The organism is Corynebacterium sp. 11A (assembly GCF_008930935.1).
In the GTDB taxonomy this organism is placed as follows: Bacteria; Actinomycetota; Actinomycetes; order Mycobacteriales; family Mycobacteriaceae; genus Corynebacterium; species Corynebacterium megadyptis.
The window spans coordinates 1-85,023 of the sequence record NZ_PQMR01000011.1 but is presented as its reverse complement, the minus strand read 5'-3'; the positions used below and the strand labels follow the sequence as shown (position 1 = coordinate 85,023).

Genomic DNA, 85,023 nt, shown 5'->3' with positions numbered 1-85,023 from the left:
CCTGTGGGCTGGCCGCCTTCGGCGTAGCTGGAGTGGGCGCGGCGGGCCGTGCCGCCGGTGGAGTTGCAGCCTTGGGCGCCGCTGGGGTTGGCGCGGCAGGGATTGGGGTAGCCGGAGTCTTCCCCGCATCCTCGGCGGCGGGCGACTCAGGGGCGGGGATAGGTGCGTTCTTCGTAGCAGACCGCGGTGCGGCCACACGGGTGGGCCGCTCGAGGAAGGCCTTGGGTCGAGCGGGCGGCAGGGCACCGTCGATGGTGATGGAATCGCGCATCAGCTGGGCGACATCCTTAATCACGGGGGCGGTGGCCTGCTTGCTGGCGGTGGCTTTCACCCCGGCACCCAGCATGGTGTTACAGAAGGGGCAGCCCACAGCGATGGTCTCGGCGCCGGTAGCCACGGCCTCGGCCGCGCGGTTATCGCTGATGCGCTGGCCGATGTTTTCTTCCATGAACATGCGGGCGCCACCGGCGCCGCAGCAGAAGCCATCGTCTCGGTTGCGCGGCATCTCCCGCAGCTCCATACCGGTGGACGCGAGCAGCTCACGCGGCGGATCAAACACCTTATTGTGGCGCCCCAGGAAGCAAGGGTCGTGGTAGGTGAGTGGGCGACGGTTTTCTGGGCCGCGGGGCACAGGGGTGATCAGCTTTTCCCGGACCAAGCGGTTGAGCAGCTGGGTGTGGTGGAACACGTCATAGTTGCCGTCGAAGTCTGGGTATTCATTGCGCAGAGTGTTAAAGCAGTGGGCGCAGCTGGTGATGATCTTGCGCTGCCGCGGTGGAACACCATCGAACACCTGGTTTAAGGTGCTCACATTCTGCTCGGCGAGCGTCTGGAAGAGCAGCTCATTGCCGGCGCGGCGCGCCGGGTCGCCGGTGCAGGTTTCGTCCTGGGCGAGCACCGCGAACTTCACCCCGGCCGTATGCAGCAGTTCCACAATGGCGCGCGAGGTTGCCACACCGTCCTCGTCGAGGGAGCCGGCGCAGCCCACCCACAGCAGGTATTCGGTGTCGGAAAAGTCGGCGACGTCCTCGCCAAAGATCGGCACCTCGATGCCGTCCTTGCGGGCGCGCTCAATCCACGCACGACGATCGCGGGAGTTGCGCCCCCACGGGTTGCCCTTGTTCTCCAGGTTCTTAAACAGTCCCGTCAGCTCGGAGGGGAAGGCGGATTCTTCGAGCACCTGGTAGCGGCGCAGGTTGGCCACGTGGTCGATGTGCTCAATATCCACGGGGCACTGCTCAACGCAGGCGCCACAGTTGGTGCACGACCACAGCACATCCTCAGTCACCGCCTGGTTGGCGCCGACGAGCTTCAGCACATCCACGCCGTCGTGGCTGTCCTCTGGGGTGAGATCGGCGTGGAGGGCGGCGTCGCGAAGCGACATCATGAGTAGCTTCGGCGAGAGGGGCTTCTCGGTGTTCCACGCGGGGCACACCGCCTGGCAGCGGCCGCATTCGGTGCAGGTGGCCGAATCGAGCAGCATCTTCCACGAGGCATCGCCGACGGTGCCGGTGCCGAGGCTGGCAGGCTCACTCTGCTCGAGATCGGCGAGCCGGAGAGGGCGCGGACCATCCATCAGGGGGCTGAGCGCGCCAAGGGAGGGACTGCCGTCGTAGTTGCGGGTAAAGAAAAGGTTGAAGAACGCGAGGATGCGGTGCCAGGACACGCCCCAATGCAGGTTGCGTCCCACCACGATCAGCCACGTCATGCCGGTGAGCAGCTTGAACAGGGCGAAACCGCTGACCATGAGCGGTGCGGCCGGCAGCAGCTGGGATAGGGGACCGGTCACCCAGTCTGTCCACGGCGAATAGCCGCCATAGGTAGCGATGGCGCCGGCCTTGACCAGCAGAATACCGAGGCCTTCGAGGAAGACCACTGCCTCCACGAAATGCGCGGCGGTGGCGTTCGAGCCATAGAAACGATCGACGCGGTTCGCGCGGCCCACGCGCAGACGAGTGGTGAACAGAAAGAGAATGCCCACGACCGTGCCCAGCCCGAGGACTTCCTCGAGCAGCCTGTAGACGCGCAGCTCATGCAGCCACGGCCAGCCGCCGGCGGGATTGAAGGTTTGGATATAGGCCTCAAACCAGACCACCACACCAAATAAGAACCCCACCATCACCAGCCAGTGGGCAATCGCCACTGCGGGTTTGGGCATCATTTCGCCGTGCCCGAACACCTTGCGCAGCACCTGGAAGGCACGGCTAAAGGGGCGATCGGTGCGAGTGGTGGTGGGCGTGCCCCGGGAGACGAAGCGGACAATGCGCCAGCACCCGTGCAGAAATACCGCCCATGCGGGCAATGACAGCACGACGCCCGCAATCCCCAAAAGGGTAGTCATGGTTGTTTCCCGTTCAGCTTCGGCAGTAGTCCCTCGCATTTTAGCTTTAGGACGCCGCCATGCGGTTGTCAGCACTGCCTAAGCGATACGCCCAGACTCGGCGGAAGAACTCACTAAGCTGGAAGGAGGAAACACCACGACAGCGATGTCACTAGCGAAGGATCCAGAGAAAAAACGATGCCCAACATTATTTGGCAGATTTATCCACTCGGCTTCACCGGCGCCCCCGTGCGCCCCAGCGAGGGAGAGCGCGAGACCACCCCGCGGCTGCGCCATATCTGTAATTGGCTGGACTATGCCGCCGAGATCGGCGCGGACACCATTCTGCTTAACCCGATCTTCGAATCCGCCACCCACGGCTATGACACCATCGACCATCTGCAGATAGATACTCGCCTCGGCACGGATGAGGACTTCGATCACCTAGTGAAGGTGTGCCGCGAGAAGAACCTTGAGCTGGTGCTCGACGGGGTGTTTAACCACGTCGCTGAAAGCCACGAGTTGGCCACCGCGGGGCATGTCAGCGGCGGTGACTTTGAAGGACACGGCGATCTGCTGGAGCTGGACCACTCCTCCTCCGCGGTGGAGGACTATGTGGTGGATGTGATGTGCCACTGGCTCGAGCGCGGCATCTCGGGGTGGCGCCTCGACGCCGTGTATGCCACCGATCCGGAGTTCTTTGCCCGCGTCACCACCCGGGTGCGTGAGCGTTTCCCGCACGCGTGGTTTGTGGGCGAGATGATTCACGGCGACTACAACGACTATGTGGCCAAGGCGCATCTGGACTCCATTACCCAATACGAGCTGTGGAAAGCCATCTGGAGCTCCATCAAGGATCGGAATTTCTACGAGCTGGAGTGGACGCTGAAACGCAACGCCGAGCTCAACTTCACCCCGATGACCTTCGTGGGCAATCACGACACCACCCGCATCGCCAGCCAGGTGGGGGAGCACGGTGCCGCTATCGCCGCTGTGTTGCTCTACACCCTGCCGGGTATACCCGCCATCTACTACGGCGATGAACAGGGCTTTACCGGGGTGAAAGAGGAACGAGTCGGCGGCGACGATTCCGTGCGGCCCACCTTCCCCGGCTCCCCGGAGGAGCTACACGAGATCGGGAAGTGGATGTATGCGCTGCATGAGCAGCTAGGGCGGCGTCGACAAGCCCAGCCCTGGATCAAGGACGCCCAGGTAGAGATCACCGATATCGACAACGCGGTGCTCGCCTATCGGGTATTTGATGAGAACAACAGCATGAACGTGCGCGTGGAGCTGGACCCGCCGCGGGCCGAGATCGACGGCGAATCGGTGGGCCTCTAGTCTTGCTAGACTTTGGGGCCATGACTCAGATCGTGGATTCACAGCCTCTCATCGTCTCTGCCACGAAGGAAGAGGCCGCTTATCTGCCCGAGGACGTGCCGGTGCTGATCACCGGCATCGGCACTCTCGCCGCAGCTATCAGGCTCACCGCCCTGCTGGCCGATGCCCGCGCGCAGGGCCGAAGCCCCTCGCGCATCATCAATATCGGCACCGCGGGCGGCCTCAAGGACGGCGTCTCTGGTGTATTCGAGATCGCCACGGTGTTCAAGCATGACCTCGACCGCGACGTATTTGAAGACGCCACCGGGCGCGGCTGGGGCGAGCCCTATGAGCTGAAGAAGGTCGGCCCGCTGCCCGCGGCGGGGCTGGCCACCGGCGATAGCTTTATTCGCGACTCCGAGACGCGCGCCCGGCTGGGCCACTATGCCGAGCTGGTCGATATGGAGGGCGTCGCCTTCGTGGAGGTAGCGCGCTTCTTCGATATTCCGATCACCCTGATCAAGCAGGTCAGCGACTCCGCAGACGAGAATGCTGCCACCACATGGTTCGACGTGGTCGATCACAGCGCCAAGGAGATCGCCGCCGTGGTGGGGGATTATCTCTAACAAGCCGCGTCCAGCAGAATAAGGCCCTCGTGGCCTAGCCCAAGCGCGGGGCGTCCTACTCGAGGGACACCTGCGCGGTGGCGCACGAAAAAGCACCGCCGGAGAGTGCGTTTCCGGCGGTGCTTTGCTGTGTAGCGAGGGGGTTATTCCTCGTCGTTCTGGCTCTTCTTTGCCTCCTTGGTGGACTGCAAGGAGCTTTCCTTGCGGGTGCCTAGAGCCAGCATCTTCTGCCGGATGGTCTCGAAGCTTTGCAGGCCTTCCGATGATTGATCGCCCTTGGCGGTGGCGATCTCAATATCGTCGGCGGTGATCTCGCCGGCGCGCAGCGCCACCAGATCAGAGTGATAGCGCAGCCAGACCGCGAGGGTGGCTGCCACCGGCACGGCCAAGAAGGCGCCAATGATGCCGAAGAGAGTAGAGCCCACGGTCACCGACAGCAGCACGATCACGGGGTGCAGGTTCATGGCCTTGGACTGCAGGATCGGGGAGAGCACATTGCCCTCCAGCTGCTGCACGATGAGGATCAGCGCCAGCACGGCAATGGCCGTGCCCACGCCATTGGACACCAGCGCAATCAGCACCGCGATCGTGCCGGCAGAGATCGCACCCACGATGGGGATGAAGCCGGCGAAGAAGGTGATGGTGGCCAAGGCCAGGGCTAGCGGCACCTGCAGAATGAGCAGGCCGGCGCCGATGAGCACGGCATCCACCAGCGACACGATGGCCTGGGCGCGGATGAAGCCTGCGAGGGTATTCCAAGTGCGGGTGAGCACCTCGCTCAAGTGCCAGCCGGCGTTGTGCCCAGCATAGCGGCGAACGAAGGGTAGGAAACCGGTGCCGTCCTTGAGGAAGAAGAAGGTGAGCACGAGCATCACCACGAAGGTGACCGCGATAGAGGAGGCGGCAGACAATCCGCTGAACACGCCCGAGGTGATCTGGCTGGACTGCTGCTGCAGCCGCGAGGTCACCTGGTCTATCAGCCCATTGAATTGCTCCAGCCGCAGATTCAGCGGCGGGCCCTGGACCCAGTCGATGAGCTGATCCGCGCCGCGGCGGGCCTCTTTCCACAGCACTTGGCTTTGCGACGTAATGCTCGGGGCGATGGCAGCAATAACCCCACCGAAGACCGCAAAGAAGCCCAGAATTACCAGCAGCGCGGACAGCCCAGCGGGAACCTTTTTGCTGCGAAGCCAGCGCACCGGCGGCCACAGCACTGTGCAGAGGAGGATAGCCAAGAGGATCGGGAGCAAACCGACCCAGATTTTGGCCAGACCGAACCACAGCAGGGTAGCGGCAATCACAAGAATGACAAAGCGCAGGGCCCATCCGGCCAGCCAGCGGCCATCCGAGCCGAGAATCGCGCCGCGATCGACCTCGTCGCTGGATTCCTCGCCGCCCTCGCTCAGCGGTGCGGGACCGGGATTAGCCGCCGAAGTATCGCTGGCGCGCTCTGTGGCCGTGGAGCCAGAGTGGTCGGACTGCGCCGCCTCTGCTTGAGTGGCCGCGTGGCGCGGGCGATGATCCACATCGTGGAAGGTGTCGGTGGCCTCGTCGAGGCCATCGTAGGGCTTATCGTTCATTCCATCTCTTTCGCAGTGGGACGCGACATCGGACATAAAGGCCATTCACGCGCGCTAGAAAACCGAGCGCGGATATCGCGTTAAGGGAATAAAAAGGCTGCTCAGAGTAATCACAGGGCGTTCCATGTGCTGGGAATGGGAGCAGCGTAAGACACATTCTATGGACTAGGCCAGCACAATGCTAAATGGAGCGAGCAGTACGAGTTAGGGTGCGAGCCAGTGTGGGCGGGGCCGAGGGCCCGCTGGGGAGCGCCGTCGAGCGCTGCGGAGATAACACATGCCCCGCCACAGCCTGTCCCGAGCAGGTGGCAGGTGATGGCGGGGCTGAATGGTCGAGGCGAAAAGCCTGGACTAGAGGATCATCGCCGCGATCCAGCCTGCGGCCATGAGCGGCAGGTTGAAGTGTAGGAAGGTGGGGATCACCGAGTCGCGGATGTGATCGTGCTGGCCATCGGCGTTCAAACCGGCCGTGGGACCGAGGGTGGAGTCCGAGGCGGGCGAACCGGCATCACCCAGCGCACCGGCGGTGCCGATGATGGCCACCGTGGCCAGCGGCGAGAAGCCCAGCTCCATACACAGCGGGACGTAGATGGTGGCGATAATCGGCAGGGTAGAGAAGGAGGAGCCGATACCCATGGTGACCACCAGGCCCACGGCCAGCATGACGAGCGCGGCGACGCCCTGGTTGCTGCCGAAGGCGTTGGTGGCGTCTTCCACCAGGGTGGTCACGTGCCCAGTTTCCTTCATAACCGCGGCAAAGCCTTGGGCGGAGATCATGATGAAGCCGATGATGGCCATCATCTTCATACCATCGGTAAAGACATCATCGGCCTCATTCCACTTCACCGCGCCGGTGATGAGGATGATGGACAGGCCCACCAAGGCTCCCACCAGCAGGGAGTTGGATTCGGCGCCCATGGCCTGCATGACTACCTGGATGGCAAAGGTGGCCACGATAGCGATGAGGGCCACGATGATCTGATAGGTGCTGGCCCGCGGGGTGGTGGCGGATTCCACCTCTACCTCAGTGACGGCGGGTGCCGCCGTGGAGCCGGTGGCCGGGGTGGACGGCTGGGTGCGGGTTTCTGCAGGGCGGGAGGTGTCCTCGCCAAGAACCGGCAGATCCTCGTAGTGGCGGCGGCCGCGGTAGCTGATAAAGAGGGCGATGAGCAGACCGATGAGCATGCCGAGCGCCGGGATGCCCATGGCTTGCATGATATTGATCCCCGAGGTGTCCATGCCGGCGTCTTGAATATTGCCCAGCAGGATGTCATTGAGGAAGATATTGCCGAAGCCCACCGGCAGGAACATGTAGGTGGTGACGAGACCGAAGGTCAGCGTGGTCGCCACCGCGCGACGGTCCAAGCCGATGCGGTTGAACACGGTGAGCAGCGGCGGGATGAGCAGCGGAATAAAGGCGATGTGCACCGGGATGAGGTTCTGCGACATCACCGCCATGGCGAAGATACCGAGGATCAGCGCCCACTTGGTGGTGGCTTCTGCACGCTCAGAGGCCTCGCCGGCCGAGCGATCCATTTTCGTGATGATCCAGTCCGCCAACATCTTGGGCAGACCGGTGCTGGCGATGGCCATGGCGAAGGCGCCGAGCAGCGCATAGCTGAGCGCGATACTGGCGCCGCCTGCCAGACCGTCCTGGAAGGCGAGCATGGTGCCATCGACCCCCAGACCACCAATCAGTCCACCGACGAGGGCGCCGATGAAGAGGGCAAGCACGACATGGACGCGGCTGACAGCCAAGACCAGCATGACGATGACCGCAACTAATACTGCATTCACGCGACTGATCTTAGAGTAGCGTTATCTATTTCTTAGGATTCACCCCTTGATGGGGCACGGGCGTGACGGGCGTCTCCTCCGCGCTGTGGCTTTCTTGGACTAGAGGCCGGTAGAGCACCCACAACACCGCGATGCAGGCCACGGTCCACCACAGGTAGCTATTGCCCACCACGTGCCAGAAGAGGTTCCACTCCCCGCCGAACTCGGGGATGGGAGTAAAAGCCTTCGGGTCCAGCAGGAAGCAGAAGAATCCCACAGCGGCAAAGACTTTCCAGACAACGCGCATCCGGCTGCTGAAGCTATCGCCGGTGGCGGGATGCGTCACCCGCAGGGTCACGGCGATAACCAGTAGCGGAATCCATACCCAGTGGTGGGTCCAGGACACTGGGCTGGCCAGCAGCGCGATGAAGCTATTGGCCGCCAAGGCTTCGAAGGGGGCCTGGGCGCGGAAGAGTCGCACCATCAGTGCGGCCACCACGGCGATGGTGATGAGGGCAAGTAGCAGCCACAGCGTGGAGCCGGAGTTGTCATCGCGCAGCCCCGCCCGCCACAACGCACCGTTGAAGGACTGGTTGGCGGGAAAATCCATGTTGCCGATGCGCCCCGTGGAGGCGAGCGTATCCAGCCAGTAGGTGCGCGAATCCTGCGGCAGAATCACCCACGCAATCCCCGTAAGCCCCAGGGTGCCGGCCCCCATGCGCAGAATCGACGCCCAGTCGCGCTGCAGCAAAAACCAGAGGCCAAAGACCGCTGGGGTGAGCTTGATGGCCACGGCGGCGCCGGTGAGCACGCCGCGCCAGCGCCGTGGCAGAACCATGGTGTCCACGATGATCAGCGCGATGAGGAAAATATTGATCTGCCCGTAGACCACGGTGGACCAGATGGGGCCGATCGGCACCAGCGCTGCCGTGGTGGCGAGCGCGAGCCACGATCCGGTGGAGGAATCCACGGCGGCGAAGCGGGTGATGATCAGCCGCGTCAGCGCGAAGAGCACGGCCACATTGGCGAGGGTGATACACAGCGACGCCACCGTGTGCGAACCGAAGGTGAGCGGCACAAAGAGCAGCGCCGAGATCGGCGGATAGGTGAAGGGCAACACCACATCTGGGGTGATCTGAAACGCCCCGCTATACAGCTCCTGGCCGTCGAGCACCCGCTGGGCGCCCACACGGTAGACCTCCATGTCCACGCGATAGCGCAGGCCGTGGCCATTATAAAAGGCATAGATGAGGGACGCGGCCATCATCAGTACGAAGACCACCTTGTGCCATCGCGAAAAAGAGATATGGCGAGGTGTGCCCGACGCGGCTGTGGCGGAGAGCGCGCCGCGATCGGCAGGGCTAAGGGCGGGGAGCATCGGCAACGAACCTTCAGGGATGTCACGAATTACGACTGAGCCCTTATATTAAGCCACATCGATAGCTTCGAGGTATGGCTTGTGAGTAAGCAGGGCGGCGTCGATAAGCGTCGGCGGGATCACTGGCACAGAGGGGACCCCAGTACATGGGTTCGTGGGTGGGCGTGGTATAAGGCGATTTTTCACAGGCCGATTCATGCTCTACCCTTTACCTAGCATGTGGACGAACCTCTTCGCCGATAAGGACCGCGTATTTTCCAGGCCCGCGAACGGTCGAAGGGGTTATTTCACGTCCCACGACGTATACCTTGTGATCCCACCCCCATCCGCCGCGCCAAAAGAAAAGAAGTAGATGACAGCTCAGGACTTGCAGGCCGACGATCGCGCTAGTGAGCAGACCCGCGTTAGCGAGCCTGCTGCTGGGGTGAACGGTGCGACCGTTCTTTTTGTTGGGGCTGGCCCCGGCAACCCCGAGCTGCTCACGGTGCGGGCGCGCGATGTGCTGAGCCACACCGTCTACGCCTTGGTTGATGAGGTGGTGCTGCCGGGCGTGCGCGATATTGTGGGGCAGTCGCTGAGCGTGCCGCAGGCCAAGATCGATCAGTGGAATGCTGATTATGAGGCCGCCTGCGCCGCCGCGAAGGCCAAGGGGGCGCGCCGCAAGCCGCCGAAGCCGCCGCAGCCCGGGGCAGGGGAGATCACCGAGGTCACCGCTATTATCGACGCCGCCTCGCAGGAGGATTCGGCCGTCGAGCCCAGTGTGCACGCTAGTGTGGATTGGCTCGAGGAGAAGGTGCGCCAGGGCCATGACGTGATCCGGCTCGTGGCCGGCAATCCGCTGTCTAATGATCACACCCTGCGGGAGATCAACGAGGTCTCGCACCGCGGCATCGAATTCCAGGTAGTGCCAGGCATGTCACTGCCGGCGACCGTGCCTTCCTTCGCCGGCATTGCCACGGGATCGACCTATACCGAAACCGATGTGGCCGCCACCGATGTGGACTGGGATCAGCTGGCCGAGGCGCCGCAGCCGCTGGTACTCACCGCCACCCAAGACGATCTGGCCACCATCGCCGCCGAGCTGAGCGAACGCGGCATGGCCGCCAACACCCCAGTATCGGTGACGGTGCACGGCACCACCCGCCTGCAGCGCACCCACGACACCCAGCTGAACACGCTTGGCAAGCTCAACGGGGAATTCCCCGGCCAGCTGGTGGTCACGATCGGGCGCGGCGTGGATGCCCGCTCGAAATACTCCTGGTGGGAGACCCGCCCGCTCTACGGATGGCGCGTGCTGGTGCCGCGGGCGAAGGCGCAGGCCGCGGACATGTCCACCCGCCTGGCCAGCCACGGCGCTATCCCCCAAGAAGTGCCCACCATCTCGCTGGAGCCGCCGCGCAACCCTGCCCAGATGGAGCGCGCCATCAAGGGCATTGTGGAGGGGCGCTACCAGTGGATCGTGCTCACCAGCGTCAATGCCGTGGACGCGCTGTGGTCGAAGCTGCAAGAGTTCGGCCTCGATGCCCGCGATCTCGCCGGGGTGCGCATCGCCGCGGTGGGGAAAAAGACCGCAGCCGCCATCCGCGTCTGGGGTATTAGCCCCGAGCTGATGCCGCACGAGAAGCACCAGAACGCCCATGGCTTGGTGGAGGTATTCCCCGAGTATGACGAGGACCTCGACCCCGTAGGTCGGGTGCTGCTGCCGCGCGCTGACATCGCCACCGATGTGCTGGTCGATGGCCTCAAGGCCAAGTTCTGGGACGTTGATGATGTGGTGGCCTACCGCACCGTGCGGGCCGCCCCGCCCTCGGCGGAGATCCGCGACATGATCAAAACGGGCGGCTTCGATGCCGTGTGCTTCACCTCCTCGTCCACCGTGCGCAATCTCGTCGGAATCGCTGGTAAGCCGCATCAGCGCACCATCATTGCCTGCATTGGTCCGATGGCGGCCGCCACCGCTAAGGAGCTGGGGTTGCGCGTGGATGTGGTGCCGGAGGAAGCGAGCGTGCACAACGTAGTGGATGCCCTGGCCGATCACGTCGCCCAGTTGCGGGCCACTGACCAGCTGCCGCCGCCGCGAAAGAAGCGACGCAGCCGGAAGAAAGCAACGAAGAAGTAGACAAGCGCGCGGGGGACCACCCGCGCGCTGTCGCGCGTTAAGGTAGGAAGCATGTCTGAGTTTTCCGAGAATACTGCTGGGGCCCGCGACGCACACTACGATGCCGGACTGCTCCGCCGTCCGCGCCGTCTGCGCAGCTCATCGGCTATGCGTGAGCTTGTGGCCGAGACCCGCTTGCACCCGAGTGATCTGATCTTGCCGATGTTTATCGCCGATAAGATCGACGCGCCGAATGAAATTTCTTCCATGCCGGGGGTGTACCAGCACACGGAAAACTCCCTGCTGCACGCCGTCGAGGACGCCGCCGAGGCGGGGGTGCGCTGCATCGACCTCTTCGGTGTTCCGGTGGAGGACAGCAAAGACCATAACGGCTCGCAGAGCTGGGCCGAGGACGGCATTCTCAACCGCGGAGTGCGGGCAGTGCGGGAGCGCTTCGGCGACGATGTGCTGGTCATGGCCGATACCTGCCTCGATGAGTTCACTGATCACGGCCACTGTGGGGTGCTCACCACTGATCGCTTCGGCGCCACCGTGGTGGATAATGACGCCACCCTGCCCTGCTATCAGCGCATGGCCGTGGCCCAAGCCGAGGCGGGCGCCCACATTGTGAGCCCCTCCGGCATGATGGATGGCCAAATTTCCGCCATCCGCGCGGCCCTTGATGCCGCCGGCTTCCAGGACGTGGCCATCATGGCCTACTCCGCCAAATACGCCTCCGCCTTCTTCGGCCCCTTCCGCGACGCCGTGGGTTCTTCCCTGCAGGGGGATCGCCGCACCTATCAGCAGGATCCCGCGAACTTCCGCGAATCCCTGCTGGAGGTGGATCTGGATGTGGCAGAAGGCGCCGACTTCGTGATGGTCAAGCCCGCCCTGCCCTATCTGGATGTGCTGGCCGCCGTCAAGGAGCGCGTGGAGGTGCCCGTGGCCGCCTACCAGGTCTCTGGTGAGTACTCCATGATTCACGCCGCCGCCCGCAATGGCTGGATTGATCTTGACGCCGTGATGATGGAATCCGCCCTGTCCATTAAGCGCGCCGGCGCCGACCAGATTCTCACCTACTTTGCCGTGGACCTCGCCCGCCGATGCGGCTAAAGGCGAGACCAGACACCCTAGAGCCAGATAGGTCAGCTGTGCACAACCACACCCCAGCACCACCACCCAGCAGCCCCGGCGGGATGGGCGGCCAGCCTTCTCCTGGTGGCCAGCCTGCTCCTGGCGGCCAGCCTGTCCCCGATGCGCCGCCGCCGGAGCGCCCCAGCGGACTCGGTGAGCCGGAGCGCCAGCTGCAGCCGCCGCAGCCGGAGCGCCCTGGTGATCGCAGCCCGCGCACCCCGCGCCGCGGCCCCTCGCGTCCCTGGGATGCGAAGCCGGACCCCCAGCCCTCCCACGGGCCTGCAGGGCCAGGTAGCGATCAGCGCCAGCAGCCACCACGGGGCGGGCGCCGCACCGAGCCTGAATCGAAGGAGCGGCCGGAATCGATCGATCTTGCCGTCAAGGTGTGGTGGGTGCTGATTATCGCCGAGGTGCTGCGGCATGTGGTGCTGGTGCTCACCACCGCCATGAACCCCCGCGAGGTCGCCTCCCAGGTGATCGCCACCATGGACTCGGAGCAAGTGTCCCAGCTGGAGAACCTGGGGGATACCGCCCTGAATCTGGCGGTGATCGGCTACTACGTGGTCATCATGCTCTTCGCCTTCGCGATCTTGGCCATTGTCGCGTGGATGGTGAATGTGATCGCCCGCGCTCGGGAGAAGGCGCCCAGCGCGAAGCGGCTACTCACCTTCTTTGGCATCTACTTCACCATTCGGGCGCTGTTCGTGTTCTTCTCTCCGCCGCCGATGTCCGATCCGAACTCGGTGCAATTCCTCATCGACGGCTCCCTGCAAATTGTGGTGGGCGTGGCCGCAGTCTTGGGCCTGGTGTTTTTCTCCCGCCCCGAGTCGAAGACGTGGATCGAGCCCGCAGAGACCCAGCGCTAGCGGTCCCGCCGCTGCTTCGCCCTACCCCTTGCTGTTGAAGGATATCGCCATGATTCACCCCGCCTCGGCCCCGCAGCCTACAGCCCCCGCCAGTATTCGGGTGGGATTTTTCCTCCTGCTCGCCGGGGCGGCGCTTATGATCCTCGCCGGGCTGGTGGTCACCACCGCCGGCTATCAGGGGGATCCCGCCGCGCCGCTGGAGTTCCAAGACAGCGTGGTGCGTAATCAACGCATCGTCGGCTTCTTTAATATGGTGTTAGGGCTGGTGATAGCGGGCCTCGCCGCGCAGCTGCACTCCGGCTCCGCCCGCTCGCGCCGCATCCTTCTGCTCGTGCTAGCCATCGTCATCGTGCTCGACGTGATGGCCTTCGTTTTCCGCTTCGTCGGGCTGTCCTTCGGGCTGATACCCATGGTGCTGGCGCTCGGTGGGCTGGCCATCTTCCGCCCCACGGCGAATGACTATGTGGCCGCCTGCGGCGCGTGGCGGAAAAAGCGTGCCCAGAATACCCATCCCGAGTCCGCCCCTGATCGCGAGAGCGAGGAGTGAACAATGAGCCCCCTGAGTAATGGCAGTCGCGCCGATCTCAGCCCGGCCGCCCTACGCGCGGACTGGCGAGATATGGACGAGGCCATCAAAGAGGCCAAAAAAGCGGCCAGCCTCGCCGGATTAAACACCGATGCCTCCTCCTCTGATCTCGCCTCCCAGCGTCTTGCCTCCCGAGAGGGCTCGGAGCTCATTTCCTTTGCCCTCGAGCTGCAAGGGCTCTCCTCGGCCGCTGCGGCACGCGATGTGGAAAAGGCACTGGAATGTATCGACGGGGTGCGGGCCTCGCTGATTTACACCAATTCGATCGCGTGGATCACTGCACCCACCAGCATCCCGCCCGAGACGATCATTGAGAAGCTGGCCAATATGGGGGTGCGGGCCGAGCTCACGGAAGGCTCGCTGCGTCGTCGCGCGGATCGCCTCATCGCCCCGCCGGTGCACCACGCGCAGCGGCATCCGCACCGCAGCTCCCTGCTGGAGCGCATCAAAGGCACCAAGCAGGCCCTCACCGAGGCCAACCCCGAAAACCGGCACCTGGGCCTAACCCTGGAGCGCAACGACAACGCCGATGTGCTCTTTACCGCCCGCGGGCTGGTCACTATCGATCGGCTGCTGGTGAGCCTCGTGCTCACCATCCCGATTTTGGTCTTTAGCTATGTGCCCTCGCTACAGATCGACTACTGGCAGTGGATCAGCTTCGCGCTATCTATCCCCGTGGTCACTTGGGGCGCATGGCCCTTCCACCGAGCGGCGCTGGGGGGATTGCGGCGGAAGATGTCCGCGCTGGACGCGGCCAGTGCGGCGGCCATCCTCGCCGCCTTCGGTTGGTCCATGATCATGCTCTTTTTCACCCCAGCCGGCTCTATCGGCTGGACCTCCGAACCGCGCTGGTTCGCCTATGACTACCCCTCGATCCTCGATGGAGAGCTCTTCTTAGATGTGGCCTGCGGTATGACGGTGCTGCTGCTGGGCGGGCGCATCGCCATGCGCCACTCCCGCTCCAACTTGGTAGAAGACGCCCGCCGCGAGCACGAGGGCACCATGTATGAGGTGACGGTGGTGCGCAAAGCCGGCCCCCGTGCTGCCGCCGTCAAACAGGTGGTGCCCGTGCAGGAGCTGCGGGTGGGCGATGACATCCTGGTGCCCACCGGGGGAGTGATTCCCTGCGATGGCCACGTTGTGGGCGGTGCCTCCACGGTGGCCTCGGGGCTGCTGCGCTCGGCAGTGGATCATGATGAGGGCCACCAAGACGCCCGCACCGTGAAGGTGAATTCCAAGGTGTATGCCGGCTCCACTAACCTGGGTGGGCCGCTCAAGATTCGCGTCCGCCACTCCGGCTCCGCCACCCGGCTGGCTGCGATGCTGCGCTGGATCGACGAGTCCACGGCCGTGCAGAACCGCTCCGCGCAGTTGGCCACTCGGTCTGCCTCTCTCTTGGTGCCTTGGGCAGTCACTATCGCCATCGTGGATTTCTGTATGTGGCTGCTCATCCGCGGGAACTACAATGTCGCCTTCGCCACGGCGCTCGCCATTCTCGCCTGCGTGGCGCCGGTATCTCTCGCCATTTCGGCGCCGCTGGCCACCCGCTATGGCATCGAGTCAGGCGCCCGCAAGGGCCTGCTCATCCGTAATTCGGAGACCATCCGCGTGATGGAGCGGGTCAATACCGTGATCTTCAACCGCGTGGGCACCCTGACTAAGGACACCATGTCGGTGGAAACTGTGATCGCCAGCGATCGCGAAAACCCCGAGCTGGTGTTGCGCGTGGCCGCGGCGCTATCGATGGAGTCTGATCATCCGGTGTCCAAGGCTCTAGTCAAGGCCGCCCGCGAAGCCCGCGACCGCGGGGCCGGCGGCGAGGAGATTCCGCACTGGATCGATGTCTCCCAAGCTCATGTGGACGAGCACGGTACCTTCACCGGGCTCGTGGAAATACCCATCGAGGTCGCGCGCGGTAAAACGGAGATGCGCCAGGTGGAGGCCTCTTTGTGGCGGCCTCGCGACGAGTCCGATCTCGAGGGCCGCCTCGCCCTGGCGATCTCCGCCGGTGGCACCCCGCTGGTGGTCAATTGGAAGGGCAAGCCGCGTGGCGTGATCACCATGCACTCGGATCCCAAGGACGATGCCATGGACGCCATCGACGAGCTGGAGACGATGGACATCGAAACCGTCATGCTCACCCGCGACGCCTATCCGGTGGCGCGCCGCCTGGCGAACTTCATGGGCATCTCCAAAGTGCTCGCCGGCATCGCCCCGGCGAAGAAGACGGTCACGGTCCGCAGCGTCCACACCCGCGGCAACGTTGTGGGCATGGTGGGCGATGAGTCCGTGCGCGGCCCGCTCAACGTGGCCGATGTGGGCCTGCTGGTCCAGCCCGGCGATAATTTCGATGTGCCCGAGGCCGATGTGGTGATCCTGCGCCAGGACGTCTCCGCCATCCCCGAGGCCTTCACCTTGGCGCGCCGCGTCGGCGCCCTCGTCGACCGCAACCTCATGTTCGCCTGGGTGTATAACATCACCGCGATGCTGCTCGCCGCCGCCGGCCTGCTGCACCCGATGGCCGCCACCGTGCTCATGCTCACCAGCTCGTTCATTACGGAGTGGTCCTCCCAGCAGGCTCGACGCTTCTAGCGTATCGACGCCTACCCTAGACACCATGATCCTTCTGACCATTGTCGTTGGCCTCGGGGTGGGGCTCGTGGTGGGTGCATTGGGTGCCGGCGGCGGCATCCTCTCCGTGCCCGCCCTCATCTTCCTGCTGGGCTTCGCCCCGCACGATGCCACCTACGGATCCCTCATCATCGTGGCCACCACCGCCGCGTTCTCCCTTGTCGGCCACGCCCGCCACGGCACGGTGGCGTGGCGTCGCGGCGCCAGCTTTGGCCTGCTCACGGTGCTGGGCTCCTTCCTCGGCGGGCGGGTATCGGTGCTGGTGAACCCCGATCTGCTCCTGGTGCTCTTCGCGGCGCTACTGGCTGTGGTGGCCGGCTATATGGGCTGGCGGGGGCTGCGCGATCGCGCCCAGCCCGAGGCCGCCGCGGCCGCACCGGCGCCCTCTCGTCCCTGGTGGCTGGTGGTGGCATTGGCCTGCGCCACGGGTTTTCTCACCGGGTTCTTCGGCGTCGGCGGCGGCTTCATCGTAGTGCCCGTGCTGGTGCTGGCGCTGGGCATGCGGATGCACCAGGCCGCCGGAACCTCGCTGGTGATTATGATTATCAGCGCCCTGGCGGGGCTGGCGGCGCGAGTCGGCACCGACTTCGGCGGAGATTATCTGACCGTGCTGATCTTTACCGCCGCCTCGGTGGTGGGCGGCATAGCGGGCGAGCCGCTGACTCGGCGAGTGCGCCCCTATCAGCTCACCCTGGCCTTCGCCACGCTGCTGGCCGTGGTGGCTGCGGCGACCGCCCTGGAAACGGTGCTCGGCTGAGCCTGTGCCGGGGCCGCCGCCGCGCCGCTGGGCGGGCCATGATCCGGCAAGGGGCAGCTCGCTAGCGACGTGTCCTACGGGTAGGGCATGATGGAACACTATGACAGACTCCGCCCCTGCCCGCCGCCGCTCGATCCCTTCCGCGCCGTTGCTCGCCGCCGCGCATGGCCGCACCCCCAGCCGCACCCCGGTGTGGTTCATGCGCCAGGCAGGGCGGTCGCTGCCGGAATATCGCAAGGTGCGCGAGGGCATCGCCATGCTGGACTCCTGTTTTATGCCGGAGCTACTGGCCGAGATCACCCTGCAGCCGGTCCGCCGGCATGATGTTGATGCCGCGATCCTTTTCTCCGATATTGTGGTGCCGCTCAAGGCCGCGGGCCTCGATATCGATATCGTGCCCGGCCGCGGTCCGGTGGTGGAGCGGCCGATCCGCTGCGCCTCGGATATTTCGGCGCTGCCGATTCTCGATCACGATGTGGAGGAGATCGTCGAGGGCATTGGTCTCATCCTCAATGAGCTCACTGATCAGCAGGCCCTCATCGGTTTCATCGGCGCCCCCTTTACTCTCGCCAGCTATCTCATCGAGGGCGGGCCCAGCAAAAACCATGAGCAGACCAAGGCCATGATGCACGCCGATCCCGAGAACTGGCATGCGCTTATGCGCCGCATCGTGCCCACCGTGCTGGGCTATCTTGATACCCAGGTGCACGCCGGTATCGACGCCATGCAGCTCTTCGATTCTTGGGCCGGTTTCCTCAGCCAGCGCGACTACCGCGAGTTCGTTCTGCCCTACTCGCAGGAAATCTTCGCGCATATCGAGCAATATGACATTCCGCGCATCCACTTCGGCGTGGGCACCGGCGAGCTGCTGGGCGCGATGGCTGAGGCCGGCCCCGAGGTGGTGGGCGTGGATTGGCGCGTGCCGCTTGACGACGCCGCCTCGCGCATCCGTGCCGCCGCCGGCCCCAAGGTGCTCCAAGGAAACTTGGACCCCGCCATGCTCTTCACCTCGCCAGAGGTGATTTCTTCTGAGGTGCAGCGCATCACGGGCGAGGCCCAGCGGGCCATAGCGGCCGGCGACGCCACCGGTCATATCTTCAACCTGGGACACGGGGTGCTGCCCAGCACCGACGCAGAGATGATCACGCGCGCCGTCGAGATCATCCACGAGACTTAGGAAGTGACATCAGCAACCATGAAGTACGCCATTGTCGGCGCCGGTCTCGCCGGCCTCACCGCAGCCTATGAGCTGAACAAGCACGATAGCTCCGCGCAGATCGATGTGTACGAGGCCGCGGACCGTATCGGCGGGAAGCTGTTCACGGTGCCCTTCGCCTCGGGGCCGACGGATATGGGCGCTGAGGCATTCCTCAACCTGCGCCCAGATATTAAGGAGTTCGTGGCGGAACTAGGGCTCAGCGATAGTCTGCGCTACCCCTCTGGCCTCGGTTCGCTGGTGTACTCCGGAGAGGAATTGCATCCGCTGCCCCGCGGCGGGGCCATGGGAATTCCCGCCACCGCCGCCGAGATCCGGGAGCTGATTTCCGCCGACACGGCCGCCCGCATCGACGCCGAGGGTGAGCAGGAGCCCATCGCGTGGACGGTGGGGCAAGACCTCAGCGTCGGACAGCTGGTGCGTCAGCGCTATGGCGATGATGTGGTGGATCATGTGCTCAGCTCGCTGCTGGGCGGGGTGTATTCCTGCCAGGCTGATGATCTGGGCGTGCGTGCCACCATTCCGGCGCTGGCCGCAACCTTCGACGCCATGGTCGAGGCGGGGGAGAAGGTCACGCTCTCGGGGGCGGTGAAGAAGATGAATGAGCAGCGCGCCGCCGCACGTGCGGCCCGCAGCGACGCCCCGGCCACCGAGCCGACACCGATCTTCGCCACCTTCGATGGCGGCTATGCCACCTTCTATGAGGCGCTTGCTGAGCGCTCCGGGGCGAGGATTTTCGTCGATGCCTTCATCACTGGGCTGCAGCGCTGCGATGGCGGGCTGCGCCTCAAAGGCGGGGAAGATGAGGTCTATGACAAGGTCATTATGGCCACCCCTGCACCCACCACCGCGCTGCTGCTGAAGCAGCACAACCCAGCAGCGGCAGCCGCGGCGAAGCAGGTCGAGCTGGCCGGCTCGGTGGTAGTAGGCATGAAGTTCGACGATGCCACCGGCCTGCCCGATAACTCCGGAATCCTCATCGCCGCCGATGAGTCGAATGTGCACACCAAGGCCTTTACGCTCTCCTCGAAGAAGTGGCCGCACTTGGCCGCCCGCGGCGGAGCGCTGGTGCGCGCCAGCTTCGGCCGCTATGGCGATGATTCCTACCTGCGCACCGATGAGGACCAGCTGGTGGACTGGGCCTTGGACGATCTGCAGGCCATCACCGGCTTCGATGGCCGCGCCGCTGGGCTGAGTGAGATCTACACCCAGTACTGGTACGGCGGGATCCCGCGCTACTCCCACACCCACCTAGATACCGTCGCCGCCGTGCAGGAGGCATTGGCTCATGATGCGGATGTGGCGGTCACCGGAGCATGGGTCGGCGGCGTGGGTGTGCCCGCCGTGGTGGCCCATGCGCGCTCTACCGCCCGCGCGCTCCTGGGTATGCACGAGCGGCCGTAGGGGTGGAAGTGGGCGTCGATAAGCGTGCTGCTGGAGACGTCTACAATGAAGCACATGACTTTTAGCACCTCGCACTCCGCTGAGTACTTTGATCGCGCGCAGAATCTCATCCCCGGCGGGGTGAATTCTCCGGTGCGGGCCTTCGGCTCCGTGGGAGGCCAAACCCGCTTCATCGACCACGCCCACGGCTCCACGCTGGTGGATGTGGACGGCAATGAATACGTGGATCTTTTCTGCTCCTGGGGGCCGATGCTGCTCGGGCACAACCACCCCGCCATCGTGGAAGCCGTGAAGAAGGCCGTGGAGAAGGGGCTCTCCTTCGGTGCGCCCACCCTCGGCGAGGTAGAACTGGCCCAGACCATCGTGGATCGCACCTCGGTGGAAGAGGTGCGCCTGGTGAATTCCGGTACCGAGGCCACCATGTCGGCGGTGCGCTTGGCCCGTGGTTTTACCGGACGTTCGAAGATCATCAAGTTTGAGGGCTGCTATCACGGCCACGTGGATGCACTGCTTGCCGCCGCCGGCTCGGGTGTGGCCGATTACTCCCTGCCCGGCAGCCCAGGTGTTACCGGTGCGTCCGCCGCCGACACGATCGTGGTGCCCTATAACGACATCGAGGCGGTCCGCGCCGTATTCGCCGCGCATCCGGAGGATGTGGCCTGTGTGATCACCGAGGCCGCCGCCGGCAATATGGGCACCGTCGCCCCGGTGGAGGGCTTCAACCAGCAGCTCAAGACCCTGTGCGGCGAGTATGGCGCGCTACTGATCATGGACGAGGTGATGACGGGCTTCCGCACCTCTTACCAAGGCTGGTATGGCGTGGATGGCGTGGCCGGCGATCTGACGACCTTCGGCAAGGTGGTCTCCGGCGGGCTGCCCGCCGCGGCCTTCGGTGGCCGCCGCGACATCATGGAATACCTCGCCCCGCACGGCCCCGTGTACCAGGCCGGCACCCTCTCCGGTAACCCGGTGGCGGTGGCCGCCGGTAAGGCCTCGCTGGATAATGCCAGCGCAGACATCTACGACACGGTGCGCGCCCATGCCGATCAGCTGGCTAGCCTCACCCACGCGGCGCTGGACAAGGCCGGAGTGGCGCACCACATTCAGCGCGCCACCACCATGATGTCGGTGCGCTTCGCCGAGGGCGAGGGCCACAATTTCGCCGATATGCAGGGCGCCGATACCTTCCGCTACCCGGCCTTCTTCCACGCCATGCTGGAGCACGGCGTGCACCTGCCGCCGAGCGTCTTTGAAACCTGGTTCGTCTCTACCGCCCTCACCGACCGCGACTTCGAGACCATCGACAAGGCCCTCGGTGCGGCTGCCGAGGCTGCGGCCGCCGCCACCCCAATCAAGGATGGAGCCTAACGTGGCCAGCACCACCAAGACCACCATTGTGCACCTGGTCCGCCATGGTGAGGTGTACAACCCTGAGCGCGTTCTCTATGGTCGTTTGCCCGGATATCACCTATCGGAGCGAGGACGGGCACAGGCGGCCGCCACCGCCGCCTCCTTCGCCGACCATGACGTGACCCAGCTCTATAGCTCCCCGCTGCAGCGCACTCGTGAAACTTCCGAGCCCTTTCAGCAGGTTACGGGCTGTGAGCTGCAGACTAACGAGGGCCTGCTCGAAGCCGGTAATCGCCTCGAGGGATTGCGCATCAAATCATGGCGCTCCCAGCTGTGGAATCCGGTGCGCTGGCCGCTATTGGTGGATCCGCGCGTACCCTCTTGGGGTGAGCCCTATGAGCACATCGCTGAGCGCATGATGGAGACCATCGCCGATATTCGCGAGCGCGCCGCCGGCCACGAGGCAATCGTGATCAGCCACCAGCTGCCGATTGTCTGCGTGCAGCGTCATCTGCAGGACCTGCCGCTGTATCACAACCCCGCCCTGCGCCGCTGCAACCTGGCGTCAGTGACCTCGCTGATCTTCCATGGCGAGGACATCATGGACATGCACTACACCGAACCTGCACGGGACCTGTAATGATGCGCACTACTGTACTTATTCTGAGCCTGGTGGCGGCCGCTGCCACGGCTACTGCCTGCAGCACCGGCGATGACGCCGTGGCCGTGGGTGGAACCTTCTCTTTCGTGGCGCCCGGCGGCGAAACCGATATCTACTACCCGGAGGAGGAGCGCGCCCCCATCGGCACGCTCAAGGGGCCCTCGCTGCTGGACGAGAACACAGAAATCTCCCTGGACGACTACGAGGGCCAGGTAGTGGTGCTCAATGCCTGGGGCCAGTGGTGTGCGCCCTGCCGCTCCGAGTCAGATGATCTGCAGCGGGTGCAGGAGGATATCGAATCCCGCGGGGGCACCGTGCTGGGCATCAATGTCCGCGACCACAATGTGCAGCTGCCACGGGACTTCGTGAAGGACAATGGGGTGAGCTATCCCTCCATCTACGATCCGCCCTTCAAATCAGCAGTGGCGCTGGGCGGTTTTCCCGCCACCGTGATCCCCACTACCATCGTGCTGGATAGACAGCACCGCCCCGCGCACGTGTTCCTGCGAGAAGTCACGGACACCGAGCTGCTCGAGGCAGTGAACCAAGAACTGAGCTAAGGATCTGAGTGGACACCAACGCCGTCGCTGACCTCGTGGCCAGCGGCCCCCTTCTGCTGGGGCTGCTCGCCGCCGCGCTCGCGGGGCTGGTGTCTTTCGCCAGCCCCTGTGTGGTGCCACTGGTGCCGGGCTATATCTCCTATCTAGCCAGCGTGGTCGGCGGCGATATGAGCTATGACGCGCGCGGTGGCACCGTGGTGCGCGGCTCCCGCGCCCGCGTGGCTGGGGCTGCCGGCCTGTTCATCCTGGGCTTTACCGTGGTGTTCGTGCTCGCCACCGTCACCGTCTTCGGCACCATTCAGGCGCTCACCGTGCAGGCCACCACGCTGCAGCGGATCGGCGGGGTCATCACCATCATCATGGGCGTGGCGTTCATGGGCTATATCCCGGCGCTGCAAAAAGACACGCGACTGCAGCCGAAGCGCATCTCCACCTGGGTGGGGGCCCCGCTCCTCGGCGGGGTCTTCGCCCTAGGCTGGACACCCTGCTTAGGCCCCACTCTGGCAGCGATCATCTCCGTGGCCGTCGGCACCCAAGGCACCACCGCCGCCCGCGGGGTGGCGCTCATTATTGCCTATTGCCTCGGGCTTGGCCTGCCTTTCTTATTGGTGGCGCTGGGGTCGGCCCGGGCGATGAACTCGGTGGACTGGATGAAACGCCATTCCCGCACCATCCAGAAGATCGGTGGCGCCCTGCTCATCGTGGTGGGCGTGTGCTTGGTCACGGGGTTGTGGGATAGCTTTATTAACGTGATCAGGCAGTGGACCGTCAACTACGGCACCACCCTGCTCTAGGCCGCGGCTCCGACTCCTCAAAGGACAACCCTGAGTACCTCATGAAAAACCTCAACCGCTATGTCGTTCGCGCATGGAACTGGCTTACCAGTATGCGCACCGCGCTCATCCTGCTTTTTCTGCTCTCTTTGGGCGCCATTCCCGGTGCCCTTTTGCCGCAACGCAGCCTCAATGAGTCCAAGGTAGAGGAATACATTGCCACCAATGGGCGCATCGCGGAGGTCTACGATAAGCTGCAGCTTTTCGACGTCTTCAGCTCCACCTGGTTCACCGCGATTTATGTGCTGCTGTTCATTTCTTTGATCGGCTGTATTCTGCCGCGCAGCTGGGAGCACTATCAGGCCATGAAGCAGCCGCCGGTGCGCGCTCCCAAAAAATTGGAGCGCCTCCCGCACTACTCCGAGGGCGTCGTGGAGGAGAGCCCGGATGAGGTGCTCGCCGCGGCCCGCAGCCGGATGAAGGGCTGGCGGCTGAAGGAGTACTCGGCCGCGGAGGATCGCAGCGGGCAGCGTTCGCTGGCGGGGGAGAAGGGCTATGCGCGCGAGCTGGCCAATCTCGTCTTTCACCTCGGTTTAGTGGGCATGTTGATCACCGTGGCCTGGGGCCGGTTGAGCTACTACGAGGGGCAAGTGATCGTGGTGGCTGATACCGAGGAGTCGCAGTTCTGCAATACCGCGGTGGCAAACTATGACAGCTTCCGCCACGGCGCCACCTTCGATGGCACCAGCCTTAACCCATTCTGTATCGACGTCCACGACTTCACCGCCGACTATCTGCCCAATGGCCAGGCGGAGATGTTCCACAGCAACGTCTCCTGGGCCGAGGGCGAGGACGTATATTCCGACCCCTCCACGTGGCAGGACTATGAGCTGCGGGTGAACCACCCGCTGCGTATCGCCGGCGATCGCGTCTATCTGCAAGGCCACGGCTTCGCCCCCACCGTCACGGTCACCTGGCCGGATGGGGAAAGCCGCACCCAGACCCTGCAGTTCCGCCCCGATGATCCCACCTTCTTCCTGTCCTCCGGCGCGATGCGTTTTGATCCGCCGGCGGGAATGTATGAGGAGCTCTCGGAGCGCCGTGAAAACCAGATCGCCCTCGAGGGGCTCTTTGCCCCCACCGCTGCGTGGTCCGGTGAGAATAATCAGCTGCTCACCTCTGCTTTCCCTGCGATGCGCGATCCTGCTCTAGCCATCGATATCTATCGCGGCGATGCCGGGCTGGATACCGGGCGCGGGCAGTCGCTGTGGAGCCTCGATCCCTCCCTCGTGCACACCGGCCAGCTGCAGAAGCTGGAGCGCGTCAATCTGCTCCAAGGCGAGTCCATCACCCTTGATGATGGCACCACCGTCACTTTCGACGGCGCCAAGGAGTTTGTGAACCTGCAGATCAGCCACGATTCCACCCAGATCTGGGTGCTGGTGAGCACCATGATCACCCTGGCGGGGCTCGTGGGCTCGCTCGCTATCAAGCGCCGCCGCATCTGGATTCGCGTCAGTCCGGTTGCGGGCGGCACCCGGGTAGAGACCGGTGGCTTGGCCCGCACCGACCGCGCCGGCTGGGGCGAGGAGCACGACACCCTCGCCCGCGCCCTCTACGGGCTGCCCGATCCGGAGGATGAGAGCTTCGACGCCGAGGTGGATGCCCAGCACATTAGGGGCTAGCCGCGACGCCGCTCGGCCCCCGCTGGGGCCCCGTCGAGCAGGGCAGGCTTATTGAAATTGCCCTAAGGTTCGCTACACTCTCACGAAGAATAAACTCTTGACGGGATAGGACGACTAGTGAATTCCCTGCCGGTTAATCAGTCTGTGGCGACATTTTCGGATCTCACCTTCGCCTCGGCGTTTGTGGTGTACTTCTTGGCGCTTGCGCTCGCGATCGTCTATTACGTAAAGCACACCGCCGCCGTGGAGGCCACGATCGACGCCACACACCCCGTGCTCGTGGGCACAGCGAGCGCAGCCTCGGGATCGGATGCCGATTCCGGCAGCTCAGTTACCTCGCCGCCGGACGCAACGAAGAAGGCAGCAGGCATGGAGGCGAAGGCACAGCGCTTCGCCAACATGGCGCAGACTATGGTGTTCCTCGGCGTTGTGCTGCATGCCACCTCTTTGGTGCTGCGCGGTGTGTCCGCCTCCCGCTTCCCCTTCGGTAACCTCTACGAGTACGTCTCCGTGATCACCTTCGGCACCATGCTGGTGACCGCGCTGATGGTCACCTCCCGCGCCATCCCGGCGCTGTGGCCGTGGGTACTCACCCCAGTGCTGGCGCTGATGTTCTTCGGCGGCACCAAGCTCTATGCCGAGTCCGCGCCTTTGGTTCCGGCCCTGCAGTCCATGTGGTATCCCATCCACGTCTCCACCGTGGTCACCGGCGCCTCTATCTGCATGCTCTCCGGCCTCGGCTCGCTGGTATTCCTCTTCCGCAGTCGCTTCCCCAAGGGCACGGAGCCCGCTACTTTCCTAGGGCGGGTGGCCCGGCCGCTGCCCGCGGCGAAGGTCTTGGATCAGATTGCCTATAAAACGGCCATCTGGGCGCTACCGATCTTCGGCCTGGGTATTGCCTTGGGTGCGATCTGGGCAGAGTCCGCGTGGGGCCGTTTCTGGGGCTGGGATCCGAAGGAGACCATGTCGCTGGTCACCTGGCTGCTCTTGGCCGCCTATCTCCACGCCCGCGCCATCCCCTCCTTCAGCCGCGTGTTCTCCGCCTGGATCAACGTGGTCTGCCTCGGCACCATGGTGTTTAACCTCTTCTTCATCAACATGGTCACCTCTGGCCTGCACTCCTACGCTGGCCTCAACTAACGCCCCTGCCTGTACCGAGCGGGTGTGGCCACTGCGGCGCGCCCGCACCGCGCCCGCTTCTCGCCCGCACCGCGCCCGCTTCTCGCCCGCGCAGAAAGGACCTCTGTCGTGCATCTCGTGGTCACCGGCGGCGCCGGTTTCATTGGCGCGAACTTTGTGCGCCGTACTCGGCTCACTCGCCCCGAGGTGGAGCGCATCACCGTCCTCGATGCGCTCACCTACGCTGCCAACCCCGATAGTCTGGCCGGTACGGATGCGCAGCTGGTGCAGGGGAATATCTGCGATGAGCAGCTCGTGCACGAGCTGCTTCACGACGCCGACCTCCTGGTGCACTTCGCCGCGGAAAGCCACAACGATAATTCCATCGACCACCCCGAGGTTTTTGCCCGTACCAATGTGGAGGGCACGGTGACCCTCGCCAAGTGCGCGGTGGCGCACGGGGTGCGCATGCACCACATCTCCACCGATGAGGTCTATGGCGATCTGCCCCTCGACTCCGCGGAACGTTTCCGGGTGGATAGCCCCTATCGGCCCTCCTCGCCCTACTCGGCGTCGAAGGCGGCCAGCGATCACATGATCCGCGCCTTCGTGCGCTCCTATGGGCTGCAGGCGACCATTTCTAATTGCAGCAATAACTACGGCCCCTATCAGCACCCGGAGAAGTTCATTCCCCGGCAAATCCTCAAGCTGCTGCAGGGCGAGTCCGTGCGCCTCTACGGCGATGGCCGCAATGTGCGGGACTGGATTCACGTGGACGATCACAACGACGCCGTATGGCGCATTATCGACGCCGGCAGGATCGGCTCCACCTATCTCATCGGGGCGGACGGGGAGGCCTCCAATAGGGACGTGGCCGAGCTGCTCGTCGAGATCATCGGCGGCGGCGCTATCGAGTATGTGCGCGATCGGCCCGGCCATGATCGTCGCTACGCCATCGATCCCAGTTCCACCGAGGAACTCGGGTGGGCGCCGGCACACACCACGCTGCGCGCCGGGCTGGAAGAGACCGTGGAGTTTTATCGCCACAATCCGCAGTGGTGGCAGGCGGCCTATGCCCGCTCCGAGGAGCTCTACGCCGCTCGCGGCGTCTAGCCACACTGCTCAGCGGGGTGCAGCACCACGCCGCGCGGCACTATAGTGGTGCCTATGCTGCATGAACTCTCCACCCTGCCCAGTTTCTACACCGAGCCCACCGTGCACCCCGATGCGCGGGGCAGCTTCCACGAGTGGTTTAAGGCCACCGAGTTTGAATCCTTCACCGGCCACCCTTTTGCTTTGCAGCAGGCGAATATGTCTGTCTCCCGAGCCGGAGTCCTGCGCGGGCTGCACTTCACCGCCGTGTTCCCCGGGCAGCAGAAGTACGTCACCTGCGTCAGTGGCGAGATCTGGGATGTGTTGGTGGATGTGCGCCTAGGCTCGGAGACCTTCGGTCGCTGGGAGGGCGTGCCCCTCTCCGAGGAGAACCGCCGGTGCCTCTATATCCCGGATGGCTTCGCTCACGGTTTTGCCGCGGTGCGCGATTCCACCGTCTGCTATCTCACCTCCAGCGAATACGACCCGAATGTCGATTTTGGCGTCGATCCGCTCGATAGCAGCCTCGGCATCGAATGGCCGGTCAGCGATCCGATCTTGAGCGATAAGGACCGCGCCGCCCCGGGGCTGGACGAGGCCCGCGAGCATCTGCCCACCGTCGAGGACTGCGAGGAGCTGCTCAACATGTACAAGGATGGGTGGGTGCTGGCGAACGAGGAAGCGCAGCAGTGAAAGGCATCATCCTCGCGGGCGGCACCGGTTCGCGGCTGTGGCCCATCACCCTAGGCGTCTCCAAACAGCTGGTTCCGGTCTATGACAAGCCCATGATCTACTACCCGCTGTCCACGCTCATGCTGGCGGGTATTGATGACATTCTCGTGATCGTGGACCCGCACGATGAGCCGCAGTTTCGCCGCCTCCTTGGGGATGGGTCCCAATTCGGTATCTCCTTGAGTTTCGCCACCCAGGACGCCCCTCGGGGGCTTGCCGACGCCTTCCGCATCGGCCGGGACCATATTGGCGAGGACAGCGTGGCGTTGATTCTCGGCGATAACATCTTCTATGGTGCCGGCCTCGGCACCCAGCTGCGCCGCTTCACCGAGGTGGAGGGCGGGGCGATCTTCGCCTATTGGGTGGCTGATCCCAGCGCTTATGGGGTGGTGGAGTTCGACCGAGAGGGCAATGCGCTGTCGCTGGAGGAAAAACCGGCCCATCCGCGCTCCCAGTTCGCGGTGCCGGGCCTGTATTTCTACGACAACGAGGTGGTAGATATCGCCGCCGGACTCACCCCGAGCGCTCGCGGCGAGCTGGAGATCACCGATATCAACAACCACTATTTGCAGCGGCAGGCGCTGCAGGTGGAGGTGCTGCCGCGTGGCACCGCATGGCTGGACACCGGCACCCATGAATCACTCATGGACGCCGGCGATTTTGTGCGCACCATCGAAAAGCGCCAAGGACTCAAGATCAGCTGCCCAGAAGAGGTGGCGTGGCGCATGGGGCTGATCTCTGATGAGCAGCTGCGCATCCGAGCGCAGCGTCTGGAGAAGTCCGGCTATGGCGCCTACTTGAGCGAGATTCTTCGGCGCGAACAGGCCGCCGCCGCCCGTTCCTAACCCCGGCTAGGAACTTGGTTTCTCCTCTGGGTTTTCCTCCGGTTTTTCTTGGGGAGTGTCCGCCGTGGAGGGGCCAAGGTGCTCGGCGGTGCGGCGTTCTTCGATCCGGCGCTGCTCCTGCCTGCGTTCGCGGCGGCGCCGCTCCTCGGCCTCCTGGGCTTGGCGCTCGAGTTCCTGCTGGCGGGCGCGCCGCTCCTTGAACTGGCGTTTTTCCAGCTCCCAGAGGAACTCCTCATCATCGTCGGGACCCTTGATGACGGGCCGCTGCGACTGCTGGAGCTGGTTGTTTCGTTTCCAGCTTGAGGGCCCAAAGGCCTTCCAGATCAGCACCAGGGCGGCAATGATGAGAATGAGAACGATGAGACGACCCACTCGCTGACAACTCCGATCTCTACAAACAATGATGCGGGCTACGTTTTCTTCCCCCCAAGGATACGGCTAAACTCGGTGCTTGTGACTAGCAGGGTTGAATCGGACGCGCCGGAGTTGGATACAGAGCTGCGCAGCCGCGCGTGGAAAGACTCCGCGCTGTATGGGGGCGCGCGCATTGTGCTCTTCGTCGTACTCACCGCGCTCATCAAGGGGGCGGCGGTGCTCATTGATTCCCCCGTGCCTTGGCTCATCTGCGCGCTGCTGGCCCTCCTCGTGGCCTTCCCGCTCTCGTTGCTGCTCTTCAGCTCCCTGCGGATGCGCGTCACCGGCGAAATGGCCGAGTGGGATGAGCAGCGTAAGGCCCACAAGAAGTGGGTCGAGGAAGAGCTAGCTCATCGCTAAGCGGCGCTAGCCAGCCAGCGTTAACGCGGCGGCGATAACGAGGGAGAACACCAGCATCCCGCGCCCAGTCAGCCCCAGCACGGGGATGAGTGCCGTGCCAGTGGCGCCGCCACGCACTGGCCGCGCCGCGGCCACAAGGAAGGGCGCCGCCAGCACACCCACCACACACCACCAGGTGGCACTGACTGCGAGCAGCAGGATGGCCACCAGCGGCACGGCTATGAGCGCCAGCCACAGGCTGCGGGTGCGCTGATCGCCGAGAATCACCGCCAGCGTGGTTTTCCCGGTGGCGCTATCGGAGGGGATATCGCGCAGGTTATTGGCTAGGTTCACCGCGGCCGACATTGCGCCCACGCTCACCGCCAAGGCCACGCCCACGGCACTGATGGAACCCGCTTGGGTGAACTCGGTGCCCAGCACGGCCACGAGGCCGAAGAACACAAACACGGACACCTCGCCCAGCCCGCGATAGCCATAGGGGCGCGAGCCACCGGTGTAGAACCACGCCCCCGCGATACAAGCGATACCCACGAGGATCAGCCACCACGCGCTCAGCAGCGAAAGCACAATCCCCGCCACCGCCGCCACCCCGAAGGCGGCGAATGCGGCGCGCTTGACCTTCGCCGGCGCCGCCAGACCCGAGCCGGTGAGCCGCAGCGGCCCGGAGCGATCATCATCGGTGCCGCGGATCCCATCCGAGTAGTCATTGGCGTAGTTCACGCCAACAATCAACGCCCATGCCACCAGCAGCGCCAGCAGGGCGCGGGGCAGCGAGGCCCCTTGGGCATAGGCGGCGGCCCCCGTGCCAGCAATCACGGGGGCGAAAGCATTGGCCCAGGTGTGCGGTCGGGCCCCTTCGAGCCAGTCGGCGGCGGTCGCGGTGGAACGGGAGTTCTGCATAGCTACTATTTCTACCCGCGGCCCGTCCCCTCGTGGTGCTTGGGGTGCTGAACTCAGCGCCGGGGTCTGCTGGGCTAATCTCAAGCGTGTGTGGCTGAACTATCTCTCTACCGCGGCGATCAACGCGCTACGTCATCTTCCCTTGCTGCTGCGGCTGGTGTGGCGCAACCACACCTCGCGCACCCCCGTGCCGCAGCACCCCCACGTGGTCATTAGCCTCAGCAGCTATGGCCGCCGGCTGCGCTGGGTGCATCTCGCCATCGAATCGGTGGCCCATGCCGCCCCGGTGGAATTGTGGCTCGAACCGCAGGACTATCACGCCCCGCGTTCGGCCGGTCTGCAGCGGCTCTGCGCCCGCGGCCTGCGCATCCGCCAGGCAGAACCGGGCCTGGGGCCACACACCAAATACTTACCGGCGGCGCGGGCCCACCCACAGAGCTGGCTCATCACCATCGACGATGATGTGCTCTATCCGCCTGCGTGCGTGCCGCAGCTCCTCGCGGCGGCCCAGCCCACGCAGATCACCGCGCACCGCGCCCACCAGATCAGGCTGCACGGCCAGCGCATCGCCCCCTATATCCACTGGAATCCCGTGCGCAGCACCAGCGCCTCGCTGCTGCACGTGCCCACCGGGGTGAGCGGGGTGTGCTACCCGCCGGGATTCGTGCAGCGGCTCGCCCAGCTGCGCCGCGAAGATATCGCCGCCAGTCTGCACTGCGATGATCTGCTGCTGCACCACACCGCCCTGCGCGCCGAACTGCCCGTGGCGCAGGTGGCGGCCACACCACGCACCTTCCCGCTGCTGCCCTCGGCGGCCCTGCACCCGCTGGTACGGGAGAATCTCGCCCACGGCAATGATGCCGCCATTGCGCGGCTATACACCCGAGATGACGTCGTCACGCTCGATCAGGCGAATCGCTAGAACAGCCGCGCCACCGCCCGCCGATCCACCTTGCCTGGGCCGGTGAGCGGTAAGGCGTCTACCCGCAGCAACTGCTTCGGCAACTGCCAGCGGGGAAGATGATCGAGCGCCTCAATGATCTCGCCCACCCGCGCCGTGCCGGTATAGGCCGCCACAATGGCCTGCCCAAGGCGCGCATCGGGGATGCCGGTGACACACGCTGTGTCCACCCCAGCGATATTGAGCAGCTCCTGCTCTAACACCTCGGGGTGCAGCTTCAGCCCGCCGGAGGAGATGATCGCATCGAGCCGGCCGGTCACCTGCAGCAGGCCATCCGTGATGTGCCCGCAATCATTGGTCGAAAACCAGCCCGGGTGGGCAAAAGCATCCGTATCCTCCGGGCCCACATTGCGGTAACCGCGGGCCACCATCGGTCCGCCCAGATGAATCCGCCCATGCTGCCCCGTGAGCTTCACTGAGGCCCACTCGATGGGCACGCCATCGTAGATACAGCCGCCCGCCGTCTCCGAGGAACCATAGGTGCACACCACGGAGATCCCGAGGCGCCGGGCGGCGGTGCGGGTGCTTTCGGTGGTGGGGCCGCCGCCGACCAGGATGGCGTCGTAAAGCCGCAAAGCCTCGATGCCCTGCAGCGATGCCAAGGCCTTGTGCAGCTGGTTGGGCACGAGTGCGGTGTAGAGCGGATCCTCCCCGGCAGCGCGCCGGGCCTGGGCGGTGGCGCGAGCGAAGTCCGCGAGGTGAAAGCCGCCGGAGACATCGAGGGTGGTGGGGGTCGTCTCGGCGAGGATGCTGCGGATGAGCACCTGCAGCCCGGCGATGTGATGGGCGGGCAAGGCCAAGAGCCACGCCCCCGGCCCGTGCAGGGCATTATGGGTGGCCACCGCCGAGGAGGCGAGGTTCTCGCCGCTCAGCAGCGCCCCCTTGGGGGTGCCGGTGGAGCCGGAGGTGGATACCACCAGCGCTACCTCGGGATCGATCTCCTCGCCAACGCGCATGGTGCGGGCCAGCTGCTGGGCGCGGGAGCGGTCCTGGGCGGGCAGCGGCAGCAGGCTGCGCTCACCGGCGAGGGCCGCGGCGAGATCAGGCAGGATGGCGGCAGGGTCAGCGGGGGAGACAGGCAGAGCTTCCAGCATGAATCTCATGGTAGCCGCGGGCATGGCCGTCGAGATAGCCGTCGGTGATGCACGCCTCCTAGTAGGCGGCGAGGGAGGAGGAGTGGGCGTCGAAGCGCGCAATGCCCTGGATGGCTGGGAAGGCGCGCTGCGCGCAGTCCGTGCGAGCACATACCCGACAGCCGGGACCGATCGGCACCGCGGCGGCGGGGTTGTCTATCGGAAGCGCATCGAAATACACCATGCGCCCCGCGTGCCGGGCCTCGCAGCCTAAGCCGATTGCGAATTCCTTGCCGCCCTGGTCGAAGGTGCCATAGCGATGGCTGACGGTGCGGGCGACCCACACATAGGTGCGGCCATCGGGCATGGAGGCATATTGGCGCTGCATATGCCCCGGGTTGGAGAAGGCCTCGTAGACATTCCACAGCGGGCAGGTGCCGCCGGAATGGGTGAAGTGAAAGCCCCCGGCGGACAGCCGCTTGGACATATTGCCGGCGCGGTCGACGCGGATGAAGGTAAAAGGAATGCCCCGCAGCCCTGGGCGTTGCAGCGTCGATACGCGGTGGCAGATGGTCTCAAAACCGAGGCCGGTGTAGTTGGCTAGGTACTCCAAGTCATAGCGGGTCTTGTCCACCAGCTCGTGGAACTCGGTATAGGGCAGCAGCAGCGCGGCGGCGTAGTAGCTGGCCAGGCCGCGCAGCGCCAGCAGGGAGGACTCGCGGGTGCTGAAGTCCGTCTCCTCGACCAGCCGCTGCAGCTCGGGGCCGAGCTCGAGGTGGGCGAGCACGCTGGCGATGCGAAAAGCCTGCTGGCCCGGCCCGATGAGGCTGGAGATCTCCAGCGTGGCGGCGCTGGGGTCATAGCGGTGCAGGGTGGTGCCAGTGGCGGTGGGCAGCACTGTCACCCCGTGCTGCTCGGTGATGTACTGGTGCAGTGCCGCCAAGGTGGCGGGAGTAGAGCCGAGCTGCAGCCCCAGCTTCTGGTGGAGCTGCTCCGCCGCGGTGTCGAGCTGGTGAAAGTAATTGTTATTGGCGTGGATGAAATCCCGCACCTGCTCGTGGGGCATATCCAGCAGGTCGCCGGTGTGGTCCTGCCGCTCCTCGCCGCGGCTGCGTTCATCGGTGAGCAGCGAGAGCTTATCGCGGATAGTGCGATAGCGCCGGTGCATGTCCACGATGGTCTTGGCCACCGTGGGGTGATCGGCTACTACCTCGGAGAGCTCTGCCAGATCCACCGGCTGGGCCACCAGCTCCTTGTCGGCGATGACGTCCTTCACCTCGGCCAGGAGTCGAGAATCGTCCTCGTGGGAGAAGAAGGTGGCGTCAATCCCGAAGGCCTCGGTGATTTTGGACAGCACCGACACGGTCAGCGGGCGCACATCGTGTTCAATCTGATTGACATACGAGGCGGAAAGACCCAGCGTGTCCGCGAGGGACGCCTGGCTGAGGTCACGTTCCCGCCGCAGCTGCCGCAACCTGGAACCCACGTATGTTTTTCCCATAGAGACATAGTACGTGAGCGGCATCACCTCAACCGGATCCCTGCCCGCCCCGGAGGCAGTGCCTGTTCACCCGCGTATTCGGGGTGCCCGCGCGCCGGGCTGCGGCGTATATACGCCCACCTATGGGTGTGGTTTTCCGCGGGTGTCCCCCGTGGCCGTGCTGTCTCGAGCGCTGTCTGTGACGCTCTTATCGACGCCATGAGCTGGGCATATAGTCCTCCGTGGCCGCGATGAGGCTGGGGTAGGGTGCGGCGAGCACTCGCGGGGACGATGCGGGCGCGCGAGGTGAATTAAGAATCAAAAATGTTGCGTAATTGTGGATCGCGAAAGTGCCCCCGATAGGGGTTGATTGTGGGGCTTGGGGTAAATGTGAATCTCGAAACGGCCCACCAACCGCGTATCCTGATAGAGGAATGAGAATTCGCAGTGAACTGCCATAATGGCCGCGCAGCACACTTCTTCTAGAGGCGAGCCTAACCTAAAGAACGTAGAACATGCTAGTTATAGCGTTGTGAGTTGGGTCACCCCGTCATGGAGCGAGTGGTTCCGCCTGTGAAAACGGCCGTAAGGTATTAGCGACACTGGAGGTGCCATGACTGTTAAATATGACGACCGTGACGCAATCGCGCACGGCAAAATTACTGAAAAACCACTCCGCGAGCGGCCGGGTTATCCCACCTGGGCCGTGAAGCTCACGATGGCGATTACCGGCCTGATCTTTGCCGCATTCGTCGTCGTCCACATGGTGGGTAACCTGAAGATCTTCTTGCCGGATCATGATGGCCGCCCCGCGCTCGACGAGTACGGCGAGTTCTTCCGTACCGTCGGTGAGCCCGTTATGCCTTATGGGTCGGTGCTGTGGATCCTGCGCATTGTCTTGCTGGTGGGCATCATTCTCCACATCTGGGGAGCCTTCGCCATCGTGGGCCGTGCTCACCAATCCCGCGGCAAGTTCCGCCGCACCAACAAGATGGGCGGTCTGCAGAGCTTCGCGACGCAGACCATGATCGTCACCGGCATCGTGCTGTTGGCCTTCATCATCTTCCACATTCTGGACCTGACCGTTGGTGTCCAGCCGGCAGCATCCGCGTCCTTCGAGCACGGTGAGGTGTATGCCAACGTTGTGGCAACCTTCAGCCGTCCGGCCGTGGCCATCTTCTACATCATTGCTCAGCTCTGTCTGTTCCTGCACCTCACTCACGGCATGTGGGTGGCAGTGAGCGACCTGGGCATTGTGGGTAAGCGCTGGCGTGCTGTGCTCTCCTTCGTTGCTTACCTTGTTCCCGCCATCGTCCTGATCGGCAATGTGCTGATCCCCGTCGCAGTCCTTGCGGGCTGGGTCAGCTAAGGATTCCAGGAGAGTTAAGTTCCATGAGTAAAGAAATCGATACGTCCTTCCTCGACAACTTCGAGGCTCCTGCCTCCGTAGTGGAGGGTGTGACCCTCGGCTCGGTCCTCAATGACCAGGCACCGCACGGCGTTGTTCCTACCAAGGACATGTGGGAATACCAGAAGGACCACATGACCCTGGTCTCCCCGCTGAACCGCCGTAAGTTCAACGTGATCGTGGTGGGCACCGGCCTCTCCGGCGGTGGCGCAGCCGCGGCTCTCGGCGAGCTCGGTTATAACGTCCAGTGCTTCACTTATCACGACGCCCCGCGTCGTGCGCACTCCATTGCTGCCCAGGGTGGTGTGAACTCCGCCCGCGGCAAGAAGGTGGACAACGACGGCGCCTACCGCCACGTCAAGGACACCGTGAAGGGCGGCGACTACCGCTGCCGCGAGCACGACTGCTGGCGTCTGGCCTATGAGTCCGTGCGCGTGATTGACCACATGAGCGCCATCGGTGCTCCCTTCGCTCGCGAGTACGGCGGCACCCTAGCCACCCGTTCCTTCGGTGGTGTGCAGGTTTCCCGCACCTACTACACCCGTGGTCAAACAGGCCAGCAGCTGCAGCTCTCCGCTGCATCCGCGCTGCAGCGCCAGATCCACGAGGGCACCGTTGAGATCTTCACCCACAACGAGATGGTGGATCTGATCATCAACGAGCGTGAGGGCGGCAAGCACTGCGACGGCGTGGTCATGCGCAACCTCATTACCGGCGAGATCAAGGCCCACACCGCCCACGCTGTGGTACTGGCCACCGGTGGTTACGGCAACGTCTACCACATGTCCACGCTGGCAAAGAACTCCAACGCATCCGCCATGATGCGTGCCTACGATGCGGGCGCCTACTTGGCTTCCCCGTCCTTCATCCAGTTCCACCCGACCGGCCTGCCCGTCAACTCGCACTGGCAGTCCAAGACCATCCTGATGTCGGAGTCGCTGCGTAACGACGGCCGGATCTGGTCCCCGGTGGTAGAGAAGGACGACCGTGACGCCAATAGCATCCCCGAGGAGGAGCGCGACTACTTCCTCGAGCGCCGCTACCCGGCATTCGGTAACCTCGTGCCTCGCGACGTCGCTTCCCGTGCGATCTCCCAGCAGATCAACAAGGGCCTCGGCGTTGGGCCGCTGCACAACTCGGCATACCTAGACTTCCGCGACGCCATCCAGCGTCTCGGCGAGGACAAGATCCGTGCTCGTTACGGCAACCTCTTCACCATGTATGAAGAGGCCACCGGCGAGAACCCCTACAAGGTGCCGATGCGTATTGCTCCCACCTGCCACTTCACCATGGGTGGCCTGTGGACCGACTTCAACCTGATGACCTCCGTGGACGGTCTCTTCGCCGCCGGTGAGTGCGGCTGGACCTACCACGGCGCGAATCGCCTCGGCGCGAACTCGCTGCTCTCGGCATCTGTGGACGGCTGGTTCACCATTCCGTTCACTGTGCCGAACTACCTCGGCGAGCACTTGGGCAAGGAAGTCCTCTCCGAGGACTCCCCGGAGGCCAAGGCCGCCGTACAGCGCGCGAAGGACCGCATTTCCACGCTGATGAACGTCAAGGGCGACCACGGTCCGGAGTACTTCCACCGTCAGCTCGGTGAGATCCTGTACTTCTCTTGTGGCGTGTCCCGTAACGAGAAGGACCTGGCTGATGGCATCGAGAAGATCCGCGCCCTCCGCAAGGACTTCTGGGCCAACGTCAACATCCCCGGCAAGGCCGATGAGATGAACCAAGTGCTGGAGTACGGCCTGCGCGTGGCCGACTACATCGACCTGGGCGAGCTCATGTGCGTTGATGCTCTTGACCGCGACGAGTCCTGCGGTGCGCACTACCGCGAGGATCACCTCACCGAAGACGGCGAGGCCCGCCGTGACGACGAGCACTGGTGCTTCGTCTCCGCATGGGAGCCCGCCGGCGAGGGTAAGTTCATCCGCCACGCCGAACCGCTGTACTTCGAAGCCGTTCCGCTGATGACAAGGAATTACAAGTAATGAAACTGCATCTAGAGATTTGGCGCCAAGCTGGCCCAAACACCGAGGGACATTACGAGCCTGTCGAGGTTCCGGACGCTGTACCGCAGATGTCGGTCCTCGAGCTGCTCGACCACGTCAACTCCCAGTACGTTGAAGAGGGCAAAGAGCCTTTCGCCTTCGCTTCTGACTGCCGCGAGGGTATCTGCGGAACCTGTGGCGTGATGGTCAATGGCCGTCCGCACGGCCCCCTGAAGAACACTCCGGCCTGCCAGCAGCGCCTGATGGACTTCAAGGACGGCGACAAGCTGCAGATCGAGCCGATGCGCTCCGCCGCCTACCCCGTGATCAAGGACATGGTTATTGACCGCTCCGCCCTTGACCGCGTCATGCAAAAGGGTGGCTATGTCACCGTCAACGCGGGTACCGCGCCGGACGCTGACACCATGCACATGAACTATGAGGACAACGAGTTCGCACTGGACCACGCAGCCTGCATCGGCTGTGGTGCCTGTGTGGCCGCCTGCCCGAATGGTGCCGCTCACCTGTTCACCGGCGCCAAGCTGGTGCACCTGCGCATGATGCCTCTCGGCAAGGAAGAGCGCGGCCGCCGCGCCCGCAATATGATCGACGAGCTGGAGACCAACTTCGGCCCCTGCTCGCTGTACGGTGAATGTGCCGATGTGTGCCCGGCCAGCATCCCGCTGACCGCTGTGGCATCCATCAACTATGAGCGCGCCCGAGCTGCATTCTCGGGCAAGGATCACTAAGCTGATTCTTAACATTTGCTTAACTTGAACGAAAGGCAAGGGTATGTCTGCGAAGAAGGGTTCAGACAAGGAACTGCGCATCGAGGACAACTACATCGAGGGCTATGATCCCGTGAGCTTGGAGGCACCGCACTCCTCGCTGCTCAAGAGCTCCACTTGGTGGGGTATGGGCATCATCCTTTCCTCGATCGCTTTCTCCGGCATCATCCTGTTCGGCTTGGCTTCAGGCTCGGCGGGTTCCCAGCCCGAGGCTTCCACCTACGTCCTCGTTGGTGCGATCGCCACCCTCGCGGTGCTGCTCTTCGGAGTGGGCCTCGTGAAGTACGGTCGCCGCGACTACAAGGCGTACGTCAAGCGCACAGGACGCCACAACTAGGCCGCTGGCATACCCCTCAACCTCGTTCAGTGCCTCGCCACCGGCCCCGCATAGCGGGGCGGGTGGAGCGAGCTGACTGGCGCGGGTGAAGCGTCAGCGCTCCGTGTTCAACTCAGAGCCGCCGAGTCGGATCCCCGAAGATCTGGCTCGGCGGTTTTGGTTGTGTCATTCCCCAGTGCAGCGGAGAGGAGGTGCCCGTGAATAACCGCACCCGCTGGATCATTCTCATGGTGCTCATCACCATCCTTACCCTGCTCGTGGGGCTGCGTTTCATCAGCACCGGCCTGTCCATGATCTAGGCCCGCACCCGCGCTCGCGTCCGCGCCCGAAGAGTGTGGCGCAGGACTACCGTGTGTGCTGGGCACATCTCGCTCGCACCGAAGCAGGTGCGCTATAGTGCAACAGTTCATCCCAGCCGCCGCCCCATCCGAGGTGGAGGCTGCACCTAATTATCTAGCTGAGAGTGACAACATCCATGGGACGACACTCACTCGGCCCCGCTGTATCTCAGGCGGAGTCTACCGCGTCCACTGCCGCCGACCCGACCCCGGGGCGTCTCGCCGTTCCCGGCCCCTCTCCAGAGACTGAGGCCGAGCGCCGCCGCAGCTTGCGCAAACACAAGGCCATCGCCACCGGCCTGCTGCTGCTGGCCACCGTGGTGTATCTCTTCTGCCGCTGGTTGGAAGCCCAGCCAGGCGAGACCGCCACGTGGGTCGGCTTCGTGCGCGCCGCCGCCGAGGCCGGCATGATCGGCGGCTTAGCGGACTGGTTCGCGGTGACCGCGCTCTTCCGCCATCCGCTGCACCTGCCGATCCCGCATACCGCGATCGTGCGCAATAAGAAGGACCAGATCGGCGAGTCCTTGGCGGGCTTCGTGGGGGATAACTTCCTCAACGCCGAGCTCATTACAGAGAAGGTCTCCCAGGCCCGCATCCCCGAGCGCATCGGCGAGTGGCTGGTGGCCGAGGGCAATGCGGAGCGCACCTCCGCCGAGGCCGGCCGTTTGCTCGCCGCCATTGTGCGGGAGTTGGACCCCGCCGAGGCGGAGGCCATTATCCAGCGCGGCCTCATCGATCGCCTTGCCGAACCGGAGTGGGGGCCACCGGCTGGCCGCATCCTCGAGGGGCTGATCGAGGAAGGGAAAACCGAGCCGGTGGTGGATGCCGTCGCCGCCTGGGCAGATGAGAAGGCCCGAGCCTCCGAGGATCTCATCGACCGCATCCTCGGCGAGCGTGCCCCCAGCTGGGCGCCGCGTTTTGTTAACGATCTCGTCTCGGACAAGGTCTATCGCGAGCTCACCGCGTGGACGGCCGCGGTGGCCCGCGATAAAAACCACGAGGCTCGCCGCGAGATGCGGCGGGTGGTGGCCCGCTTGGCCCATGATCTCCAGCACGATCCGGAGACCATCGCCAAGCTGGAGAGCTGGAAGGCCGATGTGCTCGGCTCCAGCGCGATCCAGGGCGCCCCCGCCGCCATCTGGCGGGGCGCATCTTCTTCTATTGTGGAGGCCGCCGAGGATCCCAGCTCGGTGCTGCGCACCAAGATCACCGCATTCGCGCGCGACTGGGGCCACAGGATCTGCGAGGATGAGCAGATGCGTGTTTCCCTGGAGCGCCGCATTATCGATGGTGCGGCTTTCTTGGCCAATAACTACGCAGATGAGATCACCGCCATCATCTCGGAGACCATCGAGCGCTGGGACGCCGAGGAGGCCAGCGACAAGATCGAACTCATGGTGGGCAAGGATTTGCAGTTCATCCGCCTCAACGGCACCATCGTCGGTGCCTTGGCGGGGCTGATTATCTACTCGCTGTCCCACCTTCTCTTCGGCGCCCTCTAAGCGCCCCTTATTCCCCGCACCCGCCAGAGGTGTCTTGCTGCTGAGACGGTAAGGTGGGTGCCACGACGCCCGCTGTCTAAGGAGCTCCGCTGATGTCGCTGTTAACCATGATCCTCTACTGGCCGGTCGCCATCGCCGGCGCGCTTGGCGCTGTACTGATCGCCAATACCCGCCCCGACGCCTTCGAGGCCGCCGGCCGCAAGGACAAGTGGACATGGTTCGGCATGGTGCTGGGTTCTACCCTCGCCACCCTCATCGGTTTCCCGATTCTCGCCTGGGTCGGCATCGTCGTCATCGGGGTGTACTGGTGGGATGTACGCCCCCAGATCAAGAGCATCCTCAACGGCGACTACTACTAAGGCCCTCGCCGGCGCTTATCGACGCCACCTAGCCGCCCAGCAGCCGCCCTGTGTGAAGCGATCCGCTAGCCTTAGAAGCCATGACATGGTTGATGGCCCTGCACCCGGGCGTGACAGATGAGCAGATCCGCGCCCGCATGGAGCAGGCAGCACAGGAGGGCGCTGCCGCGGTGGTGATTCCCCCGCACAAGCTGCACCTAGTGCACCACGCGGACGTGCCGGTGCTCTCCACGGCTGGCTGGCCGAGCGGCAACCACGCCCCGCTGATCAAAGCCTCCGAGGCGCGCCTTGCCGTTCAGACCGGGGCGGAGGGAGTGCTGGCGATGCTCGACCAAGCCGGCGATGAATCCCATTTCTTCTCCGAAGTAGCCCTGCTCACCGAGGCAGTTCCGGAGCCCGCTGGACTGTGGATCGTACTCGGCCCAGATTCTGACCCGACACAGCACGAAGCCCGTGCCGAGCAGGCACGGGCCATGGGGGTACGGGGAGTCATCAGCGCCGCCGCGGCGCGCGGCTGCGGGCGACTCTACCCAGACAGGGTCGAGATTTAGAGCTGCTCCTGCAGGCTGTTGAGATCCACGTTATCGCCCACAGCGACTACGCGCAGGCCAGTATCGACGACCTCCACCTCAGTGATAGTCAGATCCACCGTGGCTTCGGCGACCGCAACCTGAAGGGCGCGGCCAATTTCCTCGGAGAAGGCGTCGGGAAGCCGCACGGTGCCCACCTCGATGCTATCCACCTGAAATTCCAGCTGGTTGGAGCCAACACGTGGGGTGAGAGTGAGGGTGGCGAGGCCATCATTGATGAGCACCCGCACCTTCTGGCCGGCGGTGTCGATATCGGTGACCTCGATGAGGCTGGCGAAGAAGTTGCCATCGCTGCGCTCCGCCTTGGTGCGCTGCGCCATGGCCAAGAGATACTCATCGGGCAGGATGGCGTCGGCGGCGAAGTGGCCGGCCATGAGGCGCTCGCCGCGAATATCGAGTTTGTCGATGTCCACGGTGGCCTTCGGGGTGCCGGTGACGCTCGGCTCCGTGGGATGCGCCTCGGTGGAGACAATCTCCAGGGTGTTCTCCGTGTCGACGGTGAGGTGATTGACGGTGCCTGTGGCGGCACCCAGCAGCAGCGGGGAGGCACCGAAGCTCACCGAGGAGCCAGGCACTTCCTCAGTAATGCGCTTACCCACATAGAAGCGGGTTCCTACCTCGGCCACCACCGCGATCACCAGCAGGGCGAGGAGCAGGCCAATAACGATTTTCATAGGGGACTTCGAGGACCCGTGAGAAGCAGACATCTATAACAGTGTGCTCGAAAACGGGGGAGTGGGCAACTATGGCCGGCGGCGGGCGCTAGCGCGGCGCCACGGCGGCGAAGTCCACGGTCACCACATTATCCCGCACCCCGCGGCGCCAGCCGTGCAGCGGATACTGGGTGGCGAGGATCTCCAGCGCGTGCCGCCAGCGGATGCGCGGGCCAAAACTCGACCAGCCGGCCGCCTGATCCCAGGCGGCGTCGGCGGCACGCAGAAAATCATAGATTCTCTCCCCGGCCACATTGCGGTGGATGAGGATCTTCGGCAGCCGCTCGGCCACCAGCGAGGGGCGCGGCGTATGGTGCGGGTCCCAGGCCAGGGTGAGAGTGCGCGGACCGTGCTGATCCAGCAGTACCCACGAGCTACGCCGCCCCAGCTCATCGCAGGTGCCGTCGATAAACATGCCCCCGTCGGCGAGGCGTTCGCCCACCGCCTGCCATACCTCGGGCACATGGGCGGCGTCGTATTGGCGCAGCACATTAAAGGCCCGCAACAGATGCGGGTGATAGCCGGCGAGTTCGAAACCGCCCAGCTCAAAACGCACCCCATCCCGCGGCGGTAGTACCCGGCTGGGCTCGATCTCGAGCCCGACGACCGCAATATCGGGGCGAGTGCGGCGCAGCCAGCGCGCCCACTCGCAGGTGGTGCGAAACGACGCCCCGTAACCCAGGTCGATGGCAAGGGGCGAGTCCACAGAACGCAACAGCCTGCGCATCTCGGGCTGGTAGTGCAACCAGCGATCGAGTTTGCGCAGGCGGTTCGCTCCGGTGGTTCCTCGCGTCACCACGCCCACAGGTCCGCTCGTGGGGCGGCTGAGGGCGTGGGAAGAAAAGGCGAGGTTATGCGCGTGATCGGCCATAATATTAGAGCGCCTCGACGCGCAGCGAGAGTCGCGACACGAGCAGTCTAGGAGTGAGAGGAAATCCACTCTTCGGTGAGCTTCGCCTCGTTAGCGAGCAGCTCACCCACTGCATCGGCCACCTTGGGCTCGATGGCCGGGCCCATGAAGGGGATGTCCACGGTAATGACGTTGTTGTAGGTGAGGGTGGTGGAGGAGTCATCGCCGCTCAGGGCGATCTCGCCCTCGAAGTCCACCGGGGCGCCCTTCACATCAGCGGTATAAGAACCCTCGGTGGAGGTGCCCTCGAGAGCCGTGTAGTTAACCACGCGCTTGATCTTGAGTGCCTGGCTGATCATGGCGCTGACGGCCTCGGGCAGCATGTCGGTGGGCATGACCTCGAAGAGCACAGCCTTGGCGCCGTTATCGTCGGCAGTGAACTCGTGCACCTCGCCCGGCTCGGGGGAGAGGGTGGCGGTGTTGTGATCCCAATACGCCTTGTTTGCAAACGCAGCGTAGACGTCTGCGGGCGGGAAATTAATGGTCACGGTGGTAGTTGTACGAGTAGCCATGGCAATAAGACTACCGTTAGAAGGGTGGACGACTCGACTTTCACCCCTAATTACTCCCAGTTGGCATCGAAACTTGCTGCGTGTGAGGGCCTTTCGCTCCAAGACATAGCGTTGGCGGATCTCACCACACTCCGACTCGGCGGGCAGCCGCGCCTCACCGCCGTGGCGGATACTCCCGCGGCCGCGATAGAGGCAATCCAGCTGTGCGACGCCGCCAGCGTGCCCGTGCTGCCCATCGGCGGCGGCTCCAACCTCGTGGTGGCAGACGGCCCCCTCGAGTTGGTGGCCCTGGTCTTAAATTTCCGCGCGATCACGGTGGACGCCGACAGCGGCCTGCTGCAGGCCGAGGCCGGCGCGGTATGGGACGATGTGGTCGCCGCCAGCGTCGAGGCCGGCTTGGGCGGCATCGAGTGCTTGTCCGGCATCCCCGGCTCGGCCGGGGCTACGCCGGTGCAAAATGTGGGCGCCTATGGCGTGGAGATCGCCGATGTGCTCACCCGCGTGTACCTCTACGACCGCAGCACCGACACCGAGCAGTGGGTAGACGCCAGTGCCCTCGAGATGTCCTATCGCTACTCCAACCTGAAGTTCACCCAGCGCGGCCTCGTGCTGGCCGTAGAATTCCAGCTCCGCACCGATGGCCTGTCGGCGCCGCTGCGCTTCGGGCAGCTCGCCCGCGAACTCGGGGTATCTGCGGAGGAAGACACCCCGCGTCGCGCCGCCGCCACCGTGCGTGAGGCTGTGCTCGCGCTGCGACGCGGCAAGGGCATGGTGCTTGACGACGCCGACCCCGACACCTACTCCGCCGGATCCTTCTTTACCAACCCCATCATCGACGCTGCCGATGTGGACACGGTACGCGCCAATGTGGCGGCGCTCGTGGGTGAGGAGGAGGCCGCCGCGATGCCGGTATTCCCCAGTGGCGAGGGGCGGGCCAAGCTTTCCGCGGCCTGGCTAATTGAGCGTGCCGGCTTCCACCGCGGCCACCCCGGCCCGGACGCGCCTGCGCGGCTGTCGACGAAGCACACCCTGGCGCTGACCAATCGTGGTGCGGCCACCTCGGCGGACCTAGTGGCACTGGCCCGCGAGGTGCGTGACGGGGTGCGCGAGCGCCTCGGGGTGACTCTCGAACCGGAACCGATCTGGGTGGGCGTGAGCCTCGATTAAGGCGGAACCACCCCTATTGTCTGGGTGGAACCTTAGAATAGCGAACAAGCCCCGACAATCTACGACGCGGCGTGTACGGCCGTGACACAAGAAGTGAGTGAGCATCGATGACGAATACTGGCAACCCCAGCAACCAGTCCGGCCCTTTCCGCGACCCCAATGAGCCCCAGTGGCAAGCGGGGCAGGGGCAGACGGATCCGCCCACTCAGAACATGCAGCCTATTCAGCAGCCCTACTCGCCTGATGCGGATTTCGCCGCCCCCGCCGGCGCGGCCGCTGGCTATGGTCAGCCGCAGAATTATGGCCCACCACCGCAGCAGCAGCCGCAGCAGCAGCCGAAGAAATCCGAGGGAAAGACCGCCGCCATTATCGCGGGCGTGATCGTGCTGTGTCTGTGTGTCGTCGGCGCTGCCATGGTGCTCGCCCGGGTGCTCAGCGGCGGTGGCGGGGACGATACCCCTACCCAAGCGGTCGGGAGCAGCTCTGAGGAGGAATCCGTGGTGGAAACCGTGGTGGAGACGGTGACCGAGGAGGAAAGCACCCCTGCGGAGACCAGCAGCTCGAGTTCGTCCTCCTCCCCCTCATCGTCTGAGAGCTCATCGCCCTCCACCACGACTGAGCCGCGGGATCATTTCCGCCCCAATGGCACTTATGCGGGCTCGACGAACACCTTCGAGTACTACACCGGTAGCTCCGTGACCACGAAGCCCTTTGCGAAGGCTGTGGCCAAGGAGATGGTGCCCCACGCCAATGCCACCGATGTGTTCACGATTCGCGCCACCTCGCCGGTGACGAATAAGGAGTACGAGATGAAGTGCGTGCCGCAGAAGGCTGATGGTTTCACCTGCAGCGGCGGCGATAATGCGGTGGTTCACCTCGTGCGGAAGTAGGCCAGATCGCCCTCCGCGCGAGCCGCCCAGCGGCCTCGCGTGAGGCCCGAAAAGAAGAGCCCGCCCCATACTGTGGGGCGGGCTCTAGTTATGTGTCCGGGTGGGGACTAATACTCGTTTTCGCTGCCGTAGCGCTCGACGAGGAGCTGCTGCACGTCGCGGCGGCGGATCTTGCCCAGCTGGTCGCGGGGAAGTTCTTCGAAGTGGTAGAACACGCGGGGCACCTTGTAGCGGGTGAGGTTCTCGCGGCAGAAGCTCTTGAGGGACTCCGGATCTAGGGTGGCTCCCGCAGAGAGAGTGATGGCGGCGGTGACCGTCTCAGAACCGTCGCCGCGGGGCATGCCCACCACGGTGCAGTCGGTGATATCCGGGTGCTTCTGGAGCACGTCCTCGACTTCCGCCGGGTAGACGTTGAAGCCGCCGGTGATGATCATCTCCTTCAAACGAGAAACGAGCTTGACGAAGCCGTCTTCTTCCATGAGTCCCACGTCGCCGGTGCGGAACCAGCCATTGTGGAAGGAGGCGTCGGTGGCCTCTTGGTTTTTCAGATAGCCGGGGAAGATTTGGGGGCCACGCGCCAGCACCTCGCCCTCGACACCATAGGGCTGCGTCTCATCCAAGTTATCGGGGTTGGCGATGCGAATTTCGGTGTCGGGGAAGGGGATGCCCACATAGCCGGGACGGCGGTCGCTGGTCATCGGATTACCGATGAGAATCGGCGAGCACTCGGTCAGCCCATAACCCTCGACGAGACGGCCATTGGTGTGTTCCTCCCAGCCCTGGACCACAGACACGGGCAGGGTGGAGGCGCCAGAGAAGGCGTTGCGGAAGCAGCTGATATCGATACCGGTTTCCTGCGAGGCCTCCACGATCCGCTCATAGAGAGTGGGAACACCCGGCAGCCAGGTGGGCTTCTTCTTCTTCACTACCTCCATGATCAGCTTGAGATCCGGGGAGGGCAGCAGCAGCACCTGGGCGCCCACGAAGAAGGAGAGGGTGGCGACCATCGTCATGCCATAGGCGTGGAACATCGGCAGGGCGGCGAGCATGCGCTCCTCGCGATCGCCGAGGCCCTCCACCCAGTGCTTGCCCATCAGCAGGTTAGAGAAGAGATTGCCGTGGGTGAGCTGCGCCCCCTTGGGGCGGCCCGTGGTGCCCGAGGTGTAGAGAATCAAGGCCACGGTGTCGCGGGTGACGTCCGGGCAGGATGTGATGTCGGCGCCATCGCCGCCGATCACAGGATCCAGCAGGGTCTCCCACGGAATCGAGTTGCGTGCCGGCTCGGAGAGCTTCTTGCGGGTCTTGATGAGCGAGGGCAGCGGGACGCGCAACGCCACGCGCTTGACCATCGGCATGGCGTTGATCATGTTCACCGAGACGATCGTCTCCAGCGACGTGGAGGCCCGCAGCGATTCCAGCACATGGGCCGACTTATCCCAGCAGATTGCCACTCGGGCGCCATGATCAGCGAAGGGCGGCTCCAGCTCGTGCGAGGTGTAGAGCGGATTGTGCTCCACCACGGTGGCGCCGAGCTTGAGTACCGCGTAGAAGGCGATGAGATGCTGCGGACAGTTCGGCAGCATGATGCCGACGCAGTCACCCGGACGCACGCCGAGGGCGCGCAGACCAGCGGCGCAGGCCCGAACCTGGGTGTCGAACTGGCTGAAGGTCAGTGACTTACCAAAGAAGTAGGTGGCGGGGCGGCCACCATTGATCTGGAGGTTATTGTCGTAGACATCCAGCAGGGTGGTCTCGCCATAGTCTAAGGCGTGGGGAGTCCACTCGGCGTAATACTTCAGCCACGGCTTTGAACCGGGTTCCGGTGTGGTGGTGTTTTCAGGATTGTCGGTCATGGTGGAGATGAACTCGCCTTTCGATCAGCGTGGCGTCGAAGCGTATGAGGATCCGGACGTCTTTTCTGGGGCGTGTAAGGGTCAGTTTGCCAACAGTATAACGATGAATTCCTCATGTTTTTGCGCCGAGGCTCATCGCCCGTTCTTATCTAAATCTTAACTGTGGGGTTATGTGCGGCGCACATGAGGACCTACTGCTGCACTCGATGCCGCAGTGTCAAGGCAATAGTCGCTGGTGGGTGCCGTAGGCGAGAAATTGTGTCATGAGCAGCATGTCCGCAGCGCCGCTGAATGCTGTTCAGTCGCTGTCCTGCCTGCCCACGACGGCCAGACACGAACAGCGGCCGCGATTCTGGCTGCTGAGAGCGCCGTTGCCGCAGAGTAGGGAGCTGTGGCTCGGGGACGTGAAAAAGAGCACATGTGGCCTGGCCGACTGGCGGCGACTGGGGCCCGTCCGCTCTGGGCAGGAGCGCTCTAGAATAAACAGCTATGCGTATCGCGATGATTTCCATGCATACCTCTCCGTTGCAGCAGCCTGGGCAGGGCGATGCCGGCGGCATGAACGTCTACGTGCTGGCCACGGCCCAAGCGCTCGCGGATCAAGGCATGGAAGTTGATATCTTCACCCGTGCCCACCGGCCGAGCCAGGGCGAGATCGTCCAGGTTGGCCCGCGGATTCGAGTAATCAACATCGTCGCCGGCCCCTATGAGGGCCTTGCTAAAGAGCAATTGCCGATGCAGCTCGCGGCCTTTGCCGGCGGAATGTTGGCTTTTGTGCGCTGCCACAAGCTCTCCTATGACCTCATTCATTCGCACTATTGGCTCTCGGGGCAGGTGGGCTGGCTGCTTCGGGATCTCTGGGAGGTGCCGCTGGTCCACACGGCGCACACCCTCGCCGCGGTGAAGAATGCACACCGCAGCGCCGATGACACCGAGGAATCCGAGGCGCGGCGCATCTGCGAGCAGCAGATCGTGGATAACGCCGACAAGCTGGTGGTCAATACCCTCGAGGAAGAGGACAACCTCGTCTCCTACTATGACGCCGAGCGGGACAAAATTGAGATCGTGTATCCGGGGGCGGACACGCAGCTATTTACGCCGGGCAATGATCGAGCCACCGAGCGGGCGCGCCGGGAACTGGGATTGCCTTTTAATGCCAAGGTGATTGCCTTTGTGGGCAGGCTGCAACGCTTCAAGGGCCCGCACATTCTGCTGCAGGCTGTGGCCCAGATGCTCGAGCGCGATCCGGAGCTGAATGTGCGCGTGGTGGTGTGCGGCGGGGCCTCGGGGCCGAATGCCACCGGCGAGGAGTACTACCGCCTGGCCGATAGCCTGGGGATTGGTCGGGTGGTGCGTTTTCTCGAGCCACGCCCGCCCTCCGAGCTGGTCGCGGTGTTTCAGGCCGCGGATGTGGTGGCGGTGCCGAGCTATAACGAGTCCTTCGGGCTGGTAGCGATGGAGGCCCAGGCCACGGGCACCCCGGTGGTGGCGGCCCGCGTGGGTGGTCTGCCGATTGCGGTGCGGCACGGGGAGACGGGGCTGCTCACCGATAGTCACGAAGTAGCGGAATGGGCAGCGGCCCTCACCGCGATGGTCAGCGACGATGTCACCCGCATCCAGATGGGAGAGAATGCGCGTGAGCATGCCCTGAACTTCTCCTGGGCGGCCTCGGCGGAGCGGCTACTGACCGTGTATTCCGAGGCGTTGAACTCCCCAGTGGATCAGTGTGCGCCGCGCAAGGCGCATGGCTAGCCGGTGGTCCCGCGCCTCGCGGAGTCCACAGCGAGATGTGTGAATGTGGGGCACTCAATAGCTTGAGGGCGAGACGATGATGCCTGAGCGTGGCACAATGGTGGTTATGACTGGAAAGCTAATTCTTCTCCGCCATGGCCAGAGTGAATGGAACGCATCCAACCAGTTCACCGGCTGGATGGATGTCAATCTCACCGATAAGGGCCGCGAAGAGGCGCAGCGCGGTGGACAGCTGCTCAAGGAGCAGGGTGTTCTGCCGGATCTGCTCTACACCTCGCTGCTGCGTCGCGCGATCAACACCGCCAATATCGCCCTCAACGCCGCTGACCGCCACTGGATCCCAGTAGTCCGCGATTGGCGTCTCAACGAGCGCCACTACGGTGCGCTGCAGGGCCTGAACAAGGCTGAGACCAAGGACAAGTACGGTGACGAGCAGTTCATGGCATGGCGTCGTTCTTATGACACCCCGCCGCCGGAGCTGGACGATGATTCCGAGTTCTCCCAGGCCGGGGATCCGCGCTACGCTGATCTGCCCGCCGTGCCGAAGACGGAGTGCCTGAAGGACGTCGTCGAGCGCTTCGTGCCCTACTTCGAGGAAGAGATCCTGCCGAAGGCCAAGGAAGGCAAGACCGTCCTGCTCGCCGCGCACGGTAATTCCCTCCGCGCCCTGGTCAAGCACCTGGACAAGATCTCCGATGAGGAGATCGCTGGGCTGAATATCCCCACCGGTATCCCGCTGGTCTACGAGCTCGATGCCGATGGCACGGTGCTCAACCCAGGTGGCACCTACCTGGATCCGGAGGCTGCTGCTGCCGGTGCCGCCGCCGTGGCTGCCCAGGGTGGCAAATAACCTGTCACGCTCACAGTGAGCTCACTGTGCTGTATGCCTATAACGCGGTGAGTGAAGAGGCCCGCAGTGCGTCCCGTGCGCACTGCGGGCTTTTCCGTGTGCTGAGCAGGCCTAGGCGGTGCGTGTGACACCCACGGGTGTGCTCGCGTAGCGGCATCGCCCAAACTGTGCTTGGGTGGGACACAGAACCATCACATTATTCGCAGTGATACCGCGGCCGGCCCCGTTACTCCGGTCGGTGTCAGTGAGTTATCCATGCCGCCGGCTTGGTCGGCGGCGTCGGCGAGAGAAAGCCAGAGACATGTTCTTAGTCGGAATCATCGTGGGAGCCATGGGGGCTCTCGTGATGATGCCGCTTGCGCGTTTTCTGCGGCGCTGGGCGCAGCGACGCCGCGAGGCCGAAACGATCACGGATAACCGCATCACCACGATCTCCCAGGTACTGCACCTGACGGTGCAGGGATCGCCGACGGGTGTGGCGGTGATCGATCGAAGTGGCTCGGTTGTGCTCTCTAATATGCCCGCACACGATATGGGCATTGTGCACGAGCACAGCGTGAACAAGCAGATCTGGGCCTCCGCGCTAGAGGTATTCGCCGATCAAGACTCCCGGGTGGTCTCGCTAGAGTTGCCCCGCCGGCTCGCCAGCCGCGTCTCCGCGGTGGATGCCACGGTGGCGCCGCTGACGCTCACGGATGAGCGCTTCGTCGTGGTTTATTCCACCGATGAGTCAGAGCATGTGCGCATGGAATCGGCGCGCCGCGATTTCGTGGCCAATGTCTCTCATGAGCTCAAAACCCCGGTGGGGGGTATGGCCCTGTTGGCGGAGGTGCTGCTGAACTCGGCGGATGATCCCGAGTCCGTGATGCACTTCGGCGAGCGGCTGCTCAACGAGGCGCACCGCATGTCCTCGTTGATTAATGAGCTGATCGCTTTGTCGAAGCTGCAGGGCGCAGAGAAGCTGCCCGCGATGAAGCCGGTCTCGGTGGATGAGGTGATTGACGAGGCGGTTAGTCGCAATAAGTTGACGGCCGAGACCGCCGGCATAGAGATCATTCGCGATACGCCCTCCGGGGTGCAGGTGCGCGGCGATAGCACGCTGTTGATCACCGCTATTACCAATCTGATTATCAACGCCATCAACTATTCGCCGGAGTCCACTCCCGTGACCATCTCCCAAAAGGTGGTGCATTCCCCCAGCGGAGAGAAGACCGTGCAGGTGCGGGTGACTGATCGCGGCATTGGTATTTCGGAGGAAGATCAGCAGCGCGTGTTCGAGCGTTTCTTCCGCGTGGATAAGGCGCGGTCGCGCCAGACGGGAGGTACCGGTTTGGGACTAGCGATTGTTAAACATGTCACCGCAAACCACGGTGGATCGATTAAACTGTGGTCACAGCCCAATATTGGCTCGACGTTCACCCTTGAGCTTCCCGTCTTCGATGTTCAAGAAGCGAATGAGGCTCAGCCGCTGACGTCTGAGGCCCCAGAACTTCCCGCCGATACCTCGGTCGCGGCGCCGAAGCGCGCCAGACGCGCCCTCCGCCCCCTCGGCGGGGGACGTGGGCACCGCAATGCCGAGAAGCATCCGGCTGCGCGGCAGGAAAGCTTGATGGATCGTGTGGGAATTACGAGCGCATCCCCGCATGTGGGTATGCGCAATGAAGCCAGCAGGCGGAAGGATGGCACAGACTAACCATGACGCGAATTCTGATTGTTGAGGACGAGGAATCCCTAGCGGAACCGCTGGCATTTCTGCTGGCGAAGGAGGGCTTCGAGGTAAGTACCGCCGTCGATGGCCCCTCGGCGCTGGTGGAGTTTCATAAGAAAGACATCGATATCGTCCTGCTGGACCTTATGCTTCCTGGAATGTCCGGCACCGATGTGTGTAAGCAGATTCGCCAAAGCTCCCAGGTGCCGGTGATAATGGTCACCGCCCGTGACTCGGAAATCGATAAGGTTGTGGGCCTCGAGCTCGGCGCCGATGACTATGTGACCAAGCCTTATTCTTCTCGGGAGCTCATCGCCCGTATTCGCGCGGTGCTGCGCCGCAGCAAGGAACGTGCGGTGGAGGAGGAGTTCGACGAGCAGGTGCTCAAGGGCGGCCGGGTGCGTATGGACGTGGAATCCCATACCGTCACCGTCGACGGCGAAGAGATCGCCCTGCCCTTGAAGGAATTCGATCTGCTCGAGTACCTTCTGCGCAATTCGGGCCGCGTGCTCACCCGCTCCCAGCTCATCGACCGAGTGTGGGGCGCGGACTATGTGGGCGATACCAAAACCCTTGACGTGCATGTCAAGCGTTTGCGCTCCAAGATCGAGGAGCAGCCCTCCCGGCCCCAATATCTCGTGACCGTCCGCGGCCTCGGGTATAAGTTCGAGGCCTGAGGCGCTTATCGACGCTCACTCGCCGCCACCGTGGCTGGGTGCTGCAGCGACGATCCTGCTACCTGGGTGATCAGCTCCACGAGACGCTCATAGGCGGCATCGCCCATCACCTTCCGCAGCTCCGTCTCATAGCTTTGCCACATCGGTATCTCGCTGGTGTGGCAGGAGGAGGCGGAGGTGCACCACCAATCGAAGTCCTCGCCACCATTTCCCCATGCTCGCCGCTCATACTCGGAAATGGTGGTTTTCAAAATATCGGCGCCATCGGCGCGCACGGTCCATTCCTCTTCGCGGCGCAAAGGCACCAGCCAACACACTTCCGGCTTGATCTCGGTGATGTCCTGGCCGCTGGCCACCGCATATTGGTGAAGAGCACAACCGGGGCCCGTGCCGTGTCCGTTGCGGTTGGCAAAGATGCAGGCGCCGTCGACAAGCTTCGTCTTCAGCGCCGGCTCCATCTCCCCGTCCTCGTTTTCTAGCTCATCCCATTCCAGCCAGGGCTCGATCTCGGTGGCATCGGCGGCGGCGATGTAGTCATCGACCTCCGTGGGGCGTAGCTGCCAAAAATGCGCGGGCATCTCGGCCACGGAATTGTAGAGCAGATCCTGATCGGACTCGTCTGTGAGAAAAGCCCCATGATTGCAACAGCCCACTACTCGGTTGTTTTCGTCAATCCCGAGGCATTCGGGCTGACCGAAATGGCAGCGCCAGCGGGAAGTCAGCCACGTGATGTCCACGCTGAACAGGTGATTCGGGTCCTCAGGATTGTGAAATTCCAGCCATTGCCGCGGAAAGTCAGGGGGCAATTCGCGGCCCGCGCGAATGGATCGGCCGGCGGGGGATGTCGCGGGAAAGCCAAGAAATGTCGACGTCTCATGCGGGGTGTTCACACTTTTCCAACTTAGACCCGCTACCCTAAAGTTGTGCGATTAGGTGTATTGGACGTTGGCAGCAACACTGTCCATTTGGTGGCAGTCGATGCGCGCTCGGGTGGACATCCCACCCCCATGAGCGATTGGAAGACCACGATGAAACTCGTGGAATTCCTGGACGCAGACGGCGCCCTCAATGACAAGGGACAGTCGAAGCTGATCAAGAATGTGGCAGAGGCGAGAGATCTCGCCGACACACTACGGTGTGATGAGGTGATGGCTTTCGCCACCTCTGCGGTGCGTTCCGCCACGAACCAAAAGAAGGTTCTGGATCGCGTTGAGAAAGAAGCGGGCATCAAGCTCGAGGTTCTCACCGGCGAAGAGGAAGCAGTATTGACCTTCCTTGCGGTACGACGCTGGTACGGCTGGTCTGCCGGCCGCATCATCAATCTTGATATTGGCGGTGGCTCCCTCGAGCTCTCCACCGGTACCGACGAGCATCCGGAGAAAGCATTCTCGCTTGATCTCGGTGCGGGCCGGCTCACTCATAAGTGGTTCGACACGGATCCGCCCTCGCGAAAGAAGATCAATATTCTTCGCGATTACATCGACGCCGAACTTGCGGAACCCGCTCAGCAGTTGAAGAACTGTGGCCACGCCGATCTGGCTGTGGGCACGAGCAAAACGTTCCGCACCTTGGCTCGTCTCACCGGTGCTGCACCCTCCTCGGCGGGGCCGCGCGTCAAGCGCACCCTCACCGCGCCGGGCTTGCGCCAGCTGATCGCATTTATTTCCCGCATGACAGCTAGTGACCGAGCAGAGCTCGAAGGAGTAAGCTCGGACCGTTCCCATCAAATCGTCGCCGGCGCCCTCGTTGCAGAGGCAAGCATGCGCGCCCTTGGACTCGAAAAAATCGAGATTTGCCCATGGGCGCTGCGTGAAGGGGTTATCCTTAGACGAATTGATAAGGGATTGGACTAGGAAAGGAAGCGAGTATGAGCGACCAACAGCTGACAGTCGCAGAGCTCTTAGCCCGCGCATCCAAGGAGAACGGCGATCAGGCTCCGCGTAAGCGTCGCCGGCGCCGCCGCAGCCTCGAAGAGGGCGGTGTGTCCGTTGCCGAGCTCACCGGTTCGATCCCGAAGGTAGATAAAACCCCCGAGCAGCCCAAACACACGTCTCAGCCGATCGACGCGGAAAACACCGCCCGCACGGCCGAACCCTCCCCCGAGGCAGCGACGCCTGCTCCGGAGCAGCCGGCTGCGCAGCAGCAGGAGAGCGTCGATAAGCCTGCGAGCGCCCCGGTCGAGAAGCAGAAACCCGAGGGCTTTAGTCCGAAGCTCAACCGCGTGTCGCGCGGTACTGCGGCGAAGGACAAGGACGAGACCATGGTGCTCGACGTGGTCCACGAGGGCGAAGAGCCGCGTCTGACCACCGATACCTTCAAGGCCGTGAGCCCTGCGCAGGCGTCCGCGGCAGCGGAGCAGCCAGGAGCCGCTGCACCGCAGCCCGAGACCGCGCCGGAGCCGGTGGAATCCATCGAGCGTTCGCCGGAATCCGAGGGCAGCCGCAGCGATGAGCCGCCGACCGCCACCCTCGAGGCGGTCCGCGATGAGCACACCGGCGAGCAGAAGCAGCGCGTGGCCCCCTATATGGCCGAGCCGAGCCAGCCGGCCATGCACCCCGACGCGCAAGCCGCCGAGACCCCCGAGGCGGCTGCGGAGGAAGAATCCGAGCGCTCGATGTCCATCCCCGCCATCATCGGTATGACCGTGGTGGCTGTGGTGATTGGTATCGCGATCTTCAAGGGCTTTGAATTGCTGTGGGCCAACTTCAGCAGCCTCATCACCGGCGTGCTGGCGCTGGCCGTAACCGGCGGCATCGTCGGTATCGTGCACGCGATGCGCACCGACCGCGACAAGCTCACCATGCTGCTTGCCGCGGTGGTCGGACTGGTTCTCACCTTCGGCCCCTCGCTCATCGCCGGGCTCTAACCGCCACCGGCTAGGAAACACCCCCGCTATGGAGATAATCCGGCGGGGGTTCTTTCTTGCGCTGCCAGCTACATCTGGCACAGTGGTGATATGACCAAGATTGCAGTGATTGGTGGCGGAAACATCGGTGAGGCCCTCATTTCTGGGCTCATTGCCGGTGGTATCCGCCCGCAGGATATCAACGTGTCCAACCGCCGTGAGGAGCGCGGACGCGAACTTGCGGAGCGCTTCGAGATCAACGACTACGTCGATAACTACCAGGCCGTTGAGGGCGTGGACGTGGTGTTCTTGGCGGTCAAGCCCTACATGATCGTGGATGTGCTCGAGGAAATCTCCGATTCTCTCAATGAGAACACCGAGGACGCGATCGTGGTGTCCATGGCCGCAGGCATCTCCCTGGCAGCCATGGAGGAGGTGGTCTCCGCCGGCACGCCGCTGGTCCGCGTGATGCCCAATACGCCCATGTTCGTAGGCAAGGGCGTCTCCGCCATGGCGGCGGGGCGTTTCGCCGGCGATGTCGAGATGGACACCGTCGCCGAGCTCTTGTCCGCCGTGGGCGAGGTGGTGCGGGTGCGTGAGTCGGATATTGACGTGGTGACGGCGATGTCCGGATCCTCCCCGGCCTATGTGTTCCTCATGGCCGAGGCCATGACCGACGCCGGGGTGCAGCTGGGCCTGAAGCGGGAGCTTGCGGAGCAGCTGGCCGTGAACGCCATCGATGGCGCAGCCGCCATGCTCAAGGAAGGCAGCAAATCTCCTGTGGAGCTGCGTGCCTCCGTCTCCTCCCCGGCCGGCACCACTGCCGCTGCCATCCGTTCCCTCGAGGAATCCGGATTCCGGGGCGCGTTTTATCGGGCGATGGAAGCCTGCGCGAAGCGTTCCGCAGAGCTGTCCTAAACCGGTTCGCAACAAACCCTTAAGTAGCACTTCACCCCGCCGATGGGTGGGGTGCTTCTTTTTTGTGGGGTCGCCTCACGTGCCGCTGATAGTGGCGGCGATCAATGGTGGGAGAGGCCCCGCGAGCCGCCCCTGAGATTGGAACACGGGGTTTCAACTGGGCAAATGAGGAATCCGGTAGAGAAAGGGTGAGGCGATGCAACTCACGTGCATGTATTTTCCCACCTGACTCATGTGACAGCTGAGATAAACTCCATCCCACCAGCTCGCATTCGTAACAACATTAACGCTAAGCTGTTCTCGAACACGATCGTGTCTCCATCTGCAGGAGGGGAAGCCTGCAGCGCGTTCGCGTTATGAAGGGTTTAACACTATGGCACACGAGGACAATGGCACCTTCTTGACCGTCGCAGAAGTCGCTGACATCATGCGCGTATCCAAGATGACGGTGTATCGACTCATCCACTCCAGCGAGCTGCCCGCCGTGCGGGTGGGGCGCTCCTTCCGAGTTCATGAGAAGGCCGTGAATGAGTACCTCGAGGCGTCGTTCTACGACGCCGGCTAAAACATGCTCCCGCGCCACAGTCGGTAGGCTGGGGTGCACATGTGCGGGCTGGTTATTGCGCTAGGGTGCTCTGCAGGGTGTAGCGAGGGGAATTTTATCCTCGCTCACCCTCTAGGTATGATTGCTAGCATTCGTGTGGCATCACACCCGCTCCCACTACGGGGGTGGCGGCACTCTCTTGCCGGGCGGTGCGTCTGACGATGTCCGTCCGCCTCGGCAGCGGCCTGCTGCTGTACGGCCGTCGCGGATGCGCACACTATGTATATATACGCACAACGATCTTAAGTAAGTGAGGATGCCCTATGGGTTCTGTTATCAAGAAGCGCCGCAAGCGCATGTCCAAGAAGAAGCACCGTAAGATGCTGCGCCGTACCCGCGTTCAGCGTCGTAAGCTCGGCAAGTAAGCCGCATGCGCGCGGCCCTTTGCATCACTCTAGGGCCAGCTCACACACCGCCACAGTAGAGGTTATCTACTGCTTGGCGGTGTGTTTTTATTGTCTGGGCGATTTTTAGTTCTTTTTCTTGGACTTGCCCAAGTAGCGCCAGGCACCGGTGGAGAACGCGGCGGTGATGATGGCGGGCAGGCCAAACTTGCGCACGGCCTTGCGCACATTGCGATAGTCGCGCACTTCCCAACCGCGCTGTAGGGCAGTCTTGCGGAGTTTGGCGTCGGGATTGACGGCCACTGCAGTGCCCACCATGGACAGCATGGGCAGATCATTAATGGAATCGGAATAGGCCGTGCAGCGTTGCAGGTCGAGCTGTTCTACGGCAGCGAGCGCGGCCACCGCGTGGCGCTTGCCAGAGCCGTGCAGGATATCGCCCACGAGGCGGCCGGTGAACTTACCGTCCTTTACCTCGGCCACGGTGCCCAAGGCCCCCGTGAAGCCGAATTGGCGGGCCAAGATCTGCGCCAACTGCACGGGGGTGGCGGAGACCAGCCACACCTGCTGGCCGGCGTTGAGGTGCATCTCGGCGAGCTCCTTGGTGCCAGGCCAGATCTTCTCCGACATGTGGGTCTCCACGATGTCCTCGCAGAGCTCCACGAGCTCATTGACATCGCGCCCCTTAATAAACTCCAGTGCCTGCTGGCGGCCCTCGGCCACATCATTGGCGTTCTCGGAGCCGCTGAGGCGGAACTTCAGCTGCTTATAGGCCACCGGTGCGATCTCAGAGAATTTAAAATACTTCTTCCTCGCCAGCCCCATGGCGAGCACGATGATGGAGGCGCCCTGGATCAAGGTGTTGTCCACGTCGAAAAAGGCTGCCGCAGCATGATCTTGAGGGATTTCTGGGTCTGGAGTCGTGACCGACCGAGCGGATGCTGCCTCGAAGGCGCCGGAGACGCTGGTCATGCCCGAGTCAAAGTCGGCGGGGTCGAGGCCAAAGGCCTCGGCCACTGCGGCCTCGCCGGCGGCACGCTGGGACTGCTCATCAATCGGCGGGAGGGCGCGATCTTCAAAGAAGTGGCGCAGGTTCCCGCGCGAGGTGGACCACGCCGCCAGAAATTCCGAGGGCGAGTTAGGCCCATCGAAGGGGCCGAGGGGAACGTTGTTGGAGTTCACGGCGATTATTCAGTGGCTTTCCGGGTAGGGGCTAGAGCTGATAGGCACGCCCGAAAGTGGGGCCCTTGCCATCGTATAAGGTTAGGGCGCAGCTCGCCGTCTTAATAATCACTTCGAGGATGGAGGCACCGATTCTCTATGCCCACCCACAGCGTTGAACTTATGGTCCGTGCCGGTTGTGGATCCTGTGTTCGCGTCGCCACGCAAATCGAGCCCATCGTGCGCGCCGCTGGCGCGGCATGGCAGGTGCGGGATGTGGATGAGGACCCCGAGCTTGCCATGGAGTTTGGCGACCGTGTGCCGGTGGTTGTGGTGGACGATGAGGAGTTCGCGTGCTGGGAAGTAGACAGCGACGAGTTAGCCAACACTTTGTTGGCTTGAAGGTGAAAGCAGACTAGCGTTCTTATCAGCCTTTAATGTGACTGATGAGGAAGCGGTGAGCTATTTCAATGAGCGTGCTAGTTGTGGGAATGTCCCACCGGTCGGCACCTGTGTCGTTGCTTGAACAGCTCAGCATGGATGATGATGCAGCGATTCGCGTTGCGTCGACTCTGATTACCCGCCCCTCGCTCACCGAGGCCCTCATTGTCTCTACCTGCAACCGAGTAGAGGTGTACTGTGTCACCTCCTCGTTCCACGCCGGAGTCCACGAAGTGGTGGATGTCCTGCACGAATACAGTGGGGTAGACATCGATACGCTGCGCGCCAAGCTCTATGTGCGTTATGCCGACGCTGCGGCCGAGCACATGCTCATGGTTACCGCCGGATTGGATTCCATGGTGGTGGGGGAGCAGCAGATCATCGGGCAGGTGCGTCACGCCTACCAGCTCGCCTCGAAGTCAGCCACTGCCGGCCCTGCCCTGCACTCTCTGACCCAGACAGCCCTGCACACCGGCAAGCGCGTCCACACCGAGACCGCCATTGATGAGGCGGGGGCATCCATGGTCTCCTTCGCCCTTCAGCAGGCGGTGGCCGAGATGGGCCGCGAGGAGGAGGGCCTCCCCCTGAAGGGGGTTAGCGTCCTTGTGCTCGGCGCGGGGGCGATGGCCTCGCTGGCGTCCACTCATGTGGGCCGTATGGGGGTAGAGCGGCTCATCGTGAGTAACCGCACCTACGAGCGGGCGCAGAATCTGGTGGCGCACGCCCTCGAAGCAGGGGTGAACGCCCAAGCGATCCGCTACGAAGATCGGGCATCGGTGCTCAACGAGGTGTCCATGGTGGTCTCTGCGACCGGCGCCGATGGCTTCACCATCAACGCCAGCGACATCCCCGCCGACCATCCCGGTCTCGTGGCCGTGGATCTCTCCCTCCCGCGCGATCTGGACGATGCTATCGATGAATGCGCTGGCTGCCACCTGATCAATATCGAGAAGCTGCACGAGCATGCCGATGGCGAGACCTCGCAGGTGCACGCCGAGTCGCTGCGCATTGTGCGCGATGCCCTCGAGCAGTTCACCTCCCAGCAACGCGTTCGCGAGGTGGCTCCCGCGGTCTCGGCGCTGCGGAAGCACGCTGCCGAGCTGGTGGAGGCCGAGATGGGGCAGCTGCTGCGGCGTACCCCAGGCATGGAGGATACCGACCGCAATGAGGTCAATCGCACCGTGCGACGCATCGTCGATAAGCTGCTGCATCAGCCCACGGTGCGGGTGAAGCAGCTGGCAGCCCGCTCGGGCACCGTCACCTATGAAACCGTGATTCAGGAGCTTTTCGGGCTACAGGATCCGGTGCTGGGGCGCTCGATTGCCGTGGCGATGGATGAGCTGCCCGGAAATATGGGGCACATGCCGGTGCGGGCCGAGTCCGTAGCGGAGACCTACCCCTCCACGCTGAGCGTCAGCGAGTAGTCTTAATGGGCATGTTTCGGATTGGTACTCGCGGATCTCAACTTGCCACTACACAAACCGGCCATGTGCGCGATGCACTGGCCGAGCTCGGCTACGATGCCGAATTAACCATCATCACCACCCCGGGTGATAAGAACATGTCGCCGGTGGAGCGAATCGGCGTCGGCGTGTTCACCCAGGCGCTGCGCGAGGCCATGGCCCGCGGCGAATGTGATCTGGCGGTGCACTCCTTCAAGGATCTTCCCACCGCCCCCGATGATCGTTTCGTGCTCGTCACTCCGACTCGGGAGGATCGTCGTGAGGCCCTCATCGCTCGTGACGGGCTCACCCTCGATGAACTCCCCGAGAACGCTACCGTGGGCACCTCCGCGCCGCGGCGTATCGCCCAGCTGCGGGCGTTGCGCCCCGATCTGGATATCCGTCCCCTGCGCGGCAATATCGACACCCGCATGGGCAAGGTGCTGCATGGAGAGCTTGACGCCGTGGTGCTGGCTGCAGCGGGGCTTACTCGCGTCGGACAGCTCGATCGCGCCACGGAGCTTTTCGACGCCACCCGCCTGATGCCCGCTCCCGCCCAAGGCGCCCTCGCTATCGAATGCCGAGCCGAAGACACGCACGCCGTTACGGCGATTCGGGCCCTGGCTGATACCTCGGCCGAGGTCTGCGCTGCCGCCGAGCGTGCCGTACTGGCCACCCTAGAAGCCGGCTGTACCGCGCCGGTGGCTGCCCATGCCGAGCTCAGCGAGGGGCAGCTGAGTCTCACCGCCGGTGTCTTTGCGCTAGATGGCAGCGCCCAGCTGGTGCATGGTGCCAAAGGTGCTGCCGAGAGCAAGGAGCAGGCCCGCGCGCTGGGTGCTGCGGTGGCCCGAGAGCTGCTCTCGCAGGGCGCCTCCGAACTGGTGGCTGCCTCCTAAACCCGCGCGCCTAGACGAGCGCGCCCGTTGCGCATGACTACGTTTTATCGCGCTCTAGCGTGTTCTGGCGGCGCCCCGGACAGCACATTGTTGCACTCCGCGGGCGCCGTTCGTGTCTCTTGCTATCCCGTTTGAGCTGGGAAAATAAAAAAGTTGAGCGAATCGGGAACAACTTTGTAGGAAGTGCCGTTGTATGAGGTGAAAAGTTGAGTTAGCTTCACTCAAGAAGGTTGGCGATTATGGCGAGAGTTTGTTAGCGTAGTCGCAGACATTGAGTGAGCAATGCTCAACTCGATGAATACAAATGAGGCCCGTCCGAGTGGGCGGGCACAAACGTACAAACGTACACAGGAGGACAACGCAACTATGGGACGTGCAGTAGGCATTGACTTGGGTACCACCAACTCGGTCGTATCCGTGCTTGAGGGTGGCGAGGCAACCGTTATCGCTAACTCCGAAGGCTCCCGGACCACCCCTTCGGTGGTTGCATTCGCAAAGAACGGCGAGGTTCTGGTCGGTCAGTCCGCGAAGAACCAGGCCGTCACCAACGTCGATCGCACCGTGCGCTCCGTCAAGCGCCACATGGGCAGCGACTGGACGGTTGAGGTCGACGACAAGAAGTACACCCCGCAGGAAATCTCCGCTCGCACGCTGATGAAGCTCAAGCGCGACGCTGAGTCTTACCTAGGTGACGATGTCACCGACGCCGTGATCACCGTTCCCGCTTACTTCGAGGACGCACAGCGCCAGGCCACCAAGGAGGCCGGTCAGATCGCAGGCCTGAACGTGCTGCGTATCGTGAACGAGCCCACCGCCGCCGCTCTGGCCTACGGCCTAGAGAAGGGCGACAAGGAGCAGACCATTCTGGTCTTCGACCTCGGTGGCGGTACCTTCGACGTCTCCCTGCTGGAGATCGGCGATGGCGTGGTCGAGGTTATGGCCACCGCTGGCGACAACGAGCTGGGCGGCGATGACTGGGATCAGCGCATCGTGGACTGGTTGGCTGAGAAGTTCAAGAGCTCCCACGGTATTGACCTGACCAAGGACAAGATGGCTCTGCAGCGTCTGCGCGAGGCTGCCGAGAAGGCCAAGATTGAGCTGTCTTCTTCGCAGCAGGCATCCATCAACCTGCCCTACATCACCGTGGACTCCGAGAAGAACCCGCTCTTCCTGGATGAGACCCTCACCCGCACCGAGTTCCAGCGCATCACCCAGGATCTGCTGGACCGCACCAAGGCCCCCTTCAACCAGGTAGTCAAGGACGCAGAGATCTCCGTGTCCGATATCGACCACGTGGTGCTCGTCGGTGGCTCCACCCGTATGCCGGCCGTCTCCGAGATGGTCAAGGAACTCTCCGGCAAGGAGCCGAACAAGGGCGTGAACCCGGACGAGGTTGTGGCCATGGGTGCTGCTCTACAGGCCGGCGTGCTGCGCGGCGAGGTCAAGGACGTGCTGCTGCTCGACGTCACCCCGCTCTCCCTCGGTATTGAGACCAAGGGTGGCGTGATGACCAAGCTCATCGAGCGCAACACCACCATTCCGACCAAGAAGTCCGAGACCTTCACCACCGCAGAGGACAACCAGCCCTCCGTGCAGATCCAGGTGTTCCAGGGCGAGCGCGAGATGGCATCCGCCAACAAGCTGCTCGGCTCCTTCGAGCTCGGTGGCATTGCCCCAGCGCCGCGCGGCGTGCCGCAGATCGAGGTCACCTTCGACATCGATGCCAACGGCATCGTGCACGTGACTGCAAAGGACAAGGGTACCGGCAAGGAAAACACCATTAAGATCCAAGACGGCTCCAGCCTGTCTCAGGAAGACATCGACCGCATGGTCAAGGATGCTGAGACTCACGCCGAAGAGGATAAGAAGCGCCGCGAGGAGCAGGAGGTGCGCAACTCTGCGGAGTCCATGGCGTACCAGACCCGCAAGTTCCTCGAGGAGAACTCCGAGAAGGTCTCCGAGGACATCAAGAAGAAGGTCGAAGACGCTGCCAACGGCGTGGACGAGGCGCTGAAGGGCGATGACCTCGATGCCATTAAGGACGCCGTGGACACCCTGTCCAAGGAGTCCCAGGAGATGGGCAAGGCCCTCTACGAGGCCGAGGCTGCCCAGGGCGCTACCCAGGCTGAGGGCGCCGACCCGGCCGCTGATGACAATGTTGTCGACGCTGAGGTTGTCGACGAGGAGGATGAGAAGAAGTGACCCACCCAGGCGAGATGCCCGATAACCCGGGCGATCCCGACGCCACGGATGAGGCCAACTACTCTCCGAACGAGGCGGAAGCCGCCGCTGCTGAAGCGGCGGCCGATGCCGAGGCCAGTGCAGCAGGCGCCGAGGAGGTAGTGGATCCCCTCGACGAGGAGATCAACGAACTGCTCGATGAGGAGGCAGCGCTCGCCGACGCCGACGCCACCGAGGCTGAGGAAGCGGCAGCGGCCGAGGACCCCGCCGAGGCACAGATCGCGGAACTCACCGAGGATCTCAAGCGCGTGTCTGCCGAGTACGCCAACTATCGTCGGCGCACCGAGCGGGAACGCGAGGGCGTGATCTCCACCGCCACGGTGAAGGTGCTCAAGGAATTGCTTCCTATCCTCGATGATCTTGACATGGCTGAACAGCATGGCGATCTCGAGCAGGGGCCCCTGAAGCCCTTCGCGGAGAAGCTCCGCAGCACGGTCAGCGGTGTGGGGCTCAAGCGCTTCGGCGAGACCGGCGATGAGTTCAACCCCTCGATCCACGAGGCCATCCAAGATGCCTCGACTGGAGAAGAGAAGGCTCTCGGCACCGTGGTGCGCCCCGGCTACCAGTACAAGGACACAGTCGTGCGCGCCGCTATGGTGATCATCGACGACCCAGTAGAGGATCAAGAATAAAAAGCCCACGATATCGTGTAGCGGAAGGAGGGGACTGTACGTCTTATGGCACAGCGTGAATGGGCAGAAAAAGACTATTACGCGGACCTCGGGGTCTCCTCGTCCGCTTCCCAGGCCGACATCAAGCGCGCCTACCGGAAACTGGCACGAGACAACCACCCCGACACCCACCCAGGTGACACCCAGGCGGAAACCCGCTTCAAGAAAGTCGCCGAGGCGTATGACGTCATCGGCGATGAGCAGAAGCGTAAAGAATATGACGAGATGAAGGCCATGCTCTCCTCGGGCATGGGCGGATTCGGTCGCGGTTTCGGCCAGAGAGGAGGCGCCGGATTTCCCGGCGGGTTTCGCTCGACGTCGACGGAGGACTTCGACATCTCGGACCTCTTCGGGCAAACGGGCGGCGGACCCAGTGGAGGCTTTTCTAGTGAAGGCGGTCTGGGGGATATCTTCGGTGGCATTTTCAACCGCGGCGGTGGTGCTCGCCACGCAACTCGGCCGACGCGAGGATCGGACGTAGAAACCCAGATCACTCTGGATTTCCGCGAAGCCACCAAGGGCACCACCATCCCGCTCCGGCTCACCGGCGATGCCCCCTGCAATAAGTGTCACGGCTCGGGCTCCGCCTCTGCGAAGCCCGCCACCTGCGGGGTGTGCAACGGCACCGGCTATGAGTCGGAGAGCAAGGGTACCTTCGGCTTCTCTAAGCCGTGCAGCAACTGCAATGGCTCCGGTACTAAGATCACTGACCCCTGCTCGGCCTGTAGCGGCACCGGCACCGTCAACCGCACCCGCTCGATCACCGTGAAGGTGCCTGCGGGCGTGATTGACGGCCAGCGGGTACGCCTCGCCGGCCAGGGCGAGGCGGGGCCGAATGGATTGCCCTCGGGCGATCTCTTCGTCACCGTTCACGTCCGCCCGGATCCGGTATTCACCCGCTCCGGCGACGATCTCGAGCTGACCGTGCCGATCTCCTTCGCGGAAGCGGTCTTGGACAGCACGGTGACAGTGCCCACTCTCGACGGCCCCGTCACGGTGCGTTTACGGGAAAACACCCCCAATGGCCGCACCCTGCGGGTACGCGGCAGGGGAGTGCCCAAGCGTGATGGCACCAAGGGCGATCTGCTGGTCACCGTAGAGGTGGTGGTTCCGGATCATCTCGACGCCGGCGCTACCTCGGCGCTGCGCAGCTACGCCCAGGCCGAGAAAGACTCCGGCTTTGACCCGCGGAAGGATTGGGCCGGACAGGACTAAGCACGGGAGCCCACCCAGCCAGCGCTGGGTAGGCCTCCACCCAAGGGGGCGCCATCGCAGACGCGCGGCGGTGTTCCAACGACCACCGGATGTGAGTGAGGAGGTGTCTTCCTAGCGTCATGACTCAACAGAATGACCACTCTGAACACACGGAAGTCTATGTGATCTCCGTGGCAGCGGAACTAGCGGGCATGCACGCCCAGACGCTTCGCACGTACGACCGCATCGGGTTGGTGACGCCGCAACGCACCCGCGGCGGTGGGCGACGCTATTCGCCCAGCGACGTCGAATTGCTCCGGAAAATTCAGAAGCTCAGCCAAGAAGACGGCGTGAATCTCGCCGGAATCAAGGCGATCATCGAACTCAGCCATGAGAATGATCGCCTGCGCCAGGCAAATGAAGAGCTCAGCGAGGATCTCACGGCGCTCGAGCGCGAAGTGCATGAACTGCGCCGCAACGCTGGGCGCAAGCGCGGCGAGATCGTGCACGTGCCCCGTTCTACCGCGGTGGTGGCGTGGGAGCCGCGCCGCTCCCGCAGCCGCCCGCAGCACTAAAAACCTCCCGCCACCCACGACGCCTCAGACCGGGCTCGTGGGTGGTGGTGTATCTGCGGCAGGGGAGCCGGTAGCGCGGACAGACGCCGACATGCGCCGAGAAATGCGGAGATATGCGGGGCGCAGTGGGGACGGGAAGCGCTAGTGAAAAACGTTATCGGCAATGGTTGAAAATCTGGGTATGCTGGAGGGTTGCACAATGACCTCTCTATAACCCTTAAGGAGTGGCACTTTTATGACAGCCACCGTTGCTGGAATCATCGCCCGTGAAAAAGGCGCGCCCGTAGAAAAGGCGCAGATAATTATTCCCGATCCTGGCCCCACCGATGTGGTGGTGGATATCAAGGCCTGCGGGGTGTGCCATACCGATCTGGCCTATCGTGATGGCGACATCGAGGATGCCTACCCCTTCTTGCTCGGCCACGAGGCGGCCGGCGTGGTCTCCCAGGTGGGTGAGGATGTCACCTTCGTTGCCGAGGGCGACTTCGTGGTGCTCAACTGGCGAGCCGTGTGTGGTGAGTGTCGAGCCTGTAAGCGCGGCGAGCCCAAGTACTGCTTTAGTACCCACAATGCTTCGCAGCCCATGACTCTCGAGGACGGCACCGCACTCAGTCCCGCACTGGGTATCGGCGCCTTCGCGGAGAAAACTCTGGTGCACGAAAAGCAGTGCACCAAGGTGAATCCGGCAGAGGATCCGGCTGCAGCTGGGTTGCTCGGCTGCGGCGTGATGGCTGGACTGGGGGCGGCGGTCAATACCGCTGATATCTCCCGCGGCGAGTCCGTGGCCGTGTTTGGCTGCGGTGGCGTGGGTATGGCGGCCATCGCCGGGGCGGTGGTGAACCAGGCCCGCACTGTGATCGCAGTGGATGTGGACCAGCGAAAGCTGGATGCTGCCACCGACTTCGGTGCTACCCACACCATCAACTCCTCCGAGCTATCGGAGGAGCAGGTGATCGAGCGCGTCCGCGAAATCACCGATGGTTTCGGCGCAGATGTGACCATCGACGCCGTGGGGATCATGCCCACCTGGCGCCAGGCCTTCTATTCCCGCGATCATGCAGGTCGCATGGTGATGGTGGGCGTGCCGAACCTGAGCGATCATATCGATATCCCGGCAATCGACTTCTATTCCCGCGGTGGCAGCCTGAAGCCGGCGTGGTACGGCGATTGCTTGCCGGAGCGTGACTTCCCCGCTTTCGTGGACCTGCACCTCCAGGGGCGTTTCCCGCTGGACAAGTTTGTGTCCGAGCGTATCGAGCTGGAAGCTGTGGAAGAGGCCTTCGCCACCATGAAGGCCGGCGACGTCCTGCGTAGCGTGGTGGTGATCTAGCGATGTTCCGAGTTGATCATGTAGAAACCAGTGGCACCTTTGCCCTCGATGGGGGCGAATGGGATGTGGACAACAATATCTGGATCGTCGGTGACGACTCCGAGGTCTACATCATCGATGCCGCCCACGAGGCCCAGCCGATTATCGACGCCGTTGCGAGCCGTCGCGTCCGCGGCATCCTGTGCACGCACGCCCACAATGACCACATCACCGTGGCTCCAGAGCTGTCCACCCGCCTAGATGCGCCGATCTATGTGCATCCAGGTGATGAGATGCTGTGGCAGCAGACTCACCCTGATATCGCCCACGAGGCGCTGCGCGAGGACATGCTTTTCGACGTCGGCGGCGCGGAGATGAGCGTGTTGAACACCCCCGGCCATTCGCCGGGATCGTGCTGCTTCTACGTGCCGGAGGCCGCAGAGCTCTTCAGTGGCGACACCCTCTTCCAGGGCGGGCCGGGAGCCACGGGCCGTAGCTACAGCAGCTTCGACACCATCATTCACTCGCTGCGTACCTCCGTGCTGGAGCTGCCTGCCGAGACGATTGTGCGCACCGGCCACGGTGATCACACCACCATTGGTAGCGAGGCGCCCCACTTGGAGGAGTGGATTAAGCGCGGCTACTAGGGCTGATGTGGCTGGAGACATTGCGCGAACGGTCTGAGTGAGTTACCGGCACCGTTCGCGCTGGTGTGTCGTGGGTCATGTGCGCCACATTAAGAATATGCGTAGGCTGTGTGGCACATCACTACCAACGGGTAGTGGTGGTGCAGAAAGCCCCCACCCCGCGGTGCCATGGATATGGTCCGACGAGAGATACGGAGAACACAGCATGACTGTCTACGCGCATCCCAATTCCGAGGGCTCGATTGTGTCCTTCCGCGAGCGTTATGACAACTTCATCAATGGCGAGTGGACCCCACCGGCCAGCGGCGAGTACCTAGACAACATCACGCCGGTCACCGGCGAGGTGTTCTGTCAGTTCGCTCGCGGCAAAGAGGAAGACATCAATCTGGCCCTCGACGCGGCGCACGCCGCCAAGGAGGAGTGGGGCCACACCGCCCCGGCGGAACGCGCGATGGTGCTGAACAAGATCGCCGAGCGCATCGAAGAGAATGTGGAAAAGCTCGCAGTAGCCGAGACCTGGGAGAATGGTAAGCCGGTGCGCGAGGCCCTGGCAGCCGACATCCCGCTGGCCGCCGACCATTTCCGCTACTTTGCTGGTGTCACCCGCACCTTGGAAGGTCATACCTCCCAGATCGATCGCAACACCGTGGCCTATCACTTCAAGGAGCCACTCGGCGTGGTCGGGCAGATCATTCCGTGGAACTTCCCCATCCTCATGGCTGCGTGGAAGCTCGCCCCGGCGCTGGCCGCCGGTAACTGCGTGGTGCTCAAGCCCGCAGAGCAGACCCCAGTATCGGTGCTCTATCTCATGGAGCTCATCGCCGATCTGCTGCCCAAGGGTGTGGTGAACATCGTCAATGGCCTCGGCAAAGAGGCCGGCGCGGCGCTGACCTCCTCCCGTCGTATCGCCAAGGTGGCCTTCACTGGTTCCACCGAGGTGGGCAAGATGATCAACAAGGCAGTGGCCGATCAGGTGATCCCGGTGACCTTAGAGCTGGGCGGCAAGTCGCCTTCGGTGTTCTTCAGCGACATCATGAGCAAGGACGATGAGTTCCTGGACAAGTGCGTCGAGGGCGTGGTCATGTTCGCTCTGAACTCCGGCGAGGTGTGCACCTGCCCCTCGCGCGCCCTCATCCAAGAGGACATCGCAGATGAGTTCATCGCCCGCGTGGTGGAACGCACCAAGAAGATCAAGGTGGGCAACCCCCTCGATTCCGAGGTGATGCTGGGTGCCCAGGCCTCGCAAGAGCAGCTGGACAAGATTTCCGGCTACCTTACCTCCGGCCCAGCCGAGGGTGCTGAGGTGCTCACCGGCGGCAACGTGGCCAAGCTCGAGGGCAGCCTCGACGGCGGCTTCTATGTGGAGCCCACCATCATGCGGGGCGAAAACTCGATGCAGATCTTCCGCGAGGAGGTATTCGGTCCCGTGTTGGTGGTCACCACCTTCAAGGACTTTGATGAGGCCATCGAGATCGCCAATGACACCAACTACGGCCTCGGCGCCGGTGTGTGGACCCGCGATCAAAACACCGCCTACCGCGCCTCCCGCGCCATTCACGCCGGCCGCGTGTGGGTGAACCACTATCACAGCTACCCAGCCGGTGCTGCTTTCGGTGGTTTCAAGGAGTCCGGTATTGGCCGCGAGAACCACGCCATGATGCTCGATCACTACACCGAGACCAAGTGCGTGCTCACCTCCTATGACCCCAAGCCCACTGGGCTGTTCTAAACACACTCCCGAGTGATGATTCCGGCGCCGTGGCCCCAGTACTGCTGGGAGCGCGGCGCCGGTGGCGTTTAGCGGTGGGCGAGTCTGCCCAGGCGAGCAAGGAGCTCGGGATCATCCCAGTAGCTGGTGTGCGTGTGCGTACCGCGCCACACCTCCGCGCCGAAGCTGGAGGAGCTGGGATCTGGGCCGTGCACCCCGAAGTGGGGATCGGGTGTGAGCGCGATGATGTCCGCGCTGCCGGTCAGGGCCACTACATCTGTCGCCTCGGTATCAAAGACCAGCTCCTCGCGGTGGCGTGCGCCCACCCCGGGCGAGCCGAGCAGCACCAACGCATCGGTGGCCAGCCCCTCCTCGCGGGCGGCCATGCCGGCCACGGTAGAGCCATAGGAATGGCCGAGGGTCAGCAGCCGTGGCTCTGCCACGCGCTCCTCGCTGGGGCCTTCCCCTGCGGCGATGGCGTGGCGGCGCTCGCGTAGCGATTGCTGGAAGGCGCGCAATTCCTCGCTGCCATGCAGGGCGCTGTCACGGGAGAGCGCTTGGCCGAGGTTGCTGGGGGCGCTATAACCCATCCACATCACCGCGGCGCCGCCGGTGGCGTTGGCGATCGAGCGGGTGCGCTCAAGATAGGTGCCCCAGCCGGAGATATCGGAGGAGCCCACTCCGGCGACCACGGTGGTGATCGACTCGGCCGAATCTATATCACCCACCGCCACTACGAGCCGTCCATCCGATGCCTCCAGCACGGTGACATCGGGGTTCTCCGCCAGCAGGGGCTGAATCTCCTGCGGTGCTTGGGCGCGCTGCAACACATCGATGTCGCGGGCGGGAAGCTCCGCATAATCCGCCAATCGGGAGGTCGGGGCCGGCAGTTGCGTGCCGCAGACACGGGCAATCTCGGCGCCACAGAGCGCGTCGAGCCCGCGGCCGGTGGCGAGGAGAAACATCCGCATCTGCTGGTGCAGCTGCAGAGCCGGCAGGCCGGCGGCTGCAGCTAAGGGCGCGGTGGCGCGAAGCCCCTCCCAGAGGGTTTCGAGGTGCCGCTGGAAAGGGAGCGCGGCCTCCAGCACTGAAGCGAGCTGCTGCATCTGCGAAGCCGAGCGCGCCGCGGGGACCTGCACCTGCTCCTCATGCTGGGCGGCAGCATCGAACGCTGCACCGCGTACTCCTTCGCTCACAGCCTGTTGCCAGCGGTGAATATTACTGTCGATCTGTCGGGACACCTCCACCGCGAGGGCCACATAGCGTTCAGCGATCTCGGCCATCTCCCCGGAATCAAGGGGAAGTTGTCGGCCGCGAGTGACCAGATGCGTCATCGCAGCGCCCCTCCGATCCGCTGGGTGAGGTTCTCTGCGAGATGCTCATTGCAGGTGAAACAGCGGTGGACGAACTCCTCGACGCTGCGGGTGTGCTGGGTGAGCGCGGCGTCGACAAGCGACAGCCTGCGGGTGAGGTGGCCATTGGCGGCGCGGAGGGCGAGGCTGGTGAAGGCCGGCATGGCTGGCTCAGGTGGGCGCACGCTCACCGTGGCGGCGCGAAAGAGCGGGGAGACACTGTGTGGGCTAAAGCTGAGTTCATTCATGGCGCTCACTATGCGCCAGCCGCAGTACCCAGACGAGAGCGCGCCGTCGCGTTGTGTGGATAACCCAGAGTTATGCACATACGCTGGTGTTATGAAAGCAGCACTAGTGCAAATTCTGAGTAGCGATGATAAAGAAGCCAACCGTGAGCAGGTATTCGAGAAGGCCCGGGAGGCGGCCGCTCAGGGCGCGGAGCTGATCGTGTTCCCAGAGGCCACCTCGCAGGCCTTTGGCACAGGTCGGCTGGATCAGAAGGCGGAGCCGCTCGATGGCCCCTTCGCCACTGCAGTCGCCGAGTTAGCCACCGACCTCGACGTGGTGATCGTGGTGGGCATGTTCTGCACTGCCGACACCATTGAGCGCGACGGGAAAGAGGTCAATCGCGTAGATAATGTGGCGCTGGTGACAGGGCGCGGGCTGCATGCCGGCTATACAAAAATCCATTGCTATGACGCCTTCGGATTCCGCGAATCAGACACCGTCCGCGCCGGCCATGAGCTGCTGGTGGTGGATGTGCCGAGTAGTAGCGGCGAGTCGTGGACGCTGGGCTGTGCCATCTGCTTCGATGTGCGTTTCCCCGAGCAGTTTAAAGATCTCGCGCGGGACAAAGGAGCCGAGGTGATCGTGGTGCCCACCTCCTGGCAGGACGGTGAGGGCAAGCGGGAACAGTGGCGCGCACTCACCACTGCCCGCGCCTTGGATTCCACCTGCTACATTCTGGCTGCGGCCCAAGCGCGCCCTGGCGGAGCAGCGAAAGCTGGGGAGGATGACGGCCCCACCGGCATCGGGCATTCCCGCGTGGTGGGGCCGGCGGGGCAGGTGCTCGCCGAGGCCGGCTATGAGCCGGAGATCCTGTACGTGGAGCTCGACCGCGAGCAGCTGAATGCGGCGCGACGCTCTATTCCCGTGCTGCTCAACGAGGCGGAATACAGCTAGCACCGCCTAAGTCCGCTCTCCGTGCTACCCGAGCGGGATGGTGTGAATCCGCGCGGGATCGATTCCGGTGTCGAGCAGCCGCCTGCGTGCGGGGAGGATGAAGTTGCCGCCACCGTGGATGAATATGTCGTGGTTGCGCCACGCGCTCAGCGCAGAGTGCGACCCAGCGTGCACGGGAGGAGTGGTGCGCATGGCCACCTCGGTGGGGGAGCCGATATTGAGATTCAGGCCCGTTGGTAGCTGGGAGTGGGTGGTGTCGTGGGCCCAATAGGGGTTGTCGGGGGAGTCCACGCAGGGATAGACCCGCAGCCATGGCTGGGTGGCGGACAGCTGCATGAGTGTGGAGAGATCGTAGAGCTCGGCGGGGAACTCGGCGCCATAGAACAGCGTCACATTAGGTGCGGTGTGCACGGTGGTGGCGGCGGTGCTCTCGCCTGCTCTGAGTACAGAGTTGGCGTGGACGCGCATCTGCTGCTCAGCGAGATCGAAGATCATCGAGCGCAGCAATGCGAGGCCATGAGTGTGGGCGAGCATGAGCACGTCACGGTCACCGGGGATGGCGAGAGTGCCGAGGGGGTTGCCGATCCACCACACATCGCCGGGCCGGGCGAGGCCGAACATGGGCGAGCATCGTCCTCGCTGGTTGATGCGCACGTGGAACTCGATGAAGCCTTGGGCGTTGCTGGGGTTGGCGGGGGAGAGGAAGCGCCATTCGCCAGGGATGAGGTTGGCATTGCAGGGCACAAACTGTCCCGCGCGGTAGGGGATGGGCCGGTCGGTGACCACGCGCACCACGCTGACGCGCTTGGTGCGGCGCTCCACCTCGACTACCTCCGCCCGATACAGTGCAGGGATGCCACGGTGTTCCTCTGCGATCATTGCCGAGGCCATGATGTCGCAGGCTCTGCTGACAGCTTCTTGGGCGCCGAGCACATGGCCGACGGACATATCGGCGCAGTTTTCGAGGATGCCGCGGTTGATGATGCGGCCGAACTCGGGAAGGCGGTGCACCGGCACCCGAAATTTGCGGTGATCGCGCCCGAGCTGGGCGATGATGCGTTGCATGCGCGGGCTGAGCTCGCCGCTGGCGGGGGTGTTGCGCAGCAGCTGCTCGAGCACAGGCACGAGAAAGTAGTGGCGTTGCTGCGGTGTAGCGGAGAAGAGGATGGCGACATCGGGGAGCGTGGTTATGAGTCGTTCATAGGTGGTGGTTCGAAACGCCTCTGCACGGGAGACAAGGCGCTCTGCGATATCACTCAGATCCTCTGTGGCCATGGCCCTATTCTGCACCATTTCGCAGTGAGCTGGGAACTGGAGCCAGAGTTGAGGCTGGGGTGCTCAACTTTTTCTGAAAATATTTCTGCTTGAGTGGAACAGACTCAAGTTTTGGTGCGTTATAGAGAGTGAATCCCCCACGAGGCGATCGAGCATGGTGCTTATCTACTCCACCTACTCTGCTCCCGCCGCGTGGGAGAGATATAACGACATTGATAAATGAGAGGAAAGAACGAACATGGCAGGGTTTAACCCCACAACAAAGACCTCTGAGGCGCTACAAGAAGCCCTGAAGCTCGCCAGCGCCGAGGGGAATCCCGATATCCGCCCCGCCCACATCTTGGTGGCCATCTTGGAACAGGAGGAGGGCATTGCCTCCCCAGTGCTGAAGGCATCGGGCGCCGATCCGAAGGCTATTACTGCCAAGGCGCGGGATCTGGTGACGTCCTATCCCAGCGCCGAGGGGCAGGGGATGGCGAATCCGCAATTTAACCGCGATGGGCTCAACGCCCTCACCGCCGCCCAAGAACTGGCCGGCGAGTTGGGCGATGAGTTTGTCTCCACCGAGGTGCTGCTGGCTGCGATTGCTCGCGGCAAGGATGATGCCGCGCAGCTCTTGCAGGGCGCCGGCGCCACCTATGACGTGATTAAAAACGCCTTTCCTTCGGTGCGTGGTGGGCATAAGGTGACCACCGAGGATCCCGAGGGCCAGTTCCAAGCGCTAGAAAAATACTCCACGGACCTAACGGCCCGTGCGCGCGAGGGCAAGATTGATCCCGTAATCGGCCGTGACGCCGAGATTCGCCGTGTGGTGCAGGTGCTTTCGCGGCGCACGAAGAATAACCCCGTGCTCATCGGTGAACCCGGCGTGGGTAAAACCGCCATTGTGGAGGGGCTTGCTCGACGCATCGTGGCCGGCGATGTGCCGGAGTCGCTGCGCGGCAAGACCCTCATCAGCCTCGATCTGGGCTCGATGGTGGCCGGCGCGAAGTATCGCGGCGAGTTCGAGGAGCGGCTCAAGGCTGTGCTTGATGAGATCAAGGGCGCCGAGGGCGAGATTGTCACCTTTATTGATGAGCTCCACACCATTGTCGGCGCTGGCGCTACGGGCGATTCCGCCATGGATGCCGGCAACATGATTAAGCCCATGCTGGCGCGTGGCGAGCTGCGTCTCGTTGGTGCCACCACCTTGGAGGAGTACCGCAAGTACATCGAAAAGGATGCCGCGCTCGAGCGCCGCTTCCAGCAGGTGTATGTGGGTGAGCCGTCGGTGGATGATGCCGTCGGTATTCTGCGCGGGCTGAAGGAGCGCTATGAGGTGCACCATGGTGTGCGCATCCAGGACTCCGCCTTGGTGGCCGCCGCCGAGTTGTCCAACCGCTACATCACCAACCGCTTCCTACCCGATAAGGCGATCGACTTGGTAGATGAGGCGGCCTCGCGGCTGCGCATGGAGATCGACTCCTCCCCGCAGGAGATTGATGAGCTCGAGCGCATCGTCCGGCGCCTAGAAATCGAAGAGATGGCACTGGCGAAGGAAAGCGATGCGGCCTCGCAGCAGCGCCTCGCGAAGCTGCGCGAGGAGCTGGCCGATGAGCGAGAGAAGCTCGGCGAGTTGAAGGCGCGGTGGTCCAATGAGAAGAGCGCGATCGATGAGATGCGCGACGCCAAGGAAGAGCTCGAGCGGCTGCGCTCCGAGTCCGAGATTGCGGAGCGAGACGGCGACTATGGCAAGGTGGCCGAGCTGCGCTACGGCAAGATCCCGGAGGTGGAGAAGAAGGTCGCCGCCGCCGAGTCGCAGGTGAAGGATGGCCAGACCAACGCCATGGTGGCCGAGGAAGTCACTCCCGATGTAATCGCCGAGGTGGTCAGCTCGTGGACGGGTATTCCCGCCGGCAAGATGATGCAGGGCGAAACCGAGAAGCTCCTGCACATGGAAGATGTGCTGGGCAAGCGAGTGGTCGGCCAGCTGGACGCGGTGCGGGCAGTCTCCGACGCCACGCGCCGGGCCCGCGCCGGGGTGGCCGATCCGAACCGGCCCACGGGTAGCTTCCTCTTTCTCGGGCCCACCGGTGTGGGTAAGACCGAGCTGGCGAAGGCCTTGGCCGAGTTCCTCTTCGACGATGAGCGCGCCATGGTGCGCATCGATATGTCCGAGTATGGGGAGAAGCACTCCGTGGCTCGCCTGGTGGGTGCCCCTCCCGGATACGTCGGCTACGATGCCGGCGGCCAGCTCACCGAGGCTGTGCGCCGCCGCCCCTACACCGTCGTTCTCTTCGACGAGGTAGAAAAGGCGCACCCGGATGTGTTCGACATTCTGCTCCAGGTGCTTGACGACGGTCGCCTCACCGATGGTCAGGGCCGCACGGTGGACTTCCGTAACACTCTGCTGATTCTGACCTCGAACTTGGGCGCTGGTGGCAGCCATGAGCAAATGATGGACGCCGTCAAGCGCACCTTCAAACCGGAATTCGTCAACCGCCTCGACGATGTGGTGATCTTCGATAGTCTCACCCAGGAGCAGCTGACCCACATCGTGGAGATCCAGGTGAACCAGCTGGCTGAGCGGCTCGCCGCCCGACAGCTCACCCTGCAGGTCTCCGATGCTGCCAAGCACTGGTTGGCCGATCGTGGCTACGACCCTGCCTATGGTGCCCGGCCGCTGCGCAGGCTCATCCAGAAATCCATCGGCGACCAGCTCGCCCGCAAGCTGTTGGCGGGGGAGATCCACGATGGCAACACCGTGCACGTGGATGTCGCTGAGGGCGGCGAGAACCTCGAGTTGAGCTCCTAAGGGCTGTGGCTGAGGCAGCTGCCCCCGCGCCGGCTGGTGGCTGGGTGTGCGCTGGCGCGCACCCGCGGCCGCCGGTGGCATAGAATGGCGCGCATGCACCGAATCTTCTCTGGCCCTGTCCACCACCTGTGCGCAGGCATTGCCCTAGTGCCTCTGCTGCTGAGCGTGGCAGCGTGCTCGACGGATGAGCAGGAAGTACAGAAGCCAGCGGAGGCGGCGTCGACAAGCGCAGTGCAGCAGGCGGAACCCGTGGATATCGCTGCCGCCACCCTGCAGGAAGGGGAGATGCTGCCGCATCTGCGCTACACCAACTATGGGCAAGACTACGCCGCGCTCAGCGATGAGGAGCGCACGGAGCTGGCGCGCAGCCAAAAGTACCAAGAAGAACAACTACGCACAGAGCCGGTAGAATGCGTCGAGGTGGCGTTAGGCGAGAGCTTCATTACCGCGCTCGTGGCCGATAAGCCCGACGCCGCGAATGTGGTGATGTGGCAGCCCAAGCCCGAGGACTATACGGACAACGCTGATATAGAGGCATATTCGGTGCTGATCGCGGACGCTGAGGTTCTGGGCAAACACGGTGCACTCGAGGAGAGCTGCCTCGACTACAGCGCCACACTTCCCGTGGGTGAGGTAGATGTCGGCTATACCGTGACGCAGCACTTTGAGAACGCCGCCATCGATGATGTGACGTTGAGCGGGGCCGAGGATGTGCAGGCCTACTCCACGGTGACGTGGGTTGATGGTGCCACGGCCGAAGAGGGACACCGCACCTATGTTGTGCGGGGGCGCACTGGGAATGTGGTTGTGGTGGCCCGCGGTATCGAGCTCAACAGCGTCAAAACTCTGGCGCAGGCACAGCTGGATCGCATCGCCGTGACACGTGGCTAGCGCGGGAACCTGCGGGCGCGCTCAAGGGAATGTGATCTTGAATCCCAGAACAAATCACATTCACACTTTTTAGACGTGGAATGTACCCCATAGCGCGCTAATTTCCCCTCCTGATAGGGGGAAGGTCTGATGATTAGCGCCTGTTGGGGGATATGAGGGGACATCTTTAACAGCCGCAAAAGTACAGAACTTAAGCCCGTTGATCTTTATGAAAACCGCCTCAACCTGCATAAAGGCGTGGTGTGGCTTAGGCTGGCAGCTATGAATCTCACCATCACCCCTGATGAGTTGGCAGACCGCATCCGCTTTGGCCGCAAGACCACCCTCCTTGCGTCTTTCTGGCGAGCAGGCGAAAACGAAGGCCTGTACAAATTCAATTCCGAGCACATCCCCACCTCCCTCTATTGCGATACCGCGCACGCGCTGGCCGGTGTTCCCTCCCGTACCGAGGGGCGCAACCCGCTTCCTGACGCCGCCCAGCTGGCTCGGTGGTTCGTGCGGTGGGGCATTAATACTGACCAAAAAGTCGTGGTCTACGACGAAGGCAATGGGCTCTTCGCGGCCCGTGCTTGGTGGGTGCTGACCTGGGCGGGCGTGCAGGATGTGCGAGTGCTCGACGGCGGCATGGCCGCATGGGAAGCAGACGGGCACGAGATCATCGGCGGCCCGGGTAACCTGCCCATGTTTTCCAATATTCGTCCGCACCTCGGCAATCTGGCCGTCGCCGACTATGAGGACGTGCAGCGCGCCGCCGCGACCGGTGACGCTGTGCTCATTGACTGCCGCTCCCGCAACCGCTTCGCGGGCCGCAAGGAATTCCTCGATCTCAAGGCCGGCCACATCCCTGGCTCGGTGAACATTCCCGTCACCGACTTCCTCACCGAGGGCAATCGTTATCGCAGCCCCGAGGAGATTCGCGAGATCTTTGACAAGGCGGGAATCACGCCGGGTATGAAGACCATCATGATCTCCGGTTCGGGTGTACACAGCTCCCAAGCGATCTTTGCTATGCATCTCGCCGGGCTCGATGGCGCGGCGCTCTACCCCGGTGGCTGGTCCCAGTGGTGTGCCGATGCCAGCAATCCTGTGGAGCGTGGCGATGTCACCAGTGTGGCGGAGTGTGTGCGACATTAGTTTCACCGCCGCTCAGCACAGATTAAGCTAGGTGAGCGATGAACGTAGTTATCTTTATCGTTGCGGCGCTCCTCTTCCTTGTCGGCCTCTGGCTGCTCGTTGTAGATCGCAAACGCCGCACCCGCACCGCCCCGCGCGAGGTGTCCCACACCAGCGACACCGACCGTCCCGTCGAGGACGAGCATGCGCATGAGCGTCCCGTGGCGGACGACGCTGGCGCCGCGCCGCTGCCGGCCGATGACTCCACGCCGCCTGCGCCGGCCGAGCACGCAGAGCCACAGGTGCCGGCGGAGGAAGGCCCAATCGAGCCGACCGGGCCCGCCGAGACTGCTGCTCCCGCCCCCGACGGCACCACGGCCATCTACGCCGAGGAAGAAACCGAGGTGGATGTGGATGCCGAGGACGCTCTATGCGATCTTCCGGCTCCGCAGCCAGACTCGGAAGCAGAGCCAGGGCCGGGGGTACCCACTGCCGAGCCCGCGGAGTCTGAGGACGTCGAGGAGCGCGAGGCCACCAACGCTCCCGAGGGGCGCGATGAGCATGAGAAGCGCGATGGCGCCGATATAGCACCGGCCGCCGCAGCATCGAAGCGACGTTTCTCCCTGCCAGGGTTTATGAATTCCGCACGCCGTGAGCGGCGCGACTGGGCCAAGGAGCATGACTACGTATTCGCTAAAAGCGATGAGTTCCTCAGCGATGAATGGTCGCGTGGCGCGGCCGCCACGGGCGCGGTGGCGCGCAACGTGGTCAGCGGTACCGCCTGCGGTCACGAGATGCACCTGGTGGATCTCGGTGGAGTGTGCGTCATGGCGATGCGCCGCGGCTCGGCCTCTGATGTTGTGATCGATGCCCGCCGCGCCAAGGTGGATGATGCGCCCGGCGCCGGTGAGGACTTGCTGCCTGTCGGCGAGCTGCACAAGCTTTGCGTGGTGGCCAGTGAAGTCGATGTGGCCGAGCGCTTCCTCGATGAGCGCGTGCACGCCGCCCTCGAAGCTCTGCCGCCGGCCGTTGATGCCGTGTGGTGCGAGGGCAACTGGGTGCTCGCCCAATTCCAGCCCCACTCGCAGTCGCCGGATTGGGATGCGGTGTGCCAGCCGCTTTCTATGCTTGCCGACGCCGCCCGCGCCCTGCCGCCCCGTCGCGGCGCGCTGCTGGATCTGAAACTGGAGGATCGCGACCCCTCTCGGCCGATGGTGGAGCCCATCGAGCTGGATGAAGTGAGCGTGCCGGAGGAATTCTCCGACCCGCGCCCCGCCGTGGTCACCCGCCCCGATGAGCCGGTGGAGCTGCCGAGCCGCGCCCAGCAGGTATCGCGCGGGGTCGTCACCTCCCGCGGTGTGGGCACCGATGACATCGCCCCCATCGCGTCCGGCGATAGCCGCGAGCAGGCGGGCTTCGACGGCACCAAGGTGCTGCGCGATACGGGAATGTCCTCGTCTATCTTTAATGACATCTCCGCAGAGCTGGGCACCAGCTTCACTCCCGAATTCGCCGCGCGTCTCAATGACTCGGCGGCGCAGGACGAGGCTGAGAAGCCCATGCAGGCAGATAGTGCCGCGGCCGAGGATGAGGGCGGCGACACGGATAAGAACACCACCAACAACAACTAGGAAAAGAGCGCGAGAATGAACGTTGCGGCTGCAAAGGCAGAACTGGCAGAGCTAGTGAAAGAACTGGCTGTGGTGCACGGGGAGGTCACGCTCTCCTCCGGGAAGAAAGCCAACTATTACGTGGACCTGCGCCGCGCCACGCTGCACCACCGGGCCTCCCGACTGATTGGGGCCTTGCTGCGGGAAGAAACCAAGGACTTAGATTATGTCAGCGTCGGCGGGCTCACCCTAGGCGCTGATCCGGTGGCGACCGCCGTGATGCACGCCGAAGGCCGTGAGATCAACTCCTTCGTGGTGCGTAAGGAAGCAAAGAAGCACGGTATGCAGCGCCGTATCGAGGGCCCTGATGTGGTGGGCAAGAAGGTGCTGGTAGTGGAAGATACCACCACCACCGGCAATTCCCCGCTCACCGCCGTGCAGGCGCTGCGTGAGGCCGGCGCAGAGGTCGTGGCAGTGGCGACGGTGGTTGATCGCGCGACCGGTGCCGCCGATGTGATCGCCGCAGAAGGCCTCGACTACCGCTACCTGCTGGGTTTGGAGGATCTTGGTCTTGCCTAAGCAGCAGAGACCGGAGCCGGAGAGCTCCTCAGGGCGCGGGCCCACCGAGTGGTTCGAGGCTCCCCGCGGGGTTGGCCCGTGGGAGGAGGAGTATCCCGATACACCGCTGCCCACGGACTCCCGCTACGATCCGCGGCTGCTGGTGGAGGGGGATCGCCGCAATGTGGTGGACGCCTATCGTTATTGGACAATGGAGGCCATCGTCGCCGATATCGATTCCCGGCGGCACCAGCTTCATATCGCAATCGAGAACTTCGAGAATGATTCGAATATCGGCACCGTAGTGCGCACCGCCAATGCTTTCGCCGTGGACACGGTGCACATCGTGGGTCGGCGGCGGTGGAATCGCCGCGGTGCCATGGTGACCGACCGCTACCAGCACCTGCGCCATCACTCCAGCGTGGCTGAGGTCTTAGCCTATGCCCACGAGCAGGATCTCAGCGTGGTGGCCATCGATAATGTGCCCGGCTCCGTGCCGCTGGAAACCGCCGAGCTGCCCGAGCGGTGCTTATTGCTCTTCGGGCAGGAAGGCCCCGGGGTCAGCCCCCAAGCTCAAGAGGGGGCGATCATGACCTGCTCGATCGCCCAATTTGGGTCGACGCGCTCGATCAACGCCGGAGTAGCCGCCGGCATCGCCATGCATACCTGGATTCGCCAACACGCCGATCTGCGCCTTTCCTGGTAGCCGCGCTGCGCACAGCGGCTCATACTCATCCGTAGCTTTTGGCCCCGAACGATAGCGTTAGCGCAGGCCACGGCGGGTATGTGTCGTTTCTGTTACCGTTTCAACTAGAGAAAGTGTAGAACGTGAGTTGAGGCCACCGCGCCATGGCAGTGGCTTGCACACGCTGCGCCGTGGCCCCTGCACGGGGCGGGGGCGTATCCACCAGTTTCCGCCCCCGTGGGCGGGCGCTGCTCGTGACCTTGATGGAATGAGGACAACTACCGTGCCCGAGAAGTGGATTCACCGCGCTGACCTAGCCGAGGCAGCGATTGAGGATCGTCACGCCACTGGGCTGTGGGCGTTGCCGCGCACCAACCTGGCCGAAGTGGCCTGGCCTGGGGGCGTGAAGGAAAAGCTCATGCTGCATTGGCACTACTGGTGGCAGGCGCACTATCTGGACTGCCAGATTGATGCGGCGCTGCGTACCTCCACTCGGCCCCGCCGGAAACGCATCATGCACACGGTGCGCGGCATCAGGGTGCGCAATATCTACAAGCTGAGCAGCAATAAGTACTACGACGATAAAGCGTGGCTGGCCCTTGCCTTGCGCCGCATGGATACAGTGCATTCCCTCTCCGCGCCCGCCTACGCGGCGGAGCTGGAAGAGAATCTGCGCGCCAATGTGGACCCTAGTCTCGGCGTGCTGCCCTGGCGGGAGGGGGAGAACTTCTTCAACGTGCCCACCAACGGCCCCGCCGCGATCATGCTAGCCCGCACCGGCTACGTGGACGAAGCCCGCACCATGACGGATTGGGTATTCGACAACCTGCTCAATGAAAAGGGTTTGATCATGGATGGGGTGCGTATGCGCATGCACGGCCCCGAGATCGTCAAACCCATTCACCCTTACTGCCAGGGCGTGGTCATGGGCGCCTGCATGGCCATTATCGAACAATTGCGCAACCAGGCGGGACTGGAGCCGCATGCGCGTATCGAAACTCTCGAGGACGCCGATCGCGCCGAGGACATCATGGATTATGTGGCCCGCGTGCGGCAGCTCGTGCACGCCGTGGCCAAAGAACTGGCCAATGATCGCGGCGCGATCACCACGGTGAACCGCGGTGGAGATGGCGGCCTCTTCAAAGGCATTCTTGCCCGCTACCTCGCCGAGGTGGCCGTGAATCTACCGAATGATGGCGGGCGCAATACCTCCACCAAGAAGATCGCTGCGCGGCTCGTCTTGGCATCCGCCGAGGCCGCCTGGGGTTATCGCCTCGAAATCGATGGCTTGCCGGTGTTCCCGGCGGAGTGGACCGAGGACGCCCAGCTACCACGCAATGCCGGTGTGGTCTCTGCCAAGGTGGGCGGGGCGCTCACCAGTTCCGGCATCCCGGAGCGGGATCTCTCGGTTCAGCTCAGCGGCTGGATGCTCATGGAAGCCGCCGCGCGCGTGAGCACCCAGGTGGGCGAGGAGCTCGACCTCAACGGTTAAAGCCGCGGTACCGAGCGCACACGCAGTATCCTCGCAGCTCGAGGTCTCCCCAAGCCCTACGCGCGAGCATCGCAGCGCGGCAGCCTCACCCTCACCCCTTATATGTTGAGACGCGTTGAGTGGGTGGGGCGCCACTGGCAAAAAGCCTCTATCTGGAGGTCGTAGTGAAGCAGCTGGAGCTGGTGGCCAGCAAGAAATCCCATCGGCATGGTGGTGGAACCGGTGGCTGCCTCCACGAAGGAGCGCTACACCAAGCACTATGAGCAGCCGCTCTACGTGGAGATGAAGCAGATGGCGCCCACCCCCCCACCAGCACCCAGGAGGACGCCTATCAGCGGGATCCTGTCATTTTCTCTCTCGGCACGTGGCTCGATAGGGACGGCGTTGAGCGTCCCAATTATGTGGTGCTTTGCGACGTCGCCGGCGCGGATGTGGAAAACCCTAGCGTGGATCGGGACGCGCTGAGCTTCTTCCGCTACGCCGACTTGGTGATCATGCTCTTTGACCCGCTGCTGGTGATCCCAGTTCAGGGCTCTGTTCAGGGCCCTGTGCCGCGCCAAGACGAGCTGGGAGGCAACCCCGAGGATGTGTTCACCAATCTCATGCGCATCTTGGGCGACGCTCGGCCAACGCTGGCGCCCGCGATGTCTAAGTTCGACTCGCTGCAGATTCTGGAGCGCATGCCCGAAGGGGAATGGACGGCCATCATGGGCAACCGTGGCGCGGCCTTCCGCCGCGACAATGGTGGGGACGACAACCCAGAAACCCAGCGGGTACTGAACCTCGAAGTGAAGTCGCTGCTGAGCTACATAAACGCTGGGGTATTGCTGAGCAAGGTGGAAGCAGCCTATGCGGACAGCCTGCACTTCTATTGTGCCGTGTACTCGCTCGGCGATTCCCCGATGGGTGAGCGCCTCAGCCGCAAAGGCATCGCCCCCTACCGCTGTGTAGATCCGCTGCTGTGGATCCTCACCCAACGCAACGTGATGGAAGAAGGCTGAGCAGATGAGCTCCACTGAACTCCAGTGGGAGTATTCCTCCGAACAGAAGCGCCCCACTACTCCCCGCTCCGCGCATTCCTCTACCGCGGGCGTGGTGCACGATACAACGGCGAAGGATTCCCCGAGCTTCACCGCCACCTCAATGCGCACCGCGCCACTGCCCCTGTGAGGTGCCGCGGCGCTGTATGTGGGGTTGTTGGTGGGCTGGCTGCCCTTAATAGCGCCTAGTGTGGCTATCGCCGCCGCGGATAGTTCACCTGGTAGTCGGCGAAGACTCGACGTTGTACGGCGTCGAGGGTGAGCTGCCCGCCATAGGGGAGGATCCATTGCGGCCGCGTATGCCCAAAAGGCACCCCGAACACGGCAGGCAGCTCGGGGTTATAGTGCGCAAGCTGCTCGAAGATCACATCGCACTGGGCCTGCCAGGCAGCATCCTGCTGCATCTTTGAGGGAATAACCTCCTGCGAGCTCACCGGCGGGGAGGCGACCATGAGCCCCGAGGCGACGTCGAAAAGCCCCCACTCGCCGAGCGCGCGCACCCACCGCATGATCTGATCCGGTGGGGTGAGGTGCTCGCAGGCTTCGAGCAGAATGATGTGACCCCGCAGCTTGTCCAGCGTCGGCATACGCCCCGCCATGGCTAGCTGATCAATCACCTCAATGCAGCCGCCCCAAGTGGCACCGCTGACGCGATCGCGCGCCCCGCGCCACTGCCACGGGCGCGCCAGGCGGCGCTCACCGAAGCTGCGCAAGGCCGCAGGCTGGGTCCAGTCCACCCCAACATCTTCCGAGGCGTCCACTGGGGTGATCTCGAGGTGGCCGCCATCGCGCAGAGCGGCGAGGAAGGAGACGCGGTGCTCGGGATCGATATACGGCCCGGACCCGAGGTGCACATGGGTGGAACCGCCATAGAAGCTCTGAATCCCCAGTTGCCAGAGATGGTTGTGCAGGTTGGTGTTATCGGAGTAGCCGAGGAAGGGCTTGGGGTTGTGCCGAATCACCTCATCATCCAGATGCGGGATCACCTGGAGCTGATCGTCGCCGCCAATGACGGCGAGTATCCCAGCGACCGTGGGGTCGGCGAAGGCCGCGGTGATATCGCGGGCACGATCCTCGGCGGGGGCACCGACGGTGCGGGTGCTGGGAAACTCCACTGGCTCGAATCCGAGCTCCCGCAGGCGTGTAAGCGCTTGAGCATAGACCTCAGGGAAAGCGCCGGCGGCAGCGAAAGAGGGCGAGATAACAGCGAGTTTCATAGCCTCTTACTCTAGCGGCGGCAGCGGCGGCAGACACGGGGACGTCTTAGCGGCCCGTGGTGAAACGTGTTTTCATGTGGTGGGCGTCCTCATCCATTCCCAGCGTGAGGCAAGGAGTGCAGCGTCTTCTTCAACAGCGGCGCTGGGGCTTGTGGCCCGCGCAGCTGATGCAGCAGTGCGGCGTGCAGCTCATAGAGATAAGCGAGCTGCGCGGCCGCTGAAGCCGAAAGCTGGTCGATATCGAAGATCCCGCCTGCTCCTCCGCGTCCTGTGTTACCGTGCGCTCGAGCTCGGTGAGCAGCTGATCCAAGGTGAGGTCCGTGGTAGTGATGATTGAGGAAACAGCTGCGACATTGTCTGCCAAACACACGGTCATACATTCGGAAGGAGCCACACGATGGCATCCGGATTTTTGTTTAGACACATTCTTTGCCCAGAAAGACTCCCGCTCATGCCCGAATGTGTGGTTTTTCACGTGGTGTTGGGCGGGTTAGGTACTGCGATAGTGCGCTAAAGCTGGCATAATAAGAGTCAAAGCGCACATGTCGGGTCGGCCATCCGCAGCCTCGCTGCCTCCGAGGTTGGGCTGCGGCGGTCGTCTTGAGAAGATGCGCCGCCAACCACACTCTATGGAGGGATTTTCTTCATGCCAATTGCAACCCCCGAGGTCTATAACGAGATGCTGACTAAGGCTAAGGAGGGCGGTTTCGCCTATCCGGCCATCAACTGCACCTCTTCCGAGACCATCAACGCCGCGCTCAAGGGCTTCGCTG

78 protein-coding genes are annotated in these 85,023 nt (G+C 63.6%); 60 read left to right on the top strand and 18 right to left on the bottom strand.

Annotation, left to right across the window (positions count from 1 at the left end):
* Positions 1–2,341 (bottom strand): (Fe-S)-binding protein (locus GBB18_RS08720; protein WP_151641413.1); only part of this gene is annotated, 2,341 nt, incomplete at its 3' end.
* Between the two features lie 177 nt (positions 2,342–2,518).
* On the opposite strand from GBB18_RS08720, the gene GBB18_RS08715 reads away from it, so the two are divergent.
* Both GBB18_RS08715 and GBB18_RS08710 read left to right on the top strand, forming a co-directional pair.
* Positions 2,519–3,661, top strand: a complete 1,143-nt coding sequence (locus GBB18_RS08715) for an alpha-amylase family glycosyl hydrolase (protein WP_151641412.1) — start codon at positions 2,519–2,521, stop codon at positions 3,659–3,661.
* 20 nt (positions 3,662–3,681) lie between these two features.
* Complete coding sequence (locus tag GBB18_RS08710; protein ID WP_151641411.1) at positions 3,682–4,266, top strand: nucleosidase; 585 nt, start codon at positions 3,682–3,684, stop codon at positions 4,264–4,266.
* 143 nt (positions 4,267–4,409) lie between these two features.
* Here GBB18_RS08710 and GBB18_RS08705 read toward each other — a convergent pair whose 3' ends face one another.
* The 3 genes from GBB18_RS08705 to GBB18_RS08695 all read right to left on the bottom strand — a co-directional run bounded on the left by GBB18_RS08705 (position 4,410) and on the right by GBB18_RS08695 (position 8,889).
* Entirely contained in the window at positions 4,410–5,846 is a 1,437-nt protein-coding gene (locus GBB18_RS08705) for an AI-2E family transporter (RefSeq protein ID WP_151641410.1), read from the bottom strand.
* Between the two features lie 351 nt (positions 5,847–6,197).
* Positions 6,198–7,643 carry a Na+/H+ antiporter family protein gene (locus GBB18_RS08700; RefSeq protein WP_151549619.1) on the bottom strand — a complete coding sequence of 482 codons (1,446 nt, stop codon included), beginning with the start codon at positions 7,641–7,643 and terminating at the stop codon, positions 6,198–6,200.
* 25 nt (positions 7,644–7,668) lie between these two features.
* Positions 7,669–8,889, bottom strand: coding sequence for a glycosyltransferase 87 family protein (locus tag GBB18_RS08695; RefSeq protein ID WP_225990267.1), 1,221 nt, complete (start codon positions 8,887–8,889; stop codon positions 7,669–7,671).
* Between the two features lie 463 nt (positions 8,890–9,352).
* Here GBB18_RS08695 and GBB18_RS08690 point away from each other — a divergent pair, with 463 nt between their 5' ends.
* The 17 genes from GBB18_RS08690 (at position 9,353) to rfbA (ending at position 28,509) form a co-directional block, all read left to right on the top strand.
* Entirely contained in the window at positions 9,353–11,119 is a 1,767-nt protein-coding gene (locus GBB18_RS08690) for a uroporphyrinogen-III synthase (RefSeq protein WP_151641408.1), read from the top strand.
* Between the two features lie 51 nt (positions 11,120–11,170).
* Positions 11,171–12,211, top strand: coding sequence for a porphobilinogen synthase (gene hemB / locus GBB18_RS08685; protein WP_151549616.1), 1,041 nt, complete (start codon positions 11,171–11,173; stop codon positions 12,209–12,211).
* Positions 12,212–12,249: 38 nt separating this feature from the next.
* A complete protein-coding gene (locus tag GBB18_RS08680; RefSeq protein WP_151641407.1) occupies positions 12,250–13,098 on the top strand; it encodes a hypothetical protein in 849 nt (282 codons plus the stop codon).
* A gap of 49 nt (positions 13,099–13,147) precedes the next feature.
* Positions 13,148–13,645, top strand: a complete 498-nt coding sequence (locus GBB18_RS08675; RefSeq protein ID WP_151549614.1) for a hypothetical protein — start codon at positions 13,148–13,150, stop codon at positions 13,643–13,645.
* Positions 13,646–13,648: 3 nt separating this feature from the next.
* Positions 13,649–16,276, top strand: a complete 2,628-nt coding sequence (locus tag GBB18_RS08670) for a cation-translocating P-type ATPase (protein ID WP_151641406.1) — start codon at positions 13,649–13,651, stop codon at positions 16,274–16,276.
* Positions 16,277–16,301: 25 nt separating this feature from the next.
* Positions 16,302–17,072 (top strand): sulfite exporter TauE/SafE family protein, encoded by a 771-nt coding sequence (locus tag GBB18_RS08665; RefSeq protein WP_151549612.1) that lies wholly within the window; start codon positions 16,302–16,304, stop codon positions 17,070–17,072.
* A 100-nt stretch (positions 17,073–17,172) separates the two neighbouring features.
* The gene (gene hemE, locus GBB18_RS08660) at positions 17,173–18,249 is read left to right on the top strand and encodes a uroporphyrinogen decarboxylase (protein ID WP_151641405.1); all 1,077 of its coding nucleotides are present in this window, start codon (positions 17,173–17,175) and stop codon (positions 18,247–18,249) included.
* Between the two features lie 18 nt (positions 18,250–18,267).
* The gene (locus GBB18_RS08655) at positions 18,268–19,692 is read left to right on the top strand and encodes a protoporphyrinogen oxidase (RefSeq protein ID WP_151641417.1); all 1,425 of its coding nucleotides are present in this window, start codon (positions 18,268–18,270) and stop codon (positions 19,690–19,692) included.
* A 54-nt stretch (positions 19,693–19,746) separates the two neighbouring features.
* The gene (hemL, locus tag GBB18_RS08650; protein ID WP_151641404.1) at positions 19,747–21,060 is read left to right on the top strand and encodes a glutamate-1-semialdehyde 2,1-aminomutase; all 1,314 of its coding nucleotides are present in this window, start codon (positions 19,747–19,749) and stop codon (positions 21,058–21,060) included.
* Positions 21,050–21,682, top strand: a complete 633-nt coding sequence (locus GBB18_RS08645) for a histidine phosphatase family protein (RefSeq protein ID WP_151641403.1) — start codon at positions 21,050–21,052, stop codon at positions 21,680–21,682. Before hemL ends, GBB18_RS08645 begins: the two co-directional genes overlap by 11 nt.
* Positions 21,683–21,684: 2 nt before the next feature.
* Positions 21,685–22,263, top strand: a complete 579-nt coding sequence (locus GBB18_RS08640) for a TlpA disulfide reductase family protein (RefSeq protein ID WP_151641416.1) — start codon at positions 21,685–21,687, stop codon at positions 22,261–22,263.
* 8 nt (positions 22,264–22,271) lie between these two features.
* On the top strand, positions 22,272–23,057 hold the full coding sequence (locus GBB18_RS08635) for a cytochrome c biogenesis CcdA family protein (RefSeq protein ID WP_151641402.1): 786 nt from the start codon (positions 22,272–22,274) through the stop codon (positions 23,055–23,057).
* 41 nt (positions 23,058–23,098) lie between these two features.
* The gene (locus GBB18_RS08630; protein WP_151641415.1) at positions 23,099–24,721 is read left to right on the top strand and encodes a cytochrome c biogenesis protein ResB; all 1,623 of its coding nucleotides are present in this window, start codon (positions 23,099–23,101) and stop codon (positions 24,719–24,721) included.
* 126 nt (positions 24,722–24,847) lie between these two features.
* Positions 24,848–25,861 (top strand): c-type cytochrome biogenesis protein CcsB, encoded by a 1,014-nt coding sequence (ccsB, locus tag GBB18_RS08625; RefSeq protein WP_192795991.1) that lies wholly within the window; start codon positions 24,848–24,850, stop codon positions 25,859–25,861.
* A gap of 108 nt (positions 25,862–25,969) precedes the next feature.
* Complete coding sequence (gene rfbB / locus GBB18_RS08620; protein ID WP_151549606.1) at positions 25,970–26,953, top strand: dTDP-glucose 4,6-dehydratase; 984 nt, start codon at positions 25,970–25,972, stop codon at positions 26,951–26,953.
* A gap of 54 nt (positions 26,954–27,007) precedes the next feature.
* On the top strand, positions 27,008–27,625 hold the full coding sequence (gene rfbC / locus GBB18_RS08615; protein WP_151641400.1) for a dTDP-4-dehydrorhamnose 3,5-epimerase: 618 nt from the start codon (positions 27,008–27,010) through the stop codon (positions 27,623–27,625).
* Positions 27,622–28,509, top strand: a complete 888-nt coding sequence (gene rfbA / locus GBB18_RS08610) for a glucose-1-phosphate thymidylyltransferase RfbA (RefSeq protein WP_151641399.1) — start codon at positions 27,622–27,624, stop codon at positions 28,507–28,509. Before rfbC ends, rfbA begins: the two co-directional genes overlap by 4 nt.
* Positions 28,510–28,515: 6 nt before the next feature.
* On the opposite strand, the gene GBB18_RS08605 is transcribed toward rfbA, so the two are convergent.
* Positions 28,516–28,881: a hypothetical protein gene (locus GBB18_RS08605; protein ID WP_151641398.1), complete on the bottom strand. Its 366-nt coding sequence runs from the start codon at positions 28,879–28,881 to the stop codon at positions 28,516–28,518.
* An 81-nt stretch (positions 28,882–28,962) separates the two neighbouring features.
* Between GBB18_RS08605 and GBB18_RS08600 the strand changes: the two genes are divergently transcribed.
* Entirely contained in the window at positions 28,963–29,283 is a 321-nt protein-coding gene (locus tag GBB18_RS08600) for a DUF4229 domain-containing protein (protein ID WP_225979200.1), read from the top strand.
* 6 nt (positions 29,284–29,289) lie between these two features.
* Here the strand turns inward: GBB18_RS08600 and GBB18_RS08595 are convergent, their stop codons facing one another.
* Positions 29,290–30,183 (bottom strand): 1,4-dihydroxy-2-naphthoate polyprenyltransferase, encoded by an 894-nt coding sequence (locus GBB18_RS08595; RefSeq protein ID WP_151641397.1) that lies wholly within the window; start codon positions 30,181–30,183, stop codon positions 29,290–29,292.
* Positions 30,184–30,271: 88 nt separating this feature from the next.
* On the opposite strand from GBB18_RS08595, the gene GBB18_RS08590 reads away from it, so the two are divergent.
* On the top strand, positions 30,272–31,105 hold the full coding sequence (locus GBB18_RS08590; protein WP_151549601.1) for a glycosyltransferase: 834 nt from the start codon (positions 30,272–30,274) through the stop codon (positions 31,103–31,105).
* Here the strand turns inward: GBB18_RS08590 and menE are convergent.
* Both menE and GBB18_RS08580 read right to left on the bottom strand, forming a co-directional pair.
* Positions 31,102–32,238 carry an o-succinylbenzoate--CoA ligase gene (gene menE, locus GBB18_RS08585; protein WP_151549600.1) on the bottom strand — a complete coding sequence of 379 codons (1,137 nt, stop codon included), beginning with the start codon at positions 32,236–32,238 and terminating at the stop codon, positions 31,102–31,104. The genes GBB18_RS08590 and menE overlap by 4 nt on opposite strands.
* A gap of 58 nt (positions 32,239–32,296) precedes the next feature.
* Positions 32,297–33,718, bottom strand: coding sequence for a short-chain fatty acyl-CoA regulator family protein (locus tag GBB18_RS08580; protein ID WP_151641396.1), 1,422 nt, complete (start codon positions 33,716–33,718; stop codon positions 32,297–32,299).
* A 592-nt stretch (positions 33,719–34,310) separates the two neighbouring features.
* Between GBB18_RS08580 and GBB18_RS08575 the strand changes: the two genes are divergently transcribed.
* The 7 genes from GBB18_RS08575 (at position 34,311) to GBB18_RS08545 (ending at position 40,974) form a co-directional block, all read left to right on the top strand.
* Entirely contained in the window at positions 34,311–35,066 is a 756-nt protein-coding gene (locus GBB18_RS08575; RefSeq protein ID WP_151549598.1) for a succinate dehydrogenase cytochrome b subunit, read from the top strand.
* A 23-nt stretch (positions 35,067–35,089) separates the two neighbouring features.
* Positions 35,090–37,099 (top strand): fumarate reductase/succinate dehydrogenase flavoprotein subunit, encoded by a 2,010-nt coding sequence (locus GBB18_RS08570; RefSeq protein ID WP_151529312.1) that lies wholly within the window; start codon positions 35,090–35,092, stop codon positions 37,097–37,099.
* Positions 37,099–37,848, top strand: a complete 750-nt coding sequence (locus tag GBB18_RS08565) for a succinate dehydrogenase/fumarate reductase iron-sulfur subunit (RefSeq protein ID WP_151549597.1) — start codon at positions 37,099–37,101, stop codon at positions 37,846–37,848. The genes GBB18_RS08570 and GBB18_RS08565 overlap by 1 nt, the downstream gene beginning before the upstream one ends.
* 43 nt (positions 37,849–37,891) lie before the next feature.
* Entirely contained in the window at positions 37,892–38,224 is a 333-nt protein-coding gene (locus GBB18_RS08560) for a hypothetical protein (RefSeq protein ID WP_151549596.1), read from the top strand.
* Between the two features lie 475 nt (positions 38,225–38,699).
* A complete protein-coding gene (locus GBB18_RS08555; protein WP_151641395.1) occupies positions 38,700–40,064 on the top strand; it encodes a DUF445 domain-containing protein in 1,365 nt (454 codons plus the stop codon).
* A 92-nt stretch (positions 40,065–40,156) separates the two neighbouring features.
* Entirely contained in the window at positions 40,157–40,423 is a 267-nt protein-coding gene (locus GBB18_RS08550; protein ID WP_370451579.1) for a DUF2516 family protein, read from the top strand.
* A gap of 80 nt (positions 40,424–40,503) precedes the next feature.
* Entirely contained in the window at positions 40,504–40,974 is a 471-nt protein-coding gene (locus GBB18_RS08545; RefSeq protein WP_151549594.1) for a hypothetical protein, read from the top strand.
* Here the strand turns inward: GBB18_RS08545 and GBB18_RS08540 are convergent.
* The 3 genes from GBB18_RS08540 to GBB18_RS08530 are packed head-to-tail and all read right to left on the bottom strand — an operon-like array spanning position 40,971 to position 43,148.
* Positions 40,971–41,720, bottom strand: a complete 750-nt coding sequence (locus GBB18_RS08540; RefSeq protein ID WP_151641394.1) for a DUF2993 domain-containing protein — start codon at positions 41,718–41,720, stop codon at positions 40,971–40,973. The two genes, GBB18_RS08545 and GBB18_RS08540, sit on opposite strands and share 4 nt — an antisense overlap.
* A 55-nt stretch (positions 41,721–41,775) precedes the next feature.
* A complete protein-coding gene (locus tag GBB18_RS08535) occupies positions 41,776–42,597 on the bottom strand; it encodes a class I SAM-dependent methyltransferase (protein WP_151641393.1) in 822 nt (273 codons plus the stop codon).
* Positions 42,598–42,644: 47 nt separating this feature from the next.
* Entirely contained in the window at positions 42,645–43,148 is a 504-nt protein-coding gene (locus GBB18_RS08530) for a DUF2505 domain-containing protein (protein ID WP_151529300.1), read from the bottom strand.
* Positions 43,149–43,172: 24 nt separating this feature from the next.
* Here GBB18_RS08530 and GBB18_RS08525 point away from each other — a divergent pair, with 24 nt between their 5' ends.
* Positions 43,173–44,315 carry a UDP-N-acetylmuramate dehydrogenase gene (locus GBB18_RS08525; protein ID WP_192795989.1) on the top strand — a complete coding sequence of 381 codons (1,143 nt, stop codon included), beginning with the start codon at positions 43,173–43,175 and terminating at the stop codon, positions 44,313–44,315.
* Positions 44,316–44,422: 107 nt separating this feature from the next.
* Entirely contained in the window at positions 44,423–45,205 is a 783-nt protein-coding gene (locus tag GBB18_RS08520) for a hypothetical protein (RefSeq protein WP_151641392.1), read from the top strand.
* A 107-nt stretch (positions 45,206–45,312) separates the two neighbouring features.
* On the opposite strand, the gene GBB18_RS08515 is transcribed toward GBB18_RS08520, so the two are convergent.
* The gene (locus GBB18_RS08515) at positions 45,313–47,058 is read right to left on the bottom strand and encodes a long-chain-fatty-acid--CoA ligase (protein WP_151549589.1); all 1,746 of its coding nucleotides are present in this window, start codon (positions 47,056–47,058) and stop codon (positions 45,313–45,315) included.
* A 489-nt stretch (positions 47,059–47,547) separates the two neighbouring features.
* Here GBB18_RS08515 and mshA point away from each other — a divergent pair, with 489 nt between their 5' ends.
* The 4 genes from mshA (at position 47,548) to GBB18_RS08495 (ending at position 52,045) form a co-directional block, all read left to right on the top strand.
* A complete protein-coding gene (gene mshA, locus GBB18_RS08510) occupies positions 47,548–48,810 on the top strand; it encodes a D-inositol-3-phosphate glycosyltransferase (protein ID WP_151549588.1) in 1,263 nt (420 codons plus the stop codon).
* 106 nt (positions 48,811–48,916) lie between these two features.
* Entirely contained in the window at positions 48,917–49,660 is a 744-nt protein-coding gene (locus GBB18_RS08505; protein WP_370513269.1) for a phosphoglyceromutase, read from the top strand.
* A 301-nt stretch (positions 49,661–49,961) separates the two neighbouring features.
* A complete protein-coding gene (locus GBB18_RS08500; RefSeq protein ID WP_151549586.1) occupies positions 49,962–51,353 on the top strand; it encodes an ATP-binding protein in 1,392 nt (463 codons plus the stop codon).
* 2 nt (positions 51,354–51,355) lie between these two features.
* Positions 51,356–52,045 (top strand): response regulator transcription factor, encoded by a 690-nt coding sequence (locus tag GBB18_RS08495; protein ID WP_151529294.1) that lies wholly within the window; start codon positions 51,356–51,358, stop codon positions 52,043–52,045.
* A 5-nt stretch (positions 52,046–52,050) separates the two neighbouring features.
* Here the strand turns inward: GBB18_RS08495 and GBB18_RS08490 are convergent, their stop codons facing one another.
* Entirely contained in the window at positions 52,051–52,935 is an 885-nt protein-coding gene (locus GBB18_RS08490; protein ID WP_151641391.1) for a hypothetical protein, read from the bottom strand.
* Between the two features lie 33 nt (positions 52,936–52,968).
* Here GBB18_RS08490 and GBB18_RS08485 point away from each other — a divergent pair, with 33 nt between their 5' ends.
* The 5 genes from GBB18_RS08485 (at position 52,969) to GBB18_RS08465 (ending at position 56,777) form a co-directional block, all read left to right on the top strand.
* The gene (locus tag GBB18_RS08485; RefSeq protein WP_151549583.1) at positions 52,969–53,898 is read left to right on the top strand and encodes a Ppx/GppA phosphatase family protein; all 930 of its coding nucleotides are present in this window, start codon (positions 52,969–52,971) and stop codon (positions 53,896–53,898) included.
* A 14-nt stretch (positions 53,899–53,912) separates the two neighbouring features.
* Positions 53,913–54,911, top strand: a complete 999-nt coding sequence (locus GBB18_RS08480) for a hypothetical protein (protein ID WP_151641390.1) — start codon at positions 53,913–53,915, stop codon at positions 54,909–54,911.
* Positions 54,912–55,001: 90 nt separating this feature from the next.
* On the top strand, positions 55,002–55,808 hold the full coding sequence (gene proC / locus GBB18_RS08475; protein ID WP_151549581.1) for a pyrroline-5-carboxylate reductase: 807 nt from the start codon (positions 55,002–55,004) through the stop codon (positions 55,806–55,808).
* Between the two features lie 373 nt (positions 55,809–56,181).
* On the top strand, positions 56,182–56,373 hold the full coding sequence (locus GBB18_RS08470) for a helix-turn-helix domain-containing protein (RefSeq protein WP_018019464.1): 192 nt from the start codon (positions 56,182–56,184) through the stop codon (positions 56,371–56,373).
* A 302-nt stretch (positions 56,374–56,675) separates the two neighbouring features.
* Positions 56,676–56,777 (top strand): 30S ribosomal protein bS22, encoded by a 102-nt coding sequence (locus GBB18_RS08465; protein ID WP_003855542.1) that lies wholly within the window; start codon positions 56,676–56,678, stop codon positions 56,775–56,777.
* A gap of 105 nt (positions 56,778–56,882) precedes the next feature.
* On the opposite strand, the gene GBB18_RS08460 is transcribed toward GBB18_RS08465, so the two are convergent.
* Complete coding sequence (locus GBB18_RS08460) at positions 56,883–57,938, bottom strand: HAD family phosphatase (protein WP_151641389.1); 1,056 nt, start codon at positions 57,936–57,938, stop codon at positions 56,883–56,885.
* 138 nt (positions 57,939–58,076) lie between these two features.
* Between GBB18_RS08460 and GBB18_RS08455 the strand changes: the two genes are divergently transcribed.
* The 10 genes from GBB18_RS08455 (at position 58,077) to GBB18_RS08410 (ending at position 69,062) form a co-directional block, all read left to right on the top strand.
* On the top strand, positions 58,077–58,319 hold the full coding sequence (locus GBB18_RS08455; RefSeq protein WP_151641388.1) for a glutaredoxin family protein: 243 nt from the start codon (positions 58,077–58,079) through the stop codon (positions 58,317–58,319).
* Between the two features lie 68 nt (positions 58,320–58,387).
* Positions 58,388–59,782: a glutamyl-tRNA reductase gene (locus tag GBB18_RS08450; RefSeq protein WP_151641387.1), complete on the top strand. Its 1,395-nt coding sequence runs from the start codon at positions 58,388–58,390 to the stop codon at positions 59,780–59,782.
* Between the two features lie 11 nt (positions 59,783–59,793).
* Entirely contained in the window at positions 59,794–60,696 is a 903-nt protein-coding gene (hemC, locus tag GBB18_RS08445; protein WP_151641386.1) for a hydroxymethylbilane synthase, read from the top strand.
* A gap of 366 nt (positions 60,697–61,062) precedes the next feature.
* A complete protein-coding gene (gene dnaK, locus GBB18_RS08440; RefSeq protein WP_151549576.1) occupies positions 61,063–62,898 on the top strand; it encodes a molecular chaperone DnaK in 1,836 nt (611 codons plus the stop codon).
* Positions 62,895–63,569, top strand: coding sequence for a nucleotide exchange factor GrpE (gene grpE, locus GBB18_RS08435; protein WP_151641385.1), 675 nt, complete (start codon positions 62,895–62,897; stop codon positions 63,567–63,569). The genes dnaK and grpE overlap by 4 nt, the downstream gene beginning before the upstream one ends.
* Before the next feature lie 45 nt (positions 63,570–63,614).
* Positions 63,615–64,823, top strand: coding sequence for a molecular chaperone DnaJ (dnaJ, locus tag GBB18_RS08430; RefSeq protein WP_151529283.1), 1,209 nt, complete (start codon positions 63,615–63,617; stop codon positions 64,821–64,823).
* A 119-nt stretch (positions 64,824–64,942) separates the two neighbouring features.
* A complete protein-coding gene (locus GBB18_RS08425) occupies positions 64,943–65,377 on the top strand; it encodes a heat shock protein transcriptional repressor HspR (RefSeq protein ID WP_151641384.1) in 435 nt (144 codons plus the stop codon).
* 235 nt (positions 65,378–65,612) lie between these two features.
* Positions 65,613–66,707: an S-(hydroxymethyl)mycothiol dehydrogenase gene (locus tag GBB18_RS08420; RefSeq protein WP_151641383.1), complete on the top strand. Its 1,095-nt coding sequence runs from the start codon at positions 65,613–65,615 to the stop codon at positions 66,705–66,707.
* A 2-nt stretch (positions 66,708–66,709) separates the two neighbouring features.
* Positions 66,710–67,333 (top strand): MBL fold metallo-hydrolase, encoded by a 624-nt coding sequence (locus tag GBB18_RS08415; protein ID WP_151641382.1) that lies wholly within the window; start codon positions 66,710–66,712, stop codon positions 67,331–67,333.
* A 205-nt stretch (positions 67,334–67,538) separates the two neighbouring features.
* Complete coding sequence (locus tag GBB18_RS08410) at positions 67,539–69,062, top strand: aldehyde dehydrogenase family protein (RefSeq protein WP_151549571.1); 1,524 nt, start codon at positions 67,539–67,541, stop codon at positions 69,060–69,062.
* Positions 69,063–69,130: 68 nt separating this feature from the next.
* Here the strand turns inward: GBB18_RS08410 and GBB18_RS08405 are convergent, their stop codons facing one another.
* Together GBB18_RS08405 and GBB18_RS08400 are read right to left on the bottom strand one after the other, a co-directional pair.
* Positions 69,131–70,375 carry an alpha/beta hydrolase gene (locus GBB18_RS08405; protein WP_151641381.1) on the bottom strand — a complete coding sequence of 415 codons (1,245 nt, stop codon included), beginning with the start codon at positions 70,373–70,375 and terminating at the stop codon, positions 69,131–69,133.
* Positions 70,372–70,641, bottom strand: coding sequence for a hypothetical protein (locus tag GBB18_RS08400; protein WP_151641380.1), 270 nt, complete (start codon positions 70,639–70,641; stop codon positions 70,372–70,374). Before GBB18_RS08400 ends, GBB18_RS08405 begins: the two co-directional genes overlap by 4 nt.
* A gap of 91 nt (positions 70,642–70,732) precedes the next feature.
* On the opposite strand from GBB18_RS08400, the gene GBB18_RS08395 reads away from it, so the two are divergent.
* A complete protein-coding gene (locus tag GBB18_RS08395; protein WP_151641379.1) occupies positions 70,733–71,575 on the top strand; it encodes a carbon-nitrogen hydrolase family protein in 843 nt (280 codons plus the stop codon).
* A gap of 24 nt (positions 71,576–71,599) precedes the next feature.
* On the opposite strand, the gene GBB18_RS08390 is transcribed toward GBB18_RS08395, so the two are convergent.
* Positions 71,600–72,850, bottom strand: a complete 1,251-nt coding sequence (locus tag GBB18_RS08390) for an FAD-binding oxidoreductase (RefSeq protein WP_192795988.1) — start codon at positions 72,848–72,850, stop codon at positions 71,600–71,602.
* Between the two features lie 238 nt (positions 72,851–73,088).
* Here GBB18_RS08390 and clpB point away from each other — a divergent pair, with 238 nt between their 5' ends.
* From clpB to GBB18_RS10665, 9 genes are all read left to right on the top strand, one after another.
* On the top strand, positions 73,089–75,644 hold the full coding sequence (gene clpB, locus GBB18_RS08385; RefSeq protein ID WP_151641377.1) for an ATP-dependent chaperone ClpB: 2,556 nt from the start codon (positions 73,089–73,091) through the stop codon (positions 75,642–75,644).
* A gap of 93 nt (positions 75,645–75,737) precedes the next feature.
* Positions 75,738–76,535 carry a hypothetical protein gene (locus tag GBB18_RS08380; RefSeq protein ID WP_151641376.1) on the top strand — a complete coding sequence of 266 codons (798 nt, stop codon included), beginning with the start codon at positions 75,738–75,740 and terminating at the stop codon, positions 76,533–76,535.
* Positions 76,536–76,796: 261 nt separating this feature from the next.
* Entirely contained in the window at positions 76,797–77,669 is an 873-nt protein-coding gene (locus GBB18_RS08375) for a sulfurtransferase (protein WP_151641375.1), read from the top strand.
* 38 nt (positions 77,670–77,707) lie between these two features.
* Complete coding sequence (locus GBB18_RS08370; protein ID WP_151641374.1) at positions 77,708–79,279, top strand: hypothetical protein; 1,572 nt, start codon at positions 77,708–77,710, stop codon at positions 79,277–79,279.
* Positions 79,280–79,294: 15 nt separating this feature from the next.
* Positions 79,295–79,837 (top strand): orotate phosphoribosyltransferase, encoded by a 543-nt coding sequence (pyrE, locus tag GBB18_RS08365; RefSeq protein ID WP_151641373.1) that lies wholly within the window; start codon positions 79,295–79,297, stop codon positions 79,835–79,837.
* On the top strand, positions 79,830–80,522 hold the full coding sequence (locus GBB18_RS08360; RefSeq protein ID WP_151641372.1) for an RNA methyltransferase: 693 nt from the start codon (positions 79,830–79,832) through the stop codon (positions 80,520–80,522). The genes pyrE and GBB18_RS08360 overlap by 8 nt, the downstream gene beginning before the upstream one ends.
* Positions 80,523–80,784: 262 nt before the next feature.
* On the top strand, positions 80,785–81,993 hold the full coding sequence (locus tag GBB18_RS08355; protein WP_151641371.1) for a glycoside hydrolase family 76 protein: 1,209 nt from the start codon (positions 80,785–80,787) through the stop codon (positions 81,991–81,993).
* Between the two features lie 401 nt (positions 81,994–82,394).
* A complete protein-coding gene (locus GBB18_RS08350; protein WP_151641370.1) occupies positions 82,395–82,994 on the top strand; it encodes a hypothetical protein in 600 nt (199 codons plus the stop codon).
* 4 nt (positions 82,995–82,998) lie between these two features.
* Positions 82,999–83,163, top strand: a complete 165-nt coding sequence (locus tag GBB18_RS10665; protein ID WP_192795987.1) for a hypothetical protein — start codon at positions 82,999–83,001, stop codon at positions 83,161–83,163.
* 64 nt (positions 83,164–83,227) lie between these two features.
* Here GBB18_RS10665 and GBB18_RS08345 read toward each other — a convergent pair whose 3' ends face one another.
* The gene (locus GBB18_RS08345) at positions 83,228–84,250 is read right to left on the bottom strand and encodes a S66 peptidase family protein (RefSeq protein ID WP_151641369.1); all 1,023 of its coding nucleotides are present in this window, start codon (positions 84,248–84,250) and stop codon (positions 83,228–83,230) included.
* A gap of 646 nt (positions 84,251–84,896) precedes the next feature.
* Between GBB18_RS08345 and GBB18_RS08340 the strand changes: the two genes are divergently transcribed.
* Positions 84,897–85,023: class II fructose-bisphosphate aldolase (locus GBB18_RS08340; protein WP_192795986.1), on the top strand; the 127-nt coding region annotated here is incomplete at its 3' end.

Coding starts and splice junctions, on each gene's coding strand:
- GBB18_RS08455 (WP_151641388.1), top strand. CDS start 58,077: ATGCCCACCCACAGCGTTGAACTTATGGTCCGTGCCGGTTGTGGATCC.
- dnaJ (WP_151529283.1), top strand. CDS start 63,615: ATGGCACAGCGTGAATGGGCAGAAAAAGACTATTACGCGGACCTCGGG.
- hemL (WP_151641404.1), top strand. CDS start 19,747: ATGACTTTTAGCACCTCGCACTCCGCTGAGTACTTTGATCGCGCGCAG.
- GBB18_RS08580 (WP_151641396.1), bottom strand. CDS start 33,718: ATGGGAAAAACATACGTGGGTTCCAGGTTGCGGCAGCTGCGGCGGGAA.
- GBB18_RS08535 (WP_151641393.1), bottom strand. CDS start 42,597: ATGGCCGATCACGCGCATAACCTCGCCTTTTCTTCCCACGCCCTCAGC.
- GBB18_RS08670 (WP_151641406.1), top strand. CDS start 13,649: ATGAGCCCCCTGAGTAATGGCAGTCGCGCCGATCTCAGCCCGGCCGCC.
- hemC (WP_151641386.1), top strand. CDS start 59,794: ATGTTTCGGATTGGTACTCGCGGATCTCAACTTGCCACTACACAAACC.
- GBB18_RS08380 (WP_151641376.1), top strand. CDS start 75,738: ATGCACCGAATCTTCTCTGGCCCTGTCCACCACCTGTGCGCAGGCATT.
- GBB18_RS08665 (WP_151549612.1), top strand. CDS start 16,302: ATGATCCTTCTGACCATTGTCGTTGGCCTCGGGGTGGGGCTCGTGGTG.
- GBB18_RS08420 (WP_151641383.1), top strand. CDS start 65,613: ATGACAGCCACCGTTGCTGGAATCATCGCCCGTGAAAAAGGCGCGCCC.
- GBB18_RS08705 (WP_151641410.1), bottom strand. CDS start 5,846: ATGAACGATAAGCCCTACGATGGCCTCGACGAGGCCACCGACACCTTC.
- GBB18_RS08520 (WP_151641392.1), top strand. CDS start 44,423: ATGACGAATACTGGCAACCCCAGCAACCAGTCCGGCCCTTTCCGCGAC.
- GBB18_RS08495 (WP_151529294.1), top strand. CDS start 51,356: ATGACGCGAATTCTGATTGTTGAGGACGAGGAATCCCTAGCGGAACCG.
- GBB18_RS08425 (WP_151641384.1), top strand. CDS start 64,943: ATGACTCAACAGAATGACCACTCTGAACACACGGAAGTCTATGTGATC.
- GBB18_RS08375 (WP_151641375.1), top strand. CDS start 76,797: ATGAATCTCACCATCACCCCTGATGAGTTGGCAGACCGCATCCGCTTT.
- hemE (WP_151641405.1), top strand. CDS start 17,173: ATGACAGACTCCGCCCCTGCCCGCCGCCGCTCGATCCCTTCCGCGCCG.
- GBB18_RS08555 (WP_151641395.1), top strand. CDS start 38,700: ATGGGACGACACTCACTCGGCCCCGCTGTATCTCAGGCGGAGTCTACC.
- hemB (WP_151549616.1), top strand. CDS start 11,171: ATGTCTGAGTTTTCCGAGAATACTGCTGGGGCCCGCGACGCACACTAC.
- GBB18_RS08530 (WP_151529300.1), bottom strand. CDS start 43,148: ATGGCTACTCGTACAACTACCACCGTGACCATTAATTTCCCGCCCGCA.
- GBB18_RS08655 (WP_151641417.1), top strand. CDS start 18,268: ATGAAGTACGCCATTGTCGGCGCCGGTCTCGCCGGCCTCACCGCAGCC.
- mshA (WP_151549588.1), top strand. CDS start 47,548: ATGCGTATCGCGATGATTTCCATGCATACCTCTCCGTTGCAGCAGCCT.
- GBB18_RS08480 (WP_151641390.1), top strand. CDS start 53,913: ATGAGCGACCAACAGCTGACAGTCGCAGAGCTCTTAGCCCGCGCATCC.
- GBB18_RS08715 (WP_151641412.1), top strand. CDS start 2,519: ATGCCCAACATTATTTGGCAGATTTATCCACTCGGCTTCACCGGCGCC.
- GBB18_RS08500 (WP_151549586.1), top strand. CDS start 49,962: ATGTTCTTAGTCGGAATCATCGTGGGAGCCATGGGGGCTCTCGTGATG.
- menE (WP_151549600.1), bottom strand. CDS start 32,238: ATGCTGGAAGCTCTGCCTGTCTCCCCCGCTGACCCTGCCGCCATCCTG.
- GBB18_RS08370 (WP_151641374.1), top strand. CDS start 77,708: ATGAACGTAGTTATCTTTATCGTTGCGGCGCTCCTCTTCCTTGTCGGC.
- GBB18_RS08415 (WP_151641382.1), top strand. CDS start 66,710: ATGTTCCGAGTTGATCATGTAGAAACCAGTGGCACCTTTGCCCTCGAT.
- GBB18_RS08695 (WP_225990267.1), bottom strand. CDS start 8,889: ATGATGGCCGCGTCCCTCATCTATGCCTTTTATAATGGCCACGGCCTG.
- GBB18_RS08450 (WP_151641387.1), top strand. CDS start 58,388: ATGAGCGTGCTAGTTGTGGGAATGTCCCACCGGTCGGCACCTGTGTCG.
- GBB18_RS08570 (WP_151529312.1), top strand. CDS start 35,090: ATGAGTAAAGAAATCGATACGTCCTTCCTCGACAACTTCGAGGCTCCT.
- GBB18_RS10665 (WP_192795987.1), top strand. CDS start 82,999: ATGAGCTCCACTGAACTCCAGTGGGAGTATTCCTCCGAACAGAAGCGC.
- GBB18_RS08405 (WP_151641381.1), bottom strand. CDS start 70,375: ATGACGCATCTGGTCACTCGCGGCCGACAACTTCCCCTTGATTCCGGG.
- GBB18_RS08595 (WP_151641397.1), bottom strand. CDS start 30,183: ATGCAGAACTCCCGTTCCACCGCGACCGCCGCCGACTGGCTCGAAGGG.
- GBB18_RS08645 (WP_151641403.1), top strand. CDS start 21,050: ATGGAGCCTAACGTGGCCAGCACCACCAAGACCACCATTGTGCACCTG.
- GBB18_RS08515 (WP_151549589.1), bottom strand. CDS start 47,058: ATGACCGACAATCCTGAAAACACCACCACACCGGAACCCGGTTCAAAG.
- GBB18_RS08390 (WP_192795988.1), bottom strand. CDS start 72,850: ATGGCCACAGAGGATCTGAGTGATATCGCAGAGCGCCTTGTCTCCCGT.
- rfbC (WP_151641400.1), top strand. CDS start 27,008: ATGCTGCATGAACTCTCCACCCTGCCCAGTTTCTACACCGAGCCCACC.
- dnaK (WP_151549576.1), top strand. CDS start 61,063: ATGGGACGTGCAGTAGGCATTGACTTGGGTACCACCAACTCGGTCGTA.
- clpB (WP_151641377.1), top strand. CDS start 73,089: ATGGCAGGGTTTAACCCCACAACAAAGACCTCTGAGGCGCTACAAGAA.
- GBB18_RS08395 (WP_151641379.1), top strand. CDS start 70,733: ATGAAAGCAGCACTAGTGCAAATTCTGAGTAGCGATGATAAAGAAGCC.
- GBB18_RS08565 (WP_151549597.1), top strand. CDS start 37,099: ATGAAACTGCATCTAGAGATTTGGCGCCAAGCTGGCCCAAACACCGAG.
- GBB18_RS08640 (WP_151641416.1), top strand. CDS start 21,685: ATGCGCACTACTGTACTTATTCTGAGCCTGGTGGCGGCCGCTGCCACG.
- GBB18_RS08470 (WP_018019464.1), top strand. CDS start 56,182: ATGGCACACGAGGACAATGGCACCTTCTTGACCGTCGCAGAAGTCGCT.
- proC (WP_151549581.1), top strand. CDS start 55,002: ATGACCAAGATTGCAGTGATTGGTGGCGGAAACATCGGTGAGGCCCTC.
- pyrE (WP_151641373.1), top strand. CDS start 79,295: ATGAACGTTGCGGCTGCAAAGGCAGAACTGGCAGAGCTAGTGAAAGAA.
- GBB18_RS08550 (WP_370451579.1), top strand. CDS start 40,157: ATGTCGCTGTTAACCATGATCCTCTACTGGCCGGTCGCCATCGCCGGC.
- GBB18_RS08560 (WP_151549596.1), top strand. CDS start 37,892: ATGTCTGCGAAGAAGGGTTCAGACAAGGAACTGCGCATCGAGGACAAC.
- GBB18_RS08345 (WP_151641369.1), bottom strand. CDS start 84,250: ATGAAACTCGCTGTTATCTCGCCCTCTTTCGCTGCCGCCGGCGCTTTC.
- GBB18_RS08465 (WP_003855542.1), top strand. CDS start 56,676: ATGGGTTCTGTTATCAAGAAGCGCCGCAAGCGCATGTCCAAGAAGAAG.
- GBB18_RS08630 (WP_151641415.1), top strand. CDS start 23,099: ATGAAAAACCTCAACCGCTATGTCGTTCGCGCATGGAACTGGCTTACC.
- GBB18_RS08675 (WP_151549614.1), top strand. CDS start 13,148: ATGATTCACCCCGCCTCGGCCCCGCAGCCTACAGCCCCCGCCAGTATT.
- GBB18_RS08710 (WP_151641411.1), top strand. CDS start 3,682: ATGACTCAGATCGTGGATTCACAGCCTCTCATCGTCTCTGCCACGAAG.
- GBB18_RS08545 (WP_151549594.1), top strand. CDS start 40,504: ATGACATGGTTGATGGCCCTGCACCCGGGCGTGACAGATGAGCAGATC.
- GBB18_RS08540 (WP_151641394.1), bottom strand. CDS start 41,720: ATGTCTGCTTCTCACGGGTCCTCGAAGTCCCCTATGAAAATCGTTATT.
- GBB18_RS08690 (WP_151641408.1), top strand. CDS start 9,353: ATGACAGCTCAGGACTTGCAGGCCGACGATCGCGCTAGTGAGCAGACC.
- GBB18_RS08400 (WP_151641380.1), bottom strand. CDS start 70,641: ATGAATGAACTCAGCTTTAGCCCACACAGTGTCTCCCCGCTCTTTCGC.
- GBB18_RS08410 (WP_151549571.1), top strand. CDS start 67,539: ATGACTGTCTACGCGCATCCCAATTCCGAGGGCTCGATTGTGTCCTTC.
- GBB18_RS08575 (WP_151549598.1), top strand. CDS start 34,311: ATGACTGTTAAATATGACGACCGTGACGCAATCGCGCACGGCAAAATT.
- GBB18_RS08505 (WP_370513269.1), top strand. CDS start 48,917: ATGACTGGAAAGCTAATTCTTCTCCGCCATGGCCAGAGTGAATGGAAC.